110 protein-coding genes and 1 tRNA gene (1 of these 111 cut by a window edge) are annotated in these 107,083 nt (G+C 63.7%); 63 read left to right on the forward strand and 48 right to left on the reverse strand.

The features are described from left to right. Positions 1-1,838 carry the 5' portion of a transketolase gene (gene tkt, locus HNQ95_RS07305; RefSeq protein ID WP_182573773.1) on the reverse strand. The gene continues 151 nt to the left of window position 1, outside the view, so only the first 1,838 of its 1,989 coding nucleotides appear in the window; the start codon lies at positions 1,836-1,838; its stop codon lies off the left edge, out of view. A 282-nt stretch (positions 1,839-2,120) separates the two neighbouring features. On the opposite strand from tkt, the gene HNQ95_RS07310 reads away from it, so the two are divergent. Both HNQ95_RS07310 and HNQ95_RS07315 read left to right on the forward strand, forming a co-directional pair. After that, complete coding sequence (locus HNQ95_RS07310; RefSeq protein ID WP_067957185.1) at positions 2,121-2,393, forward strand: DUF4164 domain-containing protein; 273 nt, start codon at positions 2,121-2,123, stop codon at positions 2,391-2,393. A gap of 7 nt (positions 2,394-2,400) precedes the next feature. Then, entirely contained in the window at positions 2,401-2,763 is a 363-nt protein-coding gene (locus tag HNQ95_RS07315; protein WP_067966084.1) for a cell division protein ZapA, read from the forward strand. Positions 2,764-2,872: 109 nt separating this feature from the next. On the opposite strand, the gene rpoH is transcribed toward HNQ95_RS07315, so the two are convergent. Both rpoH and HNQ95_RS07325 read right to left on the reverse strand, forming a co-directional pair. Further along, positions 2,873-3,772 carry an RNA polymerase sigma factor RpoH gene (rpoH, locus tag HNQ95_RS07320; protein ID WP_067957191.1) on the reverse strand — a complete coding sequence of 300 codons (900 nt, stop codon included), beginning with the start codon at positions 3,770-3,772 and terminating at the stop codon, positions 2,873-2,875. A gap of 185 nt (positions 3,773-3,957) precedes the next feature. Beyond that, a complete protein-coding gene (locus tag HNQ95_RS07325) occupies positions 3,958-4,986 on the reverse strand; it encodes an RluA family pseudouridine synthase (protein WP_067957193.1) in 1,029 nt (342 codons plus the stop codon). A 24-nt stretch (positions 4,987-5,010) separates the two neighbouring features. Between HNQ95_RS07325 and HNQ95_RS07330 the strand changes: the two genes are divergently transcribed. The 4 genes from HNQ95_RS07330 to HNQ95_RS07345 all read left to right on the forward strand — a co-directional run bounded on the left by HNQ95_RS07330 (position 5,011) and on the right by HNQ95_RS07345 (position 7,304). Further along, positions 5,011-5,391: a fimbrial protein gene (locus HNQ95_RS07330; RefSeq protein ID WP_067957196.1), complete on the forward strand. Its 381-nt coding sequence runs from the start codon at positions 5,011-5,013 to the stop codon at positions 5,389-5,391. Then, a complete protein-coding gene (locus HNQ95_RS07335) occupies positions 5,388-5,795 on the forward strand; it encodes a VOC family protein (protein ID WP_067957199.1) in 408 nt (135 codons plus the stop codon). The genes HNQ95_RS07330 and HNQ95_RS07335 overlap by 4 nt, the downstream gene beginning before the upstream one ends. A gap of 89 nt (positions 5,796-5,884) precedes the next feature. Then, a tRNA-Glu gene (locus HNQ95_RS07340) sits at positions 5,885-5,959 on the forward strand. Between the two features lie 328 nt (positions 5,960-6,287). Next, on the forward strand, positions 6,288-7,304 hold the full coding sequence (locus HNQ95_RS07345; protein WP_182573816.1) for an aromatic amino acid lyase: 1,017 nt from the start codon (positions 6,288-6,290) through the stop codon (positions 7,302-7,304). 47 nt (positions 7,305-7,351) lie between these two features. Here the strand turns inward: HNQ95_RS07345 and HNQ95_RS07350 are convergent, their stop codons facing one another. From HNQ95_RS07350 to HNQ95_RS07360, 3 genes are all read right to left on the reverse strand, one after another. Then, positions 7,352-7,804 carry a GFA family protein gene (locus tag HNQ95_RS07350; protein WP_067957263.1) on the reverse strand — a complete coding sequence of 151 codons (453 nt, stop codon included), beginning with the start codon at positions 7,802-7,804 and terminating at the stop codon, positions 7,352-7,354. Between the two features lie 52 nt (positions 7,805-7,856). After that, positions 7,857-8,156, reverse strand: coding sequence for a DUF982 domain-containing protein (locus HNQ95_RS07355; protein WP_067966086.1), 300 nt, complete (start codon positions 8,154-8,156; stop codon positions 7,857-7,859). Positions 8,157-8,268: 112 nt separating this feature from the next. After that, positions 8,269-8,517 (reverse strand): DUF982 domain-containing protein, encoded by a 249-nt coding sequence (locus HNQ95_RS07360; RefSeq protein WP_067957266.1) that lies wholly within the window; start codon positions 8,515-8,517, stop codon positions 8,269-8,271. A gap of 318 nt (positions 8,518-8,835) precedes the next feature. Between HNQ95_RS07360 and HNQ95_RS07365 the strand changes: the two genes are divergently transcribed. Beyond that, positions 8,836-9,714: a hypothetical protein gene (locus HNQ95_RS07365; RefSeq protein WP_157097006.1), complete on the forward strand. Its 879-nt coding sequence runs from the start codon at positions 8,836-8,838 to the stop codon at positions 9,712-9,714. A 174-nt stretch (positions 9,715-9,888) separates the two neighbouring features. Beyond that, positions 9,889-10,563 (forward strand): outer membrane protein, encoded by a 675-nt coding sequence (locus HNQ95_RS07370; RefSeq protein WP_067957269.1) that lies wholly within the window; start codon positions 9,889-9,891, stop codon positions 10,561-10,563. An 82-nt stretch (positions 10,564-10,645) separates the two neighbouring features. Here the strand turns inward: HNQ95_RS07370 and HNQ95_RS07375 are convergent, their stop codons facing one another. Beyond that, positions 10,646-11,140, reverse strand: coding sequence for a hypothetical protein (locus HNQ95_RS07375; protein WP_067957273.1), 495 nt, complete (start codon positions 11,138-11,140; stop codon positions 10,646-10,648). Positions 11,141-11,332: 192 nt separating this feature from the next. Between HNQ95_RS07375 and HNQ95_RS07380 the strand changes: the two genes are divergently transcribed. Next, positions 11,333-11,470 carry a hypothetical protein gene (locus HNQ95_RS07380; protein ID WP_157097007.1) on the forward strand — a complete coding sequence of 46 codons (138 nt, stop codon included), beginning with the start codon at positions 11,333-11,335 and terminating at the stop codon, positions 11,468-11,470. A 28-nt stretch (positions 11,471-11,498) separates the two neighbouring features. Here HNQ95_RS07380 and HNQ95_RS07385 read toward each other — a convergent pair whose 3' ends face one another. After that, positions 11,499-11,726, reverse strand: coding sequence for a hypothetical protein (locus HNQ95_RS07385; protein WP_067957276.1), 228 nt, complete (start codon positions 11,724-11,726; stop codon positions 11,499-11,501). Positions 11,727-12,435: 709 nt separating this feature from the next. Between HNQ95_RS07385 and HNQ95_RS07390 the strand changes: the two genes are divergently transcribed. From HNQ95_RS07390 to phoB, 8 genes are all read left to right on the forward strand, one after another. Further along, positions 12,436-12,792: a putative quinol monooxygenase gene (locus HNQ95_RS07390; RefSeq protein ID WP_067957278.1), complete on the forward strand. Its 357-nt coding sequence runs from the start codon at positions 12,436-12,438 to the stop codon at positions 12,790-12,792. A 245-nt stretch (positions 12,793-13,037) separates the two neighbouring features. Beyond that, positions 13,038-15,983: a response regulator gene (locus HNQ95_RS07395; RefSeq protein ID WP_083948474.1), complete on the forward strand. Its 2,946-nt coding sequence runs from the start codon at positions 13,038-13,040 to the stop codon at positions 15,981-15,983. Between the two features lie 289 nt (positions 15,984-16,272). Further along, positions 16,273-17,310 (forward strand): PstS family phosphate ABC transporter substrate-binding protein, encoded by a 1,038-nt coding sequence (locus HNQ95_RS07400; RefSeq protein WP_154385682.1) that lies wholly within the window; start codon positions 16,273-16,275, stop codon positions 17,308-17,310. Positions 17,311-17,412: 102 nt separating this feature from the next. Continuing rightward, positions 17,413-18,879: a phosphate ABC transporter permease subunit PstC gene (gene pstC / locus HNQ95_RS07405; RefSeq protein ID WP_154385681.1), complete on the forward strand. Its 1,467-nt coding sequence runs from the start codon at positions 17,413-17,415 to the stop codon at positions 18,877-18,879. After that, complete coding sequence (gene pstA, locus HNQ95_RS07410) at positions 18,876-20,192, forward strand: phosphate ABC transporter permease PstA (protein ID WP_182573774.1); 1,317 nt, start codon at positions 18,876-18,878, stop codon at positions 20,190-20,192. Before pstC ends, pstA begins: the two co-directional genes overlap by 4 nt. A 24-nt stretch (positions 20,193-20,216) precedes the next feature. Further along, entirely contained in the window at positions 20,217-21,041 is an 825-nt protein-coding gene (gene pstB, locus HNQ95_RS07415) for a phosphate ABC transporter ATP-binding protein PstB (RefSeq protein ID WP_154385679.1), read from the forward strand. 38 nt (positions 21,042-21,079) lie between these two features. Further along, positions 21,080-21,784, forward strand: coding sequence for a phosphate signaling complex protein PhoU (gene phoU, locus HNQ95_RS07420; RefSeq protein ID WP_067957295.1), 705 nt, complete (start codon positions 21,080-21,082; stop codon positions 21,782-21,784). A 98-nt stretch (positions 21,785-21,882) separates the two neighbouring features. Further along, complete coding sequence (gene phoB, locus HNQ95_RS07425) at positions 21,883-22,572, forward strand: phosphate regulon transcriptional regulator PhoB (RefSeq protein WP_067957297.1); 690 nt, start codon at positions 21,883-21,885, stop codon at positions 22,570-22,572. 26 nt (positions 22,573-22,598) lie between these two features. Here phoB and HNQ95_RS07430 read toward each other — a convergent pair whose 3' ends face one another. Then, positions 22,599-23,840 carry an ROK family protein gene (locus tag HNQ95_RS07430; protein ID WP_067957299.1) on the reverse strand — a complete coding sequence of 414 codons (1,242 nt, stop codon included), beginning with the start codon at positions 23,838-23,840 and terminating at the stop codon, positions 22,599-22,601. A 248-nt stretch (positions 23,841-24,088) separates the two neighbouring features. Between HNQ95_RS07430 and xylF the strand changes: the two genes are divergently transcribed. The 4 genes from xylF (at position 24,089) to HNQ95_RS07450 (ending at position 29,154) form a co-directional block, all read left to right on the forward strand. Further along, on the forward strand, positions 24,089-25,129 hold the full coding sequence (gene xylF / locus HNQ95_RS07435; RefSeq protein ID WP_067957302.1) for a D-xylose ABC transporter substrate-binding protein: 1,041 nt from the start codon (positions 24,089-24,091) through the stop codon (positions 25,127-25,129). 140 nt (positions 25,130-25,269) lie between these two features. Beyond that, the gene (locus HNQ95_RS07440) at positions 25,270-26,622 is read left to right on the forward strand and encodes a sugar ABC transporter permease (protein ID WP_067957307.1); all 1,353 of its coding nucleotides are present in this window, start codon (positions 25,270-25,272) and stop codon (positions 26,620-26,622) included. Between the two features lie 21 nt (positions 26,623-26,643). Next, the gene (locus HNQ95_RS07445; protein WP_067957308.1) at positions 26,644-27,432 is read left to right on the forward strand and encodes an ATP-binding cassette domain-containing protein; all 789 of its coding nucleotides are present in this window, start codon (positions 26,644-26,646) and stop codon (positions 27,430-27,432) included. 120 nt (positions 27,433-27,552) lie between these two features. Then, positions 27,553-29,154 (forward strand): CHASE domain-containing protein, encoded by a 1,602-nt coding sequence (locus HNQ95_RS07450; RefSeq protein ID WP_182573775.1) that lies wholly within the window; start codon positions 27,553-27,555, stop codon positions 29,152-29,154. An 87-nt stretch (positions 29,155-29,241) separates the two neighbouring features. Here the strand turns inward: HNQ95_RS07450 and HNQ95_RS07455 are convergent, their stop codons facing one another. The 5 genes from HNQ95_RS07455 to HNQ95_RS07475 all read right to left on the reverse strand — a co-directional run bounded on the left by HNQ95_RS07455 (position 29,242) and on the right by HNQ95_RS07475 (position 32,299). After that, positions 29,242-29,487: a YMGG-like glycine zipper-containing protein gene (locus tag HNQ95_RS07455; protein WP_067957313.1), complete on the reverse strand. Its 246-nt coding sequence runs from the start codon at positions 29,485-29,487 to the stop codon at positions 29,242-29,244. A 160-nt stretch (positions 29,488-29,647) separates the two neighbouring features. Then, complete coding sequence (locus HNQ95_RS07460; RefSeq protein ID WP_067957315.1) at positions 29,648-29,968, reverse strand: hypothetical protein; 321 nt, start codon at positions 29,966-29,968, stop codon at positions 29,648-29,650. 98 nt (positions 29,969-30,066) lie between these two features. Next, positions 30,067-31,038 carry a sensor histidine kinase gene (locus tag HNQ95_RS07465; RefSeq protein WP_312870915.1) on the reverse strand — a complete coding sequence of 324 codons (972 nt, stop codon included), beginning with the start codon at positions 31,036-31,038 and terminating at the stop codon, positions 30,067-30,069. 226 nt (positions 31,039-31,264) lie between these two features. After that, positions 31,265-31,429, reverse strand: a complete 165-nt coding sequence (locus tag HNQ95_RS07470; protein ID WP_018429836.1) for a DUF1328 domain-containing protein — start codon at positions 31,427-31,429, stop codon at positions 31,265-31,267. 75 nt (positions 31,430-31,504) lie between these two features. Continuing rightward, positions 31,505-32,299, reverse strand: a complete 795-nt coding sequence (locus tag HNQ95_RS07475) for a response regulator (RefSeq protein ID WP_067957319.1) — start codon at positions 32,297-32,299, stop codon at positions 31,505-31,507. A gap of 195 nt (positions 32,300-32,494) precedes the next feature. Between HNQ95_RS07475 and HNQ95_RS07480 the strand changes: the two genes are divergently transcribed. Both HNQ95_RS07480 and HNQ95_RS07485 read left to right on the forward strand, forming a co-directional pair. Beyond that, entirely contained in the window at positions 32,495-32,692 is a 198-nt protein-coding gene (locus HNQ95_RS07480) for a NepR family anti-sigma factor (RefSeq protein WP_154385735.1), read from the forward strand. A gap of 6 nt (positions 32,693-32,698) precedes the next feature. Beyond that, complete coding sequence (locus tag HNQ95_RS07485; RefSeq protein ID WP_067957322.1) at positions 32,699-33,247, forward strand: RNA polymerase sigma factor; 549 nt, start codon at positions 32,699-32,701, stop codon at positions 33,245-33,247. On the opposite strand, the gene HNQ95_RS07490 is transcribed toward HNQ95_RS07485, so the two are convergent. Continuing rightward, positions 33,233-33,616 carry a response regulator gene (locus tag HNQ95_RS07490; protein WP_067957325.1) on the reverse strand — a complete coding sequence of 128 codons (384 nt, stop codon included), beginning with the start codon at positions 33,614-33,616 and terminating at the stop codon, positions 33,233-33,235. The genes HNQ95_RS07485 and HNQ95_RS07490 overlap by 15 nt on opposite strands. Positions 33,617-33,763: 147 nt before the next feature. Between HNQ95_RS07490 and HNQ95_RS07495 the strand changes: the two genes are divergently transcribed. Next, positions 33,764-34,525: a Crp/Fnr family transcriptional regulator gene (locus HNQ95_RS07495; protein WP_182573777.1), complete on the forward strand. Its 762-nt coding sequence runs from the start codon at positions 33,764-33,766 to the stop codon at positions 34,523-34,525. Positions 34,526-34,597: 72 nt separating this feature from the next. Here HNQ95_RS07495 and HNQ95_RS07500 read toward each other — a convergent pair whose 3' ends face one another. Further along, complete coding sequence (locus HNQ95_RS07500; protein ID WP_182573778.1) at positions 34,598-35,710, reverse strand: AI-2E family transporter; 1,113 nt, start codon at positions 35,708-35,710, stop codon at positions 34,598-34,600. Positions 35,711-35,832: 122 nt separating this feature from the next. Here HNQ95_RS07500 and HNQ95_RS07505 point away from each other — a divergent pair, with 122 nt between their 5' ends. Together HNQ95_RS07505 and HNQ95_RS07510 are read left to right on the forward strand one after the other, a co-directional pair. Then, positions 35,833-36,159, forward strand: a complete 327-nt coding sequence (locus HNQ95_RS07505) for an ElaB/YgaM/YqjD family protein (RefSeq protein ID WP_067957331.1) — start codon at positions 35,833-35,835, stop codon at positions 36,157-36,159. A gap of 69 nt (positions 36,160-36,228) precedes the next feature. Further along, complete coding sequence (locus HNQ95_RS07510) at positions 36,229-36,681, forward strand: hypothetical protein (RefSeq protein ID WP_182573779.1); 453 nt, start codon at positions 36,229-36,231, stop codon at positions 36,679-36,681. A 12-nt stretch (positions 36,682-36,693) separates the two neighbouring features. Here HNQ95_RS07510 and HNQ95_RS34065 read toward each other — a convergent pair whose 3' ends face one another. Next, positions 36,694-38,130: a sensor histidine kinase gene (locus HNQ95_RS34065; RefSeq protein ID WP_312870916.1), complete on the reverse strand. Its 1,437-nt coding sequence runs from the start codon at positions 38,128-38,130 to the stop codon at positions 36,694-36,696. 126 nt (positions 38,131-38,256) lie between these two features. On the opposite strand from HNQ95_RS34065, the gene HNQ95_RS07520 reads away from it, so the two are divergent. Next, entirely contained in the window at positions 38,257-38,427 is a 171-nt protein-coding gene (locus tag HNQ95_RS07520) for a hypothetical protein (RefSeq protein WP_169808314.1), read from the forward strand. 211 nt (positions 38,428-38,638) lie between these two features. Further along, positions 38,639-39,586: a PRC-barrel domain-containing protein gene (locus tag HNQ95_RS07525; RefSeq protein ID WP_182573780.1), complete on the forward strand. Its 948-nt coding sequence runs from the start codon at positions 38,639-38,641 to the stop codon at positions 39,584-39,586. A 56-nt stretch (positions 39,587-39,642) separates the two neighbouring features. On the opposite strand, the gene HNQ95_RS07530 is transcribed toward HNQ95_RS07525, so the two are convergent. Further along, the gene (locus HNQ95_RS07530; RefSeq protein ID WP_182573781.1) at positions 39,643-41,199 is read right to left on the reverse strand and encodes an alkaline phosphatase family protein; all 1,557 of its coding nucleotides are present in this window, start codon (positions 41,197-41,199) and stop codon (positions 39,643-39,645) included. Positions 41,200-41,430: 231 nt separating this feature from the next. Here HNQ95_RS07530 and HNQ95_RS07535 point away from each other — a divergent pair, with 231 nt between their 5' ends. From HNQ95_RS07535 to HNQ95_RS07555, 5 genes are all read left to right on the forward strand, one after another. After that, a complete protein-coding gene (locus HNQ95_RS07535; RefSeq protein ID WP_182573782.1) occupies positions 41,431-42,363 on the forward strand; it encodes a VOC family protein in 933 nt (310 codons plus the stop codon). Positions 42,364-42,373: 10 nt separating this feature from the next. After that, complete coding sequence (locus HNQ95_RS07540) at positions 42,374-43,000, forward strand: alpha/beta hydrolase (RefSeq protein WP_182573783.1); 627 nt, start codon at positions 42,374-42,376, stop codon at positions 42,998-43,000. Continuing rightward, on the forward strand, positions 42,997-43,296 hold the full coding sequence (locus HNQ95_RS07545) for a GNAT family N-acetyltransferase (protein ID WP_067957347.1): 300 nt from the start codon (positions 42,997-42,999) through the stop codon (positions 43,294-43,296). The genes HNQ95_RS07540 and HNQ95_RS07545 overlap by 4 nt, the downstream gene beginning before the upstream one ends. A gap of 337 nt (positions 43,297-43,633) precedes the next feature. Then, positions 43,634-44,044, forward strand: a complete 411-nt coding sequence (locus HNQ95_RS07550) for a hypothetical protein (RefSeq protein WP_067957350.1) — start codon at positions 43,634-43,636, stop codon at positions 44,042-44,044. A gap of 183 nt (positions 44,045-44,227) precedes the next feature. Further along, positions 44,228-45,001, forward strand: a complete 774-nt coding sequence (locus HNQ95_RS07555) for a glucose 1-dehydrogenase (RefSeq protein ID WP_067957353.1) — start codon at positions 44,228-44,230, stop codon at positions 44,999-45,001. Positions 45,002-45,003: 2 nt separating this feature from the next. On the opposite strand, the gene HNQ95_RS07560 is transcribed toward HNQ95_RS07555, so the two are convergent. Further along, positions 45,004-47,088 (reverse strand): PAS domain S-box protein, encoded by a 2,085-nt coding sequence (locus HNQ95_RS07560; protein ID WP_067957355.1) that lies wholly within the window; start codon positions 47,086-47,088, stop codon positions 45,004-45,006. A gap of 129 nt (positions 47,089-47,217) precedes the next feature. After that, positions 47,218-47,997 carry a response regulator gene (locus HNQ95_RS07565; protein WP_154385668.1) on the reverse strand — a complete coding sequence of 260 codons (780 nt, stop codon included), beginning with the start codon at positions 47,995-47,997 and terminating at the stop codon, positions 47,218-47,220. Between the two features lie 199 nt (positions 47,998-48,196). Here HNQ95_RS07565 and HNQ95_RS07570 point away from each other — a divergent pair, with 199 nt between their 5' ends. Beyond that, positions 48,197-48,922 (forward strand): response regulator transcription factor, encoded by a 726-nt coding sequence (locus HNQ95_RS07570; protein WP_067957358.1) that lies wholly within the window; start codon positions 48,197-48,199, stop codon positions 48,920-48,922. 22 nt (positions 48,923-48,944) lie between these two features. Here HNQ95_RS07570 and HNQ95_RS07575 read toward each other — a convergent pair whose 3' ends face one another. Then, positions 48,945-49,109 carry a hypothetical protein gene (locus HNQ95_RS07575; protein WP_182573784.1) on the reverse strand — a complete coding sequence of 55 codons (165 nt, stop codon included), beginning with the start codon at positions 49,107-49,109 and terminating at the stop codon, positions 48,945-48,947. A 759-nt stretch (positions 49,110-49,868) separates the two neighbouring features. Between HNQ95_RS07575 and HNQ95_RS07580 the strand changes: the two genes are divergently transcribed. Next, a complete protein-coding gene (locus HNQ95_RS07580) occupies positions 49,869-50,330 on the forward strand; it encodes a L,D-transpeptidase (RefSeq protein ID WP_067957364.1) in 462 nt (153 codons plus the stop codon). 38 nt (positions 50,331-50,368) lie between these two features. On the opposite strand, the gene fcl is transcribed toward HNQ95_RS07580, so the two are convergent. After that, on the reverse strand, positions 50,369-51,313 hold the full coding sequence (gene fcl / locus HNQ95_RS07585) for a GDP-L-fucose synthase (protein ID WP_182573785.1): 945 nt from the start codon (positions 51,311-51,313) through the stop codon (positions 50,369-50,371). Then, positions 51,306-52,397: a GDP-mannose 4,6-dehydratase gene (gmd, locus tag HNQ95_RS07590; RefSeq protein WP_182573786.1), complete on the reverse strand. Its 1,092-nt coding sequence runs from the start codon at positions 52,395-52,397 to the stop codon at positions 51,306-51,308. The genes fcl and gmd overlap by 8 nt, the downstream gene beginning before the upstream one ends. A 592-nt stretch (positions 52,398-52,989) precedes the next feature. Between gmd and HNQ95_RS07595 the strand changes: the two genes are divergently transcribed. The 9 genes from HNQ95_RS07595 (at position 52,990) to HNQ95_RS07635 (ending at position 63,537) form a co-directional block, all read left to right on the forward strand. After that, positions 52,990-54,831, forward strand: coding sequence for an ABC transporter permease (locus HNQ95_RS07595; protein ID WP_371746554.1), 1,842 nt, complete (start codon positions 52,990-52,992; stop codon positions 54,829-54,831). Position 54,832: 1 nt separating this feature from the next. Then, entirely contained in the window at positions 54,833-55,963 is a 1,131-nt protein-coding gene (locus tag HNQ95_RS07600; RefSeq protein WP_067957374.1) for an ABC transporter ATP-binding protein, read from the forward strand. A 104-nt stretch (positions 55,964-56,067) separates the two neighbouring features. Further along, a complete protein-coding gene (locus tag HNQ95_RS07605; RefSeq protein WP_182573787.1) occupies positions 56,068-57,195 on the forward strand; it encodes an ABC transporter substrate-binding protein in 1,128 nt (375 codons plus the stop codon). A gap of 67 nt (positions 57,196-57,262) precedes the next feature. Further along, on the forward strand, positions 57,263-58,405 hold the full coding sequence (locus HNQ95_RS07610) for an ABC transporter substrate-binding protein (protein ID WP_182573788.1): 1,143 nt from the start codon (positions 57,263-57,265) through the stop codon (positions 58,403-58,405). An 88-nt stretch (positions 58,406-58,493) separates the two neighbouring features. Continuing rightward, positions 58,494-59,300, forward strand: coding sequence for an HAD family hydrolase (locus HNQ95_RS07615; protein WP_182573819.1), 807 nt, complete (start codon positions 58,494-58,496; stop codon positions 59,298-59,300). After that, positions 59,297-60,151, forward strand: a complete 855-nt coding sequence (locus tag HNQ95_RS07620) for an inositol monophosphatase family protein (protein WP_182573789.1) — start codon at positions 59,297-59,299, stop codon at positions 60,149-60,151. The genes HNQ95_RS07615 and HNQ95_RS07620 overlap by 4 nt, the downstream gene beginning before the upstream one ends. A gap of 142 nt (positions 60,152-60,293) precedes the next feature. Beyond that, positions 60,294-61,112, forward strand: a complete 819-nt coding sequence (locus tag HNQ95_RS07625; RefSeq protein ID WP_182573790.1) for an inositol monophosphatase family protein — start codon at positions 60,294-60,296, stop codon at positions 61,110-61,112. 35 nt (positions 61,113-61,147) lie between these two features. Then, positions 61,148-61,780 (forward strand): dual specificity protein phosphatase family protein, encoded by a 633-nt coding sequence (locus HNQ95_RS07630; RefSeq protein WP_182573791.1) that lies wholly within the window; start codon positions 61,148-61,150, stop codon positions 61,778-61,780. 29 nt (positions 61,781-61,809) lie between these two features. Then, entirely contained in the window at positions 61,810-63,537 is a 1,728-nt protein-coding gene (locus HNQ95_RS07635) for a metallophosphoesterase family protein (protein ID WP_182573792.1), read from the forward strand. Here the strand turns inward: HNQ95_RS07635 and HNQ95_RS07640 are convergent. Then, positions 63,495-64,514, reverse strand: a complete 1,020-nt coding sequence (locus tag HNQ95_RS07640) for a LacI family DNA-binding transcriptional regulator (protein WP_182573793.1) — start codon at positions 64,512-64,514, stop codon at positions 63,495-63,497. The genes HNQ95_RS07635 and HNQ95_RS07640 overlap by 43 nt on opposite strands. 153 nt (positions 64,515-64,667) lie before the next feature. Next, entirely contained in the window at positions 64,668-65,147 is a 480-nt protein-coding gene (locus HNQ95_RS07645; protein ID WP_154385658.1) for an NUDIX hydrolase, read from the reverse strand. A 196-nt stretch (positions 65,148-65,343) separates the two neighbouring features. On the opposite strand from HNQ95_RS07645, the gene HNQ95_RS07650 reads away from it, so the two are divergent. The 3 genes from HNQ95_RS07650 to HNQ95_RS07660 are packed head-to-tail and all read left to right on the forward strand — an operon-like array spanning position 65,344 to position 69,698. Then, on the forward strand, positions 65,344-66,369 hold the full coding sequence (locus HNQ95_RS07650; RefSeq protein WP_182573794.1) for an ABC transporter substrate-binding protein: 1,026 nt from the start codon (positions 65,344-65,346) through the stop codon (positions 66,367-66,369). A 3-nt stretch (positions 66,370-66,372) separates the two neighbouring features. Then, the gene (locus HNQ95_RS07655; RefSeq protein ID WP_154385656.1) at positions 66,373-68,628 is read left to right on the forward strand and encodes an ABC transporter permease; all 2,256 of its coding nucleotides are present in this window, start codon (positions 66,373-66,375) and stop codon (positions 68,626-68,628) included. Continuing rightward, on the forward strand, positions 68,628-69,698 hold the full coding sequence (locus HNQ95_RS07660; RefSeq protein WP_182573795.1) for an ABC transporter ATP-binding protein: 1,071 nt from the start codon (positions 68,628-68,630) through the stop codon (positions 69,696-69,698). Before HNQ95_RS07655 ends, HNQ95_RS07660 begins: the two co-directional genes overlap by 1 nt. Positions 69,699-69,792: 94 nt before the next feature. Here HNQ95_RS07660 and HNQ95_RS07665 read toward each other — a convergent pair whose 3' ends face one another. The 8 genes from HNQ95_RS07665 to HNQ95_RS07700 all read right to left on the reverse strand — a co-directional run bounded on the left by HNQ95_RS07665 (position 69,793) and on the right by HNQ95_RS07700 (position 77,121). Continuing rightward, positions 69,793-70,230: a YqaA family protein gene (locus HNQ95_RS07665; RefSeq protein ID WP_182573796.1), complete on the reverse strand. Its 438-nt coding sequence runs from the start codon at positions 70,228-70,230 to the stop codon at positions 69,793-69,795. 10 nt (positions 70,231-70,240) lie between these two features. After that, entirely contained in the window at positions 70,241-70,636 is a 396-nt protein-coding gene (gene cueR, locus HNQ95_RS07670) for a Cu(I)-responsive transcriptional regulator (protein ID WP_154385653.1), read from the reverse strand. 166 nt (positions 70,637-70,802) lie between these two features. Further along, positions 70,803-72,365, reverse strand: a complete 1,563-nt coding sequence (locus tag HNQ95_RS07675) for a multicopper oxidase family protein (protein WP_182573797.1) — start codon at positions 72,363-72,365, stop codon at positions 70,803-70,805. Between the two features lie 71 nt (positions 72,366-72,436). Further along, on the reverse strand, positions 72,437-72,871 hold the full coding sequence (locus HNQ95_RS07680; protein WP_154385651.1) for a hypothetical protein: 435 nt from the start codon (positions 72,869-72,871) through the stop codon (positions 72,437-72,439). Positions 72,872-72,912: 41 nt separating this feature from the next. After that, positions 72,913-73,926: a 2Fe-2S iron-sulfur cluster-binding protein gene (locus HNQ95_RS07685; RefSeq protein WP_182573798.1), complete on the reverse strand. Its 1,014-nt coding sequence runs from the start codon at positions 73,924-73,926 to the stop codon at positions 72,913-72,915. Positions 73,927-73,928: 2 nt separating this feature from the next. Beyond that, positions 73,929-74,192: a glutaredoxin family protein gene (locus tag HNQ95_RS07690; RefSeq protein WP_182573799.1), complete on the reverse strand. Its 264-nt coding sequence runs from the start codon at positions 74,190-74,192 to the stop codon at positions 73,929-73,931. Positions 74,193-74,301: 109 nt separating this feature from the next. Continuing rightward, positions 74,302-76,824, reverse strand: coding sequence for a heavy metal translocating P-type ATPase (locus HNQ95_RS07695; protein ID WP_182573800.1), 2,523 nt, complete (start codon positions 76,822-76,824; stop codon positions 74,302-74,304). Positions 76,825-76,887: 63 nt separating this feature from the next. Beyond that, on the reverse strand, positions 76,888-77,121 hold the full coding sequence (locus tag HNQ95_RS07700) for a hypothetical protein (protein WP_182573801.1): 234 nt from the start codon (positions 77,119-77,121) through the stop codon (positions 76,888-76,890). Between HNQ95_RS07700 and HNQ95_RS07705 the strand changes: the two genes are divergently transcribed. The 7 genes from HNQ95_RS07705 to HNQ95_RS07735 all read left to right on the forward strand — a co-directional run bounded on the left by HNQ95_RS07705 (position 77,096) and on the right by HNQ95_RS07735 (position 82,583). Further along, positions 77,096-77,293, forward strand: a complete 198-nt coding sequence (locus HNQ95_RS07705) for a heavy-metal-associated domain-containing protein (protein ID WP_067957421.1) — start codon at positions 77,096-77,098, stop codon at positions 77,291-77,293. The two genes, HNQ95_RS07700 and HNQ95_RS07705, sit on opposite strands and share 26 nt — an antisense overlap. A 239-nt stretch (positions 77,294-77,532) precedes the next feature. After that, positions 77,533-78,378, forward strand: a complete 846-nt coding sequence (locus HNQ95_RS07710) for a cytochrome c oxidase subunit II (protein WP_182573802.1) — start codon at positions 77,533-77,535, stop codon at positions 78,376-78,378. Positions 78,379-78,448: 70 nt separating this feature from the next. After that, positions 78,449-80,221, forward strand: a complete 1,773-nt coding sequence (gene ctaD, locus HNQ95_RS07715; protein ID WP_182573803.1) for a cytochrome c oxidase subunit I — start codon at positions 78,449-78,451, stop codon at positions 80,219-80,221. Beyond that, positions 80,218-80,922, forward strand: coding sequence for a cytochrome c oxidase subunit 3 (locus HNQ95_RS07720; protein ID WP_154385644.1), 705 nt, complete (start codon positions 80,218-80,220; stop codon positions 80,920-80,922). The genes ctaD and HNQ95_RS07720 overlap by 4 nt, the downstream gene beginning before the upstream one ends. Positions 80,923-80,934: 12 nt before the next feature. Beyond that, positions 80,935-81,657, forward strand: coding sequence for a heme-copper oxidase subunit III family protein (locus tag HNQ95_RS07725; protein WP_154385643.1), 723 nt, complete (start codon positions 80,935-80,937; stop codon positions 81,655-81,657). A 9-nt stretch (positions 81,658-81,666) separates the two neighbouring features. Continuing rightward, positions 81,667-82,047 (forward strand): cytochrome C oxidase subunit IV family protein, encoded by a 381-nt coding sequence (locus HNQ95_RS07730; RefSeq protein ID WP_154385642.1) that lies wholly within the window; start codon positions 81,667-81,669, stop codon positions 82,045-82,047. 140 nt (positions 82,048-82,187) lie between these two features. After that, positions 82,188-82,583, forward strand: a complete 396-nt coding sequence (locus HNQ95_RS07735) for a c-type cytochrome (RefSeq protein ID WP_067957437.1) — start codon at positions 82,188-82,190, stop codon at positions 82,581-82,583. A gap of 452 nt (positions 82,584-83,035) precedes the next feature. Here HNQ95_RS07735 and HNQ95_RS07740 read toward each other — a convergent pair whose 3' ends face one another. The 10 genes from HNQ95_RS07740 to HNQ95_RS07780 form a co-directional block, all read right to left on the reverse strand. Continuing rightward, positions 83,036-83,641 carry a histidine phosphatase family protein gene (locus HNQ95_RS07740; protein WP_067957442.1) on the reverse strand — a complete coding sequence of 202 codons (606 nt, stop codon included), beginning with the start codon at positions 83,639-83,641 and terminating at the stop codon, positions 83,036-83,038. Beyond that, the gene (locus tag HNQ95_RS07745; protein ID WP_182573804.1) at positions 83,641-84,735 is read right to left on the reverse strand and encodes an ABC transporter ATP-binding protein; all 1,095 of its coding nucleotides are present in this window, start codon (positions 84,733-84,735) and stop codon (positions 83,641-83,643) included. The genes HNQ95_RS07740 and HNQ95_RS07745 overlap by 1 nt, the downstream gene beginning before the upstream one ends. Then, the gene (locus HNQ95_RS33585) at positions 84,732-85,475 is read right to left on the reverse strand and encodes an ABC transporter permease (RefSeq protein ID WP_246340615.1); all 744 of its coding nucleotides are present in this window, start codon (positions 85,473-85,475) and stop codon (positions 84,732-84,734) included. The genes HNQ95_RS07745 and HNQ95_RS33585 overlap by 4 nt, the downstream gene beginning before the upstream one ends. A 23-nt stretch (positions 85,476-85,498) precedes the next feature. Next, positions 85,499-86,434, reverse strand: coding sequence for an ABC transporter permease (locus tag HNQ95_RS33590; RefSeq protein WP_246340616.1), 936 nt, complete (start codon positions 86,432-86,434; stop codon positions 85,499-85,501). 160 nt (positions 86,435-86,594) lie between these two features. Further along, positions 86,595-87,716, reverse strand: coding sequence for an ABC transporter substrate-binding protein (locus HNQ95_RS07755; RefSeq protein ID WP_182573805.1), 1,122 nt, complete (start codon positions 87,714-87,716; stop codon positions 86,595-86,597). Positions 87,717-87,735: 19 nt separating this feature from the next. Then, positions 87,736-88,575, reverse strand: a complete 840-nt coding sequence (locus HNQ95_RS07760; RefSeq protein ID WP_210283728.1) for a MurR/RpiR family transcriptional regulator — start codon at positions 88,573-88,575, stop codon at positions 87,736-87,738. A 156-nt stretch (positions 88,576-88,731) separates the two neighbouring features. Beyond that, on the reverse strand, positions 88,732-89,205 hold the full coding sequence (locus HNQ95_RS07765) for a hypothetical protein (protein ID WP_067957455.1): 474 nt from the start codon (positions 89,203-89,205) through the stop codon (positions 88,732-88,734). Further along, on the reverse strand, positions 89,206-90,087 hold the full coding sequence (locus HNQ95_RS07770) for a MurR/RpiR family transcriptional regulator (RefSeq protein WP_067957457.1): 882 nt from the start codon (positions 90,085-90,087) through the stop codon (positions 89,206-89,208). Continuing rightward, positions 90,084-91,148, reverse strand: a complete 1,065-nt coding sequence (locus HNQ95_RS07775) for an ABC transporter ATP-binding protein (RefSeq protein ID WP_067966113.1) — start codon at positions 91,146-91,148, stop codon at positions 90,084-90,086. Before HNQ95_RS07775 ends, HNQ95_RS07770 begins: the two co-directional genes overlap by 4 nt. Positions 91,149-91,153: 5 nt before the next feature. Then, entirely contained in the window at positions 91,154-91,924 is a 771-nt protein-coding gene (locus tag HNQ95_RS07780) for an SDR family oxidoreductase (protein ID WP_182573807.1), read from the reverse strand. Positions 91,925-92,114: 190 nt separating this feature from the next. On the opposite strand from HNQ95_RS07780, the gene HNQ95_RS07785 reads away from it, so the two are divergent. The 4 genes from HNQ95_RS07785 (at position 92,115) to HNQ95_RS07800 (ending at position 96,626) form a co-directional block, all read left to right on the forward strand. Further along, a complete protein-coding gene (locus HNQ95_RS07785) occupies positions 92,115-93,350 on the forward strand; it encodes an ABC transporter substrate-binding protein (RefSeq protein ID WP_154385637.1) in 1,236 nt (411 codons plus the stop codon). 74 nt (positions 93,351-93,424) lie between these two features. Beyond that, a complete protein-coding gene (locus HNQ95_RS07790; protein ID WP_154385636.1) occupies positions 93,425-94,294 on the forward strand; it encodes a carbohydrate ABC transporter permease in 870 nt (289 codons plus the stop codon). Continuing rightward, complete coding sequence (locus tag HNQ95_RS07795) at positions 94,291-95,118, forward strand: carbohydrate ABC transporter permease (RefSeq protein ID WP_067957467.1); 828 nt, start codon at positions 94,291-94,293, stop codon at positions 95,116-95,118. The genes HNQ95_RS07790 and HNQ95_RS07795 overlap by 4 nt, the downstream gene beginning before the upstream one ends. Positions 95,119-95,153: 35 nt before the next feature. Continuing rightward, a complete protein-coding gene (locus tag HNQ95_RS07800; protein ID WP_182573808.1) occupies positions 95,154-96,626 on the forward strand; it encodes a M81 family metallopeptidase in 1,473 nt (490 codons plus the stop codon). Positions 96,627-96,659: 33 nt separating this feature from the next. On the opposite strand, the gene HNQ95_RS07805 is transcribed toward HNQ95_RS07800, so the two are convergent. From HNQ95_RS07805 to HNQ95_RS07825, 5 genes are all read right to left on the reverse strand, one after another. Further along, positions 96,660-97,580 carry an ABC transporter permease gene (locus HNQ95_RS07805; RefSeq protein ID WP_083948481.1) on the reverse strand — a complete coding sequence of 307 codons (921 nt, stop codon included), beginning with the start codon at positions 97,578-97,580 and terminating at the stop codon, positions 96,660-96,662. Beyond that, positions 97,580-98,647 carry an ABC transporter permease gene (locus tag HNQ95_RS07810; RefSeq protein ID WP_154385634.1) on the reverse strand — a complete coding sequence of 356 codons (1,068 nt, stop codon included), beginning with the start codon at positions 98,645-98,647 and terminating at the stop codon, positions 97,580-97,582. Before HNQ95_RS07810 ends, HNQ95_RS07805 begins: the two co-directional genes overlap by 1 nt. After that, positions 98,631-100,172: an ABC transporter ATP-binding protein gene (locus HNQ95_RS07815; protein WP_182573809.1), complete on the reverse strand. Its 1,542-nt coding sequence runs from the start codon at positions 100,170-100,172 to the stop codon at positions 98,631-98,633. Before HNQ95_RS07815 ends, HNQ95_RS07810 begins: the two co-directional genes overlap by 17 nt. 195 nt (positions 100,173-100,367) lie before the next feature. Further along, a complete protein-coding gene (locus HNQ95_RS07820; protein WP_182573810.1) occupies positions 100,368-101,462 on the reverse strand; it encodes a BMP family ABC transporter substrate-binding protein in 1,095 nt (364 codons plus the stop codon). A 46-nt stretch (positions 101,463-101,508) separates the two neighbouring features. Further along, positions 101,509-102,279, reverse strand: a complete 771-nt coding sequence (locus HNQ95_RS07825; RefSeq protein ID WP_067957483.1) for a GntR family transcriptional regulator — start codon at positions 102,277-102,279, stop codon at positions 101,509-101,511. A 244-nt stretch (positions 102,280-102,523) separates the two neighbouring features. On the opposite strand from HNQ95_RS07825, the gene HNQ95_RS07830 reads away from it, so the two are divergent. The 5 genes from HNQ95_RS07830 to HNQ95_RS07850 form a co-directional block, all read left to right on the forward strand. Further along, a complete protein-coding gene (locus HNQ95_RS07830; RefSeq protein ID WP_182573811.1) occupies positions 102,524-103,390 on the forward strand; it encodes an aromatic ring-hydroxylating oxygenase subunit alpha in 867 nt (288 codons plus the stop codon). Positions 103,391-103,417: 27 nt separating this feature from the next. Next, positions 103,418-104,323, forward strand: coding sequence for an aromatic ring-hydroxylating oxygenase subunit alpha (locus HNQ95_RS07835; RefSeq protein WP_067957489.1), 906 nt, complete (start codon positions 103,418-103,420; stop codon positions 104,321-104,323). A gap of 41 nt (positions 104,324-104,364) precedes the next feature. Next, positions 104,365-106,131: a Rieske 2Fe-2S domain-containing protein gene (locus tag HNQ95_RS07840; protein WP_182573812.1), complete on the forward strand. Its 1,767-nt coding sequence runs from the start codon at positions 104,365-104,367 to the stop codon at positions 106,129-106,131. 9 nt (positions 106,132-106,140) lie between these two features. Continuing rightward, positions 106,141-106,788, forward strand: a complete 648-nt coding sequence (locus HNQ95_RS07845; RefSeq protein WP_067957496.1) for a glutathione S-transferase family protein — start codon at positions 106,141-106,143, stop codon at positions 106,786-106,788. 68 nt (positions 106,789-106,856) lie between these two features. Then, the coding region (locus HNQ95_RS07850; protein ID WP_182585778.1) for an alcohol dehydrogenase catalytic domain-containing protein at positions 106,857-107,083 on the forward strand (227 nt) is incomplete at its 3' end.

Consider the following 107,083-nt stretch of genomic DNA (forward strand, 5'->3'; position numbering starts at 1 on the left):
CGGATGCCAGCCTCGATGGCGACCTTGACCTTGGCATTGCCGATCATCGCCTTGCGATATTCCGGGCTCTGCTGTTCGAACAACTCGAAGGCGGGGACCGAGACGACGCGGGTCGGGTGGCCGGCGGCCTGCAGCAGCTTGCGGGCGTCGAGCGCGATCTCGACCTCGGAGCCGGTGGCGAAGATGGTGACTTCGGCATCGCCGTCGGCAGTGGCGAGTTCATAGGCGCCGTAGCCGCAGAGGTTTTCCTCGACATATTCGGTGCGTACCGCCGGCAGGTTCTGGCGGGTCAGCGCCAGCGTCGAAGGGGTCTTGCGATTCTCCAGCGTCAGCTGCCAGCACTCGGCAGCTTCCGTGGCATCGGCCGGACGGAAGACGATGTGGTTGGGGATGGCGCGCAGGGCCGCCAGATGCTCGACCGGCTGGTGGGTCGGGCCGTCTTCGCCGAGACCGATCGAATCATGGGTCATGACGAAGCCGACGCGGATGCCCATCAGCGACGCCAGGCGCATGGCCGGGCGGGCATAGTCGGAGAAGCACAGGAAGGTGCCGGAGTAGGGGATGACGCCGCCATGCAGCGCCATGCCGTTCATCGCCGCGCACATGCCGAGCTCGCGGATGCCGTAGTGGACGAAGCGCTGGCCGTAGTCCTCGGCCGTGATGTTCCTGGTCTGGCTGGTCTTGGTGTTGTTGGAGCCGGTCAGGTCGGCCGAGCCGCCGATGGTTTCGGGCACGACGCCGTTGATCACCTCGAGCGCCATTTCCGACGACTTGCGGGTGGCGACCTTCGGCTTGTCGGCGGCGAGCTTCTTCTTGTACTCGGCGATGGCGGCGTCGAAGCTGGCGGGCAGGTCGCCGCGCATGCGGCGCTCGAACTCGCCACGGACTTCCGTGCCGGCCTCGGCGAGGCGCTTTTCCCAGTCGACACGCTTCTTGGCCGAGTTGAGGCCGGCGAGACGCCATGCGTCGAGGATGTCGGAGGGAATTTCGAAGGCCGGGTATTCCCAGCCGAGCGCCTTGCGGGTCGCTTCGATTTCGGCGGCGCCCAGCGGCGAGCCGTGTACCTTGTTGGTGCCGGCCTTGGCCGGTGAGCCGAAGCCGATGGTGGTCTTGGCGGCGATCAGCGTCGGGCGGTCGGAACGCTTGGCGGCCTCGATGGCGCCGGCAATGGCTTCCGGGTCGTGGCCGTCGATGGCCAGCGTGTTCCAGCCCGAGGCGGCGAAGCGCGCCAGCTGGTCGGTCGAATCCGACATCGAGATCGGGCCGTCGATGGAGATGTTGTTGTCGTCCCAGAAGACGATCAGCTTGTTGAGCTTGAGGTGGCCGGCAAGCGACAGCGCCTCCTGCGAGATGCCTTCCATCAGGCAGCCGTCACCGGCGAGCACGTAGGTGTAGTGGTCGACCAGCTTGTCGCCGAACTGGGCATTCATGATGCGCTCGGCGAGCGCCATGCCGACGGCGTTGGCGAGACCTTGGCCGAGCGGACCGGTGGTCGTCTCGATGCCCGAGGCGTGGCCGTATTCCGGGTGGCCGGCGGTCTTCGAGCCGAGCTGGCGGAAATTCTTGATCTCGTCGAGGCTGATGTCCTCGTAGCCCGAGAGGTAGAGCACCGAGTAGAGCAGCATCGAGCCATGGCCGGCCGACAGCACGAAGCGGTCGCGGTCGTGCCAGTGCGGGTTTGCCGGATCATGCTTGAGGAAGCGGGTGTAGAGCACGGTCGCGATGTCGGCGGCGCCCATTGGCAGGCCGGGATGGCCGGAGTTGGCCTTCTCGACCGCATCCATGGACAGAAAGCGGATCGCATTGGCCATCCGGTCGTGTTTTTCGCGCGAGGACATCGTCCCTCCCATAGTCGAGAAAAGGGGCCGCCGACGGCCCCAGAAAGGTGGGGGGACACATAGCAGGCACAGGGCTTGAGTCAACAAATCGGTGCGTTTTCGCGCCCTCGTTGCGGCGCGAAGTCACGCCCCGGCCGCTTCGCTGTGTCGGCTTGGACACGCTTAGTGGGGGAAAGACAAAACAGCTTTGTTGACGCCTCCTTCAACCGGTGCCTAATGTTTCCTTGATAACGCGTTCTGAAACGTGCGCGATTCGGTGATGGGCGGGGGTCTACGAGAGCCATGACCGGGGATACGACACTCAGGGAAGTCATTGGCCGGCTAGGCAGGGCGATCGATACGCTCGAGGGTGCGGTCGCCGCGCGGCTCGAGCACGATCAGGACTACGGCGAAGCCGAAGCCGAGGTCCAGCGCATGAATGCCGACCGGGCGCGGCTGGCGCAGGAACTCGACAATTCCGAAGCCCGGGCCGAACGGCTGGAAGAAGCCAACAAGGAAGTCTCGCGGCGGCTCGTGACGGCGATGGAGACGATCCGCGCCGTGCTGGACAGGTAGGGTGGAGATGGCGCAAGTCACCGTTACCATCGATGGCAAGCAATACCGCATGGCCTGCGACGAGGGACAGGAAGAGCACCTCATCGACCTTGCCAACCGTTTCGACCGCTACGTGCTGCATCTCAAGGATTCGTTCGGCGAGATCGGCGACCAGCGACTGACCGTGATGGCCGGCATCATGGTGATGGACGAGTTGTCCGAGCTGCAGAAGCGCGTCAAGGGCATGGAAACCGAAGTGCTGACGCTGCGCAAGACGCGCGACGATGCCTTGACCAAGGCCGATAAGAACGATGCGGCGCTGACCGGCGCGCTGGGCTCGCTGGCCGAGCGCATGGAGCAGCTGGCGCTGAGCCTGACGAAAAAGGCCTGAGCGCGGGGAAAGTTCTGGGACGGGCTTCCACCTTCGGGGGAAGATGGAGACCGAAAGAAGAACGCGCCGGCATGCCGGCGCGTTTTTTGTTTCAAGCTGAGGCCGATTGTCAGGCGTCGATGGTGCGCAGCGCCTGGGCCTGCTTCTTGGCAGCGGCCTTGACCGCGTCCTGGACCTTTTCGAAGGCGCGGACCTCGATCTGGCGGACGCGCTCGCGGCTGATGTCGAATTCGGCCGAAAGCTCTTCCAGCGTCAGTGGCTCGTCGGCAAGGCGACGCGCCTCGAAGATGCGCTTTTCGCGGTCGTTGAGCACCGACATGGCGCTCGCCAGCATGCCGCGGCGGTTGTCGAGCTCGTCCTGCTCGATGAGCATGGTTTCCTGGCTGTCATGGTCGTCGACAAGCCAGTCCTGCCACTCGCCCGACTCGCCTTCGCTGGCGCGGATGGGTGCATTCAGCGAAGCGTCGCCCGACAGGCGGCGGTTCATCGACACCACCTCGGCCTCGGAGACATTGAGGCGCGTGGCGATCTCGGTGATGTGCTCGGGCTTCAGGTCGCCGTCGTCGAGCGCCTGAATCTTGCCCTTGACCTTGCGCAGGTTGAAGAACAGACGCTTCTGGTTGGCGGTGGTGCCCATCTTGACCAGCGACCACGAGCGCAGGATGTACTCCTGGATCGAGGCCTTGATCCACCACATGGCATAGGTGGCGAGACGGAAACCGCGCTCCGGCTCGAATTTCTTGACGGCCTGCATCAGGCCGACATTGCCTTCCGAGATGACTTCGCCGATGGGCAGGCCATAACCGCGATAGCCCATGGCGATCTTGGCCACGAGACGCAGGTGGCTGGTGACCAGCTTGTGGGCGGCGGTGGTGTCTTCATGCTCGTTGTACCGCTTGGCGAGCATGTACTCTTCCTGCGGCTGGAGCATCGGAAAGCGACGGATTTCTTCCAGGTAGCGGCTGAGGCCGCCCTCGCCGGAAACGATACTGGGTAGTGACTGGGCCATAAAGCACCCTCCCTCTTTGCGAGATATGCCCCCTGATCCAGGCGAGCATGTGGCGCGGCTGCCGAATGCCTGTCGCGCTATGGGTCTTATACAGGAACAAAACCAGAAAAGACACTATTTGTTCAACGCGAAACAGAGTGTCACGCCTAAGTGAACAATACGAGTCAGGTTTTCTGATCGAAGGTTCAGAGATTGCGAAAGCCTTCGACCAATTCCCCCATGTCGCGAGGCAAGGGCGCCTCGAACCGCATGATGAGATGGGAAGCCGGGTGGCGAAATGCAAGGAGGCGGGCATGCAAAGCCTGGCGTGGAAATGCCTTTACCGCGGACTTCAACGGTTCGGGCAGCCGGTTCGACTTGGTCCGGAAGGCCTGGCCATAGTCGGGATCGCCGACGACGGGGTGGCCGATATGGGCCATGTGAACGCGAATCTGGTGGGTGCGCCCGGTTTCCAGCCGGCATTCGACAAGGCTTGCCGTGGTGAATTCGGCCTGGTCCTGGCCGAACCGCTCCTGCACGGTGAAATGGGTGATGGCGTGGCGGGCGTCGTCGCGGTGTTCGGGCACCACGGCGCGGCGGACACGGTCGGCGTGGCGGCCGAGCGGAGCGTCGATGGTGCCGGTCATGCGCTGCGGAAAGCCCCAGACCAGCGCGTCATAGGCGCGTTCGAGGTCGCCGGTGCGGCCATGGTCGGCAAAGGCCTCGGACAGCGACTTGTGGGCGCGGTCGGTCTTGGCAACGACCATGACGCCCGAGGTCTCCTTGTCGAGGCGATGGACGATGCCCGGCCGCTTGACGCCGCCTATGCCCGACAGGCTGTCGCCGCAATGGTGGATCAACGCATTGACCAGCGTGCCGGTCCAGTTGCCGGCGCCGGGATGGACGACGAGGCCGGCCGGCTTGTTGATGACGATCAGCTCGTCGTCCTCATAGAGAATGTCGAGCGGTATCGCTTCGCCCTCGGGTTCGGCCGGTTCGGCCTCGGGCATGTCGATGGCTATTTCGTCGCCGGCAGCCAGCTTGCGCTTGGCCTCCTCGACGACCTTGCCGCCGATGCTGACCGCACCCTGCTTGATCAGCGCCTGGACGCGGCTGCGCGACAGATCGGGCGCAAGGCGGCCGGCCAGCCACTGGTCGAGCCGCACACCTGCGGCATCGGCGTCGGCTTCGAGCACTATCAAAGTGCCTGTCGCTTCGCTATCTGATGCGCTCATAACAATTGTTCCGGAAGTTTTGCCATGTCTCGGCCCGCTATCGAAGAAGAAGACAAGCCGCTCGACCCATCGGTTGAGCGTGTCCGCAGGAAACTGGTCCGCTTCTTCATCATCAATATAGGGCTGTTGTTCATCGCCCTTATGGCCGTCCTCGGCGGCGTTGTCTACAAATCGCGGACGCCGGAGGCAGCCGCTCCGGTGGCGAGCGGCGACATCCAGGTGCCGGCGGGCGGCCAGATCAGCGGCGAGATCATCCTGCCGGTGGGCGCCAAGATCATGTCGCAGGCGCTGTCGGGCAACCGCATCTCGATAGACGCCGAACTCGTCGACGGCAGCAGGACCATCTTCCTCTACGACATGTCAGAACGGCGCCTGATCGGCCAGTTCCAGGTCCGCACCAAGTGAGCGGCTTCGCCGCCCGGCGCCGCATCGCCACCGTCTCGGTGGTCGTCGCCGATTACGACCAGGCGATCGCCTGGTATGTCGGCAAGCTCGGGCTTTCCCTTGTCGAGGATGTCGACCTCGGCGGCGGCAAGCGCTGGATAACTGTCGAGCCGGGCAGCGGGCAGGGCACAAGGCTGCTGCTCGCCAAAGCGGATGGCGAGAGCCAAGTGGCGGCAATCGGCAACCAGACCGGAGGTCGCGTATTCCTGTTTCTGGAGACCGACGATTTTGCCCGCGACCATGCGGCGATGCTGGCCAATGGCGTCGAATTCCGTGAAGCGCCGCGCCACGAGGCCTATGGCACCGTCGCCGTGTTCGCCGATCTCTGCGGCAATCTGTGGGATCTGATCGAACCGAAACGTTGATGCCCCTGCGGCAGCCTGGACAAGTGCAAATAACGCGTGCCGGGCTGTTGCTTTTTCAAGAACGCCAGCCTATATCGCCGATCTCGGCTGCGCCCATCGTCTAGCGGTCAGGACACCGCCCTCTCACGGCGGGAACAGGGGTTCGATTCCCCTTGGGCGTACCAGTTCTTCCAAGCACATACTGTAACTCGAGCCGCTGCCGTCAAACGACTGTCAAGCAGGGCCATTGGTCTGACGCTCTAGATCCTGCGATCGCGCCTGGCTGGCCCATTCTAGTTGTCCGGCCAGTGCGCAGGAGCGTTTCGCATGCTCATTCCCGAAACGCCGACGACGCTCCGGGCATTGTTTGTCGCGGTCATTCAATTGCCCTTGGTCACTTAGCGGTCGCGGCCTACTCGATGATGGCGGCAACGGCCTCGGGCTTCGAGACGGCGTGGCTGCCCGCCGTTTCGGAGACGGTCGCGCCCGCGCGCTCGGGCGTCATGCGCTGCGCTGCCGGCGGGATCATGCGGTCGTCGGGCGCGCCCAGGTAATAACTCGGCCGACGAGCGCAAGAACCTTCCGACCTTCGGCGGGTATCTCGCGACCGATCTCTGGCAGGAACTTGCCGAACTCGTGACACCGGTCACACCCAACGCCCAGGCTGTCGTCGGCACGGTCGAGGACCTGGAAGCGCAGACGCGGATCAAGGCGCAGAAAGCCAGGAAGGCGATCGACACGTCGTTCCATCATCTTGCCCATGACCTGCTCACCGCGAGAAACTGGATGGATGTCAGCGAAGCCCAGAACCCGGGCAGGCAGTTTGGTGCGGCGCCGACAGCCGCGGCGAGCGCGCTGCGGGAGGAAGTGTCATGGCAGCAGCCTGCAGCGGAACGGCCCAAGCGGCCGCTCGGCTTGGTGGTCTATGACTTCATGCAACAGAACCCGGCGTCCAATTTCTATTCGGGCGGGCCGAAGGCACCCGACCTGCCCACGCTGCCAAAGGCAGCCGTGTTTTCCGCAGCCAACTATTGGCTCCAGACGGTTGGCCGTCGCGTGGACCAGCGCGACGCCACTGGTCCGCGCGAAACCCTGTGCGGTGACAGCCGCCGCGCCAGTGACGACCGACCTGTCCTGGTCTTCGACGACCTCCTGGCTTTCCGGACTACAGCCCCGTGCCGGAATGCCCACCTAAGGCCTGACGTACCGCGAGATGTCAGGCCTTTCTTTTGGTGGCGACATGCATTGCCGGCATGTCGCGTGGCCGCAGCGTGTGACCGCCGCTGCCACGTCGCTGCGAAAACGCCATGTGGAACCTTGCCTGCCCGTCGGCGTTGCGGTGACAAAGGAGAATGCCGTCATGCTTCGAACACTAGCACTGTTTGTCGTCGGTTATGCAGCATACAGGATCGTCGAGAGTTCATCGCCAGCGTGCCGTCGGATTTCGATCCCGTGCCGGCAGCGCCGAAGCGTCGCCGCAAGCCGGTCGTGAAGCCGAGCGCCAAGACCGCCACGGCGACCACGCACTGAAAGCCCTCGGAAATCAGGGCGGGTCCCAAACCCGCTGATTTCCGCGACTACGCTTGCTTTCTCAAAGCGCTACGTTCGGCGGGGGCGGTTTCGGAAACAGCGGCCGGCGGCTGACGGTCGTGGTCGAACTGCTGCGCCTCGGGCAGAGGATGCAGCCAGTTTTCCCGTCGGCCAGTCCAGAGTTCATATTGAGGCGTCAGATCGGAGGGCACCACGTCGAGACTGCCGAGCATGACTTCGGCCTCGTCGTCGCTGACGAAGGTGACGCGGCTGCCGCAGGTGACGCAGAAGCTTCGCTTGCCATAGGTATTGACCTGGCCCGTCTGTTCGAGGGTCGAAACCGGCCAGACGGCATAGGCGGAAAATGCCGAACCGCTGGTCTTGCGGCAATCGGCGCAGTGGCAGATCCCGACACGCAGAGGCTCTCCGGTCACGCGGAATGTGACGGCACGGCAATAGCAGCTGCCGAATCGGATTGTCTCGCTGCGACGGTTTACCATGGCAGAGCTCCTTTCCGCTCCAACGGAAAGCCACAGGCAAACGTTCCCTGGGTTAGAGGGGCATGCGGCCGCGTTTCGGCGTTGCGATCCATGGCTCGATCGACACCGCTTCGGTTTCGCGGATGCCGACGGAACGGGCAAAGCCGGCGAAGGCATTTCGGGCACCATCGACCGACAGCCGGTCCTCGCGTGCCGCATGGCAAGCGCGCATCGCCGTGTTGTAGATCGGTCCGCGCCTTTGTTCGGGCCACCTTGCGAGGAAGCCGAGCGCATCGGCGACACTGGCAATCTGCAGGATGGCCTGATCGGCGTCCCTGACGAAGATCGGGCTGGAAAAGGTTTTGGCTGTCATCACTTCCTCCCGGGTCATGGACCGTCTTTCGAGCAAGCGAACCTGCCGGCTTTCGGCGCGACAGGCAGACCAGGAAAATGGCGACGGCAGCCTTTCCCGTCAAGAATGGAGTTCAAGCCGCATCCGGCGACGCGGCCAGTATTCCGGCCTCGTTGCAGAAGCTTTCGAAAGCTTCCCTCGCCTCGTCGACAGGGATCGAGCCGTTGATCGCGGCCTGCATGGCGTTTTCTGCGAGATAGAAGAACGGATTGCGCTTGTCTTGCGGCCAGCCGTCAAGAAACTCGACGGCATCCGACACCGAGACGACCTCGCGCAGCGAAAACTCTCCATCTTTGACCCAGACGTTCGGTGTAAAATCCATCCACCAGAACGCGCCCGATGGCGGAGAGTTGCATCGGCGGCCTCAGTGCGCAGTCGATCGATAGCATTTTTTCTTAACAAGAGAGGGCATCGGCCGACAACGCTCGAGGTGCCATGCCGCCGCGAAATCATCCTGTGCTATCGGTTCTCCTGTAGGGATCAGCAAGGTTCAATTCAGGATTGCTTGATATCAACTGGCCGAGTTACTGACCGGAACTGGAGCCGCCTTTGAAGGGGGCTCATTGCCAAAAATGCAATTGCCATCGCGACTTTCATGCACATGCCCGCCCAGAATCCGCCCCGCCGCCCGACAGAGCCGATGAGCGCAGCGGAGCTGACTGCGCATCCGCTCTTTCCACGCATCGACCGGCGCCTGGCTCTCCATCTGATCGCCATCCACGAGCAGACGCCAAGGCTGGCGCGGCTCAAGGCTTCGCACCGCAAATGGCTGATGACCCAGTCGCTCTATGCGCTTACGCTCGAGCGCACGGAGGACGACCCTCATTCCGGCCTTTCGCAGTCGCGCCTGGTCGACATCGCCACCAGCATCGGCGCTGTCAGCCACAACACGGCACGAGCCTTTCTGCAGGAATTGCTGACCTATAAGTTTCTGACCGAGATCCCCACCCCGCACGACAAGCGGCTACGCCTGCTCGACACGACCGAGGCGAGTCGGAAGGCGATGACCGGCTGGTTCATGGGGCATATGAGCTGCCTCGATGAACTGGACAATGGCGGGCGGCACGCCCGCTGCACCGCCGACGACAGGATCTTCCGCGCCGCCCAGCCACGCGCAGCCCGGCGGCTGATCGAGAACCCGGTGTGGCGTTATCCGGCCGAAAGCATCAATTCGTTCCTGCAGTCGGAACTGGGCGGGATGATCCTGCACGAGCTCATATCGCGCATCGAAGATTTCATCCCGCAAGACGGCAAGGTGATCGTCGGTCCCTCCAGCCTGGCGGAACTCGCCGCGCGATACTTCATCTCCGTCACGAACCTGCGCAGAATGTTCAAGAAAGCGGAAACAAGCGGGCTGATGGGCTGGTCGGAGGCATCGGACCAAAGGGTGTTGTGGCTGTCGGCGACGTTCCTGGACGACTATTTCCTGTGGCAGGCGCAGAAATTCGCCGCCCTTGACGAGGCCTATTGCTGGGCGGTCCAGAACATTGTCGGGCACAACCACTCTGCAACCGGCTGATCCAAGCGCGACGATGTAGAAATGCCGCGACATCAACAGGCGGCAAGATAGAACCAGATTTGGTCGTTTCCGGACGCGCAGGCAGCCCTTATCAGGCGCTGAAGGGCGTGCGGCAGTCAGGTTCAGGGCAACGAAAGGTTGTCGTGCCGTGCCCCTTCATTCCAGGGGTTTTTCATGAAAACAGTTCTTCTTGCTTCGACCTTGATGCTTGCCGTTGCGGGCAGCGCGTTTGCCGCCGATGTGGTTGCCCACGAGCCGGCGCCGGCGGAGGCGCCCGCTGGTTTTGTCTGGACCGGTGGCTATGTCGGCCTGCATGGCGGCTACGCCTGGCTCAATGGTACGGTCGATGTCGCCACGGCCGAACGGCCCTTCGATATCGATGGCTTCGACAACGGGCTGCTGGGTGTCCATGCCGGCTACAATTGGCAGCTTGGCGGCGGTTTCGTCGGCGGTATCGAGGTTGACCTCTCGCATGCCTGGACCAAGCGGGACTTGGTCGTCCGTGTCAGCGTTCCCGATTTCCCGCCGATGGACATTCCCGTCGAAGCCGGGACCAACTGGCAAGGCAGCGCGCGCCTGCGCGCCGGCTATGCGATGGACCGTACGCTGCTTTTCGCGACGGGCGGCGTTGGCTTCGCCAATACCTACGTGAAGATGCAGGCCTATGACGAGAGCAAGACGTTCCTCGGCTGGACAGTGGGTGCCGGCATCGAGCACGCGTTCACCGACAACTGGATCGGCCGCCTCGAATACCGTTATGCCGATTTCGGTTCGGAGACGTTTCCGGGCGACATCAAAATCGGTCTCAACGAGCACACCGTGCGCGCCGGCATCAGCTACAAGTTCTGACCGGCACTGCCCGACTAGAAAAGAGCCCGGCTTCATCGCGCCGGGCCTTTTTTCGTCATGGAACGGCTGGTCCGGCTGGACCTCACTCGGCTGGCAGGCTGCGCACGAATTCGACGCCGTCGATGACAAGCAGGTGTGGCTCGGGTGCGGCGGCGATTCGCTGGACGCCGTCGCTGCAGGTAAACACCGGCCAGCCGCTGTCGGCGCACAGGATCTCGACGAACCAGTTGCCGAGCTGGTCGGTCAGGCTGATGCGCAAGGCGCCGTCCTTGAGGCGCCGGGCATGGGAGCCGTTGGTTGCAGTCCAGGTCCAGGGTCCGCCGAGAGGCGGCCGGGAGAACATGACAAAGGGATAGGTCCTGGGCGGCAGGTCTTCATATTCGGCCGCCAGGCGATAGCGCATCATCGCGGTGGTGTAGTCGGCGGCGATGGACGGCCAGCGCGCATAGAGCATGCCGACGCCGTGCAGATGCGGATCGACAAGCAATTGGCGAGCACGGCTCTCGGCAGCATGGGCCGCCGTTGCCATGGCGACGGCGGCGATGGCAGCAAGCAGCATTGCGATGCGTCGCGACATGTGCCCGGGCCTCAGAGCCCATCCCGGATAGGAACGAGCGCTCGTTGGAGCGTGACCTTGCCCGCGAACCTGTTTCCCAGTTTTCGGGAAAGAATCAGTCGACATCATTGTCGCCGCTTGCCGTAGCGGGATCAATGGCGGGATGATTTCTGCCTTCGGACCGCAACAGGGCAGGGCCGATCGGAAAAAATCTTGGAAAAATTGAATCGGGGTGAAAACCCCGAACGCCTCCTGCGTACGGCATCAGGTCGACGCCAGAACCTGGTGAAGCGCGCCAACAGGCTGGCGTCCAATTCACCCGGTCCCGAAAGCCTGATGCTTTCGGGCTAGCAATTCGGGGTTGCAGACCGCCTTTTCGTCAGGCGGCGGCTCTTGCCCTGAAACGGGGTATGCTTGCCAGCAGCAGATCCTTGTCACGCACGCCGCTACGATAAAGCTTGAGGAGCGTCCTCGCTATCTCGCTTGCCCAGACGGAACTCGGGTCTTCGCCGCGTTCGTGGCAGATCTGGTCGAACACATGCTGAAGAAGCGCGAGATCCCTGGGATAAATCGGGGAGTTAGGCTGGGTGAAAAGTACGTGCTCCATAGTCTTCTCCCATATGGTGCTTGTTCTTTTGTCTTATGCTTTGCTGCTGAGTTTTTGCCTGCTTGCTGCCGCGGTCAGCAAAGCTGATCGCGATCAAGAACCAAATCCGCGCTCATGCCCTTGGGTATAGAACGAGGATAGAGTTCAGCATCGTCACGTATGTGGAAGCATCTGCCGCAGGCGATCGCATCAATATGCCTCCTTGAGGCAAAGGTTGCATGCAGGCGTGGGTCATTTCAGGGCGGAAATTCTGCTCTACAACCTGTGTGATGTCGAGTCACTCTGGGTTGCAACGGAGTTGCAGGAAAAGGTGCTCAAATGAAGGTGAAAGGGCCCGCCAGGAGGGGGACGGCAGGCCCTTTCTGGACGTGGCTGAAAGGAAAAGACCACGCCCGGTGTGCCAGAACGCAACTCTTCGGGGTGGGAAATGGTTCCCTTCAGGCGCGCTTGCTTTACATCAGGACATCGACAGTGATCATTTGCCTTCATCATTTGTTCACCATCAACTCCCCACCATTCATGTGCGCAATGTATCGAGTGCGCGTCTTTGGCAACGCCCGGCGGGCTGCACAACCCTTCGCCCGCCGGTGCGCCTCAGGCCCCTGACATGGCCTTCCCAACGCTGCCTGCATGACTTAGCCTGACGCTATCGCCGCTGCCCACTGGCTCGCCGGCGGGATCGCAGGAAAGGCATAAGCTCTTGGCTGAAATGACCATCATCGTCGAATTCGAGACAGTGGACGGGGCGGAGGAGCAGTTCCTCGACCTGATCTCGGAACACGCCCGTGCCACGCTGCAGGAAGAGCCGGGCTGCCTGCGCTTCGAAGTCATCAAGCCGGTGGAGCGCGACGGCACGCCGATCGCGAACAAGGTGATGGTCAACGAACTTTATGCCGATGAAGCGGCTGTTGCCGCGCATGAGCGGAACCCGCGCATGCCGGATGTGCAGGCGGCACTTTCGCCCTTGCTCAAGTCGCGCCGGCTGATCCTGGCGCGGTCGCTCGGCCTCGTCGATCCCAATGGCGGCATGCGGCCGGAAGAGCTCAACGCGGCCAATGACGATTAGCGCGGAGGTTTCAGGCCGACCTGGCACCGCTCGTGGCGATTTCCCGGTTGCCCGATGCTGACGTCGCGGAAAGTAAGCGCAGGTCAGGTGTGGTTTTTCGTGGTTTCTCGCTCCAGTTACATTTGCAATTGCTGATGTGCGGCGCTGCGATGTTAAGGTTAGTCAGTCGTTAATGCTTCTGCGGCAAGGTTTGTCGTGGCGGTCTGCGGGGGAGCAGCATCGCTCCATGCATGCAGGGCTGACGGATGCGGAAAATTCTGGGCTCGGACGTCAACGATCCGACCGGCGAGCCGGCCAATGAGCGGGGGCTGACGAACGAGGCTGGCGGCGCGCGGGCCCTGGACGATCTCGACCTGCCTTATGCCGATCTCGAACGCACCATCGAATCGATGAACATGGGCGTGGTGCTGGTCGATGCCGGCCTCAACGTGCAGTTCATCAACCGGGCTTTCCACGACATCTGGAGGCTGACAGTCGGCCAGGTCGCCGTCGGCTGCCCGTTCAGGGCGTTGATGGACATCAATCGCTACAGCGGTGTCTATGCCGTCGCCGACGCCGACTGGGAAAGCTACGTCGCCCTGCGCGAGTCCGAGATTGCGGCCGGTGATGTCGCGCCGCGTGAATTCCGCCGCGCCGACGGCTGTACCATGATCTATTCGGTCACTGCCCTGTCCGGCGGCAAGCGGCTGGTTTCCTATTACGACGTCAGCGAGATGAAGCGCCGTGAGGTCGAAGCGGTCGAAGCCCGCCATCGGCTGGCCGAAGTGCTGGAATCGCTGCCGGCCGGCGTCGTCATCTATGACCGCGACGACCGTTTCGTGCTTGCCAACCGCAAGCTCAAGAGCGCCTTGCCGGCACTCCATGACGTACTCACCGAAGGTCGCACGCTGCGCGACAGCATGGTGGCAGCGCAGCGCTCGGGCTACTTCCGCGACACCAGCGACGACGACCTTGATGCCCTCTATGACGCCGATCCTGAGGCGTGGGTCGAGGGCATGATGGAACGCTATCACTCCAGCCAGGCGGTGCGGGAGCGGCGCAATCCCGATGGCCGCTGGTACCAGATCTTCGACCAGCGGCTGGCCGACGGCACCTTCATCGGCGTGCGTGTCGACATCACCGAACTCAAGCAGCGCGAGCGTGCGCTGCAGGACTCGATGCGCGAGAATGAGGTTTTCCGCAGCCTGATCGACAATGTTCCGGTGTCGATCTACGCCAAGCACCACGACCTCAGGCTGATGTATGTCAACCAGGGTTGGTGCGAGCTGACCGGCTATTCCAAGGAAGAGGCCATCGGCAAGACCGATCTCGAGATTTTCGGCTCCGAAGGCGAGCCCTTCATGGAGGCCGACCGCGAGGTCATGCGCCGCGGCACGACGGTTGAGATCGAAGAGACGGCGACATGCGCCGACGGGACGATGCGCCACCAGTTCGCGCGCAAGAGCGCGATGGTGGCCTCCGACGGTTCGCTCTATTTGATCGGCTCGACAACCAACATCACCGAGCTCAAGCAGCGTGAAGTCGAACTCGAGGAAGCGCAGCGCCGGGCCGTGCTGGCCGACCGCGCCAAATCCGAATTCCTTGCCAATATGAGCCACGAAATCCGCACGCCGATGAATGGCGTGCTCGGCATGGCCGAGCTTCTGGCGAAGTCCGACCTCGACCCGAAGCAGAAGACCTTCACCGACATCATCGTCAAATCGGGCAATGCCCTGCTGACGATCATCAATGACATCCTCGATTTCTCGAAGATCGACGCCGGCCAGCTGGTGCTCGACCCGATCCCGTTCAACCTGTCGGAAGCGATCGAGGACGTCGCCACGCTGATGTCGACGCGGGCCAAGGAGAAGGATCTCGAGCTGATCGTCAGGATGCAGCCCGATCTCCGGCATCTCTATGTCGGCGACGTCGGCCGCATCAGGCAGATCATCACCAATCTGCTCGGCAACGCGGTGAAGTTCACCGATTCCGGCCATGTGCTCGTCGACGTGACAGGCCGCAGCGACGGCGAGCAGACCAAGCTGCATGTCGCGGTGACCGACACCGGCATCGGCATCCCCGAGGCCAAGCTCAAGCTGGTGTTCGAGAAGTTCAGCCAGGTCGACTCGTCGTCGACGCGGCGGCACGAAGGCACCGGCCTCGGCCTTGCCATCACCTCGCGCCTCGTCGACATGATGGGTGGCGAGATTGGCGTGGAGAGCGGTGAGGGGGCGGGTTCGACCTTCTGGTTCTCCTTGACCCTGCCCAACGCCGGCCGGCTGGAGACGCGGCCGGCAGCACTGATCGACGTCACCGGTGCGCGCGTGCTGATCGTTGACGACAATGCCGTCAACCGCACGATCCTGACAGAACAGATGCTGTCGTGGGGCTTTGATTCCTGTGCCGCCAAGAGCGGCGCCGAGGGACTGCAGGTGCTGCAGGCCGCGCAGGCGATGGGCATCAATGTCGACTGCATCGTGCTCGACTACCAGATGCCGGGCATGACCGGTGCCGAGATGGCCCGGATCGTGCGGCAGTCGCCGACCCTGTCGGACACGCCCGTCGTCATGCTGACCTCGGTCGACCAGTCGCTTTCTGGTCCTGGGCACCGCGATCTCGCAATTGATGCCCAACTGATCAAGCCGGCGCGCTCGTCTGCTCTGCTGGAGGCGCTGGTCGCGGCGATCCAGCGCAAGCGGGCGCCCAACCTCACGCCGGCGCAGATGGTTGAAGCGCAGGTGCCGGCTAAGCTTCCCAGCAGCCCTGCGCCGCAAGCAACGCGCCTCCGCGGCGGCCAACGGCCGGGCGGCGATGGCGGGCTCGACATTCTCGTTGCCGAGGACAACGAGGTGAACCAGATGGTGTTCAGCCAGATCCTGGCCGAAACCGAGCTCAGCTTCGAGATTGTCGGCAATGGCAGGCGCGCGGTTTCAGCCTATGGCGAGCGTCGTCCCAGGATGATCCTGATGGACGTGTCGATGCCCGAGATGAACGGGCTCGAGGCGACGAGCGAAATCCGCAAGCTCGAACGCGGCACCGGCATGCGCGTGCCGATCATCGGTGTCACTGCGCACGCACTCAAAGGCGACAAGGAACGCTGCCTCGAAGCCGGCATGGACGACTACCTGCCCAAGCCGATCAGTCCGCGGGCCCTGCTCGAAAAGATCGAGCGCTGGTCGTGGCAGGACGAGGAGCGCCGCGGCGCCGTCTGACCCGGATCCGGAACACGCGCCGGATCGGCTCTGAAAGATTGTGGAAATGTGACAGTCTGCGGCGACAAAGACCGGCCTGCCGTTGCGTAGGCGGCTTGCTTTCGTTGCCTGCCTGTTGTTTGCCTCGCGCCGGCAAAGGACCGAGGAAACGACCCCTTCAGCGCCATGCACAGCAACCGTTACAGGGGTGACACGAAACTGTCATGCAACTGTAATAGAGGGGGGCTATTGGCTCACCGGGCGCCGAGGAAAGGCGTCATAAGAGATACTCCAACAGGAGCAGGCCCCAATGAAAAAAGCTCTTCTCACTGCGTCGGCTGCTGCCTTCGCGATCGCAGCCTCGGTAGGCTATGCCTCGGCCCGCGACCAGATCCAGGTTGCCGGTTCCTCGACCGTTCTGCCCTATGCAAAGATCGTTGCCGAACAGTTCGGCGAGACCTTCACCAACTTCAAGACCCCCGTCGTCGAATCGGGCGGTTCGGGCGCTGGCATCAAGGAATTCTGCAAGGGCGTCGGCGAGAACACCATCGACATCGCCAACTCCTCGCGTCCGATGAAGAAGGACGAGATCAAGTCCTGCGTCGACGCCGGCGTCAAGGACATCCAGGAAGTGAAGATTGGCTATGACGGCATCGTCTTCGCGACCGACGTCAAGGGCCCGGACTGGGCGCTGACCCCGGAAGACGTCTACAAGGCGCTCGCGGCCAAGATCGCTGTCGACGGCAAGCTGGTCGACAACCCGAACACCAAGTGGAACCAGGTCAACCCGAACCTGCCCGACTGGGACATCGCTGCCTACATCCCGGGCGAAAAGCACGGCACCCGCGAAGTGTTCGAAGAAAAGCTGCTGATCGCCGGCTGCAAGAAGCTCGGCGGCGTTGACGCCGGCAAGGCTTCCGGCCTCGACGACAAGGCCGCGGAAGCCGCCTGCAAGGCCGTGCGCAAGGACGGCAAGGCTGTCGACATCGACGGCGACTACTCCGAGACGCTGGCCCGCATCGACTCGAACAAGACCGGCGTCGGCGTGTTCGGCCTGGCCTTCTACGAAAACAACGCCGACAAGCTGAAGGTCGCCACCGTCGGCGGCATCACGCCTTCGGTCGAGACGATCGCCAAGGGCGAGTATCCGGTGTCGCGTCCGCTGTTCTTCTACGTCAAGAAGGCGCATCTCGGCGTTGTTCCCGGCCTGAAGGAATATGTTGAGTTCTTCCTCGACGACCAGATGGTCGGCCCGGAAAGCCCGCTCGCCGACTACGGTCTGGTTGCTGCTCCGGACGCAGAGCGCGCTGCCCAGCGCGAAGCCTTCGGCGCCGGCAAGACCATGTAATCAACGAACTGCCACGGGGCGTCGGAAAAATCCGGCGCCCCGTGGAATATTTCGCCGACTGTCCCGTTCGGCACAAAGAACCGAATTCACCGAGGCCGGCCCATGTCATTCCTGCTTGTCTTCGCCATCGTGCTCGCAATAGGCTTGGCCGCCTTCGTGGTTGGCCGGCAAAGGGCGCGCGCGCAGGATGATGGAACCGTCAAGCCGCACTCGCGGGCGCACTACCATGGCTGGTGGGCATTCCTGACCGGCGTCGTGCCGGCGGTGCTGTTCCTCGCCGCCTGGGACATCGGCGCCAGCGCCTATCTCAACAGCCACATCCATTCGTCCCTGCCGGCCGATGTCGCAGACGGCACCGTCGCGCATGAAGATCTGTCCGCAGGCCTGGTCAAGAGCCTCGCCAGCGGATTGCGCAAGCTCGACAGCCAGACGCTTGCAACACTGCCCTCGACCTTTACCGAGCTGCAGCCGATGCTTGCCGCCAAGGGCGTGGCGCTGGCTCCCGACACACAGGACTACATGATTCCGATCGCGACTGAGACCAACAGCGTCTCCGACCGCCTCGGCATGATCTCGGCCGTCGTCTCGATCGGCCTCGCCCTGATCGGCGTCGGCTTCGGGCTGAAGGGCATCAGCCCGCGCGCCAGGGCACGCAACAATGTCGAGAAGGTGATGCTGTGGAGCCTGCTCGGCGCCTCGACGCTCGCCATTCTCACGACCATCGGCATCGTTTTGTCGATGCTGTTCCAGACGATCGCCTTTTTCGAGAAGGTGCCGCTGACCAACTTCTTCTTCGGCGCGGTGTGGGATCCGCGCTTCGCCGCTGCTGGTGCGGGCGCCAGCGAAGGCCAGTTCGGCCTGATCCCGCTGCTTGCCGGCACGCTCTACATTGCCTTCGTCGCGCTGCTGGTCGCAGTGCCGATCGGCCTGATGTCGGCGGTCTACATGTCGGAATACGCAGCACCCAAGGTACGCGCGGTGGTCAAGCCGGCGCTCGAGCTGCTCGCCGGCATCCCGACAATCGTCTATGGTATCTTCGCGCTCGTCACGCTTGGGCCTTTCCTGCGCGACATCAGCGCGGCGCTCACCGGCGGCACCCCGTTCATCCAGGCGCAGTCGATCCTGACCGCCGGCCTGGTCATGGGCGTGATGCTGATCCCGGTGGTCTCTTCGCTCTCCGATGACATCATCACCGCCGTGCCGCGCGCCATGCGCGACGGCTCGCTCGGCCTTGGCGCCACGCGCTCGGAAACAATCAAGCGCGTCATCCTCCCAGCCGCTCTCCCGGGCATCGTCGGCGCCATCCTTCTGACCGCCTCGCGCGCCATCGGCGAAACGATGATCGTGGTGCTGGCAGCGGGCGTTGCCGCCAACCTGACACTCAACCCTTTCGAGGCGATGACCACCATCACCGTCAAGATCGTCAACCAGCTGACCGGCGATCTTGAATTCAACACGCCGCAGACGCTCGTCGCCTTCGCGCTCGGCATCACGCTGTTCGCGCTGACGCTGGTGATGAACATCGTCGCCCTTTACATCGTCCGGAAGTACCGGGAGCAGTACGAATGACCGATATTTCGCTCGACACGCTGACCGCGTCAGCTGCCCGTCCGCGCCGCGACATCGGCCTCAAGAAGCGCTATGCCGCCGAACGCCGCTTCCGACTCTATGGTGTGCTGGCGATCGCCATCGGCCTGGCCTTCCTGGCAGTGATGCTGACCTCGATCGTTTCCAAGGGCTACACGGCCTTCTGGCAGACGACGGTGACGCTGCCGATCAACTTCGACGAAAAGATCATCGACCCGTCCAACAAGCGGGCGACCGATCCGAATGTGCTGATCACTGCGAACTATCCCAAGCTCGCCGAACAGGCGCTGATCGAGAAGCTCGGCATCGACCCGAACAACAAGGCCGATGTGCGCAAGCTCAAGGGCTTCCTGTCCGACAGCTCGCGGGTCCAGCTCCGGGCGATCGTCGCCGCCGACCCGTCGGTCATCGGCACGACCCGCAACGTCGACATCCTCGCCGCCGCCAATCTCGACTCGGCCTTCAAGGGTCAGATCGACCTCGACGTGCCGGAAAGCCGCCGCAAGGTGTCGGACCAGCAGGTCGAGTGGATGAACAAGCTCAAGGCCGAAGGCGTGATGGCCGAGCACTTCAATACCGGTCTGTTCAGCTACGGCGCATCAAGCCGTCCTGAAACCTCGGGCGTCGGCGTAGCCCTCATCGGTTCGTTCTACATGATGGTGATCGTGCTCTTGCTGGCGCTGCCGATCGGCGTCGCCGCCTCGATCTATCTCGAGGAATTCGCCAAGAAGAGCCGCTTCACCGACCTGATCGAGGTCAACATCAACAACCTCGCCGCCGTGCCGTCGATCGTCTTCGGTCTGCTCGGCCTGGCCGTGTTCATCAATTTCCTCGGCCTGCCGCGTTCGGCATCCTTCGTCGGCGGCCTGGTGCTGACGCTGATGACGCTGCCGACCATCATCATCGCGACGCGCGCCGCCTTGGCTGCCGTGCCGCCGTCGATCCGCTCGGCAGCGCTTGGCCTTGGCGCCTCGAAGATGCAGATGGTGTTCCAGCACATCCTGCCACTGGCCGCCCCCGGCATCCTGACCGGCACGATCATCGGCCTGGCGCGTGCGCTCGGCGAGACAGCACCGCTGCTCTTAATCGGCATGGTCGCCTTCGTTGCCGACTATCCCAAGACGCCGTTCGATCCCGCAACCGCACTTCCGGTGCAGATCTACATGTGGGCGAACGAGGCCGAACGCGCCTTTGTCGAGCGCATGTCGGGCGCCATCATCATTCTTCTCATCTTCCTCATGGCCATGAACATCGTCGCCATCGTCCTGCGCCGCCGCTTCGAGCGCCGCTGGTAGGGCATGGACAAGGAGCATCCTGCTATGAACATCATGACCGAAAAATCCCTCGACGACGCGGTGAATGCTGAGATGAACGCCAGAACGAACGAAATCATCAAGATGCGCGGCGACAAGGTGACCGTGCACTATGGCGAGAAGCAAGCGCTGTTCGGCGTCGATCTCGACGTTCGCCAGAATCAGGTGACGGCGCTGATCGGCCCGTCGGGCTGCGGCAAGTCGACCTTCCTGCGCTGCCTCAATCGCATGAACGACACCATCGACGCAGCCCGCGTCGGCGGCAAGATCACCCTCGACAGCGAAGACATCTACGATCCCAAGATCGACGTCGTCGAGCTGCGTGCCCGCGTCGGCATGGTGTTCCAGAAGCCGAACCCGTTCCCGAAGTCGATCTACGAGAACGTCGCCTACGGCCCGCGCATCCATGGTCTCGCCAAGAACAAGGCCGAGCTCGACGTGATCGTCGAGAAGAGCCTGCAGAAGGCCGCTCTGTGGAATGAAGCCAAGGACCGCCTCAACGAGCCGGGCACCGGCCTGTCGGGCGGCCAGCAGCAGCGCCTGTGCATCGCGCGCGCCATCGCCGTTTCGCCCGAGGTGATCCTGATGGACGAGCCGTGTTCGGCGCTCGACCCTATCGCCACCGCCAAGGTCGAGGAGCTGATCGACGAACTGCGCGAGAACTACACGATCGTCATCGTCACGCACTCGATGCAGCAGGCGGCGCGCGTGTCGCAGCGCACGGCGATGTTCCACCTCGGCTATCTCGTCGAGGAAGGCCCGACCGACAAGATGTTCACCAACCCCGACGACAAGCGGACGCAGGACTACATCACCGGCCGCTTCGGCTGAGTGGGTTTCGTCGCGGCACACGATACGAGGAAGAAATCATGGGCGAACATACAGTCCGGTCCTTCGACGAAGAACTTCAGCACGTCGACCAGCTCATCCGCGACATGGGCGATCTTTCCGGCGCAATGGTGGCCGGCGCCATCCGCGCGCTTCTCACATCCGACCAGGCACTGGCGCAAAACGTCGTTGCCGACGATACGATCATGGACGCCAAGCAGCGCGATCTCGACAATTCGGCGATCACGCTGATCGCCAAGCGCCAGCCGATGGCGCAGGATTTGCGCGCCGTGGTCGGTGCCATCCGCATGGCGGGTGACCTCGAGCGCATCGGCGACCTCGCCAAGAACATTGCCAAGCGCGTCGGCGCCGTCGGCCAGTCGCCGACCCCGCGCAATCTCTCGCATTCGATCGATGCGATGGCGCAGCTGGTGCTTGGCCAGGTTCGCGGCGTCGTCGATCTCTATGTCGCGCGTCAGGCCGAGGGCCTGAAGGATCTGCGCGCCGACGACCAGAAGATCGACATCCAGTACACCGCCGTGTTCCGCGAACTCCTGACCTACATGATGGAAGATCCGCGCAACATCACGGCCTGCACGCATCTGCTGTTCTGCGCCAAGAACCTCGAGCGCATCGGCGACCATGTCACCAACATCGCCGAGAACGCCTATTTCGTCGTGACGGGTACGCAGCTGCCGCTGAACCGGCCCAAGGTCGACGAGACCACGACGACGGTTCCGGCCTGAGCATTTCCGCAACCGCATGCGTTTGGCGCGGGGGCGCTGCATAGGTTAAATCAGCGCATGGTCCAGAAGCGGCCATGCGCAAGGACAAGGTATAGCCAATGATCGCTCCCAAGGTCATGGTCGTCGAAGACGAAGAGCCGCTGGGCGTGCTGCTTCGCTACAATCTCGAATCCGAAGGCTATCAGGTCGAGGTCGTCACGCGTGGCGACGAGGCCGAGATCCGGCTCCAGGAAAACGTGCCCGACCTGCTGGTGCTCGACTGGATGGTGCCGGCGCTGTCGGGTATCGAACTGTGCCGCCGGCTCAGGATGCGTCCCGACACCGAACGCCTGCCGATCATCATGCTGACGGCGCGGGGCGAGGAAAGCGACAGGGTGCGCGGGCTTTCGACCGGGGCCGACGACTACCTGGTCAAGCCGTTCTCGACGCCGGAATTCATGGCGCGCGTCAAGGCGCTGCTGCGCCGGGCCAAACCCGAGGTGCTGTCCTCGGTGCTCAAGGTCGGCGACATCATGCTCGACCGCGAGTCGCACCGCGTCTACCGCAAGAAGAGCGAGATCAAGCTCGGGCCGACCGAATTCCGCTTGCTCGAATTCATGATGCGGCACCCGGGCCGCGTGTTCTCGCGCAGCCAGTTGCTCGACAATGTCTGGGGCGAGACGATCTATATCGACGAGCGCACCGTTGACGTGCATGTCGGGCGCCTGCGCAAGGCGGTCAACAACGGCCGCATGCCTGACGTGATCCGGACCATTCGCGGTGCCGGCTACGCCATCCGCGAGGACTGAGCCGCTTCGGGCTCTTTTCCGCTCAGCTAGGCGACGTCGGCACCGGCACGGCGTGGAGCCGTGCCTGCGGCAAAAATCTCCTGATCAACGGCAAGCAGCGCGCGCATCATCGCGCCCTCGCGTTTGAGCGGAACCTCGTTGGGTTCGGTGTCGAAGGAGATCGCCTTCGAGTGCAGCCCGCCCGCCGTCTTGGCGATGGCCGCGCGCACATGTGGCTCCATGATGTCGAAGGCGGTTGCGCCGACGCCGACGAAGGCGAGGGGGGCCGGGTCGAACAGCGCAAACATCGAGCCGAGTCCAAAGCCGATGGCTTCGCCGGCCTTGCGAAAGGCCTCGCGTTCGGGGCCATCATGGTCACGTGCCGCATCGGCCACGGCCCTGATGTCGTCGTCGGACAGGTCGGCCAGCGGCTCGGCATTCTCGTCGCCAACCCTTGCGTTGCGCCAGATGGCGTAGTTGCCGGCATAGGCCTCGATGCAGCCGCGGCGGCCGCAGCGGCAAAGCGCGCCGTCCGGGCGGTGGATCATGTGGCCGAACTCGGCACCCGACGACTGCGTGCCGGTGAACAGCTCGCCCTTGATGACGAGGCCCATGCCGATGCCGTGCGAGAGCAGGATGGCGATGAAGTCGTCGCGATAACGCACCGGATCTCGCCAGCGCAGGGCCTCGGCGATCATGTTGCAGTCGTTCTCAACCGAAACAGGTACGCCGAACTCCTGCTCCAGCCGGTCGGCGAAGGGGATGTCGTCGTAGCGGGTGATCGGAGACCACAACAGCTTGCGCGAGGCGGCGTCGGTGATGCCCTGGACGGCGATGGCGATGCGTAGGACGGCGCCGCCCGAAGCACCGGCGCTGTCGATCAGGCGCCGGACCATTCCGACGCATTCGTCGACCAGCGCCTCGGCAGGCATCTGCTGCGTGACAAGCCGCCGGGTCTCTTCGGTCACGGTGTTGCCGGCATAGTCGATGATGGCGGCGGACAGGCTGTTGAGCGAGAGCACGACCGCAACGACAGACGCAGCGTCGGCATCGAGCATCAACCCGACCTGCGGCCGCCCCCGTTTCATGGAGACGGGTTCGCTGAACTTGGCCTCGGCAAGGATGCCTTCTGATATGAGATCGGAGGAAATCGTCGAGATCGTCGAATGGCTGAGGCCGGTGGTGGCAGCGATTTCGGTGCGCGATGGCTGGCTGGCTCGGCGAACCGCGGATATAACCATGGCGCGGTTGCGCCGTCTCAGATCGTCGTGACGTATGCCGACCGACATGTGCTCTCTTCCTCCCGGCGAAGCGCTGCCCTTCTTAAGCGGCAGTCCCTTACGCGCCAAGTGATTGTGACAGAGCCAGCGCCAAATGTCTCTATTTATTTCGGGCTCCGAAAAAAATAAGGAGCGCTCGCGAAACCATGTTGACAGTGGCCGGGCATTGAGTCAGTATTTTTTCGAGGCTCGAAAAAAAGAGCTTCTCCAAGGGCTATCGCGAAGTAGGCGCGCCCATTGGGCGCAGGGAGGAAATAATGAAAAAGTTTACCACCGCCATCCTGGCGGGCGTTGCCATGACTCTGTCGCTTACGGCAGTGGCTTCGGCAAAGGACAAGGTCATCGGCGTCTCCTGGTCGAACTTCCAGGAAGAGCGCTGGAAGACCGACGAAGCCGCCATGAAGGCCGCCATCGAGGCCGCCGGCGACAAGTACATCTCGGCTGACGCGCAGTCGTCGCCGGCCAAGCAGCTGACCGACGTCGAAAGCCTGATCTCCCAGGGCGCCAACGCCCTGATCATCCTGGCTCAGGACGCCTCGGCCATCGGACCGGCTGTCGACAAGGCCGTCGCCGAAGGCATTCCTGTTGTCGGCTACGACCGCCTGATCGAGAACAAGGACGCCTTCTACCTGACCTTCGACAACAAGGAAGTCGGCCGCATGCAGGCCAAGGGCGTGTTCGCCGCCAAGCCTGAAGGCAACTACGTCTTCATCAAGGGCAGCGGTGCAGATCCGAACGCCGACTTCCTGTTCGCCGGGCAGATGGAAGTGCTCAAGGAAGCCGTCGACGCCGGCAAGATCAAGAATGTCGGCGAGGCCTATACCGATGGCTGGCTGCCGGCCAATGCCCAGAAGAACATGGAACAGTTCCTGACCGCCAACGACAACAAGATCGACGCGGTCGTGGCTTCGAACGACGGCACCGCCGGTGGCGCGATCGCAGCGCTTCAGGCACAGGGCCTTGCCGGCTCGGTGCCGGTGTCGGGCCAGGACGGCGACCATGCCGCGCTGAACCGCATCGCGCTCGGCACTCAGACCGTCTCGGTGTGGAAGGACGCGCGCGAGCTCGGCAAGAACGCCGCCGAAATCGCCTCGCAGCTCGCCGATGGCAAGAAGATGGAAGAGATCGCCAACGTCACCAAGTTCAAGACGCCTGGCGGCCTCGAGCTGAACTCGGTCTTCCTGACGCCTGTTCCGATCACCAAGGACAACCTCGACGTCGTCATCGACGCCGGCTGGGTTGGCAAGGACGTGGTCTGCCAGGGCGTGGCGGCCGGTTCGGTCGCAGCCTGCAACTGAGATCGGTTCGATCCGGTCGGTCAAACGCCGCGGCTTGCCCGCGGCGTTTTTCAAAAGCGCCCGCTTCATGACATGGCGGATTGACCCTATCATGCGCACACCGGCTGCCGCTTAGACGGCTATCCGGTCGGGAGGTAACAATGACAGACACGACAACCAACGCGCCGGCAGACCGAGCGCGAACGACCGAACTCGGCCCGGTCGGACGCTTTCTCAAGGCAACCGAGATCGATACGCGCATGCTCGGCATGGTCGGTGCGCTGCTCCTGATCTGGGTCGGGCTGCAGGTGATTTCGAGCTTGCGCCTTGGCGTCAACCCGTTCGAATTCGACAGCCGCACCTTCCTGACCGCCCGCAATCTGTGGAACCTGTCGGTGCAAGCGTCTGCCGTGGCGATTATGGCGACCGGCATGGTGCTGGTTATCGTCATGCGCAATATCGACCTGTCGGTCGGGTCGGCCGAAGGCCTGATCGGCATGGTGATGGGCTTTGCCCAGGTGCATTTCCTGGTCAAAGCCGTCGGTCTCGAACTTGGTAATCCGTGGATCTGGGCGTTGGCACTTGCCATTGGTATTGCGCTTGGCCTGATGATAGGCGCGCTGCAAGGTTTCGTCATCGCCTACATGGAGGTTCCTGCCTTCATCGTGACGCTGGGCGGATTGCTGATCTGGCGCGGGGCGGCCTGGTGGGTCACGTCAGGCCAGACGATCGCGCCGCTCGATGCCACCTTCCAGCTCATGGGTGGTGGTCCGCAGGGCGCCATCGGAGCGACGTGGAGTTGGATCGTCGGCCTTGTCGCATGCCTGGCTGTGGTGTTCCTGCTGCTGCGTGGCCGCCAGCAACGCAAGCGCTTCAAGTTTCCGCTGCGGCCGGTCTGGGCAGAGGCATTGCTCGGCGCCGTTACCTGCGGGGTCATCCTTGGCGCGATCTGGATCGCCAACTCCTACCCTTGGCCGATCGGTATCGTGCGTCGCTACGCCGAGGCCAACGGCATTACCATCCCTGAAGGCGGCCTGTTCATCGCCCACGGCATCGCCATTCCCGTCCTGATCGCGGTGGCAGTGGGCATCGTCATGACCTTCGTCACCAACCGCACACGCTTTGGCCGCTATGTCTTCGCCATCGGCGGCAACCCGGAAGCAGCCAACCTCGCCGGTATCAACACGCGCTGGATCACCATGAAGGTGTTCATGATCATGGGCGTGCTGGCGGCGATCTCAGCGGCAGTCTCCAGTGCTCGCCTGAACTCGGCTACCAACTCGCTCGGTACCCTGGACGAACTGCTGGTCATCGCGGCAGCGGTCATTGGCGGCACCTCGCTCGCCGGTGGCTCCGGCACCGTTGCCGGTGCCATGCTGGGTGCGCTTCTGATGCAGTCATTGCAGTCGGGCATGGTGCTGCTCAACATCGACACGCCGCTGCAGAACATCGTCGTTGGCCTGGTGCTGGTCGTGGCCGTCTGGCTCGACACGCTCTATCGCAAGCGCGTCTAACGAAATCCGGGAGCCAAGATCATGGAACAGACCCGTATCCCGCTCGTCGACCTCAAGAACATCTCCATCGCCTTCGGCGGCATCCGTGCCGTCGACGATGCTTCGGTCGACCTCTATCCCGGTGAAGTGGTGGCGCTGCTCGGTCACAATGGTGCCGGCAAGTCGACGCTGATCAAGATCCTGTCGGGTGCCTACAAGCGCGACGCCGGCACCATCATGGTCCGGGGCGAGGAGGCCGCGATCTCCAACCCGCGCGACGCCAAGAAATACGGCATCGAGACGATCTACCAGACATTGGCGCTGGCCGACAATGTCGATGCCGCCGCCAACCTCTTCCTCGGCCGCGAGATCATGACCGCCTATGGCACGCTCGACGACGTCGCCATGGAAGCCGAGGCGCGCAAGGTGATGGGCCGGCTCAACCCGCGCTTCCAGCGCTTCAAGGAGCCGGTCAGCAAACTCTCCGGTGGCCAGCGTCAGTCTGTGGCGATCGCACGTGCCATCCTGTTCAATGCCCGCATACTGATCATGGACGAGCCGACGGCAGCCCTTGGACCACAGGAGACGGCGCAGGTCGGCGAACTGGTCAAGCAGCTCAAGGCCGATGGCATCGGCATCTTTCTCATCAGCCACGACATCCACGACGTGTTCGATCTCGCCGACCGTGTCTGCGTGATGAAGAACGGCCAGGTCGTCGGCACGGCCCGCACCGAGGACGTGACCAAGGATGAGGTGTTGGGCATGATCATTCTCGGCAAGTGTCCGCCTGGCGCAACGCCCGGACCGGGGGCAATGCAGATCGCTGCCTGAACAGGCCCTTTGCCGGCTCAGGCAGGCCGCACGTCTGGCTCAATGCACGATCGCGAAAAGCAGTTTCACCTTTGCGCGATCGTGCTTTAATGGTGCGTGGGTGACGCGAGCCAGCCGGAATTGAGAAAGTACTTCCCCAGTCTGATCTTTATCGCCGTGACCCTCGTCAGCCTGACGATGGCCGGGCTCGTGTATCTGGCGACCGTGGAGGCGGCGCGGATCAAGTTCCAGTCCGTCGCCGACGACGCGCTCAACCGCATCGAGGGCAGGCTGGAATTCGACCTTGCCTTGCTGCATGCGACGCAAGCGATGTTCGTGGCGCAGAAGGGCCATCTTTCGCGCGACCAGTTCCGCGACTATTTCGCTTCGCTCGATGCGGAGAAGAATTTCCCCAGCCTGCGCGGCATAGGCTTCCTCAGGCTGATCGAGACCAGCCAGAGCGAGACGGTCATGCGCGAACTGAAGGACGGCTACGGCATCGACCGGGCGCTGTTTCCTGAGACGACGCTGAACTGGCGGACGCCCATCGTGCTGTTCGAGCCGATGAGCAAGGCCAGCCTCGATGCGATGGGCTACGATATGGCAACCGACCCGCTGCGCCGGCCCGCCATCGAATCGGCAATGGCGGCCCAGGGCCAACCCAGGGCGACGGGCAGGGTGCTGCTCGGCCAGGGCGACAACGAGAAGCAGCCCGGGATCCTGGTGCTTTCACGCGTCGACCGCCCGGCGGCAGAAGGTCCGGCACCCGCTGGTTTTCTCTATGTCGCCTTCCGCACGTCGGAGCTTTTCCAGGCAGCACTCGGCAAGGCGCCGCTACTGCCGGTGGCGGTGGAGGTATTCGACGGGACGATGGGCGATGACACGCTTTTGTTCCGCTCGCAGGTGCCACCCGATCCCAGCTATGGCAACGAGTTTTCGGTGACGCGCGAGGCCAATGTCGCCGGCCGCAGATGGACCGTCAATTTCAGGCCGAGCACAGCGTTTGCGCCGCCATCGCCGCGTGCCGCGCCGCTGATGCTCGGGGTTTTCGGTCTCGTGCTGGCGGGTGCGATCGCGCTTGTCGCGCGCTATCAGCAGCGCGCCTATGAAGCCGCGGCGCAGTTGCACGAGACGACCGAAAAGAGCCTGCTGGAAAAGGACCTGATGCTTCAGGAAATGAAGCATCGCATCAAGAACTCGATTGCCCGCGTGCTGGCGATGGCGCGGCAGACCGCGGCGCACTCCGAGAACATCAATGACTTCTCGTCGTCCTTCTCGGCGCGGCTTCAGGCAATGGCAGCATCGCAGGACATGCTGACACGCTCGCGCTGGCAAAAGGCCGATCTCAGCGAATTGCTGCGCATCGAGTTGGGCCAGGTGTTCGGCAAGGAATTGCCGGAGGACATGATGAATGGTCCGACGGTCGAACTGGACGAGACGACGACGCAGGCACTTGGGCTGACCTTCCATGAGCTTGCGACCAACGCGTTGAAATATGGCGACGGCGACAACTCGGTTGGCGGCCTGAAGGTGAACTGGCGCATGAACGGCCAGGGCAAGAAACGGCGGCTGGTGCTCAATTGGGCCGAACGCAACGGCAATGGCGTATCGGAGCCTGAGAGGACCGGCTTTGGCACCAAGCTTATCGACATGAACATCACCCGCGAGCTCGATGGCAAGATCATGCGCCGCTACGCCAAGGACGGACTGCTGGTGGAGATCGACATACCCTATCGCGGCTGAACGCCGCGACATCGGCAAGAAGACCCGGTTCACAAAGAAAAACCCGGCGAGGCCAGAGCCTTCGCCGGGTTTTGTCTGCAAAGCCGTTTAGCGGCAGCGCGCTGTGTAAATCTGGCCACGGCTGTTGCGGTATTCGCAGTAGCCATTGCGCAGGTTGCGGACCAGCAGGCCCGAGGCCGCGCCGACGGCACCGCCGATGAGTGCGCCCCGGCCGCCGCCGATGAGAGCGCCGGCAACAGCACCTACGCCCGTGCCGGTGGCTACGTCGCGCTCGGTCGTCGTGCAGCCTGAGATTGCAACGACGGCTGCAACGACAAGGATAAGCTTCTTCATGTGGTCAGTCCTCTCACTTTAACATCGCCCGGTGAATACTTAGCGTATCGGTCCAAAAATCGGAATCGTTTTTCCGCTCGCCGCATCAATTCAACGGCTTAGCGTATCCGCATGATGTCGGCTCCTCGGTCTGAAGGGGATAGGCTGATACGCTTGCGCATCAGTGGAGATATGCCGGCTTGCCGCTCGCCGCATCCGCCGCCACGACGACGCTGGAAACCGACAGCGACGCTTCGAGCATACCGTTGGGCAGCACATTCCAGGTCAGTTGGTCGTAGTCGTCCTCTAGCGCGGGATCGACCTCGAGGCATTTGGCAAAGGCGCGTCTGTCGCGCGATGTGAACGCGGTCAGAACCTTCGGCAACTCGGCCTGGCAGGCGTCATATGCCTCGAACAAGGGCGCTGGCGCCGGTGTCTCGCGGCAACCCGTCAAATCCTGCGAGCAGGAAACGACCAACAGAAACGCTGCGATGTGTTCCATGACAAACCACCTCGGCCAAGAAACGGCGCGTGGCGGGCAAAAGTTCCGTGATCCAATCGAGCTAAACCGTTTGAATCTCCGGTGTCATGTGGCGACGGCTAGTCCCTGTCGATTTCGAAGTTCGCCTGGGGCATGACGAGGCGGTATTGCACCCTGTCGACGCCGATTTCGAGTACGGCACTGCCGCTCAGCGCCGCCGGCACGACGCGCTCGAGCGCGACCGAGCCGAAGCGCTTCTTGCGTGTCGTCGCGTCGGCAGTCGGGCCGATTGCTTCCGACCAATGCAGCGCCAACTGCCCTTCGCCATCGGGACCGGATACCCTGCTGGCCGTCACCTCGACGTGACCGTCTGCACGCGAAAGCGCGCCAAAGCTCACTGAATTGACCGCCAGCTCGTGCACGGCAAGACCGATATGCAGGGCGGCATTGGGGGTGAGATAGGGATCCTCGCCAAGGATGTGGACGGCATGCTCGGTGTCGCTACTGTAGCGTTTGACCTGGCCGATTACGAGTTCGCGAAAGCCTGCGCCGCGCCAGTTCGACGACGTGACCAGATCCTGCGACGAGGCGAGCGACTGCAGCCGGCCGCGAAAACGCTCGAGGAAGACGTCGATGGAGCCGGAATAGTGACCGGTCTGGCTGGCAATGCTCTGGATGATGGCAAGCAGGTTCTTGGAGCGGTGGCTGACCTCGCGCAGCAGCGCCTTCAGCGTTTGCTCGCGCCGCTTCTGCTCTGTGGTTTCGATGACGGTGACGACGACACCCTGGACCTGGCCGCTCGACGAATGGTCGGCGTCGATACAGACATCGTACCAACGCATGCCTGCCGAGTTGTCGGCGATGCTGACCTCGAGCCCGTCCGAATTGCCGGTGGCAAGGACGTTCTTCTTTGCAGCCACGAGCCGGTCGGCCTGCTGTTGCGGCAGGGAGTTGGCCGTCCCGGACTGCTCTTCCAGCACCTCCGCCCAAGGCGGCTGCAGATTTTGTGACCACACCGTCTGCAGGGTGTGATCCTGGTAAAGCACGGCGATGCCGGCATTGCGGGAGACGTGGAGAAGAGCGGCGTCCAATCGTGAGCTCGGTCCCATTGATGCTGAGGGATTGGCCATGCCACGAGAGCCTTTGCTCTGCTTCTTGCGGTTCAGCCGAATGATTTCGGCTGGAACCAAATGGGACCGCCGGGTAACGCGTCAGTGCTGAGCGCTACCCGGCGGCGCTGGACTCCGACTGAGGGGGCCGGCTTCCAGTCTCGGGTTGGTTCTTCATGTTACCGACGTCATCACGTTACCGACGTCATCACGCGCGCCTGAACAGGCCCGCAATGAGCGAGATGACAAGAAACGCCAGGAAGATGAAGAACAAGATTTGCGCGATGCCGGCAGAAGTTCCGGCGATACCGCCGAAGCCGAGGGCGCCGGCGATAATCGCGACGACAAGGAATACGAGCGCCCAATACAGCATGATCTATCTCCTTCAAATGATGAATGAAAAACGTGCCGCCGCAAGGATGGTTCCCTGAGGCGAGGCCAAAAAGCCCTATGCCGCAGCCTTTGCCTGTCTGTCAAAGAACAATGCCTGACTTATCAGCGCCTTGACCATTTCAGGGTTGAACGGCTTGGTGACGAGGAAGGCCGGCTCGGGGCGCTCGCCGGTCAGCAGGCGCTCGGGGAAGGCGGTGATGAAGATCACAGGCAACGGCGCTGACGACAGCATCTCGTTGACGGCGTCGATGCCCGAGCTGCCGTCCGCGAGCTGGATGTCGGCCAGGATCATCTTCGGGCGCGTCCGCTTGAACAGCGCTATCGCTTCCGCACGGGTGCGCGCCGTGCCGACGACGCGGTGGCCGAGGCTCTCCACCATCTCCTCGATGTCCATGGCGATCAGTGGTTCGTCCTCGATGATCAGGATGTCGGTCGCGACCTGGCGCGAGATTTCGCCGCTCGCTTCATGGAGCAGCTTGGTGAACTCTTCCTCGTCGGCGTCGAGCACTTCGGCAGCTTCAGCCTCGTTGAAACCTTCAACGGCAACCAGAAGGAATGCCTGGCGCGGACGCGGCGAGAGTGCGGAGAGATTGGCGGCAGCGCGCTTTTCCCAGGCCAGGCTCGGGCCATCCTGGGGAACGCGGATGGAGACTGAGGTGAAAAGACGGGCAAATATCTTGTAGAGCGCAATGCGATCGTTGGAAGCGGACGGGAACACATCGATGTCATCGATCAGTGCTTCGAGCATCGCAGCCACCAGCGCATCGCCGCTCTCCTGGGATCCTGCCACCGCACGCGAGAAGCGACGGAGATAAGGCAGGTGGGGGGCGATTCTCGTGGATAATGTCATGGTCGACGTCTCCCTCATGTGACGTTGCTGAAACTGTTGTGAAGCGACACACAACGCTTGGTCTGTGCAAAAGTTCCTCTTTTGTGGAACCTATCCGCATTTGAGGAGTTGGGTGCAAAATTCGATAAACCGCAAAGGTTGTTGCGCGCCGTTTGGGGCGGGACGTCCGACGGGGCAAAAGGGCAAAGCAAGCATATGACAAGGCAGACAAGTGGCGCCGCCAGCGCCAGGCCGAACCGTCTTCGCGACGGTGAGCCCCTTGGGGCAAATTCAGAAATCGGCCGCAAGCTCAAGCAATATTACGATGAACTGGTGTCCGACGAGGTGCCGGATCGATTTGCCCAGCTGTTGAGCCAGCTGGAACAAGCCGAACCTGAGCAGCAGAAGGACTGACCGGGCATGGCAGCTTCCCAAGGTTTCAAGGGCGACCTGCTCGCGACCATTCCTGGCCTGCGCGCTTTCGCCATGTCGCTGTCGCAGAACGCCGACAGGGCCGACGACCTTGTCCAGGAAACGCTGGTCAAGGCGTGGGACAAGCAGTCGAGCTTTCAGCCCGGCACCAACCTCAAGGCGTGGCTGTTCACCATCCTGCGCAATGAGTTCTATTCGCAGATGCGCAAGCGTGGCCGCGAGGTGCAGGACAGCGACGGCCTTCTGACCGCACGGCTCGCCGTGCATCCGAGCCAGCCCGGCCGACTTGATCTCGACGATTTCCGCAAGGCGCTCGAGCAACTGCCGGAAGACCAGCGCGAGGCGATCATCCTGATCGGCGCGTCGGGCTTTTCCTATGAAGAGGCGGCGGAAATCTGCGGCTGTGCCGTCGGCACCATCAAGAGCCGGGTCAGCCGCGCCCGCAACAGGCTGCAGGAGATACTGGACATCTCGGGCGAGGCCGACTACGGCCCCGACGCGATCGCGGCCCAGGTGATGGGCTCAACTGTCAGCTGAGCGCGCGCGCTTGCGAATGCTCTCGGTGACTGCCTCGATGAGATCGGCGCCGGCGTAAGGCTTGCTCACCAGGGTCACGTCAGGGAAGTCGACAAAGATCTCGTCAAGCTTGTCGTAGCCCGAAGCGAATACGAACGGAACGCCAGCCGCTTCCAGCGAGCGGGCGAAGTCGAAGGTCGGCTCGCCGCCGATCATGACGTCGATGATGGCGGCATCAAAGGGCGCGGAGATTTCACGTGCTTCGCGGAGATTGCCAGCGATGGCGACTTCGCCGGCGCCGTGGTCCCTGCAAAGCTGCTCGACGTCGAGTGCGATCAGCGCCTCGTCTTCGAGAACAAGTATACGCAGTCCTGAAAGCGGGCTCGACACGTCGTAGGGCACTCCATGGAATCGAAGCCGAACATGACGGCAGTCGCGGCTGCTGTCATTTAAAAAAGACATGCTGCGGCAGCGGCGCACCCGTGAGGAACCTTCGGCGCCATTAAGGCGTTGCCGGTCACATTTCTGGAGGAATTCATGGCCGAGCAAGGCATTCCGACCGACACTGTGCGGCAGGTTTCGTGCGAGAAGTGCCCGCTCAGGCCATTGCCGACCTTCCGGCCGTTCGACAATGACGAGCTGGCTTTTGTCAGCAGCTTCAAGCGCGGCGAGCTGTCCGTCGACAAGGGCGCGACGCTGCTTTCCGAAGGCAGCAACAGCGCCCATCTCTACACTGTGCTGGCGGGATGGGGGTTTCGCTACAAGCTGCTGGAGGACGGGCGCCGCCAGATTCTCAACTACGTGCTGCCTGGCGACATGATAGGCCTGCAGGGCAGCCTGATGGGCGAGATGCAGCACTCGGTGGAGGCGCTGTCGCCGATGCTTTTGTGCATGTTCGAGCGCGACAGGCTGATGGAGCTTTATCGCGGCTATCCGGGGCTGGCCTACGACATCACCTGGATCGCCTCGCGCGAGGAGCGCATGCTCGACGAGAACCTGTTGAGTGTCGGGCGCCGGTCAGCCCTGGAGCGAGCCGCCTATTTGCTGGCCTTCATTGCCAGCAGGGCGCGGAAGGTCGGCATGGACGGGACCGGCAAGGTGGAGATTCCGATCACCCAGCAGCACGTCGCCGACACGCTCGGACTGTCGCTGGTCCACACCAACAAGACCATCCGCAAGCTGATCGACCGCAAACTCGTGCAGTGGCGCGATGGCGGCTGCAAGGTGCTCGACATCGAGGGATTGATGGCGCTGGCGAACTGGGGCGGCCTCGACGAAGGTGTCCGCCCTCTGCTTTGACAGGAGCGTTGTCTTCTTGTGCTTGCGCAATTCCGGACGGGAAAACGCGGCCAATTTTTCCTGGAACTGCGCTTAGCGCCCGTATTGTCGGTCGAGTTCGTCGACGCCCCAGTTCACGCCGGGCAACACATTGCGGATGATGGCGTAGCCGACGAGCAAGGCCGGGATGGCGATGAAGCCGCCTACGGCGCCCCACAGCCAGATCCAGAACGCCAGTGCCAGCAGCACGACGAAGGGATTGAGCGTCATCGTCCTGCCGATGACCAGCGGGGTGACGAACTGGCCCTCGACGGTGTTGACGCCGAGATAAAGGATCACCGGCAGCAGGCTCGCAGCCAGCGTGTCGAACTCGGTCAAGCCGACGGCGAACAGGATCGCCACCATGGCCAGCGGGCCGATGAAGGGGACGAAATTGGTGAGGATGGCGAGCGCGCCCCACAGCGGCGCCGAGGGCACGCCGAGCAGATAGAGGCCGATGCCGACGGTGATGCCCTCGGCGATGTTGATGACGGTGATCGACAGCAGATATTGCGACACCAGTTGCTCGACGTCGCGGAAGATATGGGCGACGCGCCAGCGCAGGCGACGGTTGAAGCAGACCCTGAGGATGGCGATCCTGGTCTGGTCGCGCGTGGCGACGAAGAAATAGAGGCTGGCGAAGAACAGCAGGATCTGGGCGATGACCGCGGGCGCCAGTGTCGCCATCGTCTCCACGCCCATGCCTTCGTCGACCGAGACCGACACGCCTTCGCCGCCGGTGACCTGGCGCAGCTGGTCGCGCATGCTCTTGAAGGTCTCGAGCGGCCCCTTGAGGTCAGCCAGCTGGGTCGCGAGCTGAGACCAGATCTGCGGCAGGCGTTGGAGCCAGAAGCTGAGCGGTGAGCTGACCAGCAGCGCAAAGACGCAGACCGAGACGATGAACAGCAGGACGACGATCGCCGCCGACAGTGCCGGCGGCACCTTGAAGCGTTCAAGCCGCGAGGCAAGCGGACCAAGCATCAGGCCGACGACGACGCCAAGTACGATGGGGGTGAGGATGAACTCGCCGGCATGCAGGGCGAACACCGTGACGACGACGCCGATGAAGATGATCGATACCTGTGCACCGCGCGTGAGAAGAATCTCGAAGTTGGATTTCGGCGGAAGGCGCACGGTCGGCGCCTTCTTGATGGTGCGAGTTGGCATCGAAGATTTTCCAGCTGAATGAGGCTGGCAAAACGTCCGGTGGTCGGCGATGGTTCCTTGGAACGACGGAACCGACAGGCGCATGAGGCGTTTCGACCCCATCGAACGCAAGGAGCAATGACATGGCTGCAGCTGCAGGAAAGGCCGGCAACGGCACTAAGACGACGCCGGACCTCGAGGCCGACATCAAGCAATTGAAGGCCGATATCGAGGCGTTGGCCAAGCAATTGGCGGCGACCGGCGAACATGGCTATGGCGCTGCGCGGCGTGCCGCGGCGCTGGGGGCAGAGCAGATGAAGGCGCAAAGCGACGCAGCCGTCGAAGCGTTGCGCAGCAATGCCCGTGACATCGAAGACCAGATCATGACCACCGTGCGCGAGAAGCCGGTGACGTCGCTTGCCATCGCCGCCGGCGTTGGTTTTCTCGTCGCGCTGCTGGCGCGGCGCTAGCGCGCCGATCGGAGATCAACCGATCTTCGATCGGCGATGCGAAATTTTCAGGCACAAGCCGGGGGACATATGCTGGCATCACTGATTGCGAGTTTCGCGACCGGCGAGACGACTTTGGCACTGAGGCGGACACGTCGCGCGGCGGCTGCCTACCTGGCGGCCGGGATCGCTGGCCTATGCGGCGCGGGCTTTCTCGTCGGCGCCGCCTTCATCTGGGCGGCTGAGAAATATGGTCACCTCGAAGCGGCAATCGGCTTTGGCCTCGGTTTCCTGCTGCTGGCGGGGTTGATCCTGCTCGTGCACAAGCTGATGGCCGGGTCGCGGGCACGCGAAGACGAGCGTCGCCGGCGCGCCGATATCGCGGCGCTGGGTACGACGGCCGTGATGGCAGTGCTGCCGACATTGCTGCGCAGCAAGGGTGGCATCGGCGCGCTGCTGGGACCGGTGGTGGCGCTGGCCGCCTATGCGATCTATCGCGAGAATCGCAAGCCGGACGACGGCGATGGCGTGGCGGGCGAATAGGCCCGCCAGATGTCAGGCTTCGGCCGTTTCACCCAGCGGCATCGAAATGTGGGCACGCACGCCCTCGCTCGGAAATTCGTGCGTCACCTCGCTGGAGATGACTTTTGCCAGGCTGCGGCGGATGAGGATCGAGCCGAAACCGTGATGGCTCGGCGGGACGACCTCCGGTCCGCCGCTTTCAGTCCATTGTAGCTCCAGCCGCTTGTCGCTGGTCACTGTCCACGACACCACAACGCTGCCACCCGGCGCCGACAGCGCGCCATATTTAAGCGCATTGCTGGCCAGCTCGTGCAGGATCAAAGCCAGGCCCAGCGTCTGATCAGGGCTGAGCAGCGCGTCGGGGCCAGAGATTGAAATGCGCGGGGCGTCATCGTCGTCGAAGGGCGAGAGTTCCAGCCGCGCGAGGTCACGGATGCCGATGCCGCGCCATTCATATTCCGACAACAATCCGTGGGCGAGGCCAAGCGCGCGCAGGCGCTGGATGAAGGCGTCGAGGAATTCACGCGGCTCGCGGGCGTGGCGCACCGTCTGGGTGGCCAGCGCTTGCACGGTGGCGAGCGTGTTCTTGACCCGGTGATTGATCTCGCGCAACAGCAGGCGCTGGCGCTCCTCGGCACTGCGGCGCTCCGTGATGTCGTAGTTGACGCCGAAGACCAGCGTCGGACGGCCGTCGGCGTCACGCTCGACGACGCGGCCGCGGGCGGCGAGCCAGCGCGGCGGGTCGAAGCCGCGGATGCGGTATTCGCCGGAATAGTCGTCGCTGCCCTCAAGCGCTTCCTGGAAAATCTTGCGTGTCTTGCCGATGTCGCGACGGTCGATGGAAACGACGATGTCGCGCGCCCGCATTTTTGCAGCCGACGGCATGTTGAAGAGTTCGGGCAGCAGCGTGTCGCATTCGACGATGCCGGTGCGCGGATCCCAGACCCAACTGGCAAGGGCAGCGGCTTCAAGTGCTATCGCGCGGCGGGTTTCGGCATGCACAAGCGCGGCCTCGGCGCGCGCGCCGGCTTGCGAGCGGTCGCGCAGGACGACGAGGCTGCCCGCAAGGGCGGCGACGTCCTGCAACTGCGCCTGCCTGTCCGGATCGGGCGCAGGGCGCCGTTCGTTGTCGAGCACCAGCAGTGCTCCGAAGGTGCGTCCTGACATGACGATCGGCGCGCCGGCATGCAGAAAAAGCGTACGGTTGACTGCTTCGGCAGGGCCGTTTGCGAGGAACCCTTCCGCCAGATCCAGTGCCTCAGTGATCTGAGCGGAGGACAGTCCGACGTCCGCCTGGACAAGCTGTCGTCCGTCCTGGTCGGCGAGGGTGAGCAGTGCTGCCGGTGCCGACATCAGGGCGGCTGCAAGCTTTGCCAGCCGGTCGAAATCAGGATCGCGCTGCGCGCGCCCTTGGGCCTCGTCGGCGCTGTCGTCGGCGTCGTTGCTCGCATTGCTTCTGTCGTCTTGCACTTGGCCATCCCTCTTGGCCTGGGGAAACTAGACGGGTGCGGCACGCTTGAAAAGCCTTGGCCGAAACTTGGGAACCATGCCGTTATGCTGTCGTTAGCCCTCCTGGAACCATTTGGGAGAGCAGCGATGAGCAAGATCATTCCAGCCCGAAAGGCGCGTCAGGGAACGCGCGGCCGTCACGTCCTGCTGGTGCTTCTGGCAGCGCTGATGCTGGCCATGGCGGCATGGGGTGCCGCAGAATTCTATGGCGAGATGATCGATCAAGATGCCAACCAGACGACCACGGCTCCCGGCTAAGTATCTTGGTTTCCATGGAGATTTCGTCTCGCCCGTCCAATTGCGGGCGACGGTTTCGAAGGCTAGGCCGGCCAATCCCGACAGGGGAAAAATTCGGAACCATGGCGGGGTCACGGCGTTGTGAACCCGTAGGAGGCCGCGCCCGACCGTTCCGGCAAAAGACAGGTCAAGGCGCGGCATGCATGAACAACACGCACGAGGAGACTTTAACATGATCCGCAACCTCTTGGCCACGACCGCCATTGCAGCCCTGCTTGCGACGGGCGCCTATGCCCAGGACACCACAGCACCTGCACCGGCTCCGGCAGCCCCTACGGAAGCTGCCCCCGCGACACCTGAGGTGATCCCGCATGCCGAGGGCTTCCTTGCCGCCAACATCATTGGCGAGAAGGTCTATAACGGCACCGCCGACGACGCCGAGAACATCGGCAACGTCAACGACATCGTCCTGACCGCCGACGGCAAGGCCGACCAGTTGGTGATTGGTGTCGGCGGTTTCCTTGGTATCGGCGAAAAGAATGTCGCCGTCAGCTTCGACAAGTTCGACTGGGCCGAGAAGAACGGCGACCGCTGGCTGGTGATGTCGACGACCAAGGAGCAGCTGCAGGCGCTGCCCGATTTCAATCGCCGCGCCTATGATCCGGCTCCCGCAGCCGTAGCGGCGACCGATCCGGCCGCGCCGGCCACCGACCAGACGGCGCAGGCGCCGGCAACGCCCGAGGCGACGCCCCCTGCGACGGAACAGACCGCCCAGGCGCCGGCCGCCACGCCTGATGCGGCGACGGCCGACGACACCAAGACGGCGGCGATCGACAAGTCGACTCTGAAGGAGCTGCCGGCGGCCGATCTGCGCGCCGAAGAGCTGATGGGCACCACCGTCTATGGTGCTGACGATGCCAATATCGGCGAGATCGGCGATATCCTGATGACCGCCGACGGCAAGATCGATGCCTATGTCATCGACGTTGGCGGCTTCCTTGGCGTCGGTGAAAAGAAGGTCGCGGTCGGCAGCGACAACCTTGCCTTCATGGTCGATGCCGACGGCAAGAAATATCTCTACACCACCTTCACCAAGGAGCAGCTCGAAGGCCATCCCGTTTATGACGCGGGCAGCTGGGCCGAAAAGCGCGACGAGCAGCGCCTGATCATCGTTCAGTAGTTGCGGCGTACCTGAGAGGAGGGGCCCGCGCTTCGGCGCGGGCCTTTTCGTTGAGGTTATGGCAAGCGCAGGAAATGGCCTGTCGGGCCATTCTCGGCCAGCTCCGATAGCGCCAGTGACTGGTCGAGATGCTTGGCGCGCCAGGCCAGCAGCCTTTCGGCAAATTCCAACCGCACGGCCAGCCACTCCGGATCATTGGCGAGGTTGCGTGTTTCGCCGGGGTCATTGGCGAGGTCGTAGAGCAAAGGCGGCAGGCCGCCGCCGAAATGCACGTATTTGACCGTTTCGGTGCGGATGACCGACAGGTTGAGCTGTCGCGAACCGGTGCCGAAATAGGCTTCCGTGGTTCCGTTGGCGACCGAGCGGAAATCGTATTCCCAATGGGCGGCGTCGCGCCAGTCGGCGGGCTCGTCGCCATCGAGGAAGGGTTTCAGCGATTGGCCGTCGAGATGCGGCTGCGCCGCTCCGCCGACCAGCTCAAGCAAGGTCGGCATGATGTCGACGGCAGCGGTGAAGCGGTCGACGGTGCTACCGGCCGCCCGCTCATGACCGGGTGCCTTGACGATGAGCGGGATGTGGTAGGAGCCGTCGAACCAGCCGCCCTTGCCGAGCATGTGGTGTTCACCCATCATTTCGGCGTGGTCGGAGGTCAGGATGACGATGGTGTTGTCCCAGTCGCCCTTGTCGCGGATGCCTTGCCAGATGCGCCCAAGCTGGGAATCGACCTCCGAGATCATGCCGTAATAGAGCGCGCGGATCTTGCGGAATTCGTCCTCGCTCCAGTCGCCGACCTTGCCGGGGGCGCCGGGGATGAAGCTCGACTTACCCTGGTGATGCTCGAGGTGGTAGGCGAGGAAGGGGTGGCTTGCCTTCTCCGCTTCGAAGCTCGGCGCCCTGTTGTAGGCCGGGCCTTCCGCCGGATCGTACATGGTGTTGAACGGCTCTGGCACGATGAAGGGCGGATGCGGGCTGAGGAAGGAGACATGGGCGAACCAGGGCTCGCCCTTGTCCTGTTCGCCGAGCCAGCGCAGGAACTCGCCGGTGAGGAAAGCGGCCGGCGTTTCGTCTTTCGAATAAATGGGAACCGCGTTGCTGACCTCGAGCGCATCGGCATTGGACGGCCGGTGGACATCGGGGAAGCCGGCGCTGGAATCGATGCCGCGCTGGGTGAGCCAGGAAAGCCAGCCCTTCTGGTGCTCGGGCAGAAGCTGGCGCGTGGTGAAGCCGGGCAGGACACCTTCATAGCTGCGCAGGAACGGGTCGCCCGGCGCGCGGTTGCGCGGGTCGGGCGAGACGTCGGTGTAGCCGAACAGGGTCGGGTCGTAGCCGACGCGGCGCGCGGCACGGGCGATGTTGTCGTGGCGATCGTCGAGCGGCGTGCCATTGCGGCAGACGCGGTTGTTCATCTGGTAGAGGCCGGTGTAGAGGCAGGCGCGCGCCGGCGAACAGGGGGCCGCACCGGCATAGTGGCGGGAAAACAGCACGCCCTCGCGCGCCAAAGCGTCCGAATTTGGCGTCTTCACCACGGGATGACCGACAGCCGACAGGCTGTCGCCGCGCCACTGGTCGCAAGTGATGAGAAGAATGTTCTGCCGTCTGCCGGTGCCTGCCAAGCTCGCCCCCTGGAACTGAAATCGCGGGCCAAGGAAGCCGGATTCACCGCCATGCGCAAGCGTCCTCTCTGCCGCAGCGGGCATACCAGAAAGTGTGAACGAGCTCGCCTTCATTGTTCACTTTTTGAATACTGACCATTCTGTGACCGGCCACTATGACGCGACAATCGATGCGCCCATATTCGGCCCAACAGAGCGGCAGGGGCCGCGGCAAGCGAAAGGAGCAAGACGATGCTCAACCAGATCAAGGGCCTGCACCACGTTACCTCGATGGCTGGGGATGCGGCTGAAAACAACCGGTTCTTCACCCACAAGCTCGGCCTGCGCCGGGTCAAGAAGACAGTCAATTTCGACGCGCCCGACGTCTACCACCTCTATTATGCCGATGAGCTGGGCACGCCCGGTTCTGTCATGACCTATTTTCCGTTCCCGAACATCGGCAAGGGCCGTCCCGGGGTCGGCGAGGTCGGCACCACTGTGTTCTCCGTTCCCGAGGGTACGCTGCCCTTCTGGGAGAAGCGCTTCACCGAGCAGGACGTCAGCGGACTCGCGCGTGACGAGCAGTTCGGCGAGAAGCGCCTGAGCTTCGCCGGTCCCGATGGCGACGGTTTCGCGCTTGTCGAGGCCAAGGGCGACAGCCGTGCGCCCTGGATCAAGGGCGGCGTCGGCAATGACGAGGCGATCCGTGGCTTCCACTCGGCTTCGCTCAGGCTGCGCGATGGCGGGGCGACCGAAGAGCTTTTGAAGTTCATGGGCTATGAGACGGTCGACACGTCAGGCAACATCAAGCGGATGGCGTTGAAGGACGGCAATGGCGCCGACGTCATCGACATCGAGACGTTGCCGGGTGCGTCCTTCGCCGGTCTCGGTGCGGGATCAGTGCACCACATCGCCTTTGCTGTCGAGAATCGGGCCAAGCAGCTCGAGGTGCGCAAGGCGCTGATGGAGACGGGCTACCAGGTGACGCCGGTGATCGACCGCGATTATTTCTGGGCGATCTACTTCCGCACCCCCGGTGGCGTGCTGTTCGAGATCGCGACCAACGAACCCGGCTTCGACCGCGACGAGGACACCGCCCATCTCGGCGAGGCTTTGAAGCTGCCGTCGCAGCACGCGCATCTCAGGGATTATCTGGAAAACAACCTGCAGCCGCTGGGCGACTGAGGAGGGACCGATGAGCAAGGACGCTTACATCCACAAGGTGCTGCCGGGGGAACCCGGCGGACCGCTGGTCTTTGCCTTCCACGGCACCGGCGGCGACGAGAACCAGTTGCTTGGCTTTGCCCGTGAGCTGGTGCCGGGGGCGACCATCGTGTCGCCGCGCGGCGACGTCTCCGAAATGGGTGCGGCGCGCTTCTTCCGCCGCACCGGCGAGGGCCTCTACGACATGGAGGATCTCGCCAGGGCGACCGGCAAGATGGCCGAATTCGTCAAGACGCATGTCGCGGCAGTGGAGCCGTCGCAGGTGCTGGCGCTCGGCTATTCAAATGGCGCCAACATCCTGGCCTCGGTGCTGTTTGCCGAGCCCGATTTGTTCGATGCTGTCGCACTGATGCACCCGCTGATCCCGTTTGCGCCTGACGTGAAGGGCAGCCTCAGCGGCCGGCATGTGTTGATCACGGCGGGGCGGCGCGATCCGATCTGTCCGCCTGACCTGACGAGCCGGCTCGACGCCTGTTTGCGGCAAGCCGGCGCCGATATCAGTCTCGAATGGCATGACGGCGGCCACGAGGTGCGGCCCAACGAAATCGAAGCGGTGAAAAGCCTTTTCGCCGGCGTGACAAAAGGAGCGGCAGCATGACTGAAGAACTGGCGGCGATCGAGCGCGAGGACCGCGGCAGCAAGGGACGTTATGTCATACGCGGTGCCGGCGGCGCCGATGCGGAGATGACCTACAGCAATGTCAGCGAGACGCTGTTCATCATCGACCACACCGAGGTGCCCGATGCGTTCCGCGGCCAGGGCGCCGGCCTGAGGCTGGTGACGCGGGCGGTCGAGGACGCGCGCGCGGCGGGCAAGAAGATCATCCCGCTCTGCCCGTTTGCGGCGGCGCAATTCCGCCGTCACCCCGAATGGGCCGACGTGCTCAACAGCTGACATTGAGAGTTGTTGTCTGGCGTCGGCCAGGCAGCAGCATAGCGATCGCGAAAGGCCGGTGCAGGCGACTGCATCGGCCTTTCGTTTCTTTTCGAATGTGCCTGAATTTCAGGCAGGCTGTTACAAAGGCGATTCTGTCTGTTTCTCGAAATGGTACAGCCTCCAGGTGGAAATGACTGAAATGGCGACTGTTTGTGACCGATTAGACAGAAATGCTGACTGTTTGTGATGTTTATCGGTTGTTGCATTAGGCGTCACTGATCAGCATCGCTGTGTTACAAAGCGCGATTACATTCACATTAACAGGGGAATGAAATTTAACGAAAAGAGCTGCCCAATGTCCGGTTCCACCCAGCTTGCCGAGTTCGACCACAAGTTCCAGCCGCGTTCACACATCTATCGCCGCCCGCGCCTTGCCATCCGCCAGCGTGCCAACGAGCACCCGATGGCAATGTTTTCGATTTTCGTATTTGCCTCGCTGGCGTCGATGGCCCTGGCGCCGACCAGTGGTCCGGCCTTTGCCTCGATGGGCACGCGGCTCGGTGCGTTCGAGGGCGCGCACACGACCGCCAAGACAGACCGGCTGCCGCTGTCCGAGACCGATATCGCCTGCCGCGGGCAGGCCTGGGGCGCCGAAAGCAAGATCTGCGTCGAGACCATCGCCAAGGAAACCGGCATGCGCGAAGCCCGTAAGGTCAGGCTGATCGCCAGTGCCGAGCCGGTCCGCACCACGCCCAACATCTTCTAGCGCTCTCCGAGCGCTGCCACCTATCCCCGCGCCTGCACAGATATCCTCCAGCGCGTACCTCCCCCGCGGCCTCGGCTGCGGGGGCTTTTTTTGTTCCGGTGTCGGCCGGCCTTAGTCTCTCGGGACGATGCAGCAACGACCGTCGTCGCGCGACCGTCGTACCCTCAAGCGAGGGGAGCAGCGATGGGCCGCGTCGAAGGAAAAGTTGCGATCGTCACCGGAGCGGCGTCAGGCATGGGCGAGGCGAGCGCCAGGCTGCTGGCCCGCCAGGGTGCCGCCGTCGTCGTCAGCGACCTGCAGGCCGACAAGGGCCGCCAGGTCGCCGAGGCGATCAGGATCGCCGGTGGACGCAGCCTCTATGCCGAACATGACGTAACCTCGGAAGCAGGCTGGCAAGAGGTGATGGCAAGGACGCTCGAAGCATTCGGCGGGCTCCACATCCTGGTCAACAATGCCGGTGTCGGCGCGCCCTTCGGCAGCGTCGAGGACCTCAGCCTCGACGACTGGCGCCAGGTGATGGCCGTCAACATGGAGGGCGTGTTCCTCGGCACCAAATATGGCATCGAGGCGATGCGAAGGACCGCCAAGGGCGGGTCGATCGTCAATTTTTCGTCGACCATGGGCCTTGTTGGAAGCCCGTCGACGGCTGCCTATGTCGCGAGCAAAGGTGGGGTGAAGCTGTTCACAAAGTCGGCCGCCTTGCACTGCGCCAAGCAGCGCTACGGCATCCGTGTCAACTCGATCTGTCCCGGCTGGATCCGCACGCCGATGTCGTCGGGCGCGCTGGACAAGCTGGCTGCGAGCGGCGAAGGCAACAAGGCGGTCGAGCTGACGCCGCTCGGTCGGGTCGGCGAACCCGAGGACGTCGCCTACGGCGTGCTCTATCTCGCTTCGGACGAATCGGGCTTCGTGACCGGTACCGAACTGGTCATCGACGGCGGCTACACGGCGCAGTGAGCTCAGGCTCCGTCGGCGACCTGTTCGCTGACGGCGCTGAGTGCGCTGCGAACGTCGAAAGTGCTGAACGGCTTTTCCAGAATATGCGGCTTGAGGTTGGGCGGCAGCTGCTCAAGCTCGGCTTTGGCGCCGATCAGGTCGCCGGTGACGAGCACGAAGCGTGGCGCCATCTCGGGCTGTGTCGCGACGATGTCGCGGAAGATGGTGATGCCGCTGCGGTCGGGCATGCGCAAATCGGAAAAGATGATGTCGGGCTGATCGGCGAGCGCCTCCGAGACCGAGTCCCAGGTCGAAACGATGCGCGACTTGACGCCCATCAGTTCGAGAATGTCGGCCAGCGAAGCGGCAACGTCGGGCTCGTCGTCGATGATGACGGCATGGCGCAGCCCGCTCGACTTCGGCGTCGCTTCGAGCATCGTGCCGTGGCCGTCGCCCATCGGCGGCAGTTCGACGACGAAGCGGGCACCCGTCGGCATCACCGGCTCGAACCAGACCTTGCCGTTGTGGCGGTCGACGATGGCCTTCGAGATGGACAGGCCGATGCCGGTGCCGACGCCGACCGGCTTGGTGGTGAAATAGGACTCGAAGATGCGGTCGCGGATCGCCTCTGATATGCCGGGGCCGGTGTCCTCGACCGAGAAGCCGGCGCTGCCGTCGGCATTGCGGAACGTCCTGACGCGAATGATGCGGTCGCCGGGTGCCGCGGCCAGCGCATGTTGGCTGTTGACCAGGAAGTTGGCGGCCACCTGGGTCATGTGGTCGGCGTCGGCCATGACGCTCAGCGTGCCCGGCACCAACTCGGTGGCGATGCTGATGCCGCTGGAACGCGCGCCATAGGCGGTGACTTCGAGGGCGGCGCGGATGACCTGGTTGAGGTCGGTCTCGGCGCGTGAGGTCGGGTGCAGACGGACCATGCCGAGGAAGCTCTTGACGATGCGGCCGCAGCGTTCCGCGGCCGCCCGCACTTTCTCGGCGCGGACCTTGGTCTGAGGGTCGTTGGCAAATTCATGCAGCAGCGTCGATTGCGCCACCACCACGGCGAGCGGATTGTTGAGCTCGTGCGAGACGCCGGCGAGCAGCGAGCCCATTGCCGCCATCTTTTCGTTCTGATGCAGCTTTTCGCGCTGGCGGTTGATTTCTTCCTCGGCGCGGTGCTTTTCCCTGAGGTCGCGGATCGAGCCGAGCACGAGGCGACGGTCGGCGAGCCGCATCTCGTTGGCGGTGAGCTCGATCGGAATGATCTCGCCCGACGCGTTCTGGGTCACGGTCTCGAGCCGGTGGCCGACCATCGGCGAGCCACGCCCGGCCAAATATTCGGCACCGTTGTTGTAGCCCTTGCGGTAGTAGGTGGGGATCACCGTGTCGAGCAGGTCCTTGCCCAGGATTTCGTCGCGGGTCCAGCCGAACATCTTCTCGGCCGCCGGGTTGAACTCGATGATCGAGCCGGTCTCGTCGACCACCATGATGGCGTCGAGCGAGGCCTGCAGCATCGTCCGGCGGATGATCTCACTGACATGATACTCCGACAGCGAACGCTCGATGGCATCGCCAAGGGCGGCCGCGATGATCTCGAGTGCTGCGATTTCGTCGTCGTTCCAGTGGCGCTCGACGATGCAGTCATTGACGGCGAGCGTGCCCCAGAGATGGCCATGCGCCGACACCGACACCGACAGGAACGACTTGATGTGCTGCTTTTCGAAGTCATTGCGCAGGAAGCCGCTGAGGTCGCGGGTCAGGCCGGTGAAGATCTTGCCTTGGCGGCCTTCCTCGGCGAGGCGTTCAAGCAGCGGGTCGGAATCGACAAGCGTCTGGTTGATCGTCGTCGGCGGCGCAGCGACGGCGTCGATCTTCGGGTCGACCCAGAATGCGGCGATCGACTGCGCGAAGCCCTGGCCGGGCACGTCGCGCAGCCGGAACAGGATGGTGCGATGACCGCCGAAACCTGTAGCGAGACTGCGCAGGATCGTGTCGATCTCGATCTGCCAATCCTGGGCTGCGCGCAGCCGGCGCACGATCTGCCCGGCCACGATGGTGGGGCTCGGCGTGCCCGACGGGTTGTCGGTGCGGGAGACGGTCAACAATGTCATCGCGGTTCCTGGCGGGGCCCGGAGGCTTTGGTGCGCCATGCGTCCAATAGGACGCACAAAGTACGCTCCAGTTTCATAATCTGCGCATCGTGCTTTCCGAAAATCGACTGCGATTATCGGGTCGATGCGCTAGTAGCCTTCGCTGCCGGGCAAGGAGAAGATGTAGCCTTCGCCACGCACGGTGCGCAGAAATTTCGGGTTCGCCGGATCGTCTTCGATTTTCTTCCTCAGGCGCATGATGCGAATGTCTACGGCGCGTGAGGATTCGGGGTCTTCGGCAAAGCCGATGGCCTCGGAAATCGTGGTTCGGCTGAGCAGCCGGTTGGGCCGCGTCAGGAAAACCTCGAGCATGTCGAATTCGCTCTTGGCGAGATCGATGATGGCGCCACTGCTGCCGGTGACGAGGCGACCGTCGAGGTCGGCCTGGAACGGCCCGAAGGCGATGGTGCGGCGCGGCGGCTGGGCGGCCAGCAGCGACTGCCGGTAACTCTCGGGCTGCGGCACGCGCCGGATGACCGAGCGCACGCGGGCCAGAAGTTCGCGCAGTTCGTAGGGCTTGACCATATAGTCGTCGGCGCCGATCTCGAGGCCGACGATGCGGTCGAGAGCCGTGCCTGCGGCGGTGGCGTAGATGATGCCGATCGGCATTTTCGCTCTGAGCCAGCGGCCGAGCGACAGCCCGTCTTCGCCGGGCATGGCGATATCCAGGATGGCAAGCTGGAATTGTTCGGTTTCGATGATGCTGCGCAGGGCAGCGGCACTCTCGACAGCAGTCACGTCGAAGCCGTTCGCGCCGAGATATTCGGCGACGGCATCCCTCAGGTCGGGCTCATCTTCGACGATGACAATCCGAGCGCGCAGTTTAGTCTCGCCTCCGCTACCGGCGGAAAGTAGATTGGGTATAAACATGATGTCCAGCGATCATTTCAGGTGGGCAGTTGCCAATGGCTTCCTGCCTCGTTAGGGGCGATTTTGGGCTAGGGGCGAGGCGACTGGGGACCCATCCCCGGCCGAGCGCATCCCTGGGCATTTTTTTGCCACGGCAGGCGCCGCGCAGTCCGCGCCGGCAGGCCATGGTCGCACTGAGGCTGACGATGCGGGGTGGAACGTGGCTGGAAGATCGGTCGTAGCGCTTATCGCCATTGCGGAGGTGATTGCCTCCGACCTGACCGATCATCTCGAACGGCGCGGCCATGACGTGCGTTGTGCCAAGCGGCTGTGGGAGGCCGAGCCGCTTTTGTCGGCGAAGGGGATCGATGTCGTCGTTGTCGGCGACGGCGTGACCCCGGCCGAGGGGCGTGACCTGCTGCGCCGTTTCGGCGGCGAGGGCGGTCCCGACTTCGTGCTGATCTGCCGACCCGGTGAACTGGTCGACAAGGTGCTGGCGCTCGAACTTGGCGCCGCCGATGTCGTGGAGAGCCCTCTCGTGGTGAGGGAGCTCGCCGCGCGCATCGGCGGCCTCCTCACGCGCCGGGGACGCGGCACGCAGGAATTGGTGGTGCTGGAGAATTCGACGGTCGACCTGCGCTCCGCACTCGTCATGCACAGCACCGGCGAGGAAGAGCAGCTGTCGCCCGGCCAGATCGCGCTGCTCAAGCTGTTCCTGTCGCAACCAAGGCGCGTGCTGACCCGCGACGACATCATGGCGGCGGCGCCGGCTGAAAGTGCCGATGCCTTCGACCGCTCGATCGACTCGCGCATCGTGCGCCTGCGCCGCAAGCTCGACACCGAAAGCATCACGACCATCCGGGGTTCGGGCTATCGTTTCGACCCCCCGACAAGGACGGCCGGCCAGGAGGCCGGCACAACCACTCCAACCGAAAACCCGAACTGATGACGCCGAGTTGACCAAAATGTCAGCTTGCCGGAGCAACGACCGCCGGCGCGGCCATCTCGACAATCGCCGTCTCTTCGGCATGGGCCCTGTCCTTGAGGAGCACGCTCGCTACGCCCGCGAAGCCAAGCAGCCCCTGGGCATAGAGCAGTGCCGAAAGCACCGATGCTACGAACTGTCTCTTCATTGCAGTGGCCCCGTTTTCCGTTTCAGGGGTTCAATCAAAAAAGGCTACCGAGATACCCGCGCCGCCTGACCTGCCGTGGACGGCGCGGGTATCCTGTCCTCGCTGCGAATGACGCGCGAGGGTCTGCTCACCCAGGCCAGGCACCCACGCCCATGGACCCGGCCGATGTGCAGAGTTGCGACGAACAAGGCTGCTGCGAAGAATATGGCTGCGGAGGCCACCGGCGCCATGTCCTGCACCGGTGGCAATTCAGCTGCCATAGCGTTGCCCGGACTGGCCAGAAAGCCGATTCCTGACAGAATCGCCGTAGCGACGCCCACCCGCAGGAACCATTTCGCAGCCAGCCGTTTCGCGCCCATCCAACCTTCGCAACGTTCGTTTCGTCGTGGCTGAATGTGCCGGCCGGCTGTATCGGGAAGATGCCGCCGGATGGCCTTTAGTGCTTCCGAATGTTTCAAGGACGTTGCCGGGCCAGCCGGCGCTTGCCTTGCGCTTTCAGCGGCATACCCCGACGTCATATCAAATGAATCATAAGCGGCGGCGGCCTGCGAGCGCTGCTTCAGCCCAGTTTGCGTCGCCGCGCGGCTGTTGCAAACCTAGGGACGTCAATGACTGCGAAACCAAACTTGGCAATTTGGAAACGAATATGAAACGTAAAGAATATCTAAACGAAATATGTCTGAAACACGGCTCTGGCAAAAGACGTCCATTCCGAAAATGCATTTTTACTGCCGGCGCGGCCGGCTCAAGGGGGACGTCATGAATTCCGAACTGAAGAAGCGCATCATCAACATGGCCGCCATCGCAATGACCGGCGCTGCACTGCTGCTGGCTGCCGGCCAGGGCAGCGCCTTTGCCGCGAGCAAGATCGTGGCGCGGGTGTCGATCAGCCAGCAGCGCATGCATGTCATCATCGATGGTCGATCGGCCTTCATCTGGAAAGTGTCGACTGCGGGCCGCGGCTATGTCACGCCGAAGGGCTCCTACAAGCCGACGCGCATGCACGAGATGTGGTATTCGAAGAAGTACGACAATGCGCCGATGCCGCATTCGGTGTTCTTCAATGGCGGCTACGCCGTGCATGCGACCAACCACATCAGCCGCCTCGGCCGCCCGGCCTCGCATGGCTGCGTGCGCCTGCACCCCGACAATGCGGCCGACTTCTACGAGCTGGTCCAGGCCTATGGCCCGTCCAACACCAGCATCCAGATCGTCAACTAGGCATTCGGGCCAGCCCGGGCGGGCGCGACCCGTCTCGGCTAAAGCGCGTTGTTGACAAACCAGTCGTAGGTCGAGCGGATGCCGCTTTCGAGTTCGATGCGCGGGCGCCAGCCGAGATGGGCGAGCTTGTCGCCGCTCATCAGCTTGCGCGGCGTGCCATCCGGCTTTGACGTGTCGAGGGCGATGCGGCCCTCGAAGCCGACGACACGCGCCACGGTCTCGGCCAGTTCGAGGATCGTTACGTCGGTGCCGGAGCCGACATTGACGTGCTGGTCGCCGGAATAGGACTTGAGCAGGAACACCATGGCGTCGGCGGCGTCGTCGACATGGAGGAACTCGCGCCGCGGCGTGCCGCTGCCCCAGATCGTCAGTTCGGCCGCACCAGACAACTTGGCCTCATGCGCCTTGCGGATCAGCGCCGGAAGGACGTGGCTGGACGTGAGATCGAAATTGTCGCCCGGGCCGTAGAGGTTGGTCGGCATCGCCGAGATGAAGTCGGCCCCATGCTGCTTGCGATAGGCTTCAGCAAGCTTGAGGCCGGCGATCTTGGCGATGGCGTACCACTCGTTGGTGGGTTCGAGCGCGCCGGTGAGCAGCGAATCCTCCGCGATCGGCTGCGTCGCGAATTTCGGATAGATGCAGCTCGAACCGAGGAACAAAAGCTTTTCCACGCCGATCTTGTGCGCGGCATGGATGACGTTGGTTTCGATCGCCATGTTCTCGTAGAGAAACGCGGCGGGATAGGTGGCGTTGGCGAGGATGCCGCCGACCTTGGCGGCAGCGAGCAGCACCGCTTGTGGGCGGGTCTCGCCCAGCCAGGCCTCGACCTCGGCCTGCCGGGTCAGGTCGACGGTGTCGCGCCCGGCGGTGATGACTTCGCAGCCTTCCCGTGCGAGGCGGCGCACAAGCGCTGAGCCGACCATGCCGCGGTGTCCGGCGACCCAGACGCGCTTGCCGGCGAGCGGATAGAGGATGTCAGCCATTGCTGCGCTCACCGGTTTTTGCCAGCGCGCGACGATCTTCTCGAACCATCTCGGCCACCAGCTGGTCGAAGGTGGTGTTGTGGTGCCAGCCAAGCGCCTGCCGTGCCTTGGAGGCGTCGCCGAGCAGATAGTCGACTTCGGTCGGGCGGAAGTAGCGCGGGTCGATCTCGACGAGAACGCGGCCGGTGGCGCTGTCCATGCCGGTTTCGCCGACACCCTCGCCGCGCCATTCGATGCTGGTGCCGATCTCGGCGAAGGCCTTTTCGACAAAGGTGCGGATCTTGTGGGCTTCGCCGGTGGCGAGCACATAGTCGTCGGGCTTGTCCTGTTGCAGCATCATCCACATGCCGAGCGCGTAGTCGCGGGCATGGCCCCAGTCGCGCCGGGCGTCGAGATTGCCGAGATAAAGCCGGTCCTGGATGCCGGCCTCGATCGCCGCCACGGCGCGGCTGATCTTGCGGGTGACGAAGGTTTCGCCGCGCAGCGGGCTTTCATGGTTGAACAGGATGCCGTTGGAGGCGTGGATGCCATAGGCTTCGCGGTAGTTGGCGACGATCCAGTAGGCGTAGAGCTTGGCGGCGGCGTAGGGCGAGCGCGGGGCGAAACCCGAAGTCTCGTTCTGCGGCGCCGGGATGTTGCCATAGAGCTCGGAGGTCGAGGCCTGGTAGAAGCGCGTCTTGCCGACGAGACCGAGCAGGCGGATGGCTTCCAGCAGCCTGAGCGGCCCGAGCGCATCGGAGTTGGCGGTGTATTCGGGCGTCTCGAAGCTGACCTGGACGTGCGACTGGGCGCCGAGATTGTAGATCTCGTCCGGTCGCGTTTCCTGCACGATGCGGATCAGGTTGGTGGCGTCGGTGAGGTCGCCATGATGCAGGATCAGCCTGGGGTCGGCGACATGCGGGTCTTCGTAAAGATGCTCGATGCGGCCGGTGTTGAAGGACGACGAGCGGCGCTTGATGCCGTGGACGACATAACCCTTCGATATCAGGATCTCGGCGAGATAGGCGCCGTCCTGTCCGGTTACACCGGTGATCAGCGCCACCTTGCCGTTCTTTGCCGGCGCTGATTTCTGCTCGTTCGACATTCCGTTTCCTTGCCCGATTCCTGCGGTTCCTGCGTGCGGCGCACCCTAGAGATGTTGAGTGCACTGCGAAAGAGGCGGCGTTGGGGTCATGCGCCGAGTGCGCTTTCCCGGGCATTTCTCCATGTTTTGCCACAGCAACATTTTGTGCATTGCACGGCAGTGCATATTTGCGGCATGCAAGGGTTGTCCAATCGAGGTTGATGAAGCCAGCATGGGCAAAATTTGGCCATTTCAGACAAAATCATATGTTTTGCACGCCTGTGCAAATTTTTGCAGAATCTGGATTGACATGAACGTACCGTCGATGGAATGAATATGCCAACAGGCACGGGAATGTGCCGCACCGCCGGGAGGCGGCGGTGGTGTCGGAAGCAGGACGGGTGAGGTGTGTCCGGGCGGCTCAAGCTGCGGGGCGCAAGGTCCGCTTCGAGGCGCCCAACGGAGGAGAATTCATGCTCATGCCATCGCATGCAAGCCATGCAGTGCATCTGCGCCGGGTCGTCCCCGGTGACGTGTGCAGCAGCCATGACGGAATCTGCCGGCGGGGCGTGACCTCGTGAGCGGCCAATCGCAGAGTTCTGTCCAGACGGTGGTGAAGCCGGCGACCGTAACCCACGGGACTGTGGCTACCCTGAAGTCGCCGACCCGCTCACAGCGCCTGCGCTACCGGACCAAGGTGGCGCTGCGCGAGCCGACGACGATCATCGGCGTGCTCGCCGCGGCACTGTTTGCCTATCTCATCGTGGTGCCGATCATCTCGATGCTGTCGGATGCGATGCGGGTGCAGTTCGGCGACGAACGCCGCATCAAGCAGGATGTCGGCGAACTGACCTGGTACTACATCGACCGCGTCTTTCTCTCGCGCATCTCGCACGACCTGTTCTGGGAGCCGCTGGTCAACACGCTGAGCGTGGCGGCCGGCGCTATCACGCTGTCGATGCTTGTCGGCGGCACGCTTGCCTGGCTGCTCAGCCGCACCGACATGTTCGGCCGCCGCTGGTTCGCCACCGCCCTCATCGTGCCCTACATGCTACCGGCCTGGACCTTCGCACTGGCCTGGACGACCCTGTTCAAGAACCGAACCGTCGGCGGACAGCCCGGCTGGCTGGAATCGATCGGTTTTTCGCCGCCCGACTGGCTGTCCTACGGCCAGTTGCCGGTGACAATCATCCTGGCGCTGCACTACTCGCCCTTCGTCATCCTTTTGTTCGGCAACGCGCTGCGCCGCTTCGACTCGCAACTCGAGGACTCGGCCCGGATTCTAGGCGCCGGCAGGCTGACGGTGGCCCGCAAGATCATCATGCCGCTGATGCGCCCATCGCTGATGTCGGCGATGGTGCTGATCTTCGCCAAATGCCTCGGCGAGTTCGGTGTGCCCTACGTGCTCGGCCTGCCGGTCAATTTCGACGTCCTGGCGACCTCGCTCTACCAGAACATCTCGTCGCGCCAGGTCGGCGTGGGAGCGGTGCTGGCAGGCGCCATCATGCTGATCGGCATCATCACCATCACCATCGATGCCCGGCTGATGCGCGAGGCGCGCCGCTTCGTCACCATCGGCTCGAAAGGCTCGATGAACCGGCTGAGCCCGCTCGGCATCCTCAGGCTGCCGGCGACCGGCTTTGCCGCGCTGATGTTCCTGCTCAGCGTCGGCCTGCCCATCGGCACGCTGTTCCTGTCGACTGTTATGCGGGTGCCCGGCCAGTTCAACCTCGACAATTTCACGCTCGACTACTGGATCGGCACCAACCTCAACACGGTGGCGCTGCAGACCGGCATCCTGCTCAGCCCGGATCTTTGGAACGCAGCCTGGAACAGCTTGCGCATCGTCGGTGTCGCCTCGATCACCTCAGGTATCCTCGGGCTGCTGGTCGGTTATGTGGTGGCGCGTACTCCGGTGAAGCCGCTCGGCACCTTCCTGCGCCAGGTGACGTTCCTGCCTTATCTGGTGCCCGGCATCGCCTTTGCAGCTGCCTATCTGTCGCTGTTTGCCGTGCCGCGCGGGCCGATCCCGGCACTCTACGGCACGACGCTGATCCTGATGCTGGCGCTGATCGCCGACCAGATGCCCTATGCCTCGCGCGCCGGCATCGCCGCCATGACACAGCTCGGAAAGGATCCGGAAGAGGCGGCTCAGATCGCCGGCGCCGGCTGGTTCCGCCGCATGATCTCGATCGTCATCCCGATTCAGAAGGGGTCGCTGACGACGGGCATCCTGTTGCCCTTCATCTCGGGCATCAAGGGCCTCAGCCTGTTCGTCGTGCTGGCGGTTCCTTCGACCGACGTGCTGACCACCTATTCGCTCCGGCTCGTCGACTACCACTACACGCAGGCCGCCAACGCCGTCGTGCTGATCATCGCCGGCCTCGCCTATTTCGGCGCGCTGCTCGGCCAGAAGCTGACCAAGACCAATCTCGCGCAAGGACTGGGGAACTGACATGCCGAAGATCAACCTGAGCGGCGTCGAGAAGAACTACGGCGGCAACTCGGCCAACGCAGTGGCCGATCTCGATCTCGAAATCGGCGATGGCGAGTTCATGTGCCTGTTGGGCCCATCCGGCTGCGGCAAGACCACGACATTGCGCATGATCGCCGGGCTGGAGCATCTGACGGCGGGCGAGATCCGCGTCGGCCAGCGTGTCGTCGATTCGGTCGTCGATGGCGTGTTCGTGCCGCCGGAAAAGCGCGAGATGGGGTTGGTGTTCCAGAGCTACGCGCTGTGGCCGCATCTGACCATCGAGCGCAACACCGACTTCGGCCTGCGCCTGCGCAAAATGCCCAAGGCCGAGCGCGAGCAGCGCGTCGACCAGGTGATGAAGACGCTTGGCATCGAGAAGTATCGAGATCGCTATCCCTCGCAACTGTCTGGCGGCCAGCAGCAGCGCGTGGCGCTGGCCCGCATGCTGGCGGTCAATCCGGAGGTGCTCTTGCTCGACGAGCCGCTGTCCAACCTTGATGCCGCTCTTCGTCTTGAGATGCGGGCCGAGCTCAAGCGGCTGCACCGCGAGTTCAAGACCACCATCGTGTTTGTCACCCACGACCAGTGGGAGGCAATGACGCTGGCCACCACCATCGCGGTGATGAGCGAGGGTGAGTTGCAGCAGGTCGGGACGCCCAACGACATCTACGAGCGGCCGGCCAACCGCTTCGTGGCGCAGTTCGTCGGCAATCCGCCGATCAACATCGTCGAGCTGGGTGATGGAAAATCGGAGGTGTCGCAGCTCGCCAATGCCTATCTCGGCGCACGTTTCGCTGAGTTGCGCGACGCGGGCTCGATCGGCATCCGACCGGAGGCGATCCGGCTGGCTGATGCCGAGCGCGGCGTGGCCGACGGCGCCGTTGCCGGCCAGGCCGAGGTGACCGGCATCCTGCCCACCGGCGGCAGCTGGATCATCGAGCTCACCGCTGGCGGCGAGAAGCTGTTCATGACCACGCACCAGTCGCCGGAGGTCGAGGTCGGCGAGGCCGTGACCTGGTGGGCCAAATCAAAGGCGCTGCATGTCTTCGACAAGGCAGGCCAGCGCATGGAAGTGGCCGACAGGCTGATGCGGCCGGCGAAGCTGCATTGAGGAGAATTCCCTTCGGGCGGTGGAGGACTGCCCCGGGGCGAAGCAAGCAGGACCATCGGGAACGACACGGCCGGCATGGCGCCGGCCTGACAAGGGAGGAGAGAATGAGCAGGGATTTCAGTGTGAAACGGCTCCTGGCGGCGACGGCACTGGCTGCCGCTGTCGGATCGTTTGCCGGCGCGACACAGGCCGAGGAATTCGACCTCAACGCGCTGGTCGAGGCGGCGAAGAAGGAACCGCCGATCAATGTCTATTCGAGCACCGGCAAGATCGTGAAGCAGGCCGAGGCCTTCACCAAGAAGTACGGCGTGCAGGCGACCGGCACCAAGGCCAATGCCGCGGCGCAGCTGGAAATGGTGATCCGCGAGGGCCAGGCCAAGAACGTGCAGGGCGACGTCATCCAGATCAGCGACGTGCCCGCCGGCGTGGCGCAGCTGGTGCCGCAGGGCTTCGTCGAGAGCTGGCTGCCGCCGGATCTCGCCGCCAAGATCCCGGCGCAGTACCAGAACCCGCTGACCGTCTCCAACGAGGCCAACGTCTTTGCCTACAACACCCAGCTCAACGAAAGCTGCCCGGTCAAGAATATCTGGGAGCTGACGGAGGCCAAGTGGAAAGGCAAACTCGCCATGCAGGACCCGCTCAACAAGGCGTCCTATGTCGACTGGTTCAACCAGATGGCGACCAACGCCGATGACAAGGTGGCTGCCGCCTACAAGGAGTATTACGGCAAGGATCTCGAAGCGGGTGAGGACGGCGCTACCGGCGCCTGGGTCAAGGCGCTCGCCGCCAACGGCCCGTTGCTCACCGATGCCGACGAGGCAGCTGCCCAGGCGGTCGGCGCTCCCGACCAGAAGGAGCAGTTCATCGGCCTGATCAGCTCGGCCAAGTTCCGTAACAACCAGGACGTCGGCTCCAAGCTTGGCCTGTGCAAGGATTTGAAGCCCTTTGCCGGTTGGATGTATCCGAGCCTCGGCTTCATCGCCAAGGGCACCGACAGCCCGAACGCATCCAGGCTGTTCATCCACTATCTGATGACCGAGGAGGGCATCGCCCCGCAGGCGGCCGACGGCAAGATGTCGACCAACAGCGACGCCAAGCTGACCGACGACGAACCCTCTGGCATCGGCAAGGTGCTGGACCAGATCTTCCCCTACGACTCGGCGTCGGCCCAGAGTGACTGGGACGCGCGCCAGGATTGGCAGGACCTCTGGCGCATCAACTACAAGAAATAGCGCTTGCGATTGTCGCGCCCGGCACTGACGCCGGGCGCGTTTCAGCCGGATTTTTGGGGAGGAAACGATGAAACCGGCATTTGGAACGAGCAGGAAAGTTGCACTGGCAACGACGGCGCTGGCCGGGCTGATGACGGCCATGGTGATGGCGTCGGCTCCGGCGCGCGCGGAAACCTTTGACCTCAACGCGCTGGTCGAGGCGGCGAAGAAGGAAGCGCCGATCAACATCTATGACAGCACCGGCAAGATCGTCGAAATGGCCGAGAACTTCACCGCCAAATACGGCGTGAAGGCAACCGGCATCAAGGTGTCGGCGAGCGCGCAGCTCGAGATGATCGTGCGCGAGGGCCAGGCCAAGAACGTCAAGGGCGACGTGGTGCTGATTACCGACGCGCCGGCCGGCCTGGCGCAGTTGCTGCCGCAGAAATTTGTCGAGAGCTACCTGCCGCCTGACATGGCCGACAAGATCCCGGTCAAGTTCCAGAACCCGCTGGCGATCACCACCAATGCCGCTGTCTGGGCCTACAACACCGAGGCCTACGATGCCTGCCCGGTGAAGAACATCTGGGAGCTCACCGATCCCACGTGGAAAGGCAAGGTCGCCTTCTACGATCCGCTGTCGAAGGGCACCTATCCCGACTGGTTCAACCAGACTGCGACGCATGACGACGACAAGATGAAGGCTGCCTACAAGGCGCATTTCGGCAAGGATATCGAGGTCGGCGAAGACAGTGCGACGGCTGCCTGGGTCAAGGGCTTTGCCGGCAATTCGCCGCTGCTTGCGGATGCCGACGACGCGATCTCCGAAGCTGTCGGCGCGCCCGGCCAGAAGGAACCGTTCTTTGGGCTGATGAGCTCGGCCAAGTTCCGCGACAATGCCGACAAGGGTTTCAAGCTCGGGCTCTGCGAAGGGCTCGATCCCTGGCCGGGCTGGACCTATGTCAAGCTCGGACTGATCGCCACCGGCACCAAGAGCCCGAACGCGGCCAAGCTGTTCATCCACTACATCCTGACCGCGGAGGGCATCGCGCCGCAGGTGAAGGACGGCAAGCTGCCGACCAACCCCGACATCGGCCTGCCTGCCAACGAGCCGTCGGGCATCGGCAAGGTGCTGGACAAGCTGCAGCAATACGACGCCTCGACCGCACTCGAAGATTGGGACGCGCGCCAGGATTGGCAGGACCTCTGGCGCGTCGCCTACAAGAAATAGTTTCCCGGTGGGCTAGGGACGGGGCCCTTCTCCTTCGGCTCCGTCCCGCTTTTTTCCGCTTTCATCGGGAACAACTGGAGACGTGATGATGTCTGACAATTCGGGGCGAAAACTCGCGCCACCCAGGGCATTGCTGCTCGACTTTGGCGGCGTGATCGTATCGACGACGCACCTGCCCGGCTGGCGGGAGCGGCTGGCCTTGCATGTGCATGGCCTGCTCGTCCAGGCCGGCGCGCAGGCGTCGGCACTTTCGGTCGAGCAGATCACCGCCGACATCAAGGCCGGCGGCATCGCCGACTCGCACTGGAAGGATGCGATGTCGCGACCACTTGCGCCGCGCGAGCTGCGCCACGAGGAATTCTGGGGCGACTTCGTCGCCGGCGACTGGCCGCAGCAGGCGCGGGATATCGTCGTGGCCGAGGCCTACGACCTCTGCCGCAAGATGGGCAACTGGAAGAGCGAGCGTGTCTTGCGCACCGGTATGCTCGACCTGCTCGACGCGGCAGATGGCGCAGGCGTGCCGGTCGGCATCGTCAGCAACGCGCTGTGCGGCCAAGTGCATATCGATTTCCTCGACGCGCATGGCCTCACCGCGCGCTTCGCCGCCATCGTCCACAGCGACGAGGTCAAGCTGCGCAAGCCCAATCCGGAGATGATCTGGCTGGCGACGCGGGCGCTCGGTGTCGAAGCAGGCGAGGCCTGGTATGTCGGCGACAATTTCGACCGCGACGTGCTGTGCGGCAAACGCGCCGGCATCGGCGGCAACATCCTGATGGAAGCCAAAGGTACATACGACCTGCCTTATGACCTCAAGCTCAAGCCGGATGCCATCGTGGCGGATCCTGTCGGGCTGCTCGGCCTGTTCCGCGAAGCCGGGCGCGGGATCGCGGCATGACGAGCATCGAAGAGTCGAAGCGCCTGCGGACGGTTGCCGAACAGGCGGCGCAGCTGATGCGCGCCCCGCTGCTGGCGGCATTTCGCTCCAACATGGCGGTCGACTACAAGGTCGATCTGCATGACGTGGTGACCCAATACGACAAGGAAGCGGAAGTGGCGATCCGCGCCTTCATCCTGGCCGAGGTGCCCGGTTCCGTGGTGATAGGCGAGGAGGCCGGCGAAAGCGGTGCCGGCCGGGTGCGCTGGTATGTCGATCCGATCGACGGCACCTCCAACTTCGCCCGTGGCTTTGCCTTCTGGTGTGTGTCGGTCGGCGTGGCGATCGAAGGGCAGGTCGTTGCCGGCGCGGTTTATGACCCCGTCGCCGACAAGCTGTTTTCAGCCGATCTGACTGGCGCCTGGCTGAATGGCGAGCCACTGCGCTCGTGCGCCATATCTGACGAGCGACATGCGACGCTGATCACGGGCTATCCCGTGGCGCGCGACTTCCGGCGCGACGGGCAAGAGCAGACGCTGGCCAATTTCGCCGAACTGGTCGAGACGTTTTCGACGTTGCGGCGGCCGGGCAGCGGCGCGCTCAGCCTCTGCCATGTCGCTGCCGGCTGGGTCGATGCGTCAGCCGGCTTCGGCTCCAATCCCTGGGACGTGGCGGCAGCGGTGCTGATCCTCACACAGGCCGGCGGCAGCTATCACCCGCTGACCCTTGGCAAGGTCGATGCCGGCGTGCCCGCCTTCATGTGTCCCGGTTATGTCGCACTCGGTGAAGGTGCCGACTATCCGACGTTGATGCGGGTGGCGCGGCGCATCTCCGACGAACGCGATGCAGCCCGTGCGCGAGACGCCGCATGATCGTTGGAACGCGTGTGCATCGATGTCAGATCACGGGCTTTCTGCGCTTCTGTCGACTGCAGAAATATTATCCAACTTAATGCGTTGACGATTTTGCACAGCTGTGCAATCTGACGTCAACCACACCACAGGCGGCATAGAAATGACGGTTCACGCAACAGCCACCACTGCAGAAACCGGCCTCGACCGGCGTGCAGCATTCTGCCGCGACATTGCGCGTTCGGCGGGCGCGGTGGCGCTCGACGGGTTCACCAATCGCGTGGCCGGTTTCGACATGAAGGGGCCGCAGGATTTCCTGACCGAGACGGACGCGGCTGTGGAGCGGCACCTCAAGGCGCGTATCGCCGAAGAATTCCCCGAGGACGGTTTCCTCGGCGAGGAAGGCGGCGGGGCGATCAAGGCGGACATCTGGGTCGTCGACCCGATCGACGGCACGGCGAATTTCGCCCGCGACATTCCGCATTTCTGCATTTCGATCGCGTTCGTCAGCAATGGCGAGACCGAGATCGGCGCGATCTACAACCCGGTGTTGGACGAGTTGTATTTCGCCCGCCGCGGACATGGTGGCACCCGCAATGGCAAGCCGTTGTCAGTTGCCAAGACGCGCGATTTCGATGCTGCCTGCGTCGAGTTCGGCTGGTCGAATCGCAAGACCAACACGCGTTATCTCGACGTGCTCTCCAATATCCTCAAGCGCGGCGCCAACGTCCGTCGCGGCGCCTCGGGCGCGTTGGGGCTCGCCTATGTCGCCGATGGCCGCTCGGATGCCTATGCCGAGCTCCACATGCATGCCTGGGATTGCCTGGCGGGGCTGCTGATGGTCAGGGAGGCCGGAGGCGTCGTCGCGCCGTTCCTTTCGGTCGGCGGCTTGACCGAGGGCGGGGCCGTTCTGGCTGCGGCGCCCGGCGTGGCGCTCGGCATGAGCGAGGCGACAGGCATCGCGCTCGAGGCCGGCAAGTGAGAGTCCCAGATACCCTCAAGCGTCAAGGCCGCCAGATGGACAGCAACAGCCCGCGATATGAGCGCCCGGCGCTCAGCCTGATCGAGCGTGACATCGCCGGCTACGGCATCGACATCTATGTCGGCGGTATGGACGGCGCGGGCGACCTCGAACTGCTCAGGGAAAAGAACATCACCACGGTGGTGAACTGCGCCGTCAATCTCGACTTCAACTACGCCACCGAGCCGTTCGGCGAAGGGGAGGCGGCTGACGCGATCTACGGCATCGGCGCCGTGCGCTACTACAAGCTCGGCCTGATCGACGGCCACGGCAATCCCGAGACCATGATGTTGTCGGGCTTCTACCTGCTGCGCGGAGCGCTGAGCCAGGTGCTGCCTGACAAGGCCACCTACAAGCGTCGCGAAAAGGGCAATGTGCTGGTCAACTGCCGTGGCGGCCGCAGCCGCTCGGTGTCGCTGGTGGCGCTGTTCCTGCATGTCGAGATGCCGACCAAGTTCCCGACGCTGGATGCAGCGCTCGACCATGTGCGCACCCGGCGTGATTTGCGCCGCGACGAATGGCATGAAGCGCCCAAGCCGATGCTGGTCGAGGCCGCACGCAAGGCAGCGCAATGGATCGCCATGATTGACAAGGGCTTTCCTGCGCCGGCCCTGGCCTCCAAGGACTGACGGCGCGCTCGTTTTGCTGTGAGACTGACATGAAGATTGCCGTCATCGCCGACCCGCATTTCCACGACATCGACAATCGCCAGAGCGTGGGGCGTGGGGACAGGGTGGCGTTGCGGACGCTTGCCGACACCAATGCCTCGACGCGGGTGTTCAACGAAAGCTTCCATGCCACGCACGCACTGCTCGACGACATAGTCAGGCGCGGCATCTCGCTTGTCATCATCGCCGGCGACCTGACCGATGACGGCCAGCAGTCGACGATGGCCGCGGCGACGGCGCTGCTTGCCGAGTATTCCAGGCGCTTCGGCCTGCGCTTCGTGGCGACGCCCGGCAATCACGATCTCTATGCGATCCACGGCCGCCACCAGAGCAAGCGCTTCCTCAACCCGGACGGATCGCACATGCTGGTGACGAGCGATCCCTTGGCGGAGCAGGGCGGCTCGGTCGAGCGCATCGTCTCGGACGACATGTATTGCGGCGGGTATGGCGCAGCTATCCCGGCACTGGGTGATCTCGGCTTCTTCAGGCGCGACGGCGACCTTCATTGGGAATGCCCGTTCGGCACCGACGACAGGCTGGAGGCGCGGACCTTCGAGATCGTGTCCGGGGATGGGCAGACGATGCGGCGGATGATTGACGCCTCGTTCCTCGTCGAACCGGTCGAGGGGCTGTGGCTCTTGTCCATTGACGCCAATGTCTTCGAGCCGAAGAACGGCGACCTCGATCCGACGCTGGAGAAGAGCTACCACGACAGCACGGACGCCGGCTGGAACGCGATGCCGCGCAACAAAGGTTTTGTCCTCGACTGGATGAAGGACGTTGCTGCGCGCGCCGAAGCGTTGGGCAAACGGCTGGTCGCCTTCTCGCACTACCCTGTTATCGACCCGCTCAACGGTACCTGGGCGGACGAGGCGAGGCTGCTCAACGACACCAGTTTCCTGCGCCGCACGCCGCGGGCGGAGGTGTCGAAGGCGGCAGCTGCCACAGGCATCAACGTGCATTTCAGCGGCCACCTGCACATCAACGACACCGCCGTCTTCCGCGACGGCGACGACTGGCTGGTCAACATCGCCGTGCCGTCGATGGTCGGCTTTCCACCGGCCTACAAGGTCGTGGAGATATCCGGCGAAAGACTTGAGGTCGAGACGGTGGTCGTCAGCGACGTGCCGTCATATGACACTGCCTTTGCCCTCTATCGTGTAGAGGCGGAGCAGGAGGGAACGTCGGCTGCCGTGACCGAAGCGACCGGCCATGCCGATTTCCTCTGCCGGCATCTCGCCGAGATGGTCAGGCATCGTTACCTGCCCAAGGAGTGGCCGCAGGACCTGGCTGCGCTCGTGCCGCAGCTTTGCCTCGGCGACCTGGAGATGCTGGCGGGGACCGTGGCGCCGCTGACTCCGAAAGATCTACCCTCGGTCGTTGCTTCGGTGTCCAGAACCGGACCGACGAAGCTGCAGGACTTGCCGTTCTTTGAGATGATCGTCGACTGGTACAGGCTGCGCAAGGGCCGCGAGCTGGCGCTCGACTTCATCGAGCCCGCGCGCATCGCGGTCTATCGTCATCTCGCCGCGCGTTTCGCCGCCGGCGCCTGGCCGGCGGGAAGCCTTCAGGACAGGCTGGCATCGTTCATGCGGATGCTGAGCGACTGGCTGGCCAGTGCCCCGTCACGCGACTTTTCCGTCGACCTCGCCACTGGCGAGGTGATGCCAAGGGATCATTTGGGCCGTACGGTCCGGCGCCAGACCGGGTCGGCGTGAAAGCTGACGCTGCCGCCACGCTGGCGCAGCGGATCCTCGCCGTCGAGCAGCATGGTGATGTGATCGGCCACCTGCACGATCGGTTGGCGGAAGGTGGTCAGCTGGTATGACGCCCAGCCTGCCTGCTCGATGTCGTCGAAACCGACGACGCAGAGTTCCTCCGGCACATTCATGCCGAACTCGACGCGTGCCGCATCCATGAAACCGCAGGCCAAAAGGTCGGTGACGCAGAAGGCGGCGTCCGGCCGGTGCGAGCCGCTGAGCAGAAGTCGTCCGGCCTCGAAACCTGCGCCGTAGCCGGTGGGGCCGGCGCGCGTGATGGTAACATCCAGCCCCGCTTCACCAGCGGCCGTCTCGAAGGCGCGCTCGCGCGCCACCAGGCTCGGCGTTCCGGCCTGCGACGACACCACAGCAATGCGCCGGCTGCCGGCACGGTGCAGCATGTGGAAGGCCTCGCGGGCGGCCGCCGCATTGTCGACGCTGATGTTTTCCGGCCCGTCGAGATGATCGTCGCGGTTGATCAGGATGACATGTTGGCCGCTGTTGAGGCAGGTGTTGATCAACGATGTCGGGGGCGTGCCCGACAGGACGACCGTCGCGTTGGCGCGGTAGTTCAGCGTCTGGCGCAGCGCTGCTTCGACGCTGTCTGTGTCGCCAGAGGTGTTGATGACCATGGCGACGCGGTTGATCGCCTGCAGGCGCCGGGTGATCGCGTCGATCAGGCGCGAATGGTAGGGCGTGTTGATGTCGGCGCCGATGAGGCAGACGATGCCGCTGTCCTCATGGATCAGGCTGCGGGCGAGGTGATTGACGTGGTAGCCGAGCGTTTCGGCGGCCTCGAGCACCTTCTTGCGCGTGGTTTCGGAGACGCTGGCGCCGTCGGTGAAGGTGCGGGACACGGCCGAGCGTGAAACGCCGGCCAATTCGGCGACCTGCTGTGCGCTTACGAATGACCTGCCCGGCTTGAGTTCGGACATCGGCGGCTCCAGTTTGGGTCGGTCGTCGACCGCATTGGGCTGCTTGCACAAATGTGCAAGGACTGATCCCCTGATACAATCGGATCGGGCAGTCTGCAATCCTGGAGCCCGGAATCTTGCAATGTCGGCGAGCCGAAATCCCGCCGCCCGCTGTCAGGCAGCGACGGGCTCGGGCTGGAGGAGATCGGCGAGCGTGAGATTGCGGATCAGGGTCGACAGCTCGGGCTCGTCGATGAGCACGGCCGCGTCGGTTGGCGTCAGCCAGGCGCGTTGGCGGGCACCCGCTTCCTGCCAGGCTTCAAGTTCCTCGGTCACCTCGATAAGATAGGCCGTGACCACGACGTGGACGAAGCTGGTCGACAGCCGCTTCCAGTAGCAATAGCTGCCAGCGGGCTTTTTCAGGGCTTTGCCGCGCACGCCGGCCTCTTCGCGCGCCTCGATCAGCGCGGCCTGGCGCCCGCTCTTGCCCTTCATCGGCCAGCCTTTGGGGACGATGAAACGGCGCGTGCCGCGCGACGTCACAAGCATGACCTGAAGCTCGCCGCCCTCGTTCACGCGGAACGGGATAGCAGCGACCTGGGCAATGCGCTCGCCCTTGCTCGCCTTGCGGATGGTCTTCTTGTCCTTCGGCATTTTCGCCCGTTCATTCCTTTGTCGGTATGAAGCACTGTCGGCTTCGATTGTATCGCCTCGGCCCGTTAGGGTTCATGACGCTCAAGATAGTGCAATGAACACGATTGCAAAATGCGCAAAAAGCACTCACTCTGCAAGTGACCAAAGCGACAACAGATCGTTAGACGGCGAATAATTGTGTGGAGGGAATCGAGATATGAAAACTGCCCTTTTGCGTTCGGCCGCGCTGGCCGGGTTGATGATGGCCGGCGGCGCGTCGGCGCATGCTGAAAGCCTGACGCTCTATTGCAGCGCCGACGAGGCCTGGTGCCAGCAGATCAAGACCGGCTTCGAGGAAAAGACCGGCATCACCGTCGATATGACCCGCAAGAGCTCGGGCGAGACCTATGCCCAGGTGCGCGCCGAAGCGAGCAACCCCAAGGGCGACGTGTGGTGGGGCGGCACCGGCGACCCGCATCTGCAGGCAGCCGAGGAAAACCTGACCGAGGAATATGTCTCGCCGATGCGCGGCGAGTTGCACGACTGGGCGATCAAGCAGGCCGAGGCGGCCGGCAACAAGACGATCGGCGTCTACTCTGGCGCGCTTGGCTTCGGTTACAACAAGGACTTGCTCGCCAAGAACGGCTTGCCTGAGCCGAAGTGCTGGGCCGATCTGACCAAGCCCGAATTCAAGGGCCAGATCCAGATCGCCAACCCGAATTCGTCGGGCACCGCCTACACGACGCTGGCGACGATGGTGCAGCTGATGGGCGAGGATAAGGGCTTCGAGTTTATGAAAGCCCTGCACAAGAACGTCAACCAGTACACCAAGTCGGGCTCGGCGCCGATCAAGGCCGCCGGCCTCGGCGAGACCACCGTCGGCATCGTGTTCATGCATGATGCGGTGGCGCAGACGGCCGCTGGCTTCCCGATCGTGACGGTCGCCCCCTGCGAGGGCACCGGCTACGAGATCGGCTCGATGTCGATCATCAAGGGCGCGCGCAATGCTGAGGCGGCCAAGAAGTTCTACGACTGGGCGCTGTCCGCCGACATGCAGGGCAAGGCCAAGGACGTGAAGTCGTTCCAGCTGCCGTCGAACAAGGCGGCGACCGTCTCCGAGCTGACGCCTGATCTCTCGACGATCAAGCTGATCGACTACGACTTCAAGAAGTACGGCTCCAGCGAGGAGCGCAAGCGGCTGCTTGGCAAATGGGACATGGAGGTCTCCTCGCTGCCGCAATAATCCATGCGCTCCCGCGACGTAAGCGGCCGCCTGCATCCGACCGTCGTCCTCTGGACGGTGGTCGGATTGCTCGGCTTTGCCGTGCTGCCCTGGTATGGCGTCGAAGACGGGTTCTTCGGCTTTTCCTGGCTGTTCGAGGGTTATCCGCTCGACAGCGAGTTCGCACCGGTGCTGATCCTCAACCTCAAGGGTGAGAAGCTGTGGCTGGCGCCGCTCGGTCTGCTCCTGGCCGCGCCGCTGTTCTTGTGGGGGCGGACGAAATCCGATCCGATCTTCGGCAAGCTGCTGGTTGCGGTCGGTGCCGCGGGTTTTGCCTGGCTGCTGTTCCAGGGTTTCGCCATCGGCTTGCGGGGCTGGCAGTTCGGCTGGCTCGAAGGACTGTTCGGCGAGCTTGGCGATCGCCAGTTCGGCATGGGTTATGGCGCGCTGCTGGTCGGCCTCGCCTTCCTGTTCCTGTTTTCCGTCGGTCTTGCCGCGCGCGGCGCCGTCGGCGGCGACGTCTTCGTCGTCTCGACAATCGCTTTCGTGGTGGCGGCGGTCGGCCTTTTCATCTTCATGCCGATTCTGCAGATGCTGGCCAATGCGCTGGTCACCGAGGACGGCGGCTATTCGGTCACCACCTTCCTCGGAAAGCTGTTCAGTCCGCGGCTTTGGAGCCTCGACTGCCTGGCCGGCGGCAGCCGCTGCGGCGTCGCCTGGAACTCGCTGTTCCTCGCGGTGCTCGTCGGGGTGCTGACGACGGTGCTCGGCCTCGTCTTTGCGCTGATGGTGACCCGCACCGGCTTCCGCCATGGCAAGCTGCTGCGCGCACTGACGGTGCTGCCGATCATCACGCCGCCCTTCGTCATCGGCCTCGCCATCATCCTGCTCTTCGGCCTATCCGGTGCTGTCACGCAGACCTTTTCGGAGCTGTTTGGCATCCAGCCGACGCGCTGGATCTATGGCCTGCCGGGCCTGTTGATCGCGCAGCTGCTCGCCTTCACACCGATCGCCTTCCTGGTGCTTATCGGCGTCGTCGAAGGCGTCAGCCCGTCAATGGAGGAGGCGGCACAGACGCTGCGCGCCAATCGCTGGCAGACCTTCTGGACGGTGTCGCTGCCGCTGATGCGACCGGGCCTCGCCAATGCCTTCCTGCTCGGCTTCATCGAGAGCATGGCCGACTTCGGCAACCCGCTTGTGCTGGGCGGCAATTTCGACGTGCTGTCGACGGAAATCTTCTTCGCCATCGTCGGCGCGCAGAATGACGAGGCGCAGGCAGCGGTGCTCGCCATCGTGCTGCTCGTCTTCACGCTGCTTGCCTTTTACGCCCAGCGTTTCTGGCTCGGCAAGAAGTCGTATACGACGATGTCCGGAAAGGGCGATGCTGGCGTTCATCCGCAGCTGCCCGCGGGCCTCAAGCGCGCCGTCTACGCCACGGCTGGCTTCTGGGTCGCCTTCACCATCTTCGTCTACGCCACCATCTTCTACGGCAGCTTCGTCAAGCTGTGGGGCGTCGATCACAGCCTGACCTTCGCCCATTATGTGAAGGCATTCGCGGTGGGCTGGAACGAGTTCGGCATCCACTGGAAGGGCTCGGCCTGGAGCTCGTTCTGGACGACTTTGCAGATCGCCTTGATCTCGTCGCCGCTGACGGCGGCCGTCGGCCTGCTCACCGCCTATCTTCTGGTGCGGCAGAATTTTGCCGGCAAGAACGCTTTCGAGTTCGGCACCATGCTGTCCTTTGCCATTCCGGGCACCGTCATCGGTGTGAGCTATGTCATCGCCTTCAACGTGCCGCCGATCGAGCTGACCGGCACCGGCATCATCCTCGTTCTGTCCTTCATCTTCCGCAACATGCCGGTCGGCGTGCGGGCAGGGGTGGCGTCGATGTCGCAGATCGACAAGAGCCTGGACGAGTCATCGCTGACGCTGGGCGCCAATTCGTGGCAGACCTTCCGCAAGGTGGTGCTGCCGCTGCTCCGGCCGGCGATCGTCGCAGCACTCGTCTATTCCTTCGTGCGCGCCATGACGGCGATCAGCGCCATCATCTTCCTGGTCAGCGCCCGCTACGACATGTCGACGAGCTACATCGTCGGCCGTGTCGAAAACAACGAGTACGGTATCGCGATCGCCTATTCGGCGGTGCTGATCGGCGTCATGCTGGCGGTGGTCGGGCTGATGCAGCTGCTTGTCGGTCGCCGCAACATCGGTCGCCGTGGCCATGAACTCTCGCAGTCGCGCACCAATGTGAGCCAACCGGCATTTTCGGGAGGGAGCTGATGATCAAGAGCAACGCCGCTTCGGTGGAGTTTCGCGCGGTCACCAAGGTCTACGGCAAGAGCCCGGCGCCGGCGGTCAACGACGTGTCTTTGTTTGTCGAGGCAGGCAAACTGGTGACGCTGCTCGGCCCGTCCGGCTGCGGCAAGACGACGACTTTGCGCATGATCGCGGGGCTGGAAATGGCGACGCGCGGACAAATCCTTATCGGCGGGACCGACGTTACGCATCTGCCGGCGACCGACCGCGACGTGTCGATGGTGTTCCAGTCCTATGCACTGTTTCCGCATATGACGGTCAATGAGAACGTCGAATACGGGCTGAAATTCTCCGGCTTCGCCAAGCGGGAAATCGGCGATCGTGCCCGCGCCGGGCTCGAACTCGTCGGCCTCGGGGGGTATGGCAACCGTCTGCCGAGCGAGCTGTCCGGCGGCCAGCAGCAGCGCGTCGCCGTGGCGCGGGCGCTTGTGCTGGAGCCGCAGGTGCTGCTGTTCGACGAGCCACTGTCCAATCTTGATGCCAAGCTCAGGCGCCGGGTACGCGAGGAAATCCGCGACATCCAGACCAAGCTCGGCCTGACGGTAGTCTACGTCACGCATGACCAGGAGGAGGCCTTGGCCGTCTCCGACCGCATCATCGTCATGAACAATGCCGTCATCGCCCAGGACGGCACGCCGCGCGAACTCTACGACGCGCCGGCGGATGCCTTCGTCGCCGACTTCATCGGCGAGGCCAACATCTTCGATTGCGATATCGCCTCGGTAGAAGGTGAGCTTGCCACTGTGCGGCTAGGCGGTTTCGAAACGCAGCTCGACGCGCGCGGCATGCGGCCGGGGCCGGCGAAGCTGGCGGTGCGGCCAAGCCGGATCCAGATCCGGGCGGTGGGCGCGCCGAGCACCATTCCCGGGAGGCTCGGTAAGGTGACCTATGTCGGCTCCGACCTCGAGTTCATGATCGGCACCGAGTTCGGCGAGGTCTTTGCCGTGTCGCCCGACGTCGATGCGCCGTTCGTGCCGGGGCAGGACGTTGGCGTGGGGTTCGCCGCACGGGGGCCGGTGTTGATCAGGGCCTGAGGTTGCCTGTTGCACCGAAGCGCTTCGCTTGAACACAGTTGCCATGCCGTGACCAAGACGCTTGCCTCAGGAGACCAGTCCAGACGGGTTGGTCTCAGATGAAACTCTGCGCTGCCGCCGCCACTGCGAGGTAGCGCAGCAGCTTGGCGGCCCCGACCAACCCCAGAAAACTCCACAACGGCTCTTTCAGCATGCCGGCGATCAAGGTCAGCGGGTCGCCGATAACAGGCACCCAGGAGAGCAGCAGCGACCAGCGGCCGTAGCGGTGGTACCAGGCCTCGGCGCGGGCGAGAGCGCCCGGACTGGCGGGAAACCAGCGGCGGTCCTTGAAGCGCTCGACCTGGCGGCCGAGCAACCAGTTGACGAGCGAACCGAGCACGTTGCCGAGGGTGGCGACGGCGATCAGCAGGGCGAGCGAGTAGCCGCCATTGACGACCAGCCCGGCGAGCAGGGCTTCGGACTGGGCGGGCAAAAGCGTCGCGGCGGCGAAGGCCGCGACGAAGAGGCCGCCATAGGCGGCGAGGCTGGTCATCGAAAGCCGGCTACTGGGTGACGCGGCCGGACAGGCCGTCGATGATCGGGCAGTCCGGGCGGCTGTCGCCATGGCAGTTATGCACGAGGTGGCGCAGCGTGTTGCGCAGCTCGGTCAGCTCGGCGAGCTTGCGGTCGATCTCGGTAAGCTTGGTCTCGGCAAGGGCCTTGACGTCAGCACTTTCGCGCTCCTTGTCGCCATAAAGCGACAACAGCTGGCGGCATTCCTCGACCGAAAAGCCGAGGCTGCGCGAGCGCTGCAGGAAACGCAGGCGGTGCACGTCCGACATCGAATAATCGCGATAGCCGTTGTCGGCGCGGTCGGGGCGCAACAGGCCGATGTCCTCGTAATAACGGATGGTCTTGGCCGGCAGACCCGACTTTTCCGAAGCGGTACCAATGTTCATCTGTCACTCCTTGCGCATCCTGGAGCGGCCTTGTGCGTCCATCCGGATGCACGGCGCTCGAGAGCGAGTTGTTGTCATATAAAGCTTCCAGTAACTGGAAGTTCAAGGGGCTGGCGAAATCGTGATGGGCCGGGGCAGCTGATGCCGCCCCGGCACACTTTCAGGTTCAGTCGGCGTAGGCCATCGACGTCATCATGCCGCCAACCATGTGGTAGAGATGGTGGCAATGCAGCGCCCATTTGCCGGCATTGTCGGCGTCGAAGGCGATGGTCACCATGCCCATGTTGGCCGGCACCAGCACCGTGTCACGCACCGCGCCGGCAAAACGCTTGCCGTTGACAGCGACCACCTGGAAATGGTGGCCGTGCAGATGCATCGGGTGCGACATCGTGGTGTGGTTCATGAAGGTCAGCTCGAAGCGGTCGCCGCTCGCCACCGCCAGCGGCTTGTCCTGGCCGTGCATGGCGCCATCGAGCGTCCAGACATAGTTGGGGCCTTCGCCGAGCATCATCGTGTGCTTGCGAGTTGCTGCCTTCTCGGACAGCGGCTTGGTGGCACGCAGCCTTTGCTCAAGCTCGACGCCCACGGCGGGGAAATCCTCGTCGGCCATGTCGGCAAGCTTGCCGACCGACGCGCCCTTGGCGGCGAGCACGACACCGGTGCGCATGCGGCCACCTTCCTGCACGGCGAAGACCGGCCAGGCAGAGGCTTCCTTCGGCAGTTCGAGTAGGATGTCGAGTCGCTGGGCGACGGCGAACTCGAAGCGCGTGCCTTCAACCGGTTCGACCGGCATGCCGTCGACCGCAATGAGTTTGCCCTGGAGCTTGTCGAGGTCGAGCCACATGTTGGTCGAGGCGGCGCCGTTGATGAGGCGCAGCCTGACACGTCCGCCTGGCTCGACGGAGAATATTTCCGGGTTGTCGAGGGTGCGATCGTTGGCCAGAAGCGCGTCGTACTGCACGTCCTGCAGGTGGGACATGCCGCCCATCTGGCCGCCCATCTGGCCGGCCGCCTGGCCACTCATCTGCATGGCGCCCATCGCGCCGTGGTCCATCGTGTCGTGGCTTGTCTGGCCGCTGGGCATCGCCGTGCCGGACATGTTGTGGCCCTCGTGGCCGCCGCCGGCTGCCGGCGCGGGTGCGGGAGCAGGCGCCATGGCGCTCATGTCGTGGCCGCCCGCCTTGAGTTCGGCGAGGATCTCCTGCGGGTCGCGGAAGGTGAAGTCGTGGAACAGAACCACCACCTCCTGCACGTCCTGGCCTGCTTCGTCAGGGTCGCGAACGATCAGCGGAGCTGCGAGCATCAACTGCTCCTGAAGGCCGAAATGTGAATGCATCCAGAAGGTGCCAGGGCGGGCGAGGGGGAAGTCGTAGTCGTGGCTGCCGCCGTCGGGGATCGGCTCCTGCGAGATGCCGGCGACGCCGTCCTGCTGCCATGGCGGGGTGAGGCCGTGCCAATGGATGACGGTCGGCTCGCCGATGAGGTTCTTCAACCGGACGCGGAAGTTTTCGCCGGCATTCATGACGATGCCGGAAGAGCCGTCGGCTTGATGAAGGCCGAAGACATTGGCGGCCTTGCCCTTGACCTCGATGACGCGCTTGCCGGCGGTGATGACCTTGTGGCCGTCGGCACGGGCCGGGCGGACCGGCATGAGCAGGGACGGGACTGCGGCAGCACAAAGCGTTGCCGCTGATGCCGCGAGGAAGCCGCGGCGCGAAAGGGTGTTCATTTCATTGTCTCCAGAACTGATGTCTCCCGGCACGGGAATGTGCCGGGGCGTGCGCGTCCAAACGCGTCAGTTCAGGAGAGGGACGGTGGCCGGAGATGCGGCGAGGCGATCGATCCGTGGAGCGGTTCGGTCCTGGCCGGAGCCGGCGAAATGCCTGTCAGGTCGGGGAAGGCCGTCGCCATAGGCAACGGCGCGCAATAGCTGCACGAGACGAGGCACTGCGCCAGGCATGCCTTCTCGTCCTGCGTGAGGTCGCCACAGCAGGCAATGTCAGCCTTGGCATGATGCGATACGCTCTGGGCAGCATGTGGCTGATGCTGGCTGCCGCCCTGATGCGCGGAAGCTGCCTGGCCTAGCGCGAGGACAAACAGCAGCGCCAGCGGCAACATCAGCCGCAGGATCTTGAACGCCTTGGCCCTGCCGTCGTCCATGACGGCAATGCGCGCGCCAATCTGCCCGCGCCGGTTGGCGAGGAAAGGGCGGGTTGTGTCTGCGATGTGCCGCATGGATTGCATATCCTATCAATGGGGATTGCACCCCTGCAAGGTCAAGCGCCGTTGTTGTCGCTGCCCTCGGGGGTGAAGAAGACGTCGGCGTGAATGTCGAAGGCATGCACCCCAAGCGCTCCAAGTGCCGCCAAACAGGAATCGACCATCGCAGGCGGTCCGGCGACATAGGCCTTGGCGCCGTTGAGGTCGCTGTGGTCCTGTGCCAGCGCATCGGCGACGAAGCCGTTACGCCAGCCATCGGATGCGGTCTGGGACAGCACCGGCATGAAGCTCAGGTTGCGAAACTGTCTTTCCAGCGCACGGAAATGCTCGACCAGATAGAGGTCACGCTCGGCGCGGACGCCGAAATAGACATGGATCGGCTGGGCCATGCCCTGATGCAGTGCCGTCTCGACGATCGACTTGATCGGCGCAAGGCCGCTGCCGCCGGCAAGGGCGACGATCGGGCCTGAATGCACCTCGCGGAGATAGGCGGAACCGGCCGGGCCATCTATCTGGACGGTGTCGCCCGCAGCAAGCGAAGCGTGGATCCGGCCGCTGGTCAGGCCGCCCGGCACGGCCCTGACATGCAGCTCGACAAGCTCCTCGTTCGGCCGGCTGGCCATCGAATAGTTGCGCGCCGGTGCACCCGGCACCGCCAGCGACAGATATTGGCCGGCGGCGAAGCGGAAGCTTGTACGATCGGCGAGCGCGAGGCGGATCGAAAGGATGTCGTGCGTCATGCGCTCGATGGCGACCACCTCGGCCTTCTGTGCCTCTGCCGGCTGAGCAGCGAAGGCTTCGGCCAGCCATTCGACGACGACGTCGTCGCTCGGCACTGCACGGCAGGCAAGGATGAAGCCGTCGGCGCGGTCCTGTTCGGAGAGCGCGAAGGGCGAGTGTTTGCCGAGCTCGACATGGCCTGAGACCAGACGCGACTTGCAGGCGCCACAGCGGCCGGAACGGCAGCTGTGGGGGAAGGCGATGCCGGCATCGAGCGCTGCCTGCAGGATCGTCTTGCTATCGCCGACGGCAATGCGGCGGCCCTGTTGGGGAAGGGTCAGGAAGGTCATTGTCAGGCCGCCCGTGTCAGGTCGAGCAGTGCCTCGATCTCGGCGCGCTGGACGGCGAACGTGCCATAGAAGACATGCTTGCCGTCGATGATGGTGATGGGGGCGACGCGCACGCCGGTGCGGCGCTTGGCTTCGTCGGCGATTGCAGGATCGCGCAGGTCGCGCTCGACGAAGGGCAGTTGCTCAGCATTCAACCAGCGCTTCAGTGCCAGGCAATCGGGGCAGGTCGGCGTGGTGTAGATCTCGATCCAGGGAGCGTTCGGCATGGCGGCCTCGCGTGATGAAGATTGGGGAGGAGCGGCCTGCGTCATTGCGCGAGCGTGCCGTCCGGAAGGTTCCGGTTGCACGCGCCGCCAAGCAGGCCGCTGGACTGACTTATTCGGCCGGGACCAGCGACGGTGCGCCGGATACGGTGGTAGCACGGGCCGGAGCCTTGAAGCGCTTCAGCCGCATCGCGTTGCCCAGCACGAAGACGCTCGACATTGCCATCGCGCCCGCCGCCAGCATCGGCGACAGAAGCGTGCCGCTGACCGGGTAGAGCACGCCCGCCGCGACCGGGATGAGAGCGGCGTTGTAGGCGAACGCCCAGAACAGGTTCTGCCTGATGTTGGCAATCGTCGCCTTCGACAGGGCGATGGCGTTGGTCACGCCGAGCAAGTCGCCCGACATCAGCACCACGTCGGCGCTTTCGATCGCAACGTCGGTGCCGGTGCCGATGGCGATGCCGACATCGGCCTCGGCGAGCGCCGGCGCATCATTGATGCCGTCGCCGACAAAGGTCACTGCCCGGCCACCGGCACGCAGGCGCTTGACGGCGTCGACCTTGCCGTCGGGCAGAACCTCGGCGACGACCTCGTCGATGCCGAGCTGGGCGGCGATGGCTTCGGCCGTGCGACGGTTGTCGCCGGTGATCATCGCCACCTTCAAGCCCAAGTCGTGCAGGGCGCGGATCGCCTGCGGCGTCGTCGGTTTGATCGGGTCGGAGACCGCAATCACCGCAGCCAGCTTGCCGTCGACCGCCGCATAGAGCGGGGTCTTGGCCTTGAGCCCCATGCGGATCGCCGTCTCGGCGAAGCCCTGCACCGAGATGCCGAGCTTGGCCATGTAGCGGTCGGCGCCGACGGCGACGTTGTGGGTGCCGACGCTGGCGCTGACGCCGAAGCCGGGCACCGCCTCGAAGGAACCGACCTCGGCCAGAACAAGGCCTTCATCCTTGGCCGCTGCGACGATGGCTGCCGCAACCGGATGCTCCGACTGGGACTCGACGGCTGCCACCAGCGCCAGCACCTTGGTGCGGTTGAAACCTTGGGCGACGTCCAGATCGGTCATGACAGGCTTGCCGGCGGTCAGTGTACCGGTCTTGTCGAGCGCTACGACCTCGGTCGATTTCAGTGACTGCAGCGCCTCGCCGTTGCGGAACAGGACGCCGAGTTCGGCGGCGCGGCCGGTGCCGACCATGATCGAGGTCGGCGTGGCGAGACCCATGGCACAGGGGCAGGCGATGATCAGGACGGCAACGGCGTTGACCAGCGCGAAGGTGGCGGCCGGCTGGGGGCCGAAGACCAGCCAGACGAGGAAGGTCGCAGCCGCTGCCACCATCACGGCAGGCACGAACCAGGCGGTGACCTTGTCGACCATTGCCTGGATCGGCAGCTTCGAGCCCTGGGCCGTTTCGACCATGCGGATGATCTGGGCCAGCAGCGTGTCGGCACCGACCTTGGTGGCGCGGTAGGTGAAGCTGCCGGTCTTGTTGATCGTGCCGCCGACGACCTCCGCACCCTCGCCCTTGCTGACGGGAATGGGTTCGCCCGAAATCATCGATTCGTCGACGAAGGACGAGCCTGAAAGCACGATGCCGTCGACCGGAACCTTGTCGCCGGGACGCACCTGGACGACGTCGCCGAAGACAACCTCATCGAGCGGGACGTCGACGAAGCTGCCGTTGCGCTCGATACGCGCCGACTTCGCCTGGAGGCCCACAAGCCGCTTGATCGCCTCGGAGGTGCGGCCCTTGGCCTTGGCCTCGAGCACGCGACCGAGCAGGATCAGCGTGACGATGACGGCCGACGCTTCGTAATAGACGTTGGCGGTGCCCGCCGGCAGCAGGCCCGACGCAAAGGTGGCGACGACCGAATAGGCCCAAGCGGCGGTGGAGCCGAGCACGACCAGTGAATTCATGTCTGGTGCCAAGCGCAGCAGTGCCGGCACACCCTTCCTGTAGAAGCGCATGCCGGGACCGAACTGGACGATGGTCGCCAGCACGAAGAAGGCGATGTAGAGCTGCTGCTGGGGGACGTTCATCATCAACCAGTGGTGCAGCGCCGGGATGGCATGCCGGCCCATCTCCAGCACGAAGATCGGCAGGGTGAGGGTGGCGGCGACGGCGAAGTCGCGCTTGAGGTGGGAGAACTCGCGATTGCGCGCCTCTTCGCGGCTGTCGCTGCTGGCGGCCGCGAGCGACGCGCCGGTCCGGCGCGGCTCGTAGCCGGCCTTGCGGATGGCGGCGTCGATGACCGAGCGGGTGGTGCCGCCCAGCGTCTCGATGGTGGCGCGTTCGGTGGCAAGATTGACTGAAGCCGTCGTCACGCCGGGCACTGCGGCGATGGCCTTTTCGACCCGACGCACGCAGGAGGCACAGGTCATGCCCTCGATCTCGACTGCGATCGTCTCGGCCGGCACGTCGTAGCCGGCATTGCGGATCGCGGCGATGACGCCGTCGGAATTGACGTCGGCGTCGAAGCTCACATCGGCGCTTTCGGTGGCGAGGTTGACCGATGCCGTGACGACGCCGGGGACAGCCGCAATCGCCTTCTCGACGCGGCGCACGCAGGACGCGCAGGTCATGCCCTCGATCGGGAAGCTTTGTCTTGTCGTTGCCAGGTTCAAGGGAGCGTTCATCGGTGCGGACCTCTAGTTAATCACTTTCGGCCCAGAGGTCTAAGGGTTCCAGCGTTGGGAAGGTCAATAGAGCTTTTTGCGATTATCGTCGATTTGGTCAACATGCTGAAAATACTGAACTTTCCTGATGGAGAGTGCCGGATCTTCCGGGTTTTCGCGCAATCCCAAGCTGGTAACATATCCGTGATCGACAGATCGATTGACCTTCCTGTAGCTGGAAACACCAGATTGCAGGAACGGCGCGATGCCGGCCCAACCAAGGATTTCTTGAATGCTGAAGATGAATGTTCCCGACATGACCTGCGGTCATTGCGCCGGCATGGTGACCAAGGCCGTGCAGAGCGTGGACGCTGCCGCCCGCATCGACATCGACCTGAAGGCGCAAACCGTTTCGATCGAAACCGCGGCGGATGCCGCCAAGGTTGCCCAGGCGCTCGACGCCGCCGGCTATCCGGCCCAGGCTGTCTGAAACCTGCCTTCCGGAAGGGCGGCGCGACCCGGGGGCGGTGCGCCGCCCGCTTGGTTTGACTTCGCCTTCGACAGCACAAACCTTGCCGCGCAAGAGTTTCCGCAGCCACAAGTGGCCGCGCGAACATGACGCAACCTGCAACCGCCCTCGTCCCCTAGTATTTCCGCGCCAAATCAAGCTATGATGCGGCTGGCCTTCCTCAAGGGACAGCGTCCCCTGGAATGCCGGGAGGACAGAGGATGGCCATAGCGCTCGTACTCGTTCTTGTTGTCATTGGCTCGGTGCTGTTCCACGTGCTGAGCCCTTGGTGGTGGACGCCGATAGCCTCCAACTGGGGCTACATCGACAGCACTCTCGTTGCGACCTTCTGGATCACCGGCGCCGTCTTCTCGGCGGTCGTTCTGTTCATGGCCTATTGCGTCTATCGCTTCCGCCACAAGGAAGGGCAGAAGGCCGCCTACGAGCCTGAAAGCAAGAAGCTCGAATCCTGGCTGACAGCGATCACCGCCATTGGCGTGGCGGCGATGTTGGCGCCTGGTCTCTATGTCTGGAAGCAATTCGTCACCGTGCCCAAGGATGCGACCGAGGTCGAGGTCGTTGCCCAGCAATGGCAGTGGAGCTTCCGGCTGCCCGGCGCCGACGGCAAGCTCGGCACCTCCAATGCCCGCCTTGTCAGCTCCGACAATCCGCTCGGCATCAATCCCGACGACCCGAACGGCAAGGACGACGTCGTGGTCGAGGCCGCCGACCTGCATCTGCCGATCGACAAGCCAGTCAAGATGCTGTTGCGATCTATCGACGTGCTGCATGATTTCTACGTGCCCGAATTCCGCGCCAAGATGGATATGGTGCCGGGCATGGTCACCTATTTCTGGTTTACCCCGACACGGACGGGAACCTTCGAGGTGCTGTGCGCGGAACTCTGCGGCACCGGGCACGGCTTCATGCGCGGCATAGTCATGGTCGACACCGCGCAGGACTACACGACATGGCTGCAGCAGCAGTCGACCTTTGCCCAGTTGAGCGGCCCCGCCAAGGTTGGCGTGCTGGTCGACCGGGGCAAAGTCACGGCCAGCATGGAATAGGAGACACGGCGCGACCGCTCGAAGGCGGCCTCACCGCGAAAGCAGAGGCATAGAGCAACAGGGTGCACGCATGGTCGATGTCACGCCGCATGGAGCAGACCTCATCCCGCCGGCCGAAGTGGGCGAGATGGAGCTCTACCATCCGCACAGCTGGTGGACGAAGTACGTCTTCGCGCAGGACGCCAAGGTCATTGCGATCCAGTATTCGGGTACGGCACTGGCCATCGGGCTCGTCGCGCTGGTGCTGTCCTGGCTGATGCGGCTGCAGCTCGGTTTTCCCGGCACCTTCGATTTCATCACGCCCGAGGCCTATTATCAGTTCATGACCATGCACGGCATGATCATGGTCATCTACCTGCTAACCGCGCTGTTCCTCGGCGGCTTCGGCAATTACCTGATCCCGCTGATGGTCGGCGCCAGGGACATGGTATTTCCCTACGTCAACATGCTGAGCTACTGGATCTACCTGCTCGCCGTGCTGGTGCTGGTGGCAAGCTTCTTTGCGCCGGGCGGGCCGACCGGCGCCGGCTGGACGCTCTACCCGCCGCAGGCGATCTTGTCTGGCACGCCGGGCGGCACGGGACCGGGCATCATCCTGATGCTGGTGTCTTTGATCCTGTTCATCATCGGCTTCACCATGGGTGGCCTCAACTATGTCGTGACCGTGCTGCAGGCGCGGACGCGCGGCATGACACTGATGCGGCTGCCGTTGACGGTGTGGGGCATCTTCACGGCGACCGTCATGGCGCTGCTGGCCTTTCCTGCGCTGTTCGTCGCCTGTGTGATGATGTTGTTCGACCGCGCCATCGGCTCGAGCTTCTTCATGCCGGCGATCGTCGAGATGGGCGAGCAGTCGCCGCACAATGGCGGCAGCCCGATCATGTTCCAGCACCTGTTCTGGTTCTTCGGCCACCCCGAGGTCTACATCGTGGCGCTGCCGGCCTTCGGCATCGTTTCCGACCTGATCAGCACGCACGCCCGCAAGAACATCTTCGGCTACCGCATGATGGTGTGGGCCATCGTCGGTATCGGCGCACTCAGCTTCGTGGTCTGGGCGCACCATATGTATGTCTCGGGCATGCACCCCTATTTCGGCTTCTTCTTCGCCACCACGACGCTGATCATCGCGGTGCCGACGGCGATCAAGGTCTACAACTGGGTGCTGACATTGTGGCGCGGCGACATCCACCTGACCATTCCGATGCTGTTTGCGCTCGCCTTCATCGTCACCTTCGTCAATGGCGGGCTGACCGGCCTGTTCCTCGGCAACGTCGTCGTCGACGTGCCGTTGTCGGACACAATGTTCGTGGTTGCCCACTTCCATATGGTGATGGGCGTGGCGCCGATCCTCGTGGTCTTCGGCGCGATCTATCACTGGTATCCCAAGATATCAGGCCGGATGCTCAACGAGTTCATGGGCCGGTTCCATTTCTGGGTCACCTTCATCGGCGCCTATCTGATCTTCTTTCCGATGCATTATGTCGGGCTAGTCGGCGTTCCCCGGCGTTATCCCGAGCTCGGCGACACCGCCTTCATCCCGCCGTCGGTTCACACGCTGAACGAGTTCATCACGGTTGCGGCACTCACCGTCGGCTTCGCCCAGCTGGTGTTCCTGTTCAACCTGTTCTGGAGCATCCGCCACGGCAAGAAGGCGGGTGACAATCCATGGCGGGCGACGACGCTGGAATGGCAGACCGCCGGCACGCCGCCGCCGCACGGCAATTTCGGCAAGGAGCTGCCGGTCGTCTATCGCTGGGCATATGACTACAGCGTGCCCGGCGCGCCCGAGGACTTCATCGCGCAGAACGACCCGCGCCCGTCGACGCAAGGCGGGCATGCATGAGCGCCATCCTGATCTTCCTGGGCCTGGTCACCGCGATTGCCGGCTGGTGGCTGGCGCGGCAGCGGCTGATGTCGAAGCCTTGGCTCGAGGTCGGTCCGATCGACGCCTTTCCCGAGACGGAAGCGCCGGTCATGCATCCGGCGAAGATCGGGCTCGGGGTCTTCCTCGCTGTCGTCGGCGCGATTTTCGCGCTTTTGATCAGCGCCTATTTCATGCGCATGGCCTATGCCGACTGGCAAGCGACGCCGATGCCGTGGCTTTTGTGGCTCAACACCGGCATGCTGGTGCTGGCGAGCGTGGCGTTGCAATGCGCGGTGGTAGCCGCGCACAAGGGCCAGCTCGACAATCTCAAGTTCGCGCTGCTGACCGGAGCGCTGACGTCGGTGGCATTTCTGGGCGGCCAGCTGCTGGCATGGCGCGATCTTGCCGCTGGCGGCTACTACGCCGCCGACAACCCGGCGGTCAGTTTCTTCTACCTGATCACCGCGATGCATGGCCTGCACATCATCGGCGGGCTCTTCGTACTTGGCCGGGCGAATGTCAGGGCATGGCGCGGCGACAAGCTTGCGCGGCTCGTGCTGACGACAGAGCTGTGCGCCATGTACTGGCACGCGCTGCTCGTCGTCTGGCTGGTGCTGTTTGCCGTACTGATGGGCTGGGCGGCCGACTTCATCGACATCTGCCGCAGATTGCTGAGCTAGGAGGACACGCCGATGGCCGAGACCTCGCTGGGACATGTCGACCACACCGCGCCGCGGCCGCCGGGCCTGCGCGGCTTCATCGCCGACTGGTCGTCGGACCAGCGCGCCTTCAAGGGCGTGTCCTGGGGGAAGGCGATGATGTGGATCTTCCTGCTCAGCGACACCTTCATCTTCGGCTGCTTCCTGCTGTCCTACATGACCGCGCGCATGTCGACGGTCGTGCCGTGGCCGAACCCGAGCGAGGTCTTCGCCCTGCATCTGTTCGGCCAGAACATCCCGCTGATCCTGATCGCGATCATGACCTTCGTGCTGATCTCGTCGTCCGGCACGATGGCGATGGCGGTCAATTTCGGCTACCGCCGCGACCGCAGGAAGACGGCGGTCCTGATGCTGTTGACCGCGCTACTTGGCGCCACCTTCGTCGGCATGCAGGCCTTCGAGTGGACCAAGCTGATCAGCGAGGGCGTGCGGCCATGGGAGAACCCGTGGGGTGCGGCACAGTTCGGCTCGACCTTCTTCATGATCACCGGCTTCCACGGCACCCACGTGACGATCGGCGTGATCTTCCTGCTGATCGTCGCGCGCAAGGTCTGGCGCGGCGATTACGAGACCGGCGAGCGGGGGTTCTTCACCAGCCGGCGCGGCCAGTATGAGAGCGTCGAGATCATGGGGCTCTACTGGCACTTCGTCGATCTGGTGTGGGTGTTCATTTTCGCGTTCTTCTATCTTTGGTGAGGTGAAGCGATGGCACAGGCAGAGGCGCAGGATCACGGGCTGCACGGACATGCGGCTCCCGCTCCGGCAATGGCGCATGCCGAAGGGCAACAGCACCCGATCAAGCTCTATCTGGTGGTCTGGGGCTGGCTGTTCATCCTCAGCGCCTGCTCTTACGCGGTCGATTATTTCGCCCTTCAGGGCATGCTGAGATGGAGCCTGATCCTGATCTTCATGATGCTGAAGGCGGGACTGATCGTTGCCGTGTTCATGCACATGGCCTGGGAGCGGCTTGCGCTGAGCTACGCCATCATCGTGCCGCCGCTGGTGATCCTGGTGTTCGTCGCAATCATGGTGATCGAATCCCGCTACACCGAAATCACCCGCGTGCTGTCCTTCGGCGCGGGATAAGCCACGTCCACCAGCCGCCCTTCCTTGCCGCGGCAGTTGCAACGGCAAGCTGCAACGGAATGGCGCATGGCGCGTTGCCTTGCGCCGGATTAGTATCGCGCCCGTTGGCGCAATGCGCCGGCCACAGTGAGGAGATAGCCATGAAACTGACGGCATGGGGCGCTCAAGCCCTTCTTGCAGCTTCGGTTCTAGCCACCAATCCGGTTCATGCGGCGGGCGATGCGGCCGCCGGGAAAAAGGTCTTCACCAAATGCATGGCCTGCCACGACATGGCGGTCGACAAGAACAAGATCGGCCCATCGCTGCATGGTGTCATCGGCCGCACGGCCGGCACGCTGCCGAGTTTTGAAGCCAAATATTCCGATGCGATGAAGCAGGCGGGCGCCGGCGGCCTAGTCTGGGACGAGGCCAACATCGCCGCCTACATGAAGATGCCGAAAGAAAAGGTCCCGGGCAACAAGATGGCTTTTGCCGGTCTCAAGGACGATACCGACATCGCCAATGTGATTGCATATATCGAAGAGATGTCGAAGTAGCCGCAAAACGGCAGCCGGATGCTCGCAGGCAGCTCGTGCCTCGCGAGCAGTTTCTGCAACATATGCACATTTATTGTGCGGCATCCTCCAAACGGGGGATGCCGCCGCTGCCCAAATGGTGTTCATGACTGGGCGGGCGCCCTAGCGCCCGGCGGATGCAAATGCATTTTCCGGGCGGCATTGCGGATGGCGGCGCTGCGATTGTAGACCCGGTCTATATTGCAGGTTTGCGTTTTAAATATCTAGCTATTGGTGCCTCTTTGCGGGGGGAAATTGCGGCATTCCTTGGGAGACCACGGAAGCCGCACCATTTCCTTAGGCACGGGCCTGTTCAGACCAGTTGCGAGCGTCGAGAGCGTTTCCTCTTTCTTCTCTTCGCGGAAACTCTCTATCTTCTTGTTTTTGCGCAATTCCGGACGGAAAACCGCCGCACACTTTTTGCTGGAATTGCGCTAGTCCGGTGCGTCGAAATCGGGCGCCACAGCCGCGATATTGTAGGCTTCGAGCCGTGCCGTCGGGGCGTAGGCCGTATCGAAGCTCAGTATCGTTGCAGTACCAGGCGTCACCGGCACGACACGTGAGGGCGGCAGCCCCAGGAAGGCGTGGCAGGCAGCGCGGATGACACCGCCATGGACGATGGCGAGCGTGTCGCCGTTGCACTTCTTCAGGCAGTCCCGCAACCCTTCGACGATGCGGGCGCAGAAATCCGCCCATGCCTCGCCGCTGTCGGGGGTGAAGGTGCCGGCGCGCCAGGCGAGATACTCGTGCGGACGCTCGGCCTCGAGCTCGTGCTTGATACGGCCGGTCCAGTTGCCCATATCGATCTCGCGCAGGCGCGGGTCGAGCGGCGCGTCGCCATAGCCGAGCAGGCTTGCCGTCTGGCGCGTACGGCCGAGGTCGGAGACCACGACGCGGTCGGGCGCCATCGCCCTGGCGAAGGACGCAAAACTCTCGACCTGCCTGATGCCCCGCGGCGATAGCGGCGCGTTGTCGTGGCCCTGGAGCCTGTGCTCGGCATTCCAGGTGGTCTCGCCATGGCGCACCATTACCAATCTCATCAGTCGATCCTTTCACCAGTCATTGCAAAAACCGCGCTCGGCTCGCCCAGGAAACTGAGGCGGATCTGGTCGCCGATCGCCGCGCTGAAATAGCCGTCGGCCATGGCGGTCAGCCGTTGGCCGTTGGAAAATGCCGTCACCATGGTGCGCCCTGCGATAGGGGCGGCTTCCTCGAAGCGCGCGGTGATCGCAGGTTGCCCCTCGATGTCGCCGACCTTGATGTCATGGGCGCGGTAGAGAAGCTGGACGCCGTCATGCGCCTTGGCGCGCTGCGCATCGGCCAGCCGCAGGCCATCATAGACGAGGCCACTGTCCTGTTTCGTCACCGAGATGAGATTGGCCGGCGGCGTGCCGAGGAAGGTGGCGACGAAGGTCGTGCGCGGGTTTTCCAAAAGCTCGAGCGGCGCGCCGAACTGGTCGACCTTGCCGTTATTGAGCACAGCGACATGGCTCGCCATTGTCATCGCCTCGACCTGGTCGTGGGTGACGTAGACAGAGGTTGCACCTGTGGCGCGGTGGATGCGCATCAGTTCGCTGCGCATCTCGATGCGCAGCTTGGCGTCGAGGTTGGACAAAGGTTCGTCGAACAACAGGATGCTCGGCTTAGGGCCGATGGTGCGGGCAATCGCCACGCGCTGCTGCTGGCCGCCGGAGATCTCGGCCGGGTAGCGTTCCTTCAGCGCCGAGATGCCAAGCAGACCGAGCACTTCGTCGACGCGCGCGGCACGATCCGCCTTGCTCCACTTGGCCACCTTGAGCGGCCACTCGATGTTGCCGGCGACCGTCATATGCGGCCACAATGCATAACTCTGGAAGACGAGGCCGGCGTCGCGGCCGCCGGCGTCGGCGACAAGGCCGCGCGTGCCGTCGGAGACGGTGCGGCCCATGAAGGCCATCTCGCCTTCGCTCGGTGTTTCCAGTCCGGCGAGCATCCTGAGCAGCGTGGACTTGCCGCAGCCGGACGGGCCGACAAGCACCAGGAACGCGCCCTGCGGCACCGAGATGTCGACATTGTCGACGGCGGTGAAGCCGCCGAAACGCTTGCTGACGTTGCGGATCGCGATCGCAGCCGGATTGCCGTTGGCGGGGTTCATGCGGATTTCCACTTCTGGACACGGTTCTGCAGGCGGTGCGCCAGGAGCGTGGCGATGACGCAGAGGACGAGGATCACCATGGTGATGGCGTTGGCGAACTGCATGAAGCCTTCGGCGGCATAGCGGTAGGCAAGCATGCTGAGCACCGGCGAGGTCGAGGTGAACAAAAGCACCACCAGCGACAGGTCGCGGACGATCTTGACGAAGACCAGCAGGGCGCCGGCGAGCAGGCCGCGGATGGCGAGCGGCATGATGATCGCGCCCATGCGGCGGAAGAAGCCGGCGCCGGTCAGTCGCGCGCTTTCCTCGATGTCGGCCGAGATCTGGCCGAGCACCGAGCGGCCCGACTGCACGGCATAAGGCAAAAGATGCGCCGAGGCTGCAAGCACCAGGAGGAGGAAGGTGCCGTAGAGCGACGGCAACGGTCCGATCGGCGCCCCGAACAGCGCGATATAGGCGGCGGCGAAGGCGATCGAGGGGATCAGGATCGGGGTGAACGAGACCTGGCCGAGGACGGTTGCGAGCACGCTGCCCTTGTTGCGGGCGATGGTGTGGGCCAGCGCCAGGCCGAGCGCCATGGTGGTGATCGCCACCGTGACAGCCAGCTTCAGCGTCATCCACAGCGCCTCGATCAGCACCGGATTGCGGAAGATGCCGGCCTGGCCCTGGGCCATGTCGGTGCCGCCTTCGCCGATCCAGAAATGCGTCGTCCAGTTGGAGAACAGCGAACCGTTCTGCAAGGCGAAGCTGGAGGCGGTGAGGATCAGCGCCGGCAGGAAGGTGGTGAGCAGGCAGAGCAGGACGGCGACTGCAAACAGTGGCCAGCGCCATCTGCCGAGCGGAAAGCGTTTGGTGCGGCCGCCCTTGCCGGTGACGGTGACGAGTTCTTGCGGCCGGCGACAAGGCGCTCGCCGAGCCAGAGGAAGGAGGCGGAGACGACGATCAGAAGCAGGGCGATGACGAAGCCGCGTTCGGTTTGGCCGGTCTCGATCATCCCGAACAGGCGCGTCGACAGCGTCTGCATCCTGACCGGCAGGCCGAGCAGGGCAGGGGCGGCGAAGTTGGAGACGGCACCGGCAAATGTCAGCGATGCGGCGGCGATCAGCGCCGGTGTGACCACCGGCAGGATGATGCCGAAGAAGATGCGCGAGCGCTTGGCACCCGCGACCTGCGCTGCCTCGACGAGATCGGCGCCGATGGAGCTCAAGGCCGCCGAGATGACGGTGAAAGCAAGCGAATAATAGTGGGCGATGAGCACGATCAATGTCGGCAACAGGCCCCAGGCGAGCCAATCGGGCACGATGTAGCCGTTCGCCTCGAAGAAGCCGACCGAGCCGCCGAGCCGGCTGTTGCGGAATAAAGCACCCCAGGCAAGGGCCGCGGCAAAGCTCGGGATCATGAAGGGCAGAGTGGCGAGCAGGCCGAGCGTCCTTGGCGCCGGCACGTCCGTGAGCACGACGAGCCAGGCAAGGAAGCCGCCCATCAGAAGGCAGCCTGTGGCAACGCCGATGCCGAGCAGCACCGTGTTCAAGAGCGGGCGCCACCACAGGTTTTCGGACATTTTCGAGGCCAGCACCGCCTGCCAGGCGTCAAGACCTTCGATGGTCAGCGTCGACAGGACAATCTTGACCAGCGGCGCGATGACCAGGATGCCGACGACAAGGATCAGGATGATGGGAACGAGTGTTTCGGAGCGCAAAAAGCCTCTCCGGGACAACACGGATGTTGTTACGGCGGACATGACATTCTTTCCGGGAATTGCAGTGCGCGGGCAACGGTGCCGCGGCAACACGAGACGGCGGACAACTGGGCACGGAGAACAGACCGGCGCCTCCCCCAAGGCGCCGGTCCGGCCGCGGTCATTGCAGCGTCAGCACCAGGTCTGCAATACGCTTGCGGGCAGCGGCTGTCTTCACCGGATCGATGCGCCAGGCCTTGAGCTCCTTGAGCGGCACGGAGTCGGCGTTGTCCTTGATCGACGGCCGCACGGCATAGTCGCCGGCGACGTTGAAGGGCTCGAAGGCCGGTCCGCCGGTGGCAGAATCGTCGCCCATCATGAAATCGATCAAAAGCCGCGCCGCCGCCGGGCTCGGCGCCTTGTCGACCAGTGCGAGAACCGCCGGGAACAGGATGCCGTTGGACGGCTCGACGTCGTTGGCGACCTGCAGTGCCCAGCCTTCCTTCTCGTTGTCGCGGCGGTCGGAATAGGTGGCGAAGCCGACTGGCGGGTTGTTGGCGGTCTTGTCGCCGATCGCCTTGTTGATGACATCGGAGTTGGGCACTAGGACGAGGTCGTTGGCAAAGAGGTCGCGGACGAATTGTTCGCCGGCGCCCTGCAGGTCGCTGTCGACTGATATCGGCTTGCCGAACTGCGCCTCATAGGCCTTGGCCATTTCGTCGGGGCGGAGCGAGAACTCGACCAAGAGGTCGAGCAGCTCGCCGCGCTGCAGAGGATCGACCATCAGCACGCGGCCCTTCCATTCCGGCGTCGTCAGTGCCCACAGGTTCTTGACCGGCGCGCCATTGGGATTGGCAACTTCGTTGTACATCAAAACCTTGGTCGACAGGCGCTGGGTCAGAAGCGGCGTCTTGTGCTCGTCGGCGAGTTCGCCCGCCACGCGTGGCGGAATGTAGGGCACGACACGGTTGGTCTTGACCAGGTCCTCATAGACCACCGGCGTGTCGGCGATGTAGAGCACGTCGACGGCGTTGACGCCGGCGGTCTGCTCGGCGACGACGCGGGCGATCTGCTTGACCGAGCTCATGTCGATGCCGACCAGGTCAATGCCGGGATAGGCCTCCTCGAATGCTTTCTCCACCTTGGCGATACGGCTCGACAGCGAGAAGACGGTGACCTTGCCTTCCTTCTGTGCCAGCGGCAGCAGTTCCTTGACGCTCATCGCGTCGAGTTCGGCGGCGCTTGCCGTCAGGGGCAGTATGGCGACCGCTGCAAACAGCGCCCATTTCATCGACTTGAGCATCTTTCCCTCCCAGGTTTTCTCAATCGAATTCGTCGAACAGGCCGGACAGGCGCTCCAGCGCGCCCATGACGCGGTTCTGGTGCCGGCCGGCGATGGTCAGAAGAATGGCGTTGACGATGGCGAACGGCACCGTCGGCGTCTGGAACTCGCTGCCCGAGCGGCCGCGCGGTGCCGCCAGCACGAGGTCGACAGCCGGCTGCATCATCGTGCCGGCGAGGTCGGTCACGAGCACCGCCTTGGCGCCCTGCGCGTGGCAATGCTCGACCAGTGGTGCATAGCTCGCTGGTTGCTTGCGGAAGGCGAGCGCCAGCACGAGGTCGCCCTGCTGCATGCCGACGACACGCTCGGCGATGTCGCGGCCACGGCCTTCGAGCACGATGGTGGTCATGCCGAAGCGGTCGAGCCGGCGGCGCAGGAACTGGGTGATCGACTGGGCATGGCCCTGGCCGAACAGGAAGATGCGTTTGGCATCGACGATCATGTCGGCGGCGCGGTTGATGCTGTCTTGCGAAACGGCAAGGCGGAGGTGCTCGAGCGCTGCGATCTCGCTGTCGATCAGGTCGAGCAGAAAGTCGCCATGCTCGACCTTGGCGACGGAGCGGCGCATTCGCTCGGCGGCGTCCTGGCTCTCGACAAGCTCGCGCTGCAGCTGTGAGCGCAGTTCTGGATAGCCCTTGAAGCCGAGCTTCTGGGCGAGGCGGGTCGTTGCCGCCTCATGCACGCTGGCGCGTTCGGCAAGCCGGGCGCTCGAGAGGAAGGCTGCCTCGGCGGCGTTTTCGAGCAAGGCCGAGACGAGCCGCTGGTCGGCCCCGGTGAGGCGGGTCGAATGGCTTTTGATGCGATCCAGCAGCGTCATCATCTTGCATCCATATTGCACTCGACTCTTAAGATGCAAGATATCTTGCAGTCAAGCGCAAAGGTTGCAAGATCAGACTTTCTGCCTTGCAGGGACCAGATGGCGGAAAACGAAAAAGGCGCCCTCGGGGCGCCTGGAGAGTTCGGACAGGCCGCAAGCCTATTTGTATTTCATGTAGCCGACGAAGCCGGTGATCCTCCAGCGGTCGTTCTGCTTGCGGCAGAAGTAGAGCGTCTGCCAGTTCAGCACGTCGTCGCTGCCGTCAGCGCGGCGGATGGTGCCGTCGAACTTCTTGCGCGCCAGGGCAACATCGCCTGATATGTCGATCTCGGTCAGGTTCGTGGCGCGGAAGATGCCGTCGGCAAGCGGCTCGGCATAGGCGGTTGCAGCCGTCTCGGCCGCCTGGCGCAGCCACTCGTCGCGATAGGTCCCGAGCGACGGAAAGGCGGCATTCCAGTCGTCAGGATTGGCAGCGTTGTGGGCATGGATGCCGAGGAAGCGCTGTTCGTCGAAGTCGTCCGCGACCATCGACCAGTCCTGATCGACAAAGGCTGCGATATCGCGCTCGACCAGCATCTCCCAGATCCGGGCGCGGTCGATGTCGTCGGGGAAGGGGTTCTGCCTGGAGTTCATTCAGTCACCTAGGGGAAGTCTTGGGTCGTCGACCTTCAGCATACTGAGGCTTTGCTTGATGCGGCGCAGACCTTCGAGCACGTTGGTGCCGCGGGATTCGGCGGTGGCTGTCGCGATCATGTCGAGGATGGCGAGCAGGGCGAAACGCGATGAGGTTGGCTTGTAGATGTTGCCGTCCTCGATCGGCTGGAACGGGATGACGATGTCGGCGACTTTGGCCAGTGCCGATCCGGGCGCGGTTATGGCCACGGTCTGCGCGCCATATTGGCGGGCGACCTGCACGGCATCGATCACCGACTTGGCATGGCCGGAAACGGAGAAGGCAACGACGGTCGACTCGGGTCTGGCGACCGCCGCGTACATGCGCTGCAGCTGGCCGTCGACCTGGGCCACGGCAGACAGGCCGAGGCGAAACAGGCGGTTCTGCAACTCCGTCGCCATCATCGATGAGATGCCGCCGGAGCCGAAGCACAAGATGTGCGGCGAGGCCGAAAGCCGCTCGGCCACCGAGATCAGCGTGCCCATGTCGAGACTGTCCGAAGCGCGCTGGATCGCCACGACAGCGGCTTCGGTGACGGCGGAGGCGATGCGCTGCTCGCGTGCGTCGCGGCTCAGCGGCTCGGGCTTGAGATACTGGCCGCCGATGGCGATGGCCTGTGCCAGGAAGAACTTGAAATCGCGCACGCCGTCGCAGCCGAGGTTGCGACAGAAGCGGGTAACCGTCGGTTCGCTGACGCCGACACGCGCGGCGATCTCCGAAATGGCGGCCTTGGAAGCGAAGTCGAGATCCGACAGCACAAGGCTGGCCAGGCGCTTGTCGGACTTGGAGCCGTCCTGCGCCATGACCTGAAGCCGGGTGATGATGTCGGCGATGTTGCTCATACGGGCAGGCCGGTTGCCTTGTCGAAAAGATGGATGTTTCTGGGATCGGCGGTCACCGGCAGCGTCTCGCCCGGCTTGACCGACACGCGGTCGCGGAACACGGCGCGCACCTGCTCGCCGCCGACCGCGCCATAGATGTGCGTCTCGGAACCGGTCGGCTCGACGACGTCGATCCTGAGCTTCATCGCCGCATCGGTGCCGCTGATGACGAAGTGCTCCGGCCGGATGCCCGCCTCGACCGCGCCTGCGAAGGCCGACGCGCGGCCGCCGTTCAGCTTCAGTCTTTCGCCGTCGGCCGTCTCGAAATAGGCGCCCGCCGCACCGAGCCTGCCCGAGACGAAGCTCATCGACGGCGAGCCGATGAAGCTCGCGACGAACTTGTTGGCCGGTCTGTCGTAGAGTTCGAGCGGTGCACCCACCTGCTGGATCTTTCCCTGGTTCATGACGACGATGCGGTCGGCCATGGTCATGGCCTCGATCTGATCGTGTGTCACGTAAACCACCGTCGATTTCAAGCGCTGATGCAGCGCCTTGATCTCGGTGCGCATCTGGACGCGCAACTGGGCGTCGAGATTGGAAAGCGGTTCGTCGAACAGGAACACCGAGGGTTCGCGCACGATGGCGCGGCCCATGGCGACGCGCTGGCGCTGGCCACCGGAGAGCTGGCGCGGATAGCGGTCGAGATAGGAATGCAAGTTGAGGATGGCAGCGGCGTTCTTCACCTTGGCATCGATCGCCGCCGCTGCCTCACCTCTGATCTTCGGGCCGAAGCCGATGTTTTCGGCCGCGGTGAGATGGGGAAACAGCGCATAGGACTGGAAAACCATGGCGATGTTGCGCTTCTGCGGCGGCAGGTCGTTGGCGCGCACGCCGCCGATCAGAAGATCGCCATGGCTGATCGGTTCGAGCCCAGCCAGCATACGCAGCAAGGTCGACTTGCCGCAGCCGGAGGGGCCGACGAGCACGACGAACTCGCCGCTCGGAATGTCGAGATTGATGTTGTCGAGCACGCTGTGCTGGCCGAACGACTTGGACAGGTTGCGGAAGGTCACGCCGGTCATGGTCTTCACGCTCCCAATATGTCGTCGATGAAAGGCAGGCAGCCGGCGGTCAGCCCGGCGTCGACAGGCAGCACGGTGCCGGTAATGCCTGAGGCGCGCGGCGAGGCGAGGAAAGCGACCGCTTCGGCCACCTCCTGCGCATTGACGATGCGGCCAAGCGGATAGAGCCGCTGCAGCTTGCCCAGGATCGCGGGGTCCTTGGCAAGGCGATGATCCCAGGCGGGCGTATGGATAGAGCCCGGGCAGACGACGTTGGCGCGGATGCCCTGGCGGCCGTGCTCGACAGCAATGGCGCGCGACAGGGCATTGATGCCGGCCTTGGCAGCCGCATAGGCCGGATTGCCGAAGTGCGACAGCGCGTTGACCGAGGAGATGAAGACGAAGGTACCCGAGGCGCGCTTGACCATCGGCTTGAGCAATGCGTTGGTGAGGCTGGCGACGCCGGTCAGGTTGAGGTCGATCTCGGTTTCGATCCGCTCCTGGGTCAGCGTCGGCATGGTTTCGGCGCGCGTCCAGCCGGCATTGTTGATGACGATGTCGGGCACGCCGTCAGCTTCGACCAGCTTGCGCGAGGCGGCTTCCAGTCTGGCGCGATCGGTCAGGTCGAAGCTGTGGCGGCCGGCGAGATCGAGCCCGTCCATCGCTTCGATCGACTGGTCGCAGCCGATGACGCGGGCGCCACGCGCGGCAAAAATAGTTACCAGCACCCGGCCGAGGCCGCCGCCGGCTCCGGTGATCAGGACGGACTTTTGCCGAAACTCGTCGTCTAGGTTCAATTCTGTGCTCCCACAGCGATCTTGGCCGCTTTCTGCCTTCAGGACTATGGCTGAAAATGTAATTAAGCAACAAAGAAAATCGCTTGATATGCCGAAAATCGCCGATAATGTAAGAAAGTCACTTAATCAAACAGGCGCGTGAAGCGCTGGAGGAGCGGGCCTGCGCCCGCGGGAGCAAGGGAACACCGACATGGCGATTTCAAAGTGGAAGAGCGGCCTGCTGGCCGGGTTGAGCGTGCTGGCCTTGGCAGCCCAGGCGAATGCCGGCGAGGTCCGGGTGACGGTCGCCGAATACAGCTCGAAGACCGGCCCCTATTTCCAGGAAGTGGAAAAGGCGTTCGAGGCGGCCAATCCCGGCATCGACGTCAAGTTCGAGGTCGTGCCGTGGGATGTGCTGCTGCAGAAGCTGACCACCGACATCACCGCCGGCACCAATGCGGACCTGTCGATCATCGGTACGCGCTGGCTGATCGACTTCGTCCAGCAGGACGTCGCTGAGCCGCTCGACAGCTACATCACGCCCGACTTCAAGGGCCGTTTCATCGATACCTTCCTGTCGCCCTCGATCATGGACGGCAAGACCTACGGCCTGCCGATCGCCGCTTCGGCGCGCGCCATGTATTACAACAAGGAACTGCTCGAAAAGGCAGGTGTCGCCAACCCGCCGGCGACCTGGGCCGAGCTCAAGGACGCTGCCGCCAAGATCAAGGCGCTGGGCGGCGAGAACTATGGCTACGGCTTGCAGGGCAAGGAAATCGAGACCGACGTCTATTATTATTACGCGATGTGGTCGCAGGGCTCGGAGATCCTCGACAAGGATGGCAGCTCGGGCCTCGACAGCGCCGGCGCCATCGAGGCGGCCAAGCTCTACAAGTCGCTGATCGACGAGGGGCTGACCCAACCCGGCGTCACCTCCTATGCGCGTGAGGACGTGCAGAACCTGTTCAAGCAGGGCAAGGTCGGCATGATGATCACAGCCCCCTTCCTGTCCAACCAGATCAAGGAAGAAGCGCCGAACCTGAAATATGGTGTCGCTGCCATCCCGGCTGGACCGACGGGTGCACGCGGTACCTATGGCGTCACCGATTCCATTGTCATGTTCAAGAACTCGAAGAACAAGGACGAGGCCTGGAAGCTGCTCGACTTCCTGTTCCAGACCGACTGGCGCGCCAAGTTCACCCAGGGCGAGGGCTTCCTGCCGGTGAACAAGGAAGAGGCCAAGATGGACTACTACGTCAACAACGCCGACCTCGCCGCCTTCACGGCACTCCTGCCCGACGCCCGCTTCGCGCCGGTCATTCCGGGCTGGGAAGAAATCGCCCAGATCACCTCTGATGCGATGCAGAAGGTCTATCTTGGCGAGGGCGATCCGGAAGCCCTTCTCAAGGAAGCAGCGGCCAAGGCCGACGGCATCCTGAAGAAGTAGTCTCTTCTCCCTTCCGCCGGTGGCGCACTGGGTGCGCCGCCGGTTCCCTTTCCCGTGCTCCGGCCAAGGCTCTCATGCACAATCGCGCCCTGCCATATCTGCTGACGCTGCCGAGCCTGATCCTGGCCGCGGTGGTGATCTTCTGGCCCGTCGTCGACCTGATCCAGATCGCCACCCACGACGTCAGCCGCTTCGGCCAGCTGCGCGACTTCAACGGCGTGGCCAATTTCTCGGCGCTGGTCGCCGATCCCGATTTCATCAAGGCGCTGCTGCGGACCGGGGTGTGGACGGCCGCCGTGGTTGGCGGCGCGCTCCTGGTCTCGATCCCCGTGGCGGTCATCCTCAACACTGACTTCTACGGCCGCTCGGTGGCGCGGGTCATCGTCATGCTGCCCTGGGCGGTGTCACTGACGATGACGGCCATCGTCTGGCGCTGGGCGCTGAACGGCGAAAGCGGCATGCTGAACTCTGCCCTGCGCGGGCTCGGCCTCGCCGACCAGAACATCCAGTGGTTGGCTAGTGCTGCGACCGCATTCCCGATGCAGATCATGATCGGCATCTTGGTGACGGTGCCGTTCACCACCACCATCTTTCTGGGTGGGCTGTCGTCGATCCCCGACGACCTCTACGAAGCCGCCGCCCTCGAAGGTGCGGGGCCGGTGCAGCAGTTCAAGCGGATCACTTTTCCGCTGCTCAAACCCTTCGTCAACATCGCCATCGTGCTCAACACGATCTATGTCTTCAATTCGTTCCCGATCATCTGGGTGATGACGCAAGGCGGGCCGGCCAATTCGACCGACATCCTCGTCACCCATCTCTACAAGCTGGCTTTCCGTGTTGGCAAACTCGGCGAGGCCTCGGCCGTCTCGCTGGTGATGCTGGCGATCCTGCTCGTCTTCACCGCCATCTACATCAGGCTCGCCATGCGGGGAGAACGGGCATGATCTCGCCGAAGCTCAAGCGCACCTTCATCGCCTGGGCGCTGCTCGCGCCGCTGGTCGTGGTCACGCTGTTCCCGTTCGCGGTGATGTTCCTGACCGCCGTCAAGCCGGCCCAGGAAGTGCTGACGCCAAGCTGGTGGCCGAGCGAATTCCGCTGGCGCAATTTCTACGACATGTGGGTCGCGGCCGGTTTCGGCCAGGCGCTGGTCAACTCGTTGCGCGTGTCGCTGATCGCCACCATCGGCGCCATCCTCGTCTCTATTCCCGCCGCCTATGCCATGTCGCGTTTCCGCTTTGCCGGGCATGGCGCCTTCCGGCATTTCCTGCTTGTGTCGCAGATGATCTCGCCGATCGTGCTGGTGCTCGGCCTGTTCCGGCTGCTCGCCTCCTTCGGTCTTGTCGAAAGCCTGAATGCCGTCGGCGGCGTCTACATGGCCTTCAACATCGCCTTCACCGTGTGGATGCTGCAGAGCTATTTCGACACCATCCCGCGCGATCTCGAGGAAGCCTCGTGGATGGAAGGTGGCAGCCGCTGGCTGACCCTGCGCAAGGTGTTTTTGCCGCTCTGCGTGCCGGCAATCGCCGTCACCGCCATCTTCACCTTCATCAATGCGTGGAACGAGTTCGTCGTCGCACTGACCATGCTGCGCAGCCAGGAAAGCTACACGCTGCCGATCCAGGTGTTTTCGCTCGTCGCCGGCCGCTATACCGTCGAATGGCACTACGTCATGGCTGCAACGCTCGTCGCCACCGTGCCGGTCGCCATCCTGTTCGTCTGGCTGCAGCGCTACCTGGTCCGCGGGCTGGCCCTCGGCGCCGTCAAGTAACCCTTACCTCCCGACAACAAAGAAACGAACCCAAGATGCGCATCTTCACCGCCTCGCTGGCGACAGAAACCAATACCTTCTCGCCGGTGCCGACAGACCGTGCATCGTTCGAGATGGCGTTCTATGCCGGACCGGGCCAGCATCCGGAGACGCCGACCTTGTGCTCGTCGCCGATCGTGGCGCTGCGCCGTCGCGCCGAGGCCGATCGCCTGACCGTCATCGAGGGCACGGCGACCTGGGCCGAGCCGGGCGGACTGGTGCAGCGCCAGACCTTCGAGGCGCTGCGCGACGAGATCCTCGACCAGCTCCGGAGTGCCATGCCTGTCGATGCCGTCATCCTCGGCCTGCACGGCGCCATGGTGGCGCAGGGTTATGACGACTGCGAAGGCGACCTGCTCGCCCGGGTCCGTGACATCGTCGGGCCCGACGTCGTTGTTGCTTCCGAGTTCGATCCGCACAGCCATCTGACGCCGAAACGCGTCGCCGCCTGCAACGTGCTCGCGGCCTTCCTCGAGTTCCCGCATACCGATTTCTATGAGCGCGGCGAACATGTCGTCGAGCTTGGACTGGCCGCTGCGCGCGGCGAGATCAAGCCAGTCATCTCGACCTTCGACTGCCGCATGATCACGGTGTTGCCGACCAGCCGCGAGCCGATGCGCTCCTTCGTCGACCGCATCAAGGCGCTGCACGGCAAGGACGGCATCCTGTCGGTGTCGGTTATCCATGGTTTCATGGGCTCCGACGTGCCGGAGATGGGTTCGCGCATCGTGGTCGTCACCGACAATGACAAGGCCAAGGGCGATGCGCTGGCCGAAAAGCTCGGCCGCGAACTCTATGCAATGCGCGAAAAGACGGCGATGGAGATGCTCGACACTAACGCCGGCATCGACCGGGCGCTGGCCGCGCGCAAGGCCAACCCGACCAAGCCTGCCGTCATTGCCGACGTCTGGGACAATCCGGGCGGCGGCGTTGCCGGCGACGGCACCTTCGTTCTGCGCCGGATGCTGGAGCGTGGCCTCGACAAGGTTGGCGTCGCCACCATCTGGGATCCGATCGCGGTGACCTTCTGCCATGCCGCCGGCGAAGGCGCCATCATCGACCTGCGCTTCGGCGGCAAGGCAGGCCCGCAGGCCGGCGAGCCGATCGACGCCAGGGTTCAGGTGCTGAAGACGGTCGAGGAAGGCTGGCAGAGTTTCGGGCCGAGCCGCGTCACGCTTGGGCTGACGGCTCTCGTGCGGATCGTGGGCACCGAGGTCGACGTCATCCTCAACACCAACCGCACCCAGACTTTCGAACCCGACATTTTCTCAAATCTCGGCGTTGATCCTGCGGACAAGGACATTTTGCTCGTCAAGTCGACCAACCATTTCTATGCCGGTTTCGCGCCGGTGGCGGCCGAGATCGTCTATGTCGACGCGCCGAGCTCCTATCCGAGCAATCCGCGCGTGACCAATTACACCAAGCTTGTCCGTCCGATCTGGCCCCGGGTGAGCGATCCCTGGGCGTGAGCGGCGGGGCGTTTAGCCCCGCCTGTCGTTTCGTCAGGTCGCTGGCCGGAACGGCTTGGCGAGCGAGGCCGGGAAGTGCAGCGCCAGCATCTGGCGGTTCTGCGAGATGATGACCAGCACCACGATCGTTGCCAGATAAGGCAGGGCGGAGAGCAGTTCCGAAGGCACCGCGATACCAAGCGCCTGGCCCTGCAGCTGCAGGATGGTCATGCCGCCGAACAGCCAGGCGCCGAGCAGCACGCGCAGTGGTCGCCATGTCGCGAAGACAACCAGCGCCAGCGAGATCCAGCCCTTGCCGGCGGTCATGTTCTCGACCCAGAGTGGGGTGTAGGCAACCGACAGATAGGCGCCGGCAAGTCCGGCCATCAGCCCGCCGAACAGCACGGCGAGATAGCGGATCCTGATCACCGGATAGCCGATGGCATGCGCCGTCTCGGGTGACTCGCCGATGGTGCGCAGCACCAGCCCGCCCTTGGTGCGGTACAGGAACCAACTGATGACGAAGAACATGATGATGGCGAAATAGACCATCGGGTCGAAGCGGAACAGCATCGGCCCGATCACCGGAATGTCGGAGAGATAGGGGATGTAGATCTTCTTCAGTGCGTCGATCGGCGCCGAGCCGAAATTGCGACCGAGAAATGCCGACACGCCCGAGCCGAAGATGGCGAGCGCCAGGCCGGCGGCATACTGGTTGGTCAGGAAGGTCAGCGCCAGCACGCCGAACAGCAGCGATGCGGCGGCCCCTGCAAGCGCGCCGGCCAGGATGGCGACCGGCATCGGCAGCCCGGCGACGATGGCCCAGAAGGCGAAGGCGGCACCCATCAGCATCATGCCTTCGATGCCGAGGTTGAGGACGCCCGATTTCTCGACGACGAGTTCGCCGAGCGCTGCAAAGATCAATGGTGTTGCGGCAATGATGGTGCCGGTGAAGATGGCAATGAACAAGTCCATCAGGCATGCTCCGGAATGCGGCGAAGCCGGTAGAAGATGAAGAAGTCAGCGGCAAGCAAGAAGAACAGCAATATGCCTTGGAAGATGCGGGTGAGCGCAGCCGACAGGCCGAGGTTCATTTGCACTGCTTCGCCGCCGAGGAACAAGAGCGACATCAGCAATCCGCCCAGCACGATGCCAAAAGCGTTAAGACGGCCGATGAAGGCGACGATGATCGCCGCGAAACCATAGCCGGGCGAGATTTGCGGCGACAGCTGTCCGAGCGGGCCGGAGACCTCGGCCATGCCGGCGATGCCAGCGGCAGCGCCACCGGCAAGCAAACCGGTCCACACGGCAGCGGATTCGCGGAAGCCGGCGTAGCGTGCTGCCAGAGGGGCTGCGCCCGAGACCGACATCTTGTAGCCAAGGAAGCTGCGGTCAGTGAACAGCCACATCAGGAACACTGCGACCACGGTGATGAACACCGAGGCGTTGAGCCGGTAGGCATAGTCGAAAGGCTCGAACATCGCCGCCGCCGACAGCAGGGCCGTCTGCGGATAGTTGAAGCCGGCCGGGTCGCGCCAGGGGCCGTGCACCAGCCACGACAACAAGAGCGTCGCGATATAGGTCAGCATCAGCGTGACCAGGATTTCGTTGGTGTTCATCCGCGCCCTGAGGAAGGCGGGGATGGCGGCCCAGGCCATGCCGGCGATGGCGCCGGCGAAGAACATCAGCGGCAGCAGCAGCCAGCTGTCGGGATTGGGGTAGAACAAGCCCACGCCGCAGGCGGCGAGGGCGCCGATGATCAACTGGCCCTCGGCGCCGATGTTCCAGACATTGGCGCGGAAGCCGACGGCAAGGCCGCAGGCGATGAGGATGAGCGGCGACGCCTTGAGCAGCCACTCGGACAGCCCGTTCAGCGAATTGAGCGGGGTGATGAAGAAGGCTTGCAATGTCGCCAGCGGGTCGTAGCCGAGCACGGCAAACAAAAGCGAGCCGACGAGAAGGGTGAGCACGGTCGCGATGACCGGCGCCGCCACCCGCATCCTGGCGGATGGTTCCGGTCTTTGTTCAATCCTGAATCGCAACTTCGCCTCTCCCATTGGTGCCGTTGCCGCGGTCGACCCTTGTCATCAGCAGGCCGATTTCCTCGCGGTTGGTTTTTGTCCTGATCAGTGGCGGCGAGACCTGGCCCTGGCAGATGACAAGCAGCCGGTCGCAGATCTCGAACAGTTCGTCGAGCTCCTCCGAAATCACCAGCACGGCCGCGCCCGACCGGCTCAGATCGACAAGCGTCTGGCGGATGAAGGCGGCGGCGCCGACGTCGACACCCCAGGTCGGCTGCGCCACCAGGAACAGCTTCGGTTCGAGCGCGATCTCGCGGCCGACGATGAATTTCTGCAGGTTGCCGCCCGACAGGCTCTGGGCGCTCGACTGCGGGCCGTTGGCCTTGACCTTGAAACGCTCGATGATCTTGGCGGCGAAGCTGTTTGCCTGCTTGCGGTCGACGAGACCGTTGCGCACCAGGCCGGAGCGGTGGGCCGTCAGCACGGCGTTCTGCCACAGCGCGTGCGGCGGCACCGCGCCGCGGCCAAGCCGCTCTTCCGGCACGAAGGCCATGCCGAGTTTGCGCCTTTCGCTGGCGTTGAGATGGGCCGCAGCCTTGCCGCCGATCTGGATCGACAGCGCATTGGCATGTGTCCGTTCGCCGCTGAGCAGCGAGATCAGCTCGGCCTGGCCGTTGCCGGAGACGCCGGCAAGCCCGACGATCTCGCCACCGCGTACCTCGAAGGAGACGTTCTTGAGTTCGACGCCGTATTTGTCGCGGGCAGGGGCGGTGAGCCCGCGCACCTCGATCACCGGTTTGTCGCTCGGCACCGAGGGTGAGACGTGCATTTCGGGCAGCTCGGCGCCGACCATCAGCCGCGCAAGTTGCGCCGAGGTGCTTTCCTTGGGTCTTGCGGTGCCGGTGACCTTGCCGTTGCGCAGCACTGTCGCGGTGTCGCAGAGCTCCTGCACTTCATCGAGCTTGTGGCTGATGTAGACGATCGAACAGCCTTCGGCGGCGAGCTGGCGCAGCGTCTCGAACAGCTTGACGACGGCCTGCGGCGTCAGCACCGAGGTCGGCTCGTCGAGGATCAAAAGCTTCGGCGCCTGCAGCAGGCAGCGCACGATCTCGACGCGCTGGCGCTCGCCGACGGACAGGTCGTGGACGCGGCGATAGGGGTCGATCGGCATGCCGTAGCGGTTCGACAGTTCAGTGATCTGGCGCGCCAGCGTGTCGAGGTCGAAGCTGCTCGACACCGCAAGTGCGATGTTCTCGACCACGGTGACCGATTCAAACAGCGCGAAATGCTGGTAGACCATTTCGATGCCGAGCGCGCGCGAGGTCGCCGGGGTGTGCGCGGCAATGGGCTTGCCGTCGCAGAAGATCTCGCCGGAATCCGCCTGGGCGGCGCCGTAGATGATCTTCATCAGGGTCGATTTGCCGGCGCCGTTTTCGCCGAGCACGGCGTGGATTTCGCCTGGCATGATCGACATCGAGATGTCGTCATTGGCGATGATGCCGGGATAACTTTTGGTGATGTTGCGCAATTCGAGGCGTGGGGGCATAGCCGGGTCCTGCCGTGAGGGTTGGACGGTGCGCAGCCATAGACCAACCGGGGCGGTGCATGACCCCGAAAATCGGAACCGATTTTCGGGAAGGATCGTGCACCCGTTTTAAGCGCTACAGCGTCCTTTGCGTGTCCAACTGGACACCAGGCGCTGTAGCGCCCCGGTGGAATTGCTAGCGGTTGCGAGGGAGGATCAGGCGAGCTTGCCGATCATTCCCTTGACGAACCAGTTCATGCCGCGGATGTCGGCATCGGCCAGCACGCTGCCGGCCGCGACCTTGACGTTGCCGTCCTGGTCCTTGAGTTCGCCGGCATAGGGGTGGATCTTGCCGGAGCCGATGTCCGCCTCGAGCTGCTTGAGCTTGGTGATCACGTCGGCCGGGATCGCCTCATTGTAAGGCGCCATCTTGACGACGCCACCGGCCAGGCCGTCCCAGCGCGCCTCGGGCTTCCAGGTGCCCGCGGCAACGCCCTTGGCGGCGCCGACATAGTCGCTCGACCAGTCGAGGGTGAAGGCGGTGAGCTGCTTGCCCGAGCCGAACTTGGCCATGTCGCTGGCGTAACCAATCGACCATGCGCCGCCTTCGCCGGCAACCTGCACGCCGGTGGCGGTATCGGTCATCGAGCAGATGATGTCGCAGCCCTGCGACAAAAGCGTGTTGGCGGCTTCCTTTTCCTTGCCCGGATCGAACCAGGAATTGAGGAAGATGGCGTTGCAGGTGGCCTCGGGATTGACGCTCTGGGCGCCGAGCAGAAGCGCGTTGGCCGGGCCGACGATGTCGGGGATCGGAAAGCCGCCGATGAAGCCGATCTTGCCATTCTTGCTCATATGCGCGCCGGCGGCACCGGCAACGAAAGTGCCTTCGTAATACTTGGCCTCGAAGGTGCCGAGATTGGCGAGGTGGACGATACCGGAGCAATGCTCGAAGGCGACCTTCGGGAAGCGCGGCGCCACCTTCTGCATCGGCGTGCCATGCGAGAAGGAGGTGCCGAAGATCAGTTGGTTGCCGGAAGCGGCGAGCTCGCGGAAGACGCGTTCGGCGTCCTGCGGCATGAAGATGTTGTCGATGACGGTGAGCGCCACCTTGTCGCCGAACTCGGCCTTGATGGCATCGACGCCAAGGCTGTGCTGCTTGGTCCAGCCGATGTCGGCGATCGGCGAGACGTAGACGACGCCGATCTTGAGCGGCTCCTGGGCGCTGGCGATGCCGGCAAGGCCGCTGGTGCCGAGTGCCGCGCCCGCGGCACCGGAATATTGCAGAAATTGCCGTCTGGTCAGATTGAACATGGTGGTAACCCTCTGTTGGTTGGATGCGCCCGGCTTTGTGCCGGGTCTATTTTACGACGTGGACATGGGTGTGCGTCCGTGCCCCGCCATTCTCTCCTGCCTTCTTTCTTGGTGCCGGTTTCGGCGGCTCGCCTGCCTTGCCGTCGAGATAGGGTTCGAGCGCTTCGCGTGGCGTCAGCTCGGGAAAGACCTGGCGGTCCATGATGTAACCGCGCACGACGGAGCGGTGGTGCGCGTCGATCAGCTCCATTGCCGGCTTGAGCCGGCCCTTTTCGAGAAGTTCGATGAGCTTGGCGTGGTCGTCAAGCAGGTTGCAATAGTCGAAGTCGGCGGTGATCAGCGAACGCAGCAAGGTGGTGCGGCGGACCAGCTGGGCGTGAATTTCCTGCATCACCTTGTTGCGGCTTAGGCGCACGAAGACGGTGTGGAACTCCTGGCCGAGCACGTCGGCGAGTGCGTCGTTGCCTGAAGCCACGGCCTTGCGCTGGCGCTCGACATGCTGGCGCAGTTCGGCCCAGCCGGCAGGCCCGAGACGGTCGCTCAGCTGGGCGGCGACGCCCTGTTCGACAAGGGTCAGCGCGTCATAGATCTCCATCGCGTCCTGCATGCTGGGACGGGCGACGAAGGCGCCGCGGTTGCGCTCGATTTGGGCAAGGCCGTCGTCGGCAAGGCGGATCAGCGACTGGCGGATGACGATGCGGCTGACGTCGAAGACCTCCGACAGCTCGCGCTCGCCAAGCTTGCAGCCGGGCACGAGGCGGTGATCGAGGATCGCCCGCGTCAGTATGTCGGCAATGGCCTGCGAGCGGTTGCTCATGGCGTTCTCCTTCCCGCCAGCGCCTTTGGCTTGCTTGACGGCCAGCCCGGGTTCGCGCCACGCCGGCGGCGTCGCATATCCGGGGTTACGGTTTCCATATCGGTATTCAATCGCTGGCGCCTGTCAACCAAAATTCTCACATCGGCATGCAATTTCTTATTGATTGATATCCAATCCTGTGTTTCCAATGAGGACATAACAGAGCTAGGTTCACGGGGAAGTGCTAGCCAACAGGGAGGGTGCGATGAGCACAGCAGCCCTTTGTAGCGACAGAGTCCTGCTTAACGATTGGCATGTGGTTGCGGACCTCGCCAACCTGTCGGTCGGCGCGCCGTTTCACACCCGTCTGCTGGGCGTCGACATCACCATCCATTGCCGCGGGCGCTACAACAAGGAAGTCGTCCGCGACGACACCGGCGCCCTGGTCACTTCGACCAAGCGCTACGGTTTCCTCTGGGCCTGCCTCGGCAAGCCGGAGCGCGACATCGTTTTTGTGCCGGAGGCCGAGGAAGGCGATCGGTATCTCGTCACCGGTGGCTCGATCGCGGTCAAGGTGTCGGGCTTGAGGATGGTCGAGAACTTTCTCGACATGGGCCATTTCCCCTTCGTTCACACCGGCTGGCTCGGCGACGAGCCACATACGGAGGTCGCGCCCTACAAGGTCGAGCTGACGGCCGCCGACGAGCTGGTCGCGACCGAATGCAAGTTCTACCAGCCGGTGGCTTCGCCGACGGCCAAGGGAGGTTTTGTCGTCGACTACATCTACAAGGTGACCCGGCCCTACACGGTGGCGCTCTACAAGAGCAATCCGGTGCAGAAGGATCGGCTCGACGTCATCACCCTGTTCGTCCAGCCGGTCGATGAGGACAATTGTGTTGCCCATCCCTTCCTTGCCTACCTCAAGGATGGGATCGACGAGGCTGGCATTCGCAGCTTCATGCAGCTGATCTTCGCCCAGGACAAGCCGATCCTGGAGAACCAGGTGCCCAGGCGCCTGCCACTCGACCCTCGCGCTGAAACGCCCATCCGGGCCGATGCCGTCGCCGTGCTGTACCGGCGCTGGCTGCGCGACAAACCGGTCACTTACGGCGCAATACCGGCGCGGATGTGATCCGCACCCTTTGTGAAGGATATGCATATGACCAAGACGCGATGCACGGATCAGGTGATCCTCGACCTCTGGCACCCGCTGGCCGCCCTGTCGGAAGTGGCAGCTGGTGTCGTCGTCGACACGGTGCTGCTCGAGGAGCGTCTCAGCTTTGCCATTGACGGTGAGGGAAATGCGGCTGTCTGGCGCGATCGCGCCGATCTCGCCGAGGGCAGCCCTGTCGATATTGCCGTCATTTCCGGCAAGCTGCCGCTGAAGCTCGCCTATGGCTACATCTGGACCTCGCTCGGCAACCCGCCGGCCGACTTGTTCCCGATTCCGGAGTTTGACGAGGTCGATCGCCGCAAGCTCAACGCCGCCACTTTTGGCGTCAATGTCTCGGCGCCGCGGGCGATCGAGAACTTTCTCGATATGGGCCACTTCCCCTATGTCCACACCGATATCCTCGGCGCCGAACCGCACACGGAAGTGAAGGAATACGATGTCGAGATTTCCGTCGATCGCGACGAAATCCTGGCGACACGCTGCCGCTTCTTCCAGCCGATGGCATCGACGGCCTCGGACGGCGGCGCCGACGTCGACTACATCTACCGCGTGCCGCATCCCTATTGCTCGGTGCTCTACAAGTCGAGCCCGCTCGACGAGAGCCGCCTCGATGTCATCGCCGTCTTCCTGCAGCCTATCGACCAGGAGCATGTCCGCGCCCACATGCTGCTGTGCGTGCTGGACGAAGACAATGAGGACAAGGTCATCAAGCGCTTCCAGCAGACCATCTTCGGGCAGGACAAGCCGATTCTGGAAAACCAGTTCCCGAAGCGCCTGCCGCTCGATCCGCGCGCCGAAACACCAATCCGTGCCGACAAGTCGGCGATCGCCTATCGCCGGTGGCTGAGCCAGAAGGGCGTGACCTACGGGGTCATCCCGGCCGCCACCTGAGCGCCTGAGGGCGCCAACGAAAAGATCTTAGCGAGGACCATATGCTCGACCTAGCCAAATCCAGATGGCATCCCATCGCCGCGGCGCACGACCTTCCGTTGCGTCATGTTTTCCACGGCCAGCTGCTCGGCCGCGAGTTCGCCGTCTGGCGTGCCGATGATGGATACGTCAACATCTGGGAAAACCGCTGCCTGCATCGCGGCGTCCGCCTGTCGATCGGCATCAATGATGGCCGCGAGCTGAAGTGCCAGTACCATGGTTGGCGCTACTCGAACCGCACGGCCGGCTGCACCTACATCCCGGCGCACCCGGCCGACGCACCGGCTCGCACCATCACCAACCGCACCTTTGCCGCCATCGAGCGTTACGGTCTCGTCTGGTCGGCGGAAGAACCGCAGGGCGAAGTGCCGGAGGTGGCAGGGCTCGCCGAGGGTCGGCTGCTGGCGCTGCGCGGCATCCCGGTCAATGCGCCGGCCGACGTGGTCGCCGCCAGGCTGAAGGGCTACCGCTTCCAGCCGAGCGGCAGGATCGACGGCTCCGCCGCCAAGGTCGCGGTCGAAGCTGCAAGCACCTTTTCGGTGGTGCTGCGTTCGAGCGAGGCTGATGCCACCACGCTGGCCGTGTTTTTCGTCCAGCCGGTCGATTCCAATCGCTCGGTGATCCGTGGCGTGCTCGACGGGCAGGTCGAAGGCGCTGCGCGCCTTGCCGTGCTGCGCCATCACAATGAGCTGCTCTCCAGGCTGCGTCTGGCGGTCGAGGCCGAGGCGGCGCGCGAGCCGGCACCGGCGCCGCTGGAGCCGGTGATCGAGCGTGTCTCGCCCGAACTCGCCGAGATGCCCGAGGAGAGCAAACACGGCCGCAAAGCGACGATCCGTGTCGAGGTCGCCAGGAAGTGGCTGGCAGCCGATGGTATCGCCGGCTTCGAGCTTCGCCCGATCAAGGGCCTGCTGCCGACCTTCCAGCCCGGCGCCCATATCGACGTGCACCTGCCCAATGGGCTGATCCGGCAATATTCGATCACCAACGGCCCGGGCGAAAGCGACAGCTACGTCATCGGCGTCAAGCTGGAGCGCGATTCCAAGGGCGGGTCGACCTGCCTGCACGAGACAGTGCGCGAAGGCGACGTGCTGGCGATTTCCGAGCCGCGCAACAATTTCCCGCTGCGCCGCGACTCGGTGAAGACCATCTTCATCGCCGGCGGTATCGGCATCACGCCGTTGCTCGCCATGGCCCAGGCGCTCAACAACCAGAACCTGGTGCATGAGCTGCACTACTTTGCCCAGAACGAAGCGCAGCTTGCCTTCCCGGAGAAGACCAGCACGCTCGGCGCCTCGCTCAAGCCGCATCTCGGCCTTTCGCCAGACCAGACCGGCGCCAAGCTGCGCGAGATCCTCAGCGGCTACGGTCCCGACAAGCATGTCTATCTCTGCGGTCCCGGCCCGATGCTGGAGGCGGCGCGTCATATCGCGGCTGAGATGGGCTGGCCCGAAACGGCGGTGCATTTCGAATACTTCAAGAACACCAATGTCATCGACGACAGCACCAGTTTCGAGGTGGCGCTGGCGCGCTCCTGCATGACGCTGACGGTGCCCGCCGGCAAGACGATCCTCGAGGTGATGCGCGACGCCGGCATCGACATGCCGTCTTCCTGCGAGCAGGGCGCCTGCGGCACCTGCCTCGCCACCGTCATCGAAGGCGAGCCCGACCACCAGGACGTCTATCTCAACGATGCCGAGCGCAAGTCCGGCACCAAGATCATGACCTGCGTGTCGCGTGCCAAGTCGGCGCGGCTTGTGCTCGACCTCTAGGAGTTTTTGATGATCACGCTCTACGACTACGAACTGTCGGGCAACTGCTACAAGCTGCGCCTTTTGATGAGCATGCTCGGCGTCGACTGGAAGACGGTGCCGGTCGATTTCTACCCCGGGCGCGAGCACAAGTCGGACTGGTTCCTCAGGATCAATCCGCTCGGCCAGCTGCCTGTCATCGACGACGACGGGCTTATCCTGCGCGACGCCCAGGCGATCCTCGTCTACCTCGCCTCGAAATATGACGCGGCGGGAACCTGGTACCCGCGCGACAATCCCGCCCTGCTCGGCGAGGTCAGCCAGTGGCTGGCCTTTGCCGACGGCATCACCGCCACCGCATCCGCCGCCCGCCTGCACGACGCTCTGTTCTACGACTTCGACGTCGAGGCGGCCCGCACTGGCGCGCACCGGCTGTTCCGCATTCTCGATGAGCATCTGTGGTTCGGCGAGCAGGAGGGGCGCGACTGGATCTGCTCGGCGTCACACCCGACGATCGCCGACATCGCCTGCTTCCCCTACATCATGCTGTCGGAAGAGGGCGGCATTTCAAGACAGGACTATCCGGCGATCCGCCGCTGGTGCGATCGGGTCAAACGCATCAAGGGCTTCACGGTCATGTCCGGCGTGTTCCCCGCAGGGCCTGCCAAGGCGGCCTGAAGTCAGAAGACAACATTCAAGCCGGTGACATGCACGGCTGACAATCCAGATTTGGGAGTGAGAAGAAAATGAAAACCCGCGCCGCCGTTGCCGTTGGAGCCGGAAAGCCGCTCGAGATCATGGAGGTGGACCTCGAGGGGCCGCGCGAGGGCGAGGTGCTGGTCGAGATCAAGGCGACCGGCATCTGCCACACCGACGAATTCACGCTGTCGGGCGCCGATCCCGAAGGCATCTTCCCGGCCATTCTCGGCCATGAGGGTGCCGGCGTCGTCGTCGATGTCGGCAAGGGTGTCAC

It is taken from the genome of Aminobacter ciceronei (genome assembly GCF_014138625.1).
Taxonomy (GTDB): Bacteria; Pseudomonadota; Alphaproteobacteria; order Rhizobiales; family Rhizobiaceae; genus Aminobacter; species Aminobacter ciceronei.

What these genes read in the sequence shown, in the direction of transcription:
- HNQ95_RS07760 (WP_210283728.1), bottom strand. Translation starts at nt 88,575, where the DNA reads ATGATGACGCTGCTGGATCGCATCAAAAGCCATTCGACCCGCCTCACC.
- HNQ95_RS07360 (WP_067957266.1), bottom strand. Translation starts at nt 8,517, where the DNA reads ATGGATTTTACACCGAACGTCTGGGTCAAAGATGGAGAGTTTTCGCTG.
- rpoH (WP_067957191.1), bottom strand. Translation starts at nt 3,772, where the DNA reads ATGGCCCAGTCACTACCCAGTATCGTTTCCGGCGAGGGCGGCCTCAGC.
- phoB (WP_067957297.1), top strand. Translation starts at nt 21,883, where the DNA reads ATGATCGCTCCCAAGGTCATGGTCGTCGAAGACGAAGAGCCGCTGGGC.
- HNQ95_RS07575 (WP_182573784.1), bottom strand. Translation starts at nt 49,109, where the DNA reads ATGAAGAGACAGTTCGTAGCATCGGTGCTTTCGGCACTGCTCTATGCC.
- HNQ95_RS07635 (WP_182573792.1), top strand. Translation starts at nt 61,810, where the DNA reads ATGAAGATTGCCGTCATCGCCGACCCGCATTTCCACGACATCGACAAT.
- HNQ95_RS07560 (WP_067957355.1), bottom strand. Translation starts at nt 47,088, where the DNA reads ATGACATTGTTGACCGTCTCCCGCACCGACAACCCGTCGGGCACGCCG.
- HNQ95_RS07795 (WP_067957467.1), top strand. Translation starts at nt 94,291, where the DNA reads ATGATCTCGCCGAAGCTCAAGCGCACCTTCATCGCCTGGGCGCTGCTC.
- HNQ95_RS07735 (WP_067957437.1), top strand. Translation starts at nt 82,188, where the DNA reads ATGAAACTGACGGCATGGGGCGCTCAAGCCCTTCTTGCAGCTTCGGTT.
- HNQ95_RS07650 (WP_182573794.1), top strand. Translation starts at nt 65,344, where the DNA reads ATGAAAACTGCCCTTTTGCGTTCGGCCGCGCTGGCCGGGTTGATGATG.
- HNQ95_RS07540 (WP_182573783.1), top strand. Translation starts at nt 42,374, where the DNA reads ATGAGCAAGGACGCTTACATCCACAAGGTGCTGCCGGGGGAACCCGGC.
- HNQ95_RS07375 (WP_067957273.1), bottom strand. Translation starts at nt 11,140, where the DNA reads ATGTCGCGACGCATCGCAATGCTGCTTGCTGCCATCGCCGCCGTCGCC.
- HNQ95_RS07500 (WP_182573778.1), bottom strand. Translation starts at nt 35,710, where the DNA reads ATGCCAACTCGCACCATCAAGAAGGCGCCGACCGTGCGCCTTCCGCCG.
- phoU (WP_067957295.1), top strand. Translation starts at nt 21,080, where the DNA reads ATGGGCGAACATACAGTCCGGTCCTTCGACGAAGAACTTCAGCACGTC.
- HNQ95_RS07845 (WP_067957496.1), top strand. Translation starts at nt 106,141, where the DNA reads ATGATCACGCTCTACGACTACGAACTGTCGGGCAACTGCTACAAGCTG.
- HNQ95_RS07545 (WP_067957347.1), top strand. Translation starts at nt 42,997, where the DNA reads ATGACTGAAGAACTGGCGGCGATCGAGCGCGAGGACCGCGGCAGCAAG.
- HNQ95_RS07510 (WP_182573779.1), top strand. Translation starts at nt 36,229, where the DNA reads ATGCTGGCATCACTGATTGCGAGTTTCGCGACCGGCGAGACGACTTTG.
- cueR (WP_154385653.1), bottom strand. Translation starts at nt 70,636, where the DNA reads ATGAACATTGGTACCGCTTCGGAAAAGTCGGGTCTGCCGGCCAAGACC.
- HNQ95_RS07790 (WP_154385636.1), top strand. Translation starts at nt 93,425, where the DNA reads ATGCACAATCGCGCCCTGCCATATCTGCTGACGCTGCCGAGCCTGATC.
- HNQ95_RS07315 (WP_067966084.1), top strand. Translation starts at nt 2,401, where the DNA reads ATGGCGCAAGTCACCGTTACCATCGATGGCAAGCAATACCGCATGGCC.
- HNQ95_RS07400 (WP_154385682.1), top strand. Translation starts at nt 16,273, where the DNA reads ATGAAAAAAGCTCTTCTCACTGCGTCGGCTGCTGCCTTCGCGATCGCA.
- HNQ95_RS07710 (WP_182573802.1), top strand. Translation starts at nt 77,533, where the DNA reads ATGGCCATAGCGCTCGTACTCGTTCTTGTTGTCATTGGCTCGGTGCTG.
- HNQ95_RS07720 (WP_154385644.1), top strand. Translation starts at nt 80,218, where the DNA reads ATGAGCGCCATCCTGATCTTCCTGGGCCTGGTCACCGCGATTGCCGGC.
- HNQ95_RS07565 (WP_154385668.1), bottom strand. Translation starts at nt 47,997, where the DNA reads ATGTTTATACCCAATCTACTTTCCGCCGGTAGCGGAGGCGAGACTAAA.
- HNQ95_RS07645 (WP_154385658.1), bottom strand. Translation starts at nt 65,147, where the DNA reads ATGCCGAAGGACAAGAAGACCATCCGCAAGGCGAGCAAGGGCGAGCGC.
- pstB (WP_154385679.1), top strand. Translation starts at nt 20,217, where the DNA reads ATGAACATCATGACCGAAAAATCCCTCGACGACGCGGTGAATGCTGAG.
- HNQ95_RS07675 (WP_182573797.1), bottom strand. Translation starts at nt 72,365, where the DNA reads ATGAACACCCTTTCGCGCCGCGGCTTCCTCGCGGCATCAGCGGCAACG.
- HNQ95_RS07470 (WP_018429836.1), bottom strand. Translation starts at nt 31,429, where the DNA reads ATGCTGTATTGGGCGCTCGTATTCCTTGTCGTCGCGATTATCGCCGGC.
- HNQ95_RS07365 (WP_157097006.1), top strand. Translation starts at nt 8,836, where the DNA reads ATGAGCGCAGCGGAGCTGACTGCGCATCCGCTCTTTCCACGCATCGAC.
- HNQ95_RS07370 (WP_067957269.1), top strand. Translation starts at nt 9,889, where the DNA reads ATGAAAACAGTTCTTCTTGCTTCGACCTTGATGCTTGCCGTTGCGGGC.
- HNQ95_RS07680 (WP_154385651.1), bottom strand. Translation starts at nt 72,871, where the DNA reads ATGCGGCACATCGCAGACACAACCCGCCCTTTCCTCGCCAACCGGCGC.
- HNQ95_RS07745 (WP_182573804.1), bottom strand. Translation starts at nt 84,735, where the DNA reads ATGAACCCCGCCAACGGCAATCCGGCTGCGATCGCGATCCGCAACGTC.
- HNQ95_RS07640 (WP_182573793.1), bottom strand. Translation starts at nt 64,514, where the DNA reads ATGTCCGAACTCAAGCCGGGCAGGTCATTCGTAAGCGCACAGCAGGTC.
- HNQ95_RS07600 (WP_067957374.1), top strand. Translation starts at nt 54,833, where the DNA reads ATGCCGAAGATCAACCTGAGCGGCGTCGAGAAGAACTACGGCGGCAAC.
- gmd (WP_182573786.1), bottom strand. Translation starts at nt 52,397, where the DNA reads ATGTCGAACGAGCAGAAATCAGCGCCGGCAAAGAACGGCAAGGTGGCG.
- fcl (WP_182573785.1), bottom strand. Translation starts at nt 51,313, where the DNA reads ATGGCTGACATCCTCTATCCGCTCGCCGGCAAGCGCGTCTGGGTCGCC.
- HNQ95_RS07445 (WP_067957308.1), top strand. Translation starts at nt 26,644, where the DNA reads ATGGAACAGACCCGTATCCCGCTCGTCGACCTCAAGAACATCTCCATC.
- HNQ95_RS07385 (WP_067957276.1), bottom strand. Translation starts at nt 11,726, where the DNA reads ATGGAGCACGTACTTTTCACCCAGCCTAACTCCCCGATTTATCCCAGG.
- HNQ95_RS07455 (WP_067957313.1), bottom strand. Translation starts at nt 29,487, where the DNA reads ATGAAGAAGCTTATCCTTGTCGTTGCAGCCGTCGTTGCAATCTCAGGC.
- HNQ95_RS07830 (WP_182573811.1), top strand. Translation starts at nt 102,524, where the DNA reads ATGAGCACAGCAGCCCTTTGTAGCGACAGAGTCCTGCTTAACGATTGG.
- HNQ95_RS07430 (WP_067957299.1), bottom strand. Translation starts at nt 23,840, where the DNA reads ATGTCGGTCGGCATACGTCACGACGATCTGAGACGGCGCAACCGCGCC.
- HNQ95_RS07835 (WP_067957489.1), top strand. Translation starts at nt 103,418, where the DNA reads ATGACCAAGACGCGATGCACGGATCAGGTGATCCTCGACCTCTGGCAC.
- HNQ95_RS07695 (WP_182573800.1), bottom strand. Translation starts at nt 76,824, where the DNA reads ATGAACGCTCCCTTGAACCTGGCAACGACAAGACAAAGCTTCCCGATC.
- HNQ95_RS07580 (WP_067957364.1), top strand. Translation starts at nt 49,869, where the DNA reads ATGAATTCCGAACTGAAGAAGCGCATCATCAACATGGCCGCCATCGCA.
- HNQ95_RS07550 (WP_067957350.1), top strand. Translation starts at nt 43,634, where the DNA reads ATGTCCGGTTCCACCCAGCTTGCCGAGTTCGACCACAAGTTCCAGCCG.
- HNQ95_RS07630 (WP_182573791.1), top strand. Translation starts at nt 61,148, where the DNA reads ATGGACAGCAACAGCCCGCGATATGAGCGCCCGGCGCTCAGCCTGATC.
- HNQ95_RS07440 (WP_067957307.1), top strand. Translation starts at nt 25,270, where the DNA reads ATGACAGACACGACAACCAACGCGCCGGCAGACCGAGCGCGAACGACC.
- pstA (WP_182573774.1), top strand. Translation starts at nt 18,876, where the DNA reads ATGACCGATATTTCGCTCGACACGCTGACCGCGTCAGCTGCCCGTCCG.
- HNQ95_RS07310 (WP_067957185.1), top strand. Translation starts at nt 2,121, where the DNA reads ATGACCGGGGATACGACACTCAGGGAAGTCATTGGCCGGCTAGGCAGG.
- HNQ95_RS07755 (WP_182573805.1), bottom strand. Translation starts at nt 87,716, where the DNA reads ATGCTCAAGTCGATGAAATGGGCGCTGTTTGCAGCGGTCGCCATACTG.
- HNQ95_RS07660 (WP_182573795.1), top strand. Translation starts at nt 68,628, where the DNA reads ATGATCAAGAGCAACGCCGCTTCGGTGGAGTTTCGCGCGGTCACCAAG.
- HNQ95_RS07325 (WP_067957193.1), bottom strand. Translation starts at nt 4,986, where the DNA reads ATGAGCGCATCAGATAGCGAAGCGACAGGCACTTTGATAGTGCTCGAA.
- HNQ95_RS07765 (WP_067957455.1), bottom strand. Translation starts at nt 89,205, where the DNA reads ATGAACTCCAGGCAGAACCCCTTCCCCGACGACATCGACCGCGCCCGG.
- HNQ95_RS07615 (WP_182573819.1), top strand. Translation starts at nt 58,494, where the DNA reads ATGTCTGACAATTCGGGGCGAAAACTCGCGCCACCCAGGGCATTGCTG.
- HNQ95_RS07460 (WP_067957315.1), bottom strand. Translation starts at nt 29,968, where the DNA reads ATGGAACACATCGCAGCGTTTCTGTTGGTCGTTTCCTGCTCGCAGGAT.
- HNQ95_RS07350 (WP_067957263.1), bottom strand. Translation starts at nt 7,804, where the DNA reads ATGGTAAACCGTCGCAGCGAGACAATCCGATTCGGCAGCTGCTATTGC.
- HNQ95_RS07840 (WP_182573812.1), top strand. Translation starts at nt 104,365, where the DNA reads ATGCTCGACCTAGCCAAATCCAGATGGCATCCCATCGCCGCGGCGCAC.
- HNQ95_RS07740 (WP_067957442.1), bottom strand. Translation starts at nt 83,641, where the DNA reads ATGAGATTGGTAATGGTGCGCCATGGCGAGACCACCTGGAATGCCGAG.
- HNQ95_RS07625 (WP_182573790.1), top strand. Translation starts at nt 60,294, where the DNA reads ATGACGGTTCACGCAACAGCCACCACTGCAGAAACCGGCCTCGACCGG.
- HNQ95_RS07520 (WP_169808314.1), top strand. Translation starts at nt 38,257, where the DNA reads ATGAGCAAGATCATTCCAGCCCGAAAGGCGCGTCAGGGAACGCGCGGC.
- HNQ95_RS07690 (WP_182573799.1), bottom strand. Translation starts at nt 74,192, where the DNA reads ATGCCGAACGCTCCCTGGATCGAGATCTACACCACGCCGACCTGCCCC.
- HNQ95_RS07770 (WP_067957457.1), bottom strand. Translation starts at nt 90,087, where the DNA reads ATGAGCAACATCGCCGACATCATCACCCGGCTTCAGGTCATGGCGCAG.
- HNQ95_RS07820 (WP_182573810.1), bottom strand. Translation starts at nt 101,462, where the DNA reads ATGTTCAATCTGACCAGACGGCAATTTCTGCAATATTCCGGTGCCGCG.
- HNQ95_RS07355 (WP_067966086.1), bottom strand. Translation starts at nt 8,156, where the DNA reads ATGACAGCCAAAACCTTTTCCAGCCCGATCTTCGTCAGGGACGCCGAT.
- HNQ95_RS07505 (WP_067957331.1), top strand. Translation starts at nt 35,833, where the DNA reads ATGGCTGCAGCTGCAGGAAAGGCCGGCAACGGCACTAAGACGACGCCG.
- HNQ95_RS07800 (WP_182573808.1), top strand. Translation starts at nt 95,154, where the DNA reads ATGCGCATCTTCACCGCCTCGCTGGCGACAGAAACCAATACCTTCTCG.
- pstC (WP_154385681.1), top strand. Translation starts at nt 17,413, where the DNA reads ATGTCATTCCTGCTTGTCTTCGCCATCGTGCTCGCAATAGGCTTGGCC.
- HNQ95_RS07605 (WP_182573787.1), top strand. Translation starts at nt 56,068, where the DNA reads ATGAGCAGGGATTTCAGTGTGAAACGGCTCCTGGCGGCGACGGCACTG.
- HNQ95_RS07665 (WP_182573796.1), bottom strand. Translation starts at nt 70,230, where the DNA reads ATGACCAGCCTCGCCGCCTATGGCGGCCTCTTCGTCGCGGCCTTCGCC.
- HNQ95_RS07785 (WP_154385637.1), top strand. Translation starts at nt 92,115, where the DNA reads ATGGCGATTTCAAAGTGGAAGAGCGGCCTGCTGGCCGGGTTGAGCGTG.
- HNQ95_RS07620 (WP_182573789.1), top strand. Translation starts at nt 59,297, where the DNA reads ATGACGAGCATCGAAGAGTCGAAGCGCCTGCGGACGGTTGCCGAACAG.
- HNQ95_RS07480 (WP_154385735.1), top strand. Translation starts at nt 32,495, where the DNA reads ATGACAAGGCAGACAAGTGGCGCCGCCAGCGCCAGGCCGAACCGTCTT.
- HNQ95_RS07610 (WP_182573788.1), top strand. Translation starts at nt 57,263, where the DNA reads ATGAAACCGGCATTTGGAACGAGCAGGAAAGTTGCACTGGCAACGACG.
- HNQ95_RS07700 (WP_182573801.1), bottom strand. Translation starts at nt 77,121, where the DNA reads ATGTCGGGAACATTCATCTTCAGCATTCAAGAAATCCTTGGTTGGGCC.
- HNQ95_RS07825 (WP_067957483.1), bottom strand. Translation starts at nt 102,279, where the DNA reads ATGAGCAACCGCTCGCAGGCCATTGCCGACATACTGACGCGGGCGATC.
- HNQ95_RS07725 (WP_154385643.1), top strand. Translation starts at nt 80,935, where the DNA reads ATGGCCGAGACCTCGCTGGGACATGTCGACCACACCGCGCCGCGGCCG.
- HNQ95_RS07705 (WP_067957421.1), top strand. Translation starts at nt 77,096, where the DNA reads ATGCTGAAGATGAATGTTCCCGACATGACCTGCGGTCATTGCGCCGGC.
- HNQ95_RS07495 (WP_182573777.1), top strand. Translation starts at nt 33,764, where the DNA reads ATGGCCGAGCAAGGCATTCCGACCGACACTGTGCGGCAGGTTTCGTGC.
- HNQ95_RS07390 (WP_067957278.1), top strand. Translation starts at nt 12,436, where the DNA reads ATGACCATCATCGTCGAATTCGAGACAGTGGACGGGGCGGAGGAGCAG.
- HNQ95_RS07655 (WP_154385656.1), top strand. Translation starts at nt 66,373, where the DNA reads ATGCGCTCCCGCGACGTAAGCGGCCGCCTGCATCCGACCGTCGTCCTC.
- HNQ95_RS07525 (WP_182573780.1), top strand. Translation starts at nt 38,639, where the DNA reads ATGATCCGCAACCTCTTGGCCACGACCGCCATTGCAGCCCTGCTTGCG.
- HNQ95_RS07815 (WP_182573809.1), bottom strand. Translation starts at nt 100,172, where the DNA reads ATGCCCCCACGCCTCGAATTGCGCAACATCACCAAAAGTTATCCCGGC.
- HNQ95_RS07805 (WP_083948481.1), bottom strand. Translation starts at nt 97,580, where the DNA reads ATGGACTTGTTCATTGCCATCTTCACCGGCACCATCATTGCCGCAACA.
- HNQ95_RS07685 (WP_182573798.1), bottom strand. Translation starts at nt 73,926, where the DNA reads ATGACCTTCCTGACCCTTCCCCAACAGGGCCGCCGCATTGCCGTCGGC.
- HNQ95_RS07535 (WP_182573782.1), top strand. Translation starts at nt 41,431, where the DNA reads ATGCTCAACCAGATCAAGGGCCTGCACCACGTTACCTCGATGGCTGGG.
- ctaD (WP_182573803.1), top strand. Translation starts at nt 78,449, where the DNA reads ATGGTCGATGTCACGCCGCATGGAGCAGACCTCATCCCGCCGGCCGAA.
- HNQ95_RS07395 (WP_083948474.1), top strand. Translation starts at nt 13,038, where the DNA reads ATGCGGAAAATTCTGGGCTCGGACGTCAACGATCCGACCGGCGAGCCG.
- HNQ95_RS07330 (WP_067957196.1), top strand. Translation starts at nt 5,011, where the DNA reads ATGTCTCGGCCCGCTATCGAAGAAGAAGACAAGCCGCTCGACCCATCG.
- HNQ95_RS07775 (WP_067966113.1), bottom strand. Translation starts at nt 91,148, where the DNA reads ATGACCGGCGTGACCTTCCGCAACCTGTCCAAGTCGTTCGGCCAGCAC.
- HNQ95_RS07485 (WP_067957322.1), top strand. Translation starts at nt 32,699, where the DNA reads ATGGCAGCTTCCCAAGGTTTCAAGGGCGACCTGCTCGCGACCATTCCT.
- xylF (WP_067957302.1), top strand. Translation starts at nt 24,089, where the DNA reads ATGAAAAAGTTTACCACCGCCATCCTGGCGGGCGTTGCCATGACTCTG.
- HNQ95_RS07730 (WP_154385642.1), top strand. Translation starts at nt 81,667, where the DNA reads ATGGCACAGGCAGAGGCGCAGGATCACGGGCTGCACGGACATGCGGCT.
- HNQ95_RS07555 (WP_067957353.1), top strand. Translation starts at nt 44,228, where the DNA reads ATGGGCCGCGTCGAAGGAAAAGTTGCGATCGTCACCGGAGCGGCGTCA.
- HNQ95_RS07475 (WP_067957319.1), bottom strand. Translation starts at nt 32,299, where the DNA reads ATGACATTATCCACGAGAATCGCCCCCCACCTGCCTTATCTCCGTCGC.